This is a genomic window from Ensifer adhaerens (genome assembly GCF_001270265.1).
Lineage (GTDB): Bacteria > Pseudomonadota > Alphaproteobacteria > Rhizobiales > Rhizobiaceae > Ensifer > Ensifer adhaerens_B.
Window position 1 is genome coordinate 1 of sequence record NZ_LGAP01000025.1, and the last position, 104,056, is coordinate 104,056.

The following is a 104,056-nucleotide window of genomic DNA, read 5'->3' on the forward strand; positions in this document are numbered from 1 at the left end:
CCGCCGCAAGAGCTTCGCCTGATCCGCATCCGCTGAAACAGCTCGTGCCGCCACCTGCGGGCAGTGTGCGGTCGCGACCTCCATCGGCGCCGCCAGCCTCCCTACTGCATGTTTCCTTAAATCGTATCCGATTTAAGGACAAAAACATGCAGCGATTCAAGGTGCTACAGCGGCCTTCGCGCGTCTGATAAGACGCGCGGCGCTGTAAGCGCCATCGCAATGTAACACCTTAATTCCGGAGCGAATTAAGGATAAGATTGCACGATAAATGTCGGATACCGCCACGCTTGCATTGCAACCGCGATAGCCGAAGGTCGGACATCCCTTCTGACCCTCCGCCAGGGGCATGTCGCTCGACCGCGTGGCGCGACGGAAGGAGCGCTGTGGCATGAACATATTCACTGAAGAAAGGGAACCGACGAGGCGTGAATTCCTCTATCTTTCGACCGGCATTGCGGGCGCAGTTGGACTGGCTGGTGCTTCGTGGCCGTTCTTAAACCAGATGAATCCTGACGCCTCGACGCTGGCGATGGCCTCGATCGAGGTCGACGTAGCCTCGCTTGAGGAGGGGGCGTCGATGACGCTCAGGTGGCGCAACCGCCCGGTCTTCATCCGCCACAGGACGCCCAAGGAGATCGAGGCGGCGAAAGCGGTCGCGATCGACGAACTCAAGGACCCAGTGGCGCGTAACGCCAATCTTCCCAGGGACCAGCCGGCCACCGATCTTGCGCGCTCGGCCGGAGAAGGACGAGAGAACTGGCTCGTGATGGTCGGCGTCTGCACCCACCTCGGCTGTATCCCGCTCGGCCAGGCCGGAGAATACGGCGGCTGGTTCTGCCCTTGCCACGGCTCGCACTACGACACGGCCGGCCGCGTCCGTAAGGGTCCTGCCTCGGAGAACCTGGCGATACCGCCGATGGAGTTTATCTCCGATACCGTCATCAAGATCGGTTAGCGCACGTCGTGCGCCCGTTTCGCCCCGAGATGTGTCGTCTCAGTCGATGAGAGCCGAGACAAAAATGACGTAGCCGGCATAGACCACATTCGCGACGATCAGGCACATGCAAGCGAAGGAGCCGAGGTCCTTGGCGTTCTTGCCCATCTCCGAGATCTCCGGCGACACGCGGTCGACGATCTCTTCGATCGCCGTGTTGATCGCCTCAAAGGCCATCATCAGCAGGAACAGGATCGCCATGGCGACGTACTGGAAGAAGGTGGCGCCGGCAATGACGAACGCGACCATGGCCATCGCAAAGGCGATCAGCTCGTGCCGGAACGCAGCCTCGCCGATCAGCCGCTTGGCGCCGCCCAGCGAATAGCTGGCGGCAGCGAACAGATGACGGATTCCGGTCTGCTTTTCGACCGGTCCGGTCTGGCCGCGGCGGGGCGTGGTATTGTTGGCGTCCATTTCATCTCGACTGTCTATAAAACTGCGCTGCTTCGACATCGTTATTGAGGCGAATGCAAGGCGGTCCCGGTTGCAGAGGGAGCCGACGGGTGGCTGCGGCGTGCATATGCGCCTCTGGATAGGCGAGAAGAATGCGACCATCAAGCCCGCCGCAGACAAGTGTGGTGCCTGCGACAGGCAATCGACAGCAAACGATGGGCCTTTGCGCGAAAGCCCGCCGTTTCTTCGTCAGTTCTTGTTGCTGACGCCAGCCTGCGCAAACGTCGCCATGCCGCCGTGGCAGGCGGCGGCAGCCTTGACGATGCCGGCGGCAAGTGCTGCGCCCGTGCCTTCGCCAAGGCGCATGCCGAGCGCGAGCAGCGGCGTCTTGCCGAGCTTCTCGATCGCCCGCATATGGCCGGGCTCGCCGGAGACGTGGCCGATCAGGCAATGATCGAGCGCCGACGGATTGGCGGCCTTGAGGATCGCGCCTGCAGCGGTTGCCACATAACCGTCGATGATCACGGGGACCTGCTGCATGCGGGCGGCCAGGATGGCGCCGGCCATGGCGGCGATCTCGCGACCGCCGAGACGCCGCATCAATTCGAGCGGGTCGGACAAATGATTGCGATGCAGCGCGACCGCCTTTTCGACCGCAGCGATCTTGCGCTTCAGGACCTCGCCTTCCGAGCCTGTGCCCGGCCCGACCCAGTCTTCCGCGGAGCCGCCGTAAAGGCCGAGATTGATCGCAGCAGCGATCGTGGTGTTGCCGATGCCCATCTCGCCGATGCACAAGAGATCGGTACCGCCGGCGACAGCCTCCATGCCGAAGGCCATGGTGGCCGCACAGTCGCGCTCGGAAAGGGCAGCCTCCTCGGTGATATCGCCGGTGGGATAATCGAGCGCGAGGTCGAAGACCTTCAGGCCGAGATCGTGGCTGACGCAGATCTGGTTGATTGCGGCGCCGCCGGCGGCAAAGTTCTCGACCATCTGTGCCGTGACCGACGACGGAAATGGCGTAACGCCCTGACGGGTGACGCCGTGATTGCCGGCGAAGATCGCGACAAGCGGCCGATTGACCGCCGGCGGCTTGCCCGTCCAGGCGGCGAGCCAGAAGGCGATCTCCTCGAGGCGCCCAAGCGCGCCCGGCGGCTTCGTCAGCTGCGCATCGCGATCGCGCGCGGCAGCCAGCGCGGCCGAATTCGGGCCCGGCAGGTTGCGCAACAATTCGCGGAAATCATCAAACGGCAGGCCGCTGGCACTCATGGGGAGGAATCCTTGCATATCGTGAAGCTCAATCCACGCTCCTCATAGAGGGCGCGGAAATTTCGGGCAACGACATTTGCGCCAATCCGTGTCGCCGGAGCATGATCCGGCGAACGGGCGTCGATTCGGCGCACCCGGGGTTGGAGGGGCCATGACCTATCTTCGCGACTTTTGTGACGATCTGGCGCGCTCGGTCGCCTTCCTCAGCCGCATCCATATGCCGCAACGCCATTTCGTCGATTATGACGGCCGGCTGAACCGTGCCGTTCGCGCCTTTCCGTTGGCGGGGCTGCTGATCGCCCTGCCCGCAGCCGCCATCGCCTCCTTGCTGATGGCGTTCCAGGTCAGCTCCCTGTTTACGGCCTTCCTGGTCGTCGCCGTGCAAGCGCTGGTGACAGGCTGTCTGCACGAGGATGGGCTCGGCGATATGGCCGACGGCTTCGGCGGCGGGCGCGACCGGGAAGCGGCGCTGGTGATCATGAAGGACAGCCGCATCGGCTCCTATGGCGCCGTTGCGCTGATCCTCTCCTTCGGCCTTCGCGTATCGGCGCTGGCGTCCTTCCTGCCGCTGTTCACGCCGACCGGCGCCGGGCTGATGATCCTGGGCACTGCCGCCCTCAGCCGTGCGGCCATGGTCTGGCACTGGTCGCGCCTGCCGCCGGCTCGCCGCGACGGCATTGCAGCCTCGGCCGGCGAACCCGACCCGGCAGCCGCGTCGTTTGCGCTTGGCTCAGGCGTCCTTGCCGCGATGCTGCTCTTCTATTTCGCCAAGGCTCCGGCAATCGCCCTCATTCTCACACTTGTCGCCTTCGTCGCAACCGTTGCCGCCTTTGGCCGTCTCGCCAACCGCAAGATCGGTGGCCACACCGGCGACACCATCGGCGCGACACAGCAACTGACGGAAATCGCCATCCTCGGCGCCCTTGCACTGACAGTTTGAAAAGCCGATATAATCAGTCGAAACAACGGCCAGCGCCGCAACTCAGGACCTTCAGCTCAGGACCATGGAATCTCCCTGCATTCTCGTCTGTTCGATCGACGACAGGACCGGCTACTGTTTCGGCTGCGGCCGGACGCGCGACGAGATCGGCGCCTGGACGCTCTACACCGACGCCGACCGACACACGATCATGTTGGCCCTGCCGGCAAGGCTTGAAACGATGGAGCGAAAGCCCCGGCGCGAGACGCGCCGCACCCGCATGGCAAGGGAACGCGGAGACGCATGACACGCCTTTTGATTCTGCTCTCGATCCTTGCGATCGGCCTCCTGTTGCTGATCGTCAACCACGACGCCGGCCGCACCTTCGGACTGGCGAATGACGATTTCGGCCAGCTCGTGTCGCTCGGCGCAATTGCCACACTCTTGAGCGCCGGTATCTGGCAAAGCCGTCGCCGCTTTGGCGCAGGCGCCCGGCAGGCGGCGATCTGGCTGCTTATCGTGCTGGCCCTTGTTTCAGCCTATGTCTACCGATTCGAGATTCAGGGCTTCGGCAACCGGGTGCTTTCCGGCCTCATACCCGGCCGCGCGACGGTCATCATCGACAGCCAGGGCCGCCAGGAGGTGGTGCTGCAGAAGATGATCAACGGCCACTTCGAGACCAATGCAACGGTCAACGGCAAGGACATCAACATGCTGGTCGATACCGGTGCCAGCAGCATTGCGCTGACCTACGAAGATGCCGAGCGCATCGGGCTTGATCCGGCGAACCTGAGCTACACGATGACGGTCATGACCGCCAATGGTCAGGCGATGGCAGCACCCGTTCTGCTTTCCGAGATCGCCATCGGGCCGATCGTGCGCAACGATATCCGCGCAACGGTCGCGGCCGAAGGCAAGCTCGACCAGAGCCTGCTCGGCATGAGTTTCCTGTCGACGCTCGACTTCCTGCAGATGCGCACAGACGAGCTCCGGCTGCGCGACTGATCGGCGGTTGCGATAAACGATTCTTGGCGTCTGTTGATGATGCCAGGCGACCCCCATATCCACGGGTCATTCGCTCTGACACTAAAACCCACCGGACGATTTGTGCGCGCCGCAAACCAAGGTCGTACGGAGTGGGTGCGGGCGTTAGAGCGTTTCCGCCTTAGGCGGAGCCGCGGAAACACTCTATCTCTTTGTTTTTTCGCATTTCCTGACGGAAAACCGCTTCGCACTTTTCCTGGAAATGCTTGTCCAACGAACCGACCCGCCTCACCATCATCAGTTCCGCAGCCGGTAGCCGGTGCGGAAGATCCAGGCGAGCACCGACAGACAGACCGCCAGGAACACCAGGATGATCGCCGCGCTGAAGACCGGATTGACGTCGGACACTTCAAAGAAGCTCCAGCGAAAGCCGCTGATGAGATAGAGCACCGGGTTGAAGTGGCTGACCGCCTGCCAGAATGGCGGCAACATGTCGATCGAGTAGAAGCTGCCACCAAGGAACACGAGCGGCGGGATGACCAGCATCGGGATCAGGTTCAACTGTTCGAAGTCCTTGGCCCAGATGCCGATGATGAAGCCGAACAGGCTGAACGAAACGGCCGTCAGCACGAAGAAGAACACCATGGCAAGGGGATGGGCGATCGAAAGATCGACGAACAGCGAAGCGGTCAAGAGGATGATCGTGCCGATCATCACCCCCTTGGTCGCCGCCGCCCCGACATAGCCGAGCACGATCTCGATCATCGACACCGGCGAGGACAGCACCTCGTAGATCGTGCCGGTGAACTTCGGGAAATAGATGCCGAAGGAGCCGTTGCCGATGCACTGGGTCAACAGGGTCAGCATGATCAGACCCGGCGTGATGAAGGCGCCATAGGAAACGCCGTCGATCTCCTGGATGCGCGCGCCGATCGCCGCGCCGAAGACGATGAAATAGAGCGAGGTGGAAATGACCGGCGACACCACGCTCTGCAGCAGGGTGCGCCGCGTGCGCGCCATCTCGAAGAAGTAGATCGACTTGATCGCTTCGATGTTCATCGTCCTGCTCCCACGATCTCGACGAAAATATCCTCCAGCGAGCTCTGCCGCGTGGAGATGTCCTTGAGGCGTACGCCGGCTTCGGCGAGCGCCGCCAGCAGCGAGGTTATGCCCGTGCGCTCGGCGCTGGTGTCATAGTCGTAGATCAGACAATGACCATCGCCCTCGAGCGTCAGGTTGTAGGTCGAGAGCGTTTCGGGCACGGCTTCCAACGGATGCGACAGGTCGACACGCAGTTGCTTGCGCCCGAGCTTTGACATCAGAGCGGTCTTGTCCTCCACCAGCAGGATCTCGCCGCCATTGATGACGCCGATGCGGTCGGCGATCTCTTCCGCCTCTTCGATGTAGTGGGTCGTCAGGATGATCGTCACACCAGAGGCGCGCAGCCGTTCCACGACCTCCCACATGCTCTTGCGCAGGCTGACGTCGACACCGGCGGTCGGCTCGTCGAGGAAGAGCACGCGCGGTTCGTGCGACAGCGCCTTGGCGATCAGCACACGCCGCTTCATGCCGCCCGAAAGCTCGCGCAGCATGTTGTCCTTCTTGTCCCAGAGGGACAGATCCTTCAGCACCTTTTCGATATGCGCCGGATTCGGCTTCTTGCCGTGCAGGCCGCGCGAAAAGGTGACGGTGTTCCAGACCGTCTCGAAGGCATCCGTCGTCAGTTCCTGCGGCACCAGGCCGATCATCGACCGCGTCTCGCGAAAATCGCGCACGACGTCATGACCGCCGACCTTAACGGTACCACCACTCGGATTGACGATGCCGCAGATAATCGAGATCAGCGTGGTCTTACCTGCCCCGTTCGGACCAAGCAGCGCCAGGATCTCGCCCTGCTCGATATCGAGGCTGACGCCTTTCAGCGCCTTGAAGCCCGAGGCATAGGTTTTCGAAAGATTGGAAACGGAAACGATTGGCGCCATGAAGCTGATCCGGATGCGGGGAGCGAAGTCGGCAGGTCTCGCCTATATGGGCCGATTCATCGCGATTTGCAGCCCGCGCCCCGCAAAAAACAAGTTGACGGAGCGTCAACATCAGGGCAATCGGCCGCTTTCCAATCCGATCCGGTCATTTCCCTGTCCTTGCAGACGAGGCCCCACGCGCTGCAATCGGTCGTGCAGCACCATGCCGGCAAGCATGGCGACCACGAAAAGCGCCGTCGCCGGCAGGCCGAGTGAAAGGGATGCGAGCGCCGGCCCGGGGCAAAGGCCGACGAGACCCCAGCCAACGCCGAAGATCGCCGAGCCGATGATGAGCCGGCGGTCGATCACGCGGTTCGCGGGCAAATGAAAGGCGTCGTCGAGCAGCGGCCGCTGCATGCGCCGGGTCATGAGGACGCCGAGTGCTGAGACGGCAACCGCGCCGCCGAGTACGAAGGCAAGCGACGGATTCCAGTCGCGCGTGATGTCGAGGAAAGCGCGAACGCGGGCCGGATCCAGCATGCCGGAGAGCGACAGGCCGATTCCGAAGATGACCCCGGAGGCAAGCGTTGCCAACAGGCGCGAGAATACGCTGCCGCTCATTGGAAATAACCTTGGAGATAGACGGTGACGACGGCCGCGATCATGAAGGTGACAACCGCTGCGATCGACCGGCGAGAAAGCCGGGCGAGACCGACGACGCCGTGACCGCTGGTGCAGCCCGAGCCCATGCGCGAACCAAAACCGACAAGCAACCCGCCGACCACGAGCAATGGCCAGGAGGACGTGACGGTAACGGTCGGCCAGGTGCCAGCGAAAAGACGGTAGACCACGGGCCCCGCTATCAGGCCAAGAACAAAGACGATCCCGGTGGTGGCCTGGACACCCTGCAACAGCCTTCCGGCAATTCCGCTGATACCGGCCACACGACCATTGGCCACCATTAGGATCGCCGCCGAAAGCCCGATCAGAAGTCCTCCGGCAAGCGCATTCCAGTACTCATTCATGTTTTCTTGCCTTCGCGACAGAAGATTTGACAAAGCGCGCCCACGAGTCGGGCGACCTTATCATGGGTCAGGCGGTAGAAAACCTGCTTGGCCTGGCGCCGCGTCGAAACGACGCCCGCATCGCGCAGTACGGTCAGTTGCTGCGACAGCGTCGGCTGACGGATACCGAGCAATTCCTCCAATGCCGCCACCGAATGTTCCCCTTCGAGAAGCGTGGTGACGATCAGCAGTCGGTTGCGGTTGGCAAGCGTGCGCAGGATCTGCGAAACTTCTGTGGCATGCGCAGTCATATCGGCGCGCACCCCTGGAAATCGCATTACAGTTCCCATGCCTTCCTCCTGTCGTGCCAAGGAGTGAGTGGAGCCCCGAAAATGACGCGTCCGGGACAAGCCCGGATTCTATCCATGATTGTTATATGAAGTAATATATTATGGTATTACTTATCGACACGATAGACGACACACAAACACGTTACCACCTACCGTCGGCCCGCACCGACGAGGACGATGAAAATCATATAGCAAAGTCAGATTGTTACAATTGGGAGCAACCGGAAAGCAGCGCGCCAAAGTTGGGTCTATTTTCGGAATCAACCATGAGGGAGCGCTAAAACCTACGGTATAAAAACGACTTATCCGTAAAGGCTGTAGAAAAAGCGCATTGCAACCAGGATTATGAAAATGCGGAATCCGCCTCAAGCTGGCGCCGGTTCATGGCATGGGCCGCCGCCACGCCGAGCGGTGCAACCAGCAATGTGATTGGAGTGATCCGGCCAACGGCGATCGAGTTGATGAAACCGGTTGAAAGCGGCGGCAGGCTGGCGCGGCCCAAACAGACCGGGGATCGGGATCAACACGCCACTCCAATCGGGACGGTGAGAATCCGGCGAAGAATTGCCGCCGACGTGGCAGTTCTGTCACGAAACGGTGATGCTTCTCAATCAGTTTGGCACGGCACGCGGCCTGCCCGCCACGTGATTTGCACGCATCGCTTCAGTTCCGGAGACCCCTTATCCGGACGTCGGCCGGCTCCCCCGCCGGCCATTTTTTTGCCTGCATGCAAGACGGGTCAGCCATCGCCATCAATCACAGTGGCGGTAACCGGTCTTGCGTGTCCTCAGGTCGAAGTGAAAATGATCCTTGTGAAAGGGATCGCTGCCCGGGCCGAGAACCGTATTGAAGTACTTGCAGCTGTCGGTGCGAACGGCCTTCAAAAGCCCCTTCTCGCGGAAGGCGAAGAAGCCTTTCTTGCGCACGTCGATTTCCTTGCCGTTCTTCAACACGAACTTGCCGACATCGATGGCGTTGCCATGCGCATGCTCGGACATCGGGTTGCCCCGGCGCGAGTTCATGGTGCGGCAGGAATAGCCGCCGAGCGGCTTGATCGTCTTGACGCCGGACCAGTAGCGATAGCGCGACGATGGCGCCAGTTCGTATTTCACCCATTTCGCAAAGGCTTCGGTCACTTCGCAGTTGAGCTTGACTGCGGGCTTGACGTCGATGCCCCCGGACAGGCCGCTGAGCTCGATCGGATAGTCGATGCCGCAGGAAGGGCCGTTGCTGATGCGCGGGATATCGCGAAACTCGACGCCGAGCTTGCGCAGGCGCTTCCGGCAGGCGATCTCCGAGCCCGGCATCTCGCCGGTATATTGCCTCTCCGGCGTCGATAGCGGATTGCGCATGCGCGGCAGCATCGCCACCTGCTGCGGTTCCTGGGCTCTCTGCATGGCCTTCTGCCGCTCGAAGGCACGGGCGCGCTGCGCCTCTTCGGCTGAAATCTGTTCGGCAGTCAAAGGCGGCAGATCCGGGTCGCCGCCAAGGCTCGCCTGGGCCTCGTTCAAGGTCTGCGGCGGGCTACCGAGCTGGCGGACATTCTCCTCGCCGATGCCGCCGACGACGGGCTGGCTGGCATTGCCCTCGGCAATCTCGCTGCTCTGCTCCTCCGCCAGCCCGACCACCGGCTGCACGCCGAGCATGGCGTCCATATTGACGCCTTCGGCAGGAATGGCGGTGGAGCCGGTGTTGACCTGCTGGGCGCCGGAAAGTGCCGCCTCTTCGCTGTCGATCATCGGCAGGGGGCGGCGTGTTTGCTGGCGCGGCTCAACGGGCATTTCATTGCCGCCGCCATTCCTGAAAGTCGAAACCGGCTCTCCGGAGGGATAGGCCGCGACCTCCTGCTCCGGCACGGCATCGACCGGAACGGACCTGATCGCACCAACCCGTTCACCGCTGTCTATGCGCGCCGAGGGCGTCAACACATCGGTGGTGCAGGCAACAAGCGAGATCGACAGCACGAATGCCGTCAACGGACGATGGAGAGAGGGAACATACGCCATACCGATTTGCCGCCTTCATCCAGGGCGATATTTAAGACATCGCCGCGCCGCACTCACCCCGACATCAAAACGGTGCAGGCCGCCTGTGTCGCAAGCCGGGCACGCCGCCGAAAAAGCCCGATTTGAGGCGTATTTTATGCAAACACGGTAAATGAAGCCTTGCGAGCGGCACCCAACATCCGGCAGGTGCGCGGCTTAGCAATGCGCAGACGGCGCGCAGCGAAAGGCCCGCGAAGATCGCTCTGCGCGGGCCTGTTTCACTTTTCTTGCATAACTGTGCTTAGCGGCATTCACCGGGGTGAACGACCCGGAAGCCGGCGCCACCCGCCTCGCAGGAGTTCGGGAAGGTCTGGATCCGGTTGCCGCGTTGGCCGCAGACCGGCGCGTATTCGCGTGTGCAGAACTGGCCCTGCGGCGGACGGTCGTCGTCACGGCGGCATTCGCCGGGCGCAACCACCCGGAAGCCATCGGCGCGCGCCATGCAGGCATTCGAGAATGTCTGCTGCTGGCGGCCACGTTGGCCGCACACCGGAGCGTATTCGCGCGTGCAGGCCTGCGGCTCGCGTTCCGGCGGGCGGTAATCCGGCCGGCACTCGCCACGGTGGATCACGTTGAAGCCATCGGCTCGCGCCTGGCACGAATTCGAGAAGGTCCGCGTGCGGTTGCCCCGCGCGCCGCAGACCGGCGCATATTCCATCGTGCACATCTGCGGACGGGTCGGCCGCGGACCGGGTCTCGGTTCGTCAACGACGACGGTACAGGCGGAGAGAAAGCCGAGCGCCAGCAGAATAGCCGCCCCCGGCCGCGTAAGAAGAAGTCTGAGAAGCGCCATGAATATCCCCTCTAGCACCGGCAGACGGGCGACCCGGCGCCATGCCGCATCATTCCACCTCCCGTTCAGCCGTATCTATCTCCGTACACGGATTGGTCAAGCCCGCCCCACGCCGGACTGACCAGCGGTTGAACGGAACCCCAAATCGTCAACGACAGTGAAGGCCGAACCGCCCCCATCGCACATCCGCGCTTCCGATCGATTCGCTCGCGTCGTCTAGGGGCCGAAATGCCAAAAGGCCTGCGTGCTTCCGCACGCAGGCCTTCATTGATCGCTATGGGCGTCGTGCTCAGGCAGCTCGGCCGTAGGCGGTTTGCCGGGCAGTTTCCTGCAGTCGGAACTTGGTCAGCAGCATCTTCAGTTCGCGGCTCTCGGCAGCGAGCGTCTGGCTTGCCGCGGTCGTTTCCTCCACCATCGCGGCGTTCTGTTGGGTCATCTGGTCCATGCTGTTGACGGCGGTATTGACCTCCGCCAGACCGGTCGCCTGTTCGCGGGCCGCCGTTGCAATCGAGGCAACCTGTTCGTTGACACGGTTGACCAGGGCTTCGATCTCCGTCAGCGCATCGCCGGTCGAGCGGACAAGCTCGACGCCGGCGCCGACTTCGCGCACCGATGTTCCAATCAGTTCCTTGATCTCCTTGGCGGCGCCGGCCGAGCGCTGCGCCAACTCGCGCACTTCCTGTGCGACAACGGCAAAACCACGACCGGCTTCGCCTGCCCGCGCGGCTTCGACGCCGGCATTCAGCGCCAGAAGATTGGTCTGGAAGGCGATTTCGTCGATCACGCCGATGATCTGGCTGATCCGGCTCGACGACGTCTCGATCCGCCCCATGGCGTCGATGGCGTTGCGCACGATGCCGCCGGATTTTGCCGCGCTCGCCTTGGTCTCGCTGACCATGCCGCGCGCTTCGTTGGCCCGGTCGGACGAATGGCGCACCGTCGAGGTGATCTCGTCAAGCGCCGCTGCCGTCTCTTCCAGCGCTGCCGCCTGCTGTTCAGTGCGGCGCGACAGATTGTTGGCCGCTTCCGAAATGTCGCCGGCGCTGGCAGTGACGATCTCGGTCGAATGTGAGATTGAACCGATCACGTCGCGAAGCGCTGCAACCGCCGTGTTGAAGTCCTGCCTCAGCTTGCCGTATTCCGGGGCGATATGGCCGATTTCGGCCGTCAGGTCACCGCTTGCGAGCAGCTCGAGCGCCGCGCCCACGGTTTCCATCGCATCAGCCTGCGCATCGGCGGTTGCCCGCTGGCGCTGTTCGTTACCGCGCCGCTCGGACTCCAGCCTGTCCTGCTGCTCGGCTTCACGGGAGCGCAGCTCCAGCCGCTCGCACACCGAGTCGCGCAGGACGACGAGGACCTTGGCCATCTGGCCGATCTCGTCACCCCGGTCGGTTTCCGGCACGTCGGATGACAGGTCCTCATCGGCAATCGAGCGCATCGAGGCCTTCAGCTTCTCGACCGGCTTGACCACGCTGCGCACGATCGCCAGCGCCGCCATCACGATCGCCAGTGCTGCGGCGAAAAGAATACCCGCCACCTGCCAGGCGCGCTCGCGGAACATGGCCGCGAGATCGTCGGAGTAGACGCCGGTGCCGACCACCCAGCCCCAGGGCTTGAAGCCGGCGACATGGGAGTATTTCAGCACCGGCTCGTCGGCGTCCGGCTTCGGCCAATAGTAATCGACGAAGCCCTGCCCGCTCTTTTCGACCGTCTTGACGAATTCGACGAAGAGGTGCTTGCCATTCGGATCCTTGTTGGCGGAAAGATCGCGGCCATCCATTTCCGGCTTGATCGGATGCATGATCATCGTCGGATGCATGTCATTGATCCAGAAGTAACCACTGCCCTGGTAGCGCATCGCCTTGATCGCTTCGAGCGCCCGCTTCTGCGCATCCTCGCGCGACAGCGTGCCGGCAACCTCCTGTTTGTGGTACGCGTCGAACACCGCAATGGCGTTCTCGTTCATCGCCGACAGCATCGCCTTGCGCTCGCCGACGAGCTTGTCCTGCGCCTGAAACAGACCGAAGGTCAGCGCCGCCGCCATCGTCAAAAGTGCGAACGCGACGAGCGCGTACAGTCGCACCGAAATCCTGAATCTCTTCATCCCCAGTCCCCTGCCTCCAGTAGAAGCGTGCAGGATAGGGATGGCCTTTTGCAAAGCCCCTAACAAACGATCCCTAATTTTGACGGTTCTCATTTAATACCTTCGAAAGGAATGGAATTCGACATCATCGACCCGGCGCGATTTGTCGCCCGGCGCTCTTCCCTGACGAAGCAACGATGCGCTACATCTTTTGCGAAACAGGGAGACAGGCCGCATGACCGCAGACAACAAGCCGACCGGCGAACTGACCTTGCGCACGCTCGCGATGCCCGCCGACGCCAATGCTGCCGGCGACATCTTCGGCGGCTGGGTGATGGCGCAGATGGACCTTTCCTGCGGCATCCGCGCCGCCGAGCGGGCCCGCGGCCGCGTGGTGACGGCGGCGGTGAAGGAAATGGCCTTCGCGCTGCCGGTCAAGATCGGCGATACGCTCTGCATCTACACCGATGTCGTCAAGGTCGGACGCACATCGATGACGCTCAAGGTCGAGGCCTGGGCGCAGCGCTATCTCTCGCATCTGATGGAAAAGGTGACCGACGCGATCTTCGTCATGGTCGCGCTCGACGAGAACGGCAAGCCGAAGGCGGTACCGGACGAATAGGAGCAGCGTTCATGGACCCGACCCAGCCTGATCCGGCGATCTTCTCGCATATTCGCGTCGTCATGGGCATGGTGGTCAGTCTCAGTCTCGCGAGACTGCTGAGCGGGCTTGCGCTGTTCGTGCAGCATCCGGGAAAGACCAGGGTCTACTGGATCCACCTCGGTTGGGTCCTGTTCATGTTCGTCTTCCTCGTGCATTTCTGGTGGTGGGAGTTCCATCTCCATGCCCTGCCCGTGCTCGACGTGACCGTCTACCTCTTCGTCATCCTCTATTGCTGCGTCTTCTTCTTTCTTTGCGTGCTGCTGTTTCCAACGACGCTCGAGGATTACAGCGACTACGAGCATTACTTCATGTCGCGGCGAAGCTGGTTCTTCGCGTTTCTGGCGCTCGCCTTTGCCGTCGACCTCGTCGACACCGCGCTCAAGGGAAAGGCCTATTTCGCGTCCTATGGGCTGGAATATCCGGTCCGCAACGTGACCTATATCGTCCTGTGCGTGATCGCCGCCTGGACACCGAACCGGCGCTTTCACGCCGCGTTCCTCATCGGCGCGGTTACCTATCAATTGGTGTGGATGTACCGCGCCTTCGACCTTTTGGACTGAGGACGCCCTATCGTTTGGGGGTCACGGACGCCGGTCGCCATTCCGGCGCTCGTCTGGACCTGCACGGTTTCAGGGCTCTGTGGCTCGGTTATCGAACTGATCCACTGACCAGCCTGAGGCGCTGACGCTCTCATAGCCGAGCTCATGGGCGACGTTCTGCAACGACAATCCGTGGCCGAGCAGCTGCACTCCGGTGACAACATGCATCCCGGCCAGAAAAATGCGAGAACCGGCCAGAAAACCTGAGGCCCGATGCGGTGTCAGCGCCCGCGAGCCGCCGCCCCGCGAATGGCGACCCGGACCTGCGAGATGACGATTATTCCCGCGCTGCCTGTCCTGCCGCAAAAGCGTTCCGCAAAGCGCGCCGACAACAAAACAAACAAACTCCATAAATTTTATATTCTTCTTTTACACTGATCCCAGTTCACCGGACGGCGCCCTTGGCCCTCCAGCAAACAGGAGCGGGACAGATGTTCAAACTGACCAGACGGCTTTTCGGCACCGGCCTCTTCACCGCCGCAGTGCTCGCCTCCTTCGGCGTCATGGCCGAGGATCTCAAGGAATTCCGCATCGGCTTCCAGAAGACCGGCCTGCCGGTCGTCGCCCAGCAGCAGAAAGTGATCGAGAAGGCGCTGGAACCAAAAGGCATCGCCGTTTCCTGGGTCGAGTTCACCGCCGGGCCGCCGCTGGTCGAGGCATTGAACGTCGGCTCCATCGACGCCGGCTGGACCGGCGACGCGCCGCCGATCTTCGGCCAGGCCGCCGGCTCGGCGATCGTCTATGCCGCAGCGCTTCCGTCGAACGGCAAGGGCGAGGCGATCTTCGTCAAGCCGGACTCGCCGATCCAGTCGCTCGCGGACCTCAAAGGCAAGAAGATCGGCGTCGGCAAGGGCACCAGTGCCCACAATCTCGTGGTCGCGGCACTGGAAAAAGTCGGCATCGGCTTTGGCGACGTCCCCCCTGTTTATCTGAGCCCCGCCGATGCGGCCGCCGCCTTCGCCAGCGACAAGATCGATGCCTGGGCCGTCTGGGATCCGTTCTTCGCCATCGCCGAAACGCGCTACAAGCCACGCATTCTGACGACCTCGGCCGAGACCTTGAAGGTCAACACCTACTTCCTCGCCAGCCGCGACTTCGCAGCCAAACATGCCGAGACCATCACCACGACGATTGCAGCCCTGAAGGAGGCCTCCGTCTGGGCTGACGCCAACCGCGACAAGGTGGCGACCGCGCTGCACGAGGTGACCGGCGTGCCGCTCGAAGCCCAGACGATCGCGGCCAACCGCAGCGTCTTTTCGATCGGGCCGATCACCGACGATATCGTCGCCGGCCAACAGCAGACCGCCGATCGCTTCTTCAAGCTCGGGCTGATCCCCAAGCAGATCACCATTTCCGATGCGATCTGGACCGCGCCGGGCAACTGATCCCTCTCCCTCCCAAGGTGAGAACCGGCCGGCGTCGAGACGGAAGATTCGACGCCGGCGCCGCGAAGACAGCAGGCTCTGGGCAAACACGGACCAAGTCATGGCCAAGACCGCAACGAACACCATCGCGCGAAACCTCGCGGGTTGGCTTCTGCCCGCCGCTTTGATCCTCGCCTGGGAAACGGCTTCCCGCGCCGGCCTGATATCGGAAAGCGTGATGGCGCCGCCCTCTGCCGTGCTTGCGGCCTTCGTCCGCTTGCTCGCCTCCGGAGAACTTGTCGAAAACATCGGCATCAGCACGTTGCGGGCGCTTTCAGGCTTTGCCATCGGCGGCTCGATCGGTTTTGCCTTCGGGCTTGCCAACGGCCTGTCGCGCTTGAGCCGGGACCTGACCGACACGACGCTGCAGATGGTGCGCAACATTCCGCATCTGGCGCTGATCCCGCTCGTCATCCTCTGGTTCGGCATCGACGAAGGAGCCAAGCTCTTCCTCGTCGCGCTCGGCGTCTTCTTCCCGATCTACGTCAACACGTTGCTCGGCATCCAGGGCGTCGATCCGCAGCTCGTCGAGATGGGCCGGATCTACGGCATGTCGAGGCGTGAGCTCTTCTTCCGCGTCATCCTGCCCGGCGCCCTGCCCGCCATCTTCGTCGGCCTTCGTTATGCGCTCGGCATCATGTGGCTGACGCTGATCGTTGCAGAAACGATCGCTGCCTCCTCGGGCCTCGGCTACATGGCGATGCAGGCGCGGGAGTTCCTGCTGATCGACGTCGTCATCCTGTCCATCCTGATCTACGCGCTGCTGGGCAAACTCGCCGACAGCTTCGCGCGGCTGCTCGAGCGCCTGACGCTGCAATGGCACCCGGCGTTTCAGCCGGCCTGACCGAGCCCGATCTCGACGAAAAGGAATAATCCGATGTCCGTCATCGCCCTTCATCCGAAACAGCAACAGGAGGCGGACGGCGCGCCTGCGACGATCCGGGCGCCTTCACCGGCCCCGCCAACCGCTCCGCTCGCCTTCTCCCTGCGGGGTATCACCAAGCGTTTCGGCGACAAGACCGTGCTCGACGGCATCGATCTCGACGTGCCCCAGGGTCAGTTCGTCGCCGTCATCGGCAAGAGCGGCTGCGGCAAGAGCACTTTGCTGCGCATCCTCGCCGGGCTGGACAGTCCGACCAGTGGCAGCCTGACAGTTGCCGGCGGCAGCGCGGCGGAGCGACGCAGCCGCATCATGTTTCAGGAGCCGCGGCTTCTGCCCTGGGCAAGGATCAGCCGCAATGTCGAGATCGGCCTGACCGGCATCGCCAGGGGCGACGTCGCCCGCGACCTATCGCTGCAGATCCTGCAGGAGGTTGGCCTTGCCGACAGCACTGAGGAATGGCCGTCGGTGCTTTCAGGCGGACAGAAGCAGCGCGTGGCGCTTGCCCGTGCCTTGGTCGCTCACCCCTTCATCCTGGCACTCGACGAGCCGCTCGGCGCGCTTGACGCCCTGACGCGCATCGAGATGCAGCAGCTGCTGGAGCGCATCTGGCAGCAGCAGAAGTTTACCGCCGTGCTCGTCACCCACGACGTCGCCGAAGCCGTGGCGCTTGCCGACCGTGTCGTGGTTATCGACGAAGGCCGCATCGCACTCGACCTGCCGATCCCGCTTGCCCGCCCCCGCCATCACGGCAGCCCCGAAACCGCCCGGCTTGAAGGGCAGATCCTGGATCGATTGTTCGGGCGGGGATAACATGCCGCTTTCGATCGCAGTTTGGCGCGCTGTACATTGACGAACACAACCCTCCATGAAAGCAATGCAATCATTGCCTGCATCGAAGGTTGAAGCATGAACACGACGGCCGCCAATACCAATCTTCCGCGTTTCTTATGGCGGCGGCTGGCAGCCTTCGTCATCGATTCCCTCCTGTTTTACGTCGTCGCAGTCGCTGTTGCGCTCAGCCTCGCCTTCGTTCTCCCCTGGGCGCCACGCTTCTTCGTTTCGGCAACAACCCAATGCGAACCCGCTGGGCCTAGCGCGTTTGCAGAAAGAATCGACCGCGAATGGTCGCTCGCACCGGGACAGTCCCGTGAAAACCAGATCTGCGTGACGTCCATCTGGGGGGTGCCCGAAGGCAGGGTGTTCGTTTCAACATTGATTGATGCTGGTGATAAGCCGGCACAACGCTCGATCAGTCTCGAGATCGACGAGGCCGGCAATCCGCTTGAGCTTGAATCCATTCAGTTCGGACGCGGCGTTCTGGACCAACTCGTGCCATTGCTTTTCTTCTGCTTGTGCAGTGCCGCCCTGATTGCGCGCTTTGGCACCACGCCTGGCAAACGGCTGTTCACCTTGCGCGTGGTTCAGGACAATGGCGAACCGCTGCCGTTTGCCTCGGCCGCCAAACGCGAGACGTTGCGGATGCTGCCGTCGATACTGCTGACAGCATTGGGTGCGCCGCTGATGCTGCTGTCGATGACGATCTTTGGCACCGGCGACGTTCTGGGGGATGCAATCGAAGCCGTGACTGTTTTCGGCGCGCCCGTCCAGGTCATCTTGTTCGCCGACTTCCTGATCTTCACGCTCTTCGCAATAATCTGGTGGCTCTTTCCCTTCATGCGCTGGCGCGGCCAGACAATCTACGATCGTCTGGCAGGATGCCGCGTCGTTCTGCGCACCGTCGTCCGAACGACAGGTTCGCCCGCGGGCTTGGTCCCTTGAACAACGGATGACGCCACCGGGCGGTCTTCGCAGGTAGCTCGACTGTGATCGCATGGTCACTTCGGCCAACTCAGATGGCTCTCGCCGGCCATCCGCTCAGCCCTTGAAGATGAACGAGGCGCCGATCGCGATCAGGGAGAAGCCGACGAGGTGGTTCCAGCCGATCGATTCCTTCAACCAGAACACCGAGAACGCGGCGAATACCAGCAGCGTGATCACCTCCTGCATCGTCTTTAGCTGCGCCGCCGTATAGACCTCTTGGCCGATGCGGTTTGCCGGCACGGCCAGGCAATACTCGAAGAACGCGATGCCCCAGCTCGCGACGATCGCCATGTAAAGCGGCGACGACGTGTATTTCAGGTGCCCATACCAGGCAAACGTCATGAAGACGTTGGAGATCAGGAGCATCAGGATCGGCCAGAGATAGGCCGGGTTGACGGTAAACGACATGAGTATCCTCGAAGGCGCGAATCGCTCCGGCAGGATGATCTTGCCGCACGCGCTCTGACAAGCGTGAACGTCAGTCGCGGAGCGCAATCGGCCGCGTGTGAAACCTGAAGGACTCTCTCAAGGAGCTTCGATAAACTCTTTTAAAGACTTTATTTTGCGTCGACACGCGACGTATTGGCGATCATTGCCCGATCCCAAGCAGTCTGAAATAGAACCGTGCCAGCGCCTCGATCAGTGCAACGCGATCCCTGCCGCCGGATGCGATCATGTGGCCGACGACGCCATGCTCGCCATAAAAGAGGAAGGTCGCCAGCATCTGCGGATCATCGACCGACCATGCGTCTGTCCTTACGCCCGCGGCAATCAGGGCCGCCAGCCGGTCGATCACGGCCAATTCCTCCTGACTGGCGCGTTCGCGGCTGCGGGAAAAGTCGGCGAAGACCAGCTCGTGCATGGCGAGATTGTCGAGATAGGCAGCGACTGCCCGTTCGATCCTGGCACCCGCCAGCCGCGGCCACCCTCGGCGCGCGCCGGCGATGCCTCCACAAGATCGAGGTAGAGCGCGACGAACGCCTCGCGCAGCGCCGCAAGCAATCCCTCTATCGAAGAGAAGTGCAGATGGAAGGTTCCCTTGGCGATACCGGCTGCCGTCGCAATGCCATCGATCGTCGTCGCGTGAAAGCCGCGCTCGAGAAAGAGGGCCGCGCCGGCCTCCATCAACTCCTCCCGCCGGATCTTCGGCGCTTTGGTGCGCGGTCACCCGGCCTTCGCGGCTGCCTGCGTCAAATCCTGTTCCTTTCCATGGCTTTGCCAGTTCTACCGCATTCGGCCACAGTTGAAAATTGCTGCCTTAATTAAGGCTCGAACATGCGATCAATGGATCGCCGCACCGATGCCAGCAGCTAGGCGAAACACAAAAATAGTGCGCCTAGACGCCGAAATTCAGCGATATCTAACCCAAATGGATTAGAAAGCGCACGAAAATTCGCCCTTTGCGCGCTTTGCCACAATTTTGCTCCAGCGCATGGGCAAAGTCCGCGCACTGTCCGACGGGACAGGCAGGGGAATACCACACTCCGACGGCGATCGCCGTGAAGTTGGCACCGCGTTTCATCGCGGTTCGCCGGCGCGCTGATGCTGCGTTCAAGGTGCAACGCGCAGGCGCGAACCGCCGATATTCCCGAACACAATGACCGATGCAGATGAAAACCGGGGGCAGTGCCGGCATTAGCCAGGCTCATCCGGGATGCACGCACCAAACAACTTGGCAAGGAGACCTGACCATGAAGGTCCTGGCGTTTCTCGCGGCTGCCTATGTCGCGCTTTTGACACCGGATGTGGCCACGGCGGGCATGTTGGCCCAGGCCCAACAATACAACGGCCTGCACGAGGTCAAGAACAACAGGCGGCTGCGCGCCGCACTCGGCATCAATCCGGCCCGCACCCCCTGGTGCGGCCACTTCATGGGCCTCATTGCCCGCAAGACCGGCCGAACGCCACCACAGAGTTTCGGCATCGCCCGCTCCTGGCTGCGCTTCGGTGCGCCGGTCAAGCTGACTTACGCCCGGCCAGGCGATATCATCGTCGTGCGCACCGGCCGCAGCTATCACGTCGGCATCCTCTCCGCCCTGTCGAAATCGACCGCCAGGGTGATTGGCGGCAACCAATCGGGTCGCGTCACGGTTTCGCAGTTCAACCGCGGTCAGGTCGTTGCTGTCAGACGTTAGCCGACGAAGGAAACTTGTTTGCTGTCAGCGACCCAGGGGATCGTTGCCGGCGTCTGGCTGCCTATCGTCGAGCAACAGGCGCATCGCGCAACGTCGATCGGTCGGCAGGTCGTAGGTCGCCTCCTTCGCCAGGATCTGCGTCAGCCGTGCGTCGAGCCCTTCTTCGTCGAGCGTCAGGAACCCGAGTTTGCGATAGAAGCGCTCGTTCCACGCGAGTTCGCGGAACGTGGTCAGCGTCACCTCTGCGAGCGAGCGGTCGAACGCATGGGCGATAGCGGCCGCAATCAACGCACGCCCGAGCCCGCGTCCCTGATGCTCGTGCCGCACCGCCAGTTGCCAGATGTGCAGCGCGCCATCGCTGATCTCTGCACAGAGAAATCCGAGCGGACGGTCAAGATCATCGACCGCCACCCAGGAGAGCCCTGCGCGGACAAACCCCAGATGCGCGTCGACCGATTGCACGTCGTCGTCGGCGCAAGGTCGGCAACGCTGCGAAAAGCCTCTCCCGATGATCTCTCGATATCGGGCAGCACTGGTGCGTCGTCTTCAAAGGTCAATCGAATCAAGGCGTTCATGGCAGAATCCTACCGACGGCTTTCGTTCAATCGATACCGTCTTTCGACAAGGCTACCGGGTAAGGGATCAAGAAGTGCGTTCCTAGAGCTTTGGCAATGAAGACAATCGCTTATCCCCGTCTCTTCGCCATCCACATGCGGTCCTCACCCGACGGACGGTCTGCGCCCGGAACAATCTCCGTTCGTGGACGTCGATCCGCATCGCCCCCTCCTGAGCAAGATGCCTTGCACCGCTAAGCCAGCGGCCGGCCATCAGCATCTCATCGAAATATTGGCCATCGACACGAAGGGCGCGCTTCTCGAGTCCATAGCCGACGAAGCCGAGTTTGGAATAAAGCTGGATCGCCGCGGCATTGGACGACACCACCGTCAGCTGCAATTGCTCGACCTTGCCCCTGGCCTCGTCGATCACCGCCTCGACGCGACAGGCCGGTTCCACGCGCCTCCTCAAGCACATACATGCCCCAGAGGATGCCCTTGTGTCTCGGCTTGAGGGCGTTTTGGATCGTCAGGCCGACAACGCCCATGAGGCCGCCGCCAGCATCGAAGCCGCCAATCACCGCGGCCGCGATGCCAGCAACCGGATTCCGAAATTTAGACTTTCCTCCTAAATACCTGAATCGGCTATCAAACGCTCCACTCACCGCGCAACCGGCGAGGCTGCCTGGGCGATCCGTTCCAGTGCGGCACTCAACCCCGCCGTCGGGCTCGTCAATGGGCGTGGTCCTCGACGCACGAGATCCGCCGCACCGGCCATGGAGGCTTGAGCAAGGGCAACGATTGCCGCGCCATCGCCATAGGCGGCGTCGGCAGCACCGGCGATTGCTGCGAGATAGCCATCGCAGTCACCCGCTCTAAACAAGGCCCAGGCGCCGGCGACGAGGCGCACCTCAAGCGCAACACCCCTTCGCTGCGCGGCCTCGGCAAAAAGCGCGGTGGTCGGCGCCACGGTCGTTTCGACGGCGCAAAGCGCCACCACCTTGCCGCCGACTGCCGCTGCCTTTTCGGCAAGCGCCGCATCGGTCCGCAACACCGGCACCGGCGCTTCACGAACATTCGCCGTGCTCGGCCCAAGCGTCGAACAGGTGAGGAGCACGGCATCGGCCCGAGCTGCCAGTGCCGTCAGCGCTGCGGCCGTCTCGCGGGCTATAGCGTCCGTGAGCCCGCCTGCCCGTTCCGCAGCCTCGAGAAGATCCGGCCGCACCGTGTGACGGAGCACGTCCGTTGCAAGGCCGAGTTCGCACGCGGCAGATTCGAAAACGGCGACGTTGCTATCGGCCGTATGCAGGCAGGCGATGATCAAGATGTTTTTCCTCACGCTGGTTTCGGGCTTCGCGACCAGTGTCAGTCACCCGCCGTCGACATACCTTGCACGTTAGGCGGCCGGTGAAAACGGCGTTTGAAGAACCCACAACGCAGACTCTTCGTCGTCTCAAGCGCGCAATCCACGGACGAAAGGGCGCCTATACCAACCTGCGCTGATATTGACCTGTTGCGCCGGAGCGATTTTGGTTTCCGGCAAGGAGAAAACCGGAAGCGGACCCAAGCGGTCCGGTGAGGATTATCGACGCCGTCTGTCGGCCACCGGCAGCGTCGCAATCCTCGACCGATGCTACGGCATAATTCCTTAAATCGGATCCGATTTAAGGATAAAATTATGCAGCAAGTTTAAAGCGTTACAGCGTCCTTTGCGCGTCAGATTTGACGCGCGGCGCTGTAAGGCATCGCTCTGCGGTATGCTCCTTGCCGGATGACCGCAGACGGTCCCACGCAAGAGGTCAATATCAGCGCAGGTTGGTATGAGCCCGCAAATGCTCTCAAAATCGGCGCAGCAATCGATGCCGACACATGATCGCCGCGCTTTTCACACTTCTAGATATTGCTAAATTACGTTACCCTTAATTTCCTCTAGCTGAACGCCGCAGGAGGGGCCCGCCCCCTTGGAACGGAAGCTCGCAGTCATCCTCGCTGCCGATGTCGCTGGCTATAGTCGCCTCGTCGCGACCGACGAGGAAGGTACGCTCGTAACGCTCGGCACCTATTGTGCCACGATCGGCGACCTCGTCGCCGAGCATGGCGGCCGCATTTTCAGCACTGCCGGCGACAGCGTCGTCGCCGAGTTCCACAGCGCCGTCCAAGGGGTTCGCGCCGCCGTTGCCATCCAGCGCGCTCTGCAACGTCGCAATGCCGATCTGGCGCCGGAGAAACGTATGGAGTTCCGCATCGGCATCAATCTCGGTGACGTCGTGGTCGAGGGCACGAACCTGCTGGGCGACGGCGTCAACGTCGCGGCACGGCTGCAGCAGGTGGCACGACCGGCCGGCGTCTGCATTTCCGGAACCCTGCATGACCAGATCGAAGGCAAGCTCGACTTCCCCATGGTCAAGCTCGGCGAGCAGACGCTCAAAAACATGCCGCGGCCGGTGCTGGTGCACAGCGTCGACTGGCGCGAAGATCCGACGGTGCCCGATCTGCCCGGCATGCCGCTCCGCCTGCCGAACAAGCCATCGATCGCCGTGCTCCCCTTCGTCAACATGTCGGACGATCCCGGCCAGGACTACTTTGCCGACGGGCTGACCGAGGACATCATCACCGGGCTCTCGCTCTGTCGCTGGTTCTTCGTCATCGCCCGCAACTCTTCCTTCGCCTATAAGGGACACGCAGTGGACGTGAAGCAGATCGGCCGTGAGCTCGGCGTGCGCTATATCGTCGAGGGCAGCGTGCGCCGGTCGGGAAGCCGCGTGCGTGTCACCGGCCAGCTAATCGAGGCTGAGACCGGCGTGCATCTCTGGGCGCAGCGCTTCGATCGCGAGGTGGCTGACATCTTCGCCATCCAGGACGAACTCACCCAGCACGTCGTCGCCGCCATCGAACCGGAAATCCTCATCGGTGAAAACCGCCGCGCGCTGCTGCGCGGCACCGAGAATCTCGACGCCTACGAATGCCATATGCGCGGCACGCTGTTGCACAATGCCCAGGACACGGCCGCGCATTTTTCCGAGGCGATCGACTGGCATCGCCGCGCCATCGCGCTCGATCCGGACTTCGGCCGCGCCCACATGATGCTCGCGCGTTCGCTGTACGCCCGATGTTTCTTCGGTTTCAGCGACGATATCGACCGCGACAAGGTCGAACTGCTCGCCGCAGCCGAGCGCGCCATCGCACTCGAAGACCGGGATCCCTATTCGCACTATGTCATGTGCCTTGCCAGTTTTGCAGCCCACCGCCCGCATGCAGCCGTCGCCGAAGCGCAGCAGGCCATCGATCTCAACCCCAATCTCGCACTGGCCTATATGGCGCTCGGCTGGGCCCGCATTTTCATCGGCCGCTTCGCCGAGGCGCTTGATCCGCTGCACAAGGCCCTGCGGCTGAGCCCGCACGATCCGGTGACCCATCTCTTCCTCAACCGGCTCGCGCTTGCCCACTATCATCTCGGCAATTACGAGGAAGCGCAGCACCACGCCGAGCGCGGTCTGTTGTTGCGGCGAACCTATTGCAATCTGGTCGTGCTGCTTACCTGTCTCGGTCAACTCGGGCGCGCGGCGGATGCCTGCAAGCTCATCGATGAAGCCGTCGCCAATGCACCGTTCGATCTTCCGCGCTACTGGCAAATCTTTACCTGTTATGTCGACCCCGCCGATTACGCGCATTTCACCGACGGTCTGCGCAAGGCAGGCCTGCCTGCCGTTCCGTGAGGCGCCATGACACGTGCGCAACAGCTTGGCGTCGTGATCGGTCTGGCTGTCGTTGCCATCCTGACGTTCCTGCGCGCCAACGACCCGCAGCTTCTGAAACAGGCGCGCGACGTCACCTTCGATGAATATCAACGGCTGTCGCCACGCGCCTACGAGGCGATGCCGGTCAAGGTTGTCGATATCGACGAAGCCTCGCTGCGTGCCTTCGGACAATGGCCCTGGCCGCGAGACCGGCTGGCGAAACTGACGGACAGGCTAGCGGAGATGGGGGCGTCGGCGATCGCCTTCGACATTCTGTTTGCCGAACCGGACCGGCTGTCGCCGCGCAGCGTATTGCGCGACGTCCCCGAAATCGATCCGTCACTGCTTGAGCGTCTGCCCGACAATGACGAGGTCTTTGCCAAGTCGATCATGGAAAAGCCCGTCGTCCTCGGCTTTGGGCTGACCAACGAAGGAAGCTACCTGCCACCGGTCAAGGCCGGATTCGCGTTCACCGGCGAAAGCCCGATCGGTGCGCCGCCGCGCATCCGGGCGGCCACCCCGCTGCGGCCGCAACTGGAGAGCAATGCCGCCGGCCTCGGCCATATCAGTCTCAACCCCGGCGATTCCTCGGCAGTCGTACGCGCGGCGCCCCTGTTCCTGAGCGACGGTCAGCAACTCTACCCCAGCCTCGCCATGGAGGCACTGCGCGTGGCGCAAGGCGCCTCGACCTATGTCCTTGCCGGTGCGCCCGATCTGCAGGATACACTGACAGCCGCCAAGATCGGCGATTTCGTCGTGCCGCTGACCGCCTCCGGCGAACTCTGGCTCTATGTCAGTCCTGATACAACCGAGCGCTATGTCTCCGCCCGGCGCATTCTCGAAGACGATGACATATCCCCCGACGTCAGTGCGGCGATCGAGGGCAGCATCGTGTTCATCGGCACCTCCGCCGCCGGCCTGCAGGACGTGCGCACGACGGCGCTTGGCCAGAACGTGCCCGGCGTCTCGCTGCACGCCCAGATCGTCGAGCAGATCCTCTCCGGCCGCTACCTCTCGCGCCCGGACTGGGCCAATGGCCTGGAAATCCTGTCGATCGCGATTGCCGGCTGCCTGCTCGTGCTGCTGACGACCTTCGTCAGTCCGGTCATGGCGCTCGCCTGCGGTCTGGCGATCACCGCGCTGGCGCTGGTCACCTCCTGGGTCGCGTTCTCCTATGCGGGCCTGCTCTTCGACCCGCTGGCGCCGATCCTTGCGGCGTCGATCACCCACTTCTCCGCCACTGCCTTCCGCTTCCTGGTCACCGACCGCGAGCGCCGCGAGGTCCGCCAGGCCTTCGGCCGCTACCTCTCGCCTTCTCTGCTCTACCGCATCGAGCACAACCGCAACGCCCTGCGGCTCGGCGGTGACGATCGCGAGCTCACCGTCATGTTCGTCGACGTGCGCAACTTCACCGAGATCAGCGAGCGCATGGCGCCGACCGATGTCGTTGCCTTTCTCAACACGCTGCTCGACGCACTCAGCCGGCACGTCATTGCCAACGAGGGCACGCTCGACAAATTCATCGGCGATTCGATCATGGCCTTCTGGAACGCGCCGGTCGACGTCGCCAACCATCCGCGAAAGGCGCTGCGGGCAGCGCTCGGCATGCGTGAGACCCTGGCGCGGCTCAATGCCGACGACGCCTTCGGATTCGGTGCGGCGCAGGGGGTCGGCATCGGCATCGGCATTCATACGGGGATCGCTTGCGTCGGCAATATGGGCGCCGAGACGCGCTTCAACTATTCGGCTGTCGGCGATACCGTGAACATCGCCGCCCGCATTGAGGCGGCTTGCAAAGAAGTGAGCTTCGACATTCTCGTGTCGGAGGCGACGGCGCAGGCCCTGCCCGATTGCGCGCTGCTGGAAGCAGGCGCCCTGGGGCTGAAAGGAAAGACGACGCGAACCCGGCTCTTTGCCGTCGCCGGCGACGAAGGCGTCGCCTCCTCGCTCGACTTCCGCGAACTGCAGCGGCTGCATTCGAGACTGGTCGAAAACCTGCGTGCACGCGCCTCGACCAGCCGCAGTCTTGCCAACGCGGCAAAGCTCAAGGCGGCGGCGATCACGCCCGGCCTGGTGCCCTTCTACAGCAGGATCACCCGCCGCTCCGACCATTTCATCGATATTCCCGCCGATCAGGCCAGCCGCATCGCCGAATAGCGATCAATCGTCGTCATTGTCGCGATCGCTTCGATCGCGGTCACGTCCATCATGGCGATCATTGTTTCCATTGCCATGATCGCGATCGGACCGGTCTCCGCCGTCGCCATTGTCGCCATCGTGCCCGTTGTCGCCGCCGGAAGCGTCGTGATCATCGTCGTGGTCGTCATGGTCCCTGTCGTGATGCCCATGTCCCTTGTCGCGATCCGGCTTATCGCGGTCGGGTTTGTCATGGTGGGGTTTTTCATGATGCGGCTTTTCCGGTCGCGGTTTTTCCGGCTTAGGCTCCTCGCGCACGATCGGCGCCTGCTCCGGCACGATCTGCGCCGGCGGACGCTCGACATCCTCGCGTACCGCGGCCTGCAGCCCGCAACCAGCACCGACCGCGCCTATCGTGCCGGAAAGCCTCTGACCGCCGGAAAGGAAAGGCAGGGCCTGGGCATTGCCAAGGCTGCGCAACGTGCGCTGGCTGACGCGCGCGGCCTGGCTGACCCCGCCGCCGGGTGTGGCAACGACACAATCGCAGCGCCGCGTCAGCTGCCGGCACCCGCCGGCACCGCAAAAGCTCGCCGCGCCGTTGAGCAGCACGACCGCAGTCGTGCCGTCGCGGCCGACATAGAAATCGAAGGCCGTACCGCGCACACCGATCGTGCCGGCGGGCGTGACGATTTCATAGGCGGAATGTTTCGATTTGCCGCTGACCCAGCGAAAAGTGCCCTTGGCGGCCATGATCGTCAGCTTCTTCACCGACTTGCTGCCGTCGTAGACGAATTGATCGATGACCACCGACGAGCCCCAACCGACGGCGAGCTTGGTGCCATCCTGAAAGACGAACTGGCCAAGGCCGGACTTTGACGTCCGGATTCGCTCGTCCCGGTAGACCGGGTCCCTGACCGCCAGCGGACCGCGCGCGCCCGCCACCTCGGTCCTGATCGAGACTGCCTGGCCGACAGGTTCGGCCGCAAAGCTCGAGGCAGGGCAAAGCAGCATGGCACGAAAAGCGATAAGGGCAGCACCACGCAAACGCGACATGGTCCCTCCAAGCCGTTAGTTTTATCACGCGGCACGGATCGGTGTCTGCTCGCCCATTCGGGTAACGGCCAGCAATTAAAACCTGTATGAGCTAACTCACGCCACCACTAGGTGCGACCACGACATCGCGGCCGTCGGGTCGCACTTCGGCCGCCAGGATCATGTTCGCCCATGGCCGGCGATGCGGTGCGAGGGAGCGGCCATGCGGGTTCAGCTAAAGCATCGGACCCCTCGCTCCGGAGGCAGCAGAGTTGGGCGCGGAATTGACCGAACCTTCGACAGCCGAACGAAGGCGGTCGCCCCGGGGCGATGCCGCACATTGCGCAACCAGAATGCGACAAGCCGGCCATCGCCGCCGGGAAAATTCCGGGCAGTTCGTTTCCCTTTTGTACTCATTCCCCCTTTATTTTCGCAATGACTCTGTCCATATTCCCGCCATGGCCCAGGATCGGAAAAAGTCTGCAAAAAATCCCCCCAAAAAAACGACAGTGCCCGGCGGCTTCGAGGAAGCCCCGCAGGCGCCGCTGTCGGGAACGCCGCTGTCCGGCAATGTCTCCGATTGGGTAAAACAACTCGAGGCGGATGCCGAGGCCTCTGCCTTCGAGAGCCAGCGCGAGGTCGCCTCCAAGGCCGGCAAGCACCGCAAGAAGGTGGAGATCGCGGCGTCCAAATCCGCTCGGGGTACATCTATGGGCGGGACGACCGACCCGAAGACGCGGGCCGCGGCGGGCCTCAACCCGGTCGCCGGCCTCGACGTCTCGCTGGAGGATGCCGACAAGCTGTCCACCTCGGGCGTCACCGCCACGGTGGAAGCGCTGTCGGCGCTGATCGAGAGCGGCAATCCGCTGTTCAAGGACGGCAAGCTCTGGACGCCGCACCGCCCCGCCCGACCGCCGAAATCCGAAGGCGGCATCGAAATCCGCATGGTCTCCGACTATGAGCCCGCCGGCGACCAGCCGACGGCGATTGCCGATCTCGTCGAGGGCCTGTCCTCCGGCGAGCGCAGCCAGGTGCTGCTCGGCGTCACCGGCTCCGGCAAGACCTTCACCATGGCCAAGGTGATCGAGGCGACGCAGCGCCCCGCCGTTATCCTGGCGCCCAACAAGACTTTGGCCGCCCAGCTCTATTCCGAGTTCAAGAACTTCTTCCCCGACAACGCGGTCGAGTATTTCGTCTCCTACTACGACTATTACCAGCCGGAAGCCTATGTGCCGCGCTCGGATACCTTCATCGAGAAGGAATCCTCGATCAACGAGCAGATCGACCGCATGCGCCACTCGGCCACCCGCTCGCTGCTCGAGCGCGACGACTGCATCATCGTCGCCTCGGTCTCCTGCATCTACGGTATCGGCTCGGTCGAGACCTATACCGCCATGACCTTCCAGATGAGCGTCGGCGACCGGCTCGACCAGCGCCAGCTTCTGGCCGACCTGGTGGCGCAGCAATACAAGCGCCGCGACATGGATTTCCAGCGCGGTTCGTTCCGCGTGCGCGGCGATACCATCGAGATCTTCCCGGCCCACTTGGAGGATGCCGCCTGGCGCATTTCCATGTTCGGCGACGAGATCGACGCCATCACCGAGTTCGATCCGCTGACCGGCCAGAAGACCGGCGACCTGAAATCGGTCAAGATCTACGCCAACTCGCACTATGTCACGCCGCGCCCGACGCTGAACGGCGCCATCAAGGCGATCAAGGAGGAGCTGAAGCACCGGCTGGCCGAGCTGGAAAAGGGCGGTCGCCTGCTCGAAGCCCAGCGGCTGGAGCAGCGCACCCGCTACGACATCGAGATGCTGGAGGCCACCGGCTCCTGCGCCGGCATCGAAAATTATTCGCGCTACCTCACCGGCCGCAATCCCGGCGAGCCGCCGCCGACGCTGTTCGAATATATCCCTGACAACGCGCTGCTGTTCATCGACGAGAGCCACGTCTCCGTCAGCCAGATCGGCGGCATGTATCGCGGCGACTTCCGCCGTAAGGCGACGCTGGCCGAATACGGCTTCCGCCTGCCCTCGTGCATGGACAACCGTCCGCTGCGCTTCGAGGAATGGGACGCCATGCGCCCCGACACGATCGCCGTTTCGGCCACCCCCGGTGGTTGGGAACTGGAGCAATCCGGCGGCGTCTTTGCCGAACAGGTCATCCGCCCGACCGGCCTGATCGACCCGCCGGTGGAAGTGCGCTCGGCAAAGACCCAGGTCGACGACGTCTTGGGCGAAATCCGCGAGACGGCCGCTGCCGGCTACCGCACGCTGGTGACGGTGCTGACCAAGCGCATGGCCGAGGATTTGACCGAATACCTGCACGAACAGGGCATTCGCGTGCGCTACATGCACTCCGACATCGACACGCTCGAGCGCATCGAGATCATCCGCGACCTGCGCCTCGGCGCGTTCGACGTGCTCGTCGGCATCAACCTTTTGCGCGAAGGCCTCGACATCCCCGAATGCGGCTTCGTCGCCATCCTCGACGCCGACAAGGAAGGCTTTTTGCGTTCGGAAACCTCGCTGGTGCAGACCATCGGCCGCGCCGCCCGCAACGTCGACGGCAAGGTCATCCTCTACGCCGACCAGATCACCGGCTCGATGCAACGCGCCATGGACGAGACCAGCCGCCGCCGCGAAAAGCAGATGGCCTTTAACGAGGCCAACGGCATCACGCCGGAATCGGTGAAGGCCAAGATCTCCGACATCCTCGACTCGGTCTACGAGAAGGACCACGTGCGCGCCGACATATCAGGCGTCGCCGGCAAGGGCTTTGCCGACGGCGGCCACCTCGTCGGCAACAACCTGCAGGCGCATCTCAACGCGCTGGAAAAGCAGATGCGCGACGCCGCCGCCGACCTCGACTTCGAAAAGGCGGCCCGCCTGCGCGACGAGATCAAGCGCCTCAAAGCCGCCGAACTCGCCGCCATGGACGACCCGATGGCGCGCGAAGAGGCAAAGGCGATCGAGGGTGGATCGGGACGGAGGAAAGGCCAAGCAACAGCGCCGGACAGCGGCAAGGGTTCCTCCTCGCCGTCCTCCACCTCGTCGTCATCCTCGGCCTTGAGCCGAGGATCCACCGCCGACGACAACTCTTTGTTCCGCAAGCCCGACCTCGACGAAATGGGCCGCGACGTCGCGACGCCGGCCGGACGCAAAGACGCCGAGGGCCAATCGCTCTTCCGCAAGAACACCCTCGACGAAATGACCGTCGGCCGCACCGAAAAGCCCGTCGTCGGCAAGGTGCCGGACAAGCCCCTCATCCGCGCCAAACCGGGCGTCGGATCCTACGAGGACCCGGTCGACGAGAAGCGGCAGAAGGGACGGACGAAAGGCAAGACGGGGCGGCCGGGGCGGTGATAGTTTCACGCGAACAGAGTTCGCGAATGCCTTTAAGACTAAGACAATACCTGATAGGTGACACTTTGTTCCGACATCGCTGATATTGCGTCAAGCGCCTCATCAATTAGCGCAAGTAGCGAAGGTGGTTCGAGAACTTCAATCGTCATGAGTTTCCCGTTCTCGTCAACGTAAAGCCGCTGAGCGCAGGACGCGCCGACCTGCCTCTGTTCCTTCGCGCGGCTCAGTTCAAACTTGGCCGCGACGTAGTCGCCAGTGAGAGCGTAAAGAACGCCACTGTTGTACAAATAGAGCTGCTGCTCGTTCTCTTCCGCATATTGAATTGCTGCCTGTAGCCAGAGGCGCGCCTCATCAAAATCTCGGTGATCCATGTACAAGTAGCCAACGTTGTTTGCGCTCGGATGAAGGCGACTTTGCTGCAATCTGAACGCCGCCTTTGCAACCTCCATAGCGCGCATCTTGTCCCGTTGACGTACATAGAAGAACTGGACCATGTCCATCAGTTCGTTTGCCACCCTCGTCGCCAAATGTTCGTCGCCCAGTGCCTGTACCGTGTTGGAAACTTCCAACGGTGAAGGGACGCGGAGGTCCCAGGACAGAATCTCTATTTCCGTTTGAACCTTCGTGCCGTTCTTACGAATCTCGTCGAATCTTTTCCTCAGTTTCTTGAGGCCCGCGACATGCTCAGGGTCTTGCCAAATGAACCATGCCTGGCCGGAGCCGATATCTCCCTTAAAGCGGAGCTCAAACAACCGAACGCTTGAACCGACATCTTGGTACATTACACCCAAAAGGATGCCTTCGAACAACGGTGTAAGATCGCAATCTGTGGGCAATTGTGCCCCTCCTATGCAATCAATAATCGGTGTGATATCTTGTGGGCCGCCATCAGATCGAGCTCCTGCGATAGGGCGTAACCCCTCAAGCTCTTCAGCAACTCGACCGAAAGATGCGAATATAAAATCGTCTGCCGAAAGACCGGCGAGACTTAGGCGCGCGGCTTTGCTTCTTGCGAGATACTTCAGATAGATGCGATCGAACTGATCTCCACAGAAGCTTACGGCACCTGGCTCAACTCTAATGAAACCCAGGGCCTCTAGCTCGGAGCAGTTCTTAAAATATTGCTCCTCATTCCAGCGACTTTCGCCATTGAGCAGATATTCGACACGCCAAGTGTCAGCAATATCCAGTTGCTCGGTCCCACCACATGCCGCATCAAGCACCTGAAACAGGCTGCTTCTCATCTTTCGTGCTGTCTTGAGCAGCGGGCGATCGTTGATGTTTTGCCCACGAGCAAGGACTTCTTGAATGCTTTCTAACGTATTTAGATTAAGGCTAAATCTTTTCGACTTACCTTCTTGGCAACGCTTGAACAACTCGTGGCAAATAAGCTGAATCTCATACGGCTTTCTGCCGGATAATGCCTCAACTTCACTGATGAATGGACTCGGAGCAAGATTTCGCACATCGCGCTCGCTCAGCAGTAGCCTTTCCAAAGGCCCCCTGATGCACTGCTTAACGTCATCCTCTCCTTTGAACGGCCCGATATCAATGCGCTTAAATTGCCTCATGATGGGCGAAAACACCTCGTCCATCACCGGAAAGAAGTCATCAGTAGCAGCAAACATCAACATGAAACCAGTCATGTTCATGAAAATATTTCTTAGTTTTTCAAGTATTATCCTGTTTTCCCGAAGAACATTGCATTCATCAACCAAAATCAATATAGGCTTTTTAAGTTCACTCCTTATATTTATCAAATCTTCCTGAAGCATATCATCAGGAACATTAAGATTTATATTTCCACTTTTGACGGCTGAGGCAATAATTATCGCACAAATCAACGGCATCTGCTCCAGATCGGAGAGGGTTCCGCTAGCATTCAATTCTAAATAACTGAAGAATGTCGGGCTTTTCCTTCCACCATAAGCGCCAGAACCAAACGCCGCCATCAGAACCGAATGGAAAAGCTTTCTAAAAAAATCTAAATCCGTCCGAACGTCACCTTCGTTTAGGTTTATTCTGACACAGCAGAAGTCTCGCCTCTTGGCCTCCAACTCAGCCATATTTAAGAAACTTGTCTTTCCAGAGGCTCTTGCGCCAACTAGGGCCAAATGTATTGGCTTCTGCGTACTCCTAGCATGGTTGAGATAGTATATAACGTCAGCCGTTTCCGAGCTCCGACCGTAGAATGATCGCTCATCCGACACGGGATTTGCAAAATCAAATGGGTTTGATAACTCCCGCAACTTCTCAAGCATTATACACTTCCAGTTTAGACAATAATTCTTTTAGAATTCCAACAGATCTCTGGCCAATAGATACAGCATCCTTTGATATAACCCAGTTCCTTCGCACTACAGCCTGACCAATGCCTCTTGGTATATCAATATACTCAAGACACAACCCTGAGAAACGTTCGCAATCATCGATTGAAACACCTAGATAGTCGCTATCGAACCACCATTCGCTAATGCAATTAAGTAAAGAGGCGTCTGAAGATTCAAACGCAGCACCTAATTGCATCGTCTTGGTAATTTCCCCAAAAAGAAGAGACAAATCGGTTACATGCCGCACCACAGGTATATGCAACCCCGCACTCTCTTTGCATTGTTCGAGTTCGGCCTCGGGTATGCTAGATATTATTTTTGTGTGCGCAGCATTCAGGATAGACAACTCGGCGTCAGATAAATAGCGAACATGGGCGATATTGTTACGAATAACTTCCAAGTCTGCCAATGGAACCGTCGTGCCAGATTTGCTATCAAATATGCCTGAGAACATCGGCCAATTCTGAGTCATTTCTATTAATTTTCGGAGGTGAGGAAAATCAGAATAGTATAACGGAGTATGCGCAACTCTTCGATCCCAACCAATTCCACGCTCATAGATAAGACCTTCCGTTACTCTTTTTCTAACATCTTCAGGTAAGCCTTGCTTCTGCCATTTATGGCCAAATTTTTCTTTTAACTTCGCTGTAATAAGCTCTCTAAGAATAATTTCAATCTCAAAGAATAATCTGTAAGCGTCTACGTTTCTTTGCATAAACTCGCGATATTCAGTCGACATTTAGTCGTCCTTATAGCTGACGTCATGACAGCTAGCCTGACGAACCGTCCGCTGACAAATACAATCCTCAGTAGTTCACGCCTTTTTTCTACCCAACCGATGTTAGGGCGGACCAAGCCCCGCCACCGCCCTCCCGACTACACCTTCATCTCCGCCAGCGCCCGATGCAGCGGCGCGTCGGAAATCTGGATCGCGCCGCTGAACGGAATGTCCATGTCGAGCACGACATAAACAGAGGCGGCGATGAACATCGCCGAAACGACGAACATGGCGATGACGACGGCATTTTGCGGCGCGCGGTAGCCGAAGCTGGCGAAGATCAGCGTCATCCAGGCAATCATCATGCCGATAACGGGCATGGGGATCGCGCCCTCCGACTGCTCGACGATCATCCAGCGCTGTTCGACGATGCGGCTATACAGCTGTCGCGCGTCCACCAGCAGGGATTCATGCAGGCGGTCGGCAGGTTGGATGGCCGCCAGGCTGTTGCCAACAGTGTCCAGCCGCTGCTGGCCGGCATTGCGCGCCTCGTGCAGCGCATCGTTCACGCGCTCGGGATTGGCGATCGCCCCTTCGACATAGGCGATCAGATATTGCCGCGCATCGTTGCCGGCGAGGCCGTAGGTCCTGAGCGTTCGGTCGAGCAGGATCAGATTGGTCGCGAAGGAATGCACATTGTCGTCGATGCCCTCGAATGTGTTCTTGGCCGAATTGATCATCAGCCCGAAAACCAGCGACGCCATGACCACGAAGATATTGGCGACGAGCCGCACGACGGTATTGGTATCGTCGTCGCGATGGCGCGCCGGCAGCTTGGGGTAGACATGCATCATGCCGAGCGCCGCAACGGTCAGACAGAGGAATGCGGCAACGGCAATCAAGATCGCGCTCATTCCAGCCTTCGCCCCCCGTCATGCCGCCGCCCTCTAGATCATTTCATTGTTTCATCGAAACAGTGAAATGATCTAACTCGTTGAAGTAACGCAATTCCGGACGGAAAACCGTTTCACACTTTTCCTGGAATTGCTCTAGCCGGGGCATCTCACCGGCGCCTACTGCATGCTTCCTTAAATCCTGTCCGATTTATGGACAAAACATGCAGCAATTCAAAGCGCTACAGCGACCTTTGCGCGTCTGATAAGACGCGCGGCACTGTAGGATAGGAACTTTGTCGAGGCGCGCAACGCCCTCGAGCACGCAGAGTTTTTGCCCACGCGCTCGATTCCGCGACAAGCCGATAGTCGGGACACGACGTTGCCGCCAGGTTGGTCATCGCCTGGCGATCGCGGGCCACACCTTAGCCGCCACCGCCGACCGTCACCGGCCCCAGCACCCCAACCAGCGCCTTGCCATCGGTAAAATAGGGATCACCGCCGCCGTTGCGGCCGGTCTTGGTGGCGCCGATACCGGGGACTTCGTAGGTCGATGAGACCTGCCCGGCCTTTTGCAGGTCTGACATCACCAGGTTGCGCTCGGCGTCCAGATCCGGGCCGATATGGTGGGTGATCTGGCCGGTGTCGTGGCTGAAGCCGACGCCGCGGTCGAAGCTGGCCGAACCGAGCCAGAGCGGATTGCCATCCGCCCCGGTCTGTTTGCTCTGCCAGAAGCGCACATGGTTGCGCTCGTCGGCGCTGTTGCCGACCGGCTTCTCGAAGGCCAGATCCTGTTTCCGGCCCTCGAAGAACAAGGGGCTGACGGGCGCATCGAGGTCGGGCCGATCGAGCACCACGCTCAATCCGATATCGACTGAAGAACGCAGGGTGATCTTGTCGGCCGGATCCCAGCCGGCCGCCGCGAAGGCGCGGATCACCTGCTCCCTGGAGCCGACGAGGCCGACATTGATCGGGTCGCCGGGGATATCCTGCTCCGTGGTGCTGACCATGGAGCTGAAACCGTCAACCCGGCTCCGGTCGCGAAAAATCCAAAACTCCGGCAGCAGGAAGTAGCTGACCAGCAGATAGGCAATGAGCCCGGCCGCCAGGACGCTCAGCGATGCACGAATTTTCCTGCGACGGGTCATCTGCGTTCATCCCAATCCTACTGCATGTTTCCTTAAATCGTAGCCGATTTAAGGATAAAAACATGCAGCAATTCAGAGCGCTACAGCGAGCTTTGCGCGTCTGATAAGACGCGCGGCGCTGTAGTGCGGCGATATCAGCTAAACCTGATACGGCTTGGAAAGCAACGCGTGGCGACAATCGTGCCGATCCTGACCCGCGCCCGCCTCTACTCCGCCGCGTGCGCCTTCACCTCCAGCGCCTCCAGCTCGTAGGAATAGCCTTCCAGCATTTCATAGGCCTGTTCGATCGTCTTGATCTGCTCTTCGGTAGTCTTGATCGCCTCGGCGATCGAGCGTGAGCGGGCGCGCAGCATCGAGCCGAGCACGTCGGTCTCCGGCCGGCGGCCGAGGCGGTCGAGGTGTTTGCGCACGCGGGCGCGGTGGCGCTCCAGCTCGAGGATATGGAAGCGGCTCTTGACGATATCGTCGGAGAGCTTGCGACGCATGGCGGCGACGGGGTCGAAGCTGCCGGGTTCGCGCTCGTCGAGGATGAAGTCGTTGACCAGCGTCTCCAGCATCATCAGGCCCTTGAGGTCGCGCGGCTCGGCGAGCTGCGGGTCGTAGCCGGTGTCGTCATAGACCTTCCGGCGCACCGGATCCTTCAGGAGATCATAGACCGCCTGCAGCCGGGCAAACTGCTCGGCATCGCCGCCCGAGTCGGGATGAGCCGCCTTGGCTGCCTTGCGATAGGCCGTGCGGATGGCCTGGTCATTCGCATCGCGGTCCACGCCAAGTGTCTCGTAGGGATCGATCACGCTGCCCCCTGTTCGTCTCGCATTCCGATTTCTCCGCCTGACCTAACGCACGCATCCGAAGACCGGAACCAATCACCGGTAAAGCCTGCGCGTTATCCCAAACTTGTTCAAGTGCTGATGCGATGTGATGGGGATCAGCACCGCACCCTGCCGGCGCCTTCATCGGGCCAACTCACGCCCGAGGCGGTCGCCCGTCCGACGCGGCGGCGCGCACGTTCGTCCGCGGTCGGGACGAAATTGTGGTCAGAAACAGGCCGTCCCCGATTTTTGCGCGCCATGCGCCGGCGGTAGCATGAGCCGACTGGGCGAGCGGCGGCGTTCGCAAGAGCAGCAATCGGTGGCGGCCACCCGGATGGCAAGCCAGGGCCCTTAAGTCACTTTCGGCATCTCCTGTCGATATCCCCCAGACCTTGGGCCATGTTGCCGGCCATCGAGGAGAAAGGATATTACGTGACGGACGCCGCAGTTGGTCGCGCCTGCACGGGCCGGTGCTCGCGCGGCGTGTCGGCCCCAGGCCCAAAACCCCTGAAAATGCCGTGGTTGGCGGGCTCTTTTCCCGAAATAAGCCGCGCGAATGGCTCTTGCGTTTTTTTGCAAATACTGTCACTGCTGCTACCGTTCGGGCGTTTTCAATCCCGGAGACTGGACTTTCTCTTTTGTGCCCGGCTTGCCGGGCCGGCCGGAAGCGGCAAATGGACGTTCTTTCCCCGTTATCGTGACTACTCGACGCCTATCCGCTTGTATGCGGAAGACGACACACCCACATCCCCCCGGGGGCGCGGGTATAGCTTTAAGACTGAAGGAAAAGGACTTCTTCCATGGCCACTAAGGGCACCGTAAAATTCTTCAACCAGGACAAGGGTTTTGGTTTCATCACGCCGGACGGCGGCGCTAAGGACGTTTTCGTCCACATCTCCGCTGTACAGGCCGCTGGCCTTGCTACGCTGAAGGACGGCCAGGTTGTCACGTTCGACACCGAAGCTGACCGCATGGGCAAGGGCCCGAAGGCCGTCAACATCCAGGCTTCGTAAGCCGGATCGTCCGACTGGACTTTTTGGAAGCGGCGCTCCCCAGGGGGCGCCGTTTTCGTTTGGGCTATTGGTTTGCGTCGGAAGTGCTCCAGCACGCTGGCCAGCCACAGGTCACGTGAACAGCGCCGACGAGACCCTCTGGCCTGCACCGGATCTGCCGAGCGGGCATGGATCCTCGGCTCAAGGCCGAGGATGACGGCGACTATGGGACCGTCGGAGTTCCCGTCCTTCGCACGCACCGCCGCTGCCCCCTACGACAGGCACCGGCTGGTGAAGGAACAGCGACCGTTTCCGAGACGAACTCGGACCTATTCCGCCGCCTGCTTGGCAGCGGCCGCCTCGAACACGGCGTCGAAGGCCGCGTGGATGACTTCCGGCCCTGCACCTGGCCGAGTGGCGTCGGATGAGAGGATCTGGCGATAGCGCCGCGCACCCGGCCAGCCCTGGAACAGCCCGACCAAATGGCGCGTGACATGGGCCAGCCGCCCGCCGGCGGCAATATGGCCGGCGGCATAATCGGCCATCGCGTCGCGCAGCTCCGCCCAGAAGACGAGGTCGAGCCGGTGGCCGCGCTCTGAAAAATCGGCACCGTCGCGATCAAGCGCCGGCGCACCGGTCAGCGGATGGGCGAAGAAGCCATCGACCGCCGACAGCATGGCGCTGTCGTGGTAGGCGGCGCGGCCGAGCATCACGCCGTCGAGGTGTTTCAACTCCGCAAGAGACTGACTCAAAGTCTGAAGTCCACCGTTGAGGCCGATGAAAAGATCGGGGTTTTCCACCTTCAAACGATGCACGAGGTCGTAGTCGAGCGGCGGGATGTCGCGGTTTTCCCTGGGCGAGAGCCCCTGCAGCCAGGCCTTGCGGGCATGCACCCAGACGGCGTCCGTGCCGGCGTCGGTCACGCGCGACACCAGATCGCGCAGCGCCAGTTCCGGATCCTGCTCGTCGACGCCGATGCGGCATTTGACCGTCACCGGAATCCGGACCGCTGCCTTCATCGCCGCCACGCATTCCGCCACCACGCCGGGCTCCTGCATCAGGCAGGCGCCGAACGTGCCGGATTGCACCCGGTCCGACGGGCAGCCGACATTCATATTGATCTCGTCATAGCCGCACTCTTCGGCAATGCGCGCCGCTTCCGCCATCTTGCGCGGATCGTTGCCACCAAGCTGCAGCGCCACCGGATGCTCCGAGGCGTCATGGCCAAGCAGCTTGCCACGATCACCGCGCAGGATCGCATCGGCAACGATCATCTCGGTATAGAGCAGCGCATGCCGCGAAAGCCGGCGCGCGAAAAAGCGGTAGTGCCGATCGGTCCAGTCGATCATAGGGGCCACGGCGAAGACCGGGCTTTTGAAATAGCGGCTGTTGCGCAAAATTTCGGCCATATCAGGCAAGTCTCTCATAAACGATCGGTGCGCGGCGAGCGCGCGAATTCGACCTTCGTGCGGCCGTCCCTGTCAGATAGGTGCAGAGCGGCCGGTTTTGTAGCAATCCAGGAGGACGGCATTGAAACGAACGCACCAAGTTGGTGTCGGGCCCAAATTGGTGTCGGCTAGGGCGCCGCCCGCAGCCCCATAGCACGAGAGGGCCGCACTGGCCACCCGGCGCTGCATCCATCCGTTGCTGCCCCGGCCAGTCCTGCGACGGGAACGGCACCAAAATTGGCGCGATGGCCGAGCGCGCTTCCTTGATAAGAACGGCGCTGGGATTCGATGAGGGACTTTTCCATGCGAAAATTCACACGCGTTGCTACGCTCAGCCTTGCGGTCGCAAGTGCGTCAACCGCCTTCGCCCAGCCGTTCAAAACGCCGGCAACGTTGATCGAAGCGCTCTATGCGCCCTATCTGAGCAATGGCGACACCTCGGAGCGCGATGCGTTTTTCTCCAACGGCCTCACCAAGCTCTATGAAGCCGACGCAAAGAAGAGCCAGGGCGAGGTCGGCGCCATCGACTTCGATCCCGTCATCAACGGTCAGGATTGGGACATCGCCGACCTACGTGTGGGCAAGGCGGAAATCAGCGCGCAGTCGGCGGTTATCACTGTACGCTTCGAGAATTTTTCGGTGCCGGTCGCCCTACGGTACAGCCTGGTGAACGAAGCCGGCAACTGGCAGGTTGACGACATCGAAAGCACCGAGGGCGAAACCCGGTGGACGTTGAGCGAGATCTTCGCCAACGCGCACTATTGAAGCGACGCCGCAAGGCAGCTGACACCGCTCGATGTGCGGCACAGAGACGAATTCACGCGTGGCCGGGCGGCGCAAACCGACCGATGCAACTATCACCGGGTTGACAGGCAGCATCACAGGCGATTAGGGCAGCGTCCCTGTATCGATACAGAAGGCAGGAACAAGGGAAGACGGCATGAAACGTGCGATCGTGGCACTCCTCACTCTCCAGCTCGCGGGTTGCCAGTCGATGGCGCTCGAGGACCAGGAGGTCGCAAGGCCGAAGCCCCCCTCCGTGCCGACGCTCTCCGGAGCCGATCTTCAGGCCCTCATCGTCGGCAAGTCGCTGCGCTACACGATCAATGGCGTCGTCTCCTCCTACTTTGCCGATGGCCGCTATGGCTATCGCGATTACGAAGTGCGCGACGGCGGAACCTACACGATCGCAGGCGACGAGGTCTGCATCACATTCGAGGATGGCGGCAGGCGCTGCGACCAGTTCGCCCGGATCGGGCCCGACTATGTCAGGATCGAGGAAGGCGGACGCCAGACCAAGGTGGCAGGCGTCGGACCGGTCTGAGACACCAACGAGGTCGCGGTGCCGGGTGACCCTGCAATGATAAAGAGAGGCGGCCATGCCCGAGGTCGAAATCCGTCCCGCCCGGCCAGATGAGCGCCTAGGGCCAGGACCTATTAAATTCATCCATTCTGTTCAGGTCCATGGGATTGGATGGAAGGAAACAAGCGCAAGGCAAGACCCGAAGGTCTTGTCGAGCATTGTTTGCGATCAGACGGCCCGGGCGCCGAACCGCTGGCCATAGCCGCCATCTGCCGTCCAGCAGTTGCCCGGTTGGCCAACGCCGGCGCTTTCCGCTGCCGATCTGCTACCGGAACCCCTCATTCCCCAGGGGTTCAATTATAGGGCGTTGTGGCATAGTTCGCCGGGCACCGGGGCTTAGGTGCCGGGGGAGACAGGCGTGAATCCTTTGCGCTCGACACAATGCATTGCGCTGTCGCAGCCGGACATCGACACGCTGCAGCGCGTCTTCGACAATATCTGCGCCGAACATCACTGGCCGCGCGACAGCGAGCACGCCCGCCGGCACGCGCGCATGCTGATCGACGAATATCTGGCAGGCACGACAAACGAGCAGTTGCTGCTCGTCGTCGGCCGCTGGTTTGCCTCACGCCTGCCGGCGGAGACATCGACCTCGGATTAGAGGTTGCACCGCAGCAAAACACACCCTCAAAAGCTGCTTACAAAAGCGTTATCCTGCGCTACATTAGCACAACAGACCGTTTGCCGCGTGGGAGGAGCCCTGTCGCAAGCGGTCGCAATGCCGACATTCATTGAGATGATCTCGAGGAGGAGACGCATGCATCAAATCATCTGGAACCAGCCGATCGAACTCGATCTCGTGACCGGAGACGTTCGCACCGTCAAAGGCCCTTCAGACGCGCTCGCCTGCCTTGCCGACCAGTGGCCGCGCCGCGGACCGAGTTATGTCGCCGCCCGCAGCGCCTGCCGCGCTGCGATCGACGGTCGCCGCACGGTCGAAGAAGCGCGATCGCTGTTTATCTCAGCCGCACGCGAAGCCGAACTGAAAGCCCACTAAGAGGGTTTGCCGCCCAGGCTGGTGCCTCTGCACTCGCCTCGTGCCGCCAGCATGCGAAGAGCACGCTGGATGTTGTTTTGATTGATGTCTGGCGCCTTTTGAGAGAAATGACTTGTGGCGGCGCGACCGCACGCCCGGACAGAGCCTGCACATGGGATTCGGTGATTGAGGTAGCGTGCCATTTCGGCGCACCATCTTCAAATCGCTCGCAAATTTCCCGGAAATGGCCCGATTTCTGTCGTGAAGCGTTCATTTCTCTCCGCTATATTATGAGGTGCCTCATAAAAACCAATTTCGAAGCGCCTCAATCCCATTAAGGGAAAAGCATAATGTCCCAGATAAGGGACAACGAAAACGGGAGAGATATCATGAGCGAGCAGAATCTCTATCGCATCGTTGAAGTCAGTGTGAAGCGCGACGGCGACCGTCGCGATGTCGGCATCATGACCGTGCGCCAAGCCCTGGAACTTCAAGTACCAAGCCTAGAATACAGCCATCCGGAACTGAACTCTCGGTCCGACGGCCGGTTTCTCACGCGCGACCAGTTGCAGGCCTACGCCTGCTGCGCCTGAGATAAACCCTTGCAGCACCCGAACAGGGTGTTAACGTCCGGCTGGGATTCGAAACAGCCGGACAGCCATGCAAACAGTCATTCCACTTTCGCCACCCGTCCTGTTGCCGATCGCCGGCAGCCTCGTGGGTTTTCCCGTGCGCCGGGTCTATTGCGTGGGCCGCAACTATGCGGCCCACGCCATCGAGATGGGTCACGACCCGGACCGCGAACCGCCGTTTTTCTTCCAGAAGAACCCGGACAATCTGCTGGTGGCCGACAAGGCCTTCCCCTACCCGCCGCGCACGACGGACGTGCATCATGAGGTCGAGCTGGTTGTCGCCTTGAAGAGCGGCGGCGCCGATATCCCGGTCGAACAGGCGCTCGATTGCGTCTACGGCTATGCCGTCGGCATCGATTTTACCCGCCGCGACCTGCAGGCCGAAGCCAAGAAGGCCGGCAAGCCGTGGGCTGCCGCCAAGGCCTTCGAACATTCGGCCCCCGTTTCCGAGATCGTGCCGGTTGAGGCGATCGGCCACCCCGCCAACGGCAATATCTGGCTGAAGGTCAATGGCGAACTGCGCCAGCACGGCGATCTCGACCAGATGATCTGGAAGATACCCGAAGTCATCTCGGAGCTTTCGCGGCTGTTTACCCTCGCCCCCGGCGACGTCATCATGACCGGGACCCCTTCGGGCGTCGGTCCGGTCGTTCGCGGCGACACGGTGACCTGCGGCGTCGATGGCGTGGCGGCCCTTGCTGTCACCGTTCTCTAAAATCGGAGCGCTTCCACTTTCGTTTTAGACGGAGTCACGGAAGCGCCCTTTCGTTTGTTTTGACGCATTTCCTCACGGAAAACCGCTACGCACTTTTCCTGGAAATGCTCTAACCACCTTTGACGCATTTCCTTACGGAAAACCGCTACGCACTTTTCCTGGAAATGCTTGAGCCACAAGGATCGCCCGATGCCGCTCTATGCCCTTGGACCGCTGCGCCCACAAACCCCGCCCGAGGGCAGCTACTGGGTGGCGCCTGACGCCAACGTCATCGGCCAGGTCGAGATCGGCGAGGATGTCGGTATCTGGTTTGGCGCGACGCTACGCGGCGACAACGAGCCGATCCGGCTCGGCGCCCGCACCAACATTCAGGAAAACACCGTCATCCATGTCGATCCCGGCTTTCCCGTCACCATCGGCGAAGACTGCACCATCGGCCATGGTGCCATCATCCATGGCTGTACCATCGGCGACAACTCGCTGATCGGCATGGGCGCAACGGTACTGAACGGCGCGAAGATCGGCCGCAACTGCCTGGTCGGTGCCAATGCGCTGGTGACCGAGGGCAAGGAATTCCCCGATAATTCGCTGATCGTCGGTGCGCCCGCCAAGGCGATCCGTCTGCTGGACGATGCCGCAGTCGAAGGGTTGAAGCGCTCGGCCAGCCATTACGTCAAGAACTGGCAGCGCTACGCGACGCAGTTGACAAAACTCGGCTGAATTGGGCGACAGCACTCCACGTCAGATGTGACGCCGTTTAAGGGAATACGCAAAGCCGGCCTGCGCACATGCTCTCGTGCACGCCAAGCCCGGCTGCTCCGTAGCAGCGTCCTGTCAGGCGCAGCTCTGGCAATGGCCGCGGATCTCGATGGTGGTCTTTTCCGTCTTGAAGTTCTGGGCGCGCGTCAGCGCCGACAACCGCTGCTCGATCGCCATGTCGTGGAACTCGGTCACCTGCCCGCAACCTTCGCAGATCGTGAAGGCCGTTACCCCGTGGTCATGCTCATGCTCGTGCGGGCATGTGCAGGCGACAAAGGCGTTGAGGCTTTCGAGCCGATGCACGAGGCCATATTCGAGCAGCTTGTCGAGCGCGCGATAGACCTGCAGCGGCGCGCGAAAACCCTGATCGCGCAGCTTGTCGAGAATGGTGTAGGCGCTCAAGGGGCCTTCGGAATGGCTGAGCGCATCCATCACCATCGTCTGGTTCTTGGTCAGTTGCGGGGTCGCCATCAGTGATGCCCTCCAGGCGTGGGATGAGACGCTGTCTCCAACCGCCGCCGACCGATCGGCAGCAGACTCAGGACGAAAAGCGCAAGTGCTGCAACGACGATAGACGGTCCCGACGGCGTATCCCAGTGCAGCGAACCGAAAAGTCCACCGGTCACGGCAAGCGCGCCGATCACCGAGGCCAGAACCGCCATGATTTCGGGCGACGTCGCAAAGCGCCGGGCCGTGGCCGCCGGGATGATCAACAGCGAGGTGATCAGCAGGATGCCGACGATCTTCATGGCGATGGCGATCACCAGCGCCATCAACAGCATGAAGAACAGCCGCGCCCGTTCCGGCCTCATGCCCTCGGCCTCGGCGAGCTCCGGATTGACCGTAGACGCCAGCAGCGGCCGCCAGAGATAGACGATGGCGAAGATCACCAGGATGCCGCCACCCCAGATGATGTCGATGTCGGATTCCGACACCGCCAGAATGTCGCCGAAGAGAAAACCGACGAGATCGATACGCACCCAGGTCATGAAAGCGACGATGACGAGGCCGATCGACAGCGCCGAATGCGACAGGATGCCGAGCAGCGCATCGGTCGACAGCGCCCCGCGCCGCTGCAGGAAGAGCAGCAGCACCGACACGGCAGCCGCAACGATGAACACCGCCACCATCAGGTTGAGGTCGAGAAGCAAGGACAGGGCGACGCCGAGCAGCGCCGAATGCGCCATGGTATCGCCGAAATAGGCCATGCGCCGCCAGATGACGAAGCAGCCGAGCGGCCCGGCCATGACGGCGATGCCGATGCCGGCGATCAGCGCCCGGACGAAGAAATCGTCAAGCATCGCGCTTCTCCTTCACCTCGAAGCCATGCAGGCGGGTATGGGGGCCGCAGCCGCAATCCTCGCCATGGTCGTGCACGTTGCCGTCCTCGTCGTGGTGGTGGCCGTCGCCGGGGTAGCAATGCTCGGTGATCGAGCCGTCCGCATGCAGCACACGACCGTCAGGCAGGTGGGTGTGGTCGTGATTGTGGCTGTAGACCGCAAGCGCGCCGGCGGCGCGGCGGCCGAAAAGCTTCTGGTATTCCGGGCTCTGGCTGACCGCCTGCGGCGTGCCGCGGCAGCAGACATGGCCATTGAGGCAGACGACCGTGTCGGTCTCGGCCATGACGATATGCAGATCGTGCGAGATCAGCAGAATGCCGCAGCCGGTGCGGTTGCGGATCTGCTTGATCAGTTCGTAGAGCGCGATCTCACCGCTGAAGTCGACGCCCTGCACCGGCTCGTCGAGCACCAGCAGGTCCGGCTTGCGGGCGATCGCCCGCGCGAGCAGCGCGCGCTGGAACTCCCCACCCGACAGATGCTGCACTTCGGATCTCGCCAGATGCAAAACCCCGGTCGCCGACAGCGCCTCCTCGATTTCGCGCCCTTTCAGCGGGCCGGTCAGCGTCATCAGCCGCTCGACCGTCAAGGGCAGCGTCCAGTCGACCGCCAGCTTCTGCGGGACGTAGCCGACCTTCAGGCCCGGTTTGCGCTCGACATAGCCCTCATCGGCCTTCAGAACGCCGATCGCAGTCTTTGCCGTCGTCGATTTGCCCGAGCCGTTGGGGCCGATCAGGGTGACGATCTCGCCGGGACTGATCGAAAACTCGACGCCGCGCACCAGCCAGCGGCCGTTGCGGCTGACGCCGGCATTGTTCAGCCGGACCAGCGGCGTCGTTTCTGGGGATCGGAAATTCAGCATCAAAAAATTCCGGATTGGCGGTTGCCACTGGCTATCGCACACGTTATAGCATAACGCAATTGATGTAATAACATTACATTAAAGCGTCCACACGTTCAACCGGACGTGCGCTCGGCGTTTTAGATGTCCGAACTGCGCCTGTCCCTGGCCGAAAACCACATTTGGTTCAGGGACTTGCGTGACATTCAAGCCCGGAGAAACCGATGAAATCGACTTCCGCCCTGCTCTTTGCCTCCACCATCCTGCTCTCGTCGCCCGTTGCGGCTGCTGGCCCCAATGTGGTGGCTTCGATCAAGCCTGTCCACTCGCTCGTCGCTTCGATCATGCAGGGCGTCGGCGAGCCGTCGCTGATCGTCGAGGGTGCCGCCTCTCCGCATACCTACAACATGAAACCGTCGAATGCCGCAGCACTTCAGGCGGCCAAGGTGGTCTTCTGGGTCGGCCCCGGGCTCGAAGCCTTTCTGGACAAGCCGCTCGATGCGCTCAGCGGCGCCGCCAAGGTGGTGGAGCTCAGCGAGGTGCCTGGACTTGAGAAGCTGAAATTCCGCGAAGGCGGCGCCTTCGAGGCGCATGATCATGGTGATGAAGGCCATGAAGGCGAAGCCCATACCGACGCTGGTCACGGGGAAGAAGGGCACAAGCACACGGAGGGCGAGGCAGAACACGACCATGCCGCAGCACCCGAAGCCGCTGCCGCCGATGATCACGCGCACGAGGGGCACGATCACGATCACGACGGTTTCGACATGCACATGTGGCTCGACCCGCAAAATGCCAAGGCGATGGCAGCCGAGATTGAAAAGACGCTCGTGGAAGCCGACCCGGACAATGCCGCCGCCTACAGGGCCAATCTCGATAAGCTCAACCAGCGCCTCGCCGAACTCGACAAGAGCCTGACGGCTACCGTCGCCCCGGTGAAGGACAAGCCTTTCGTCGTCTTCCACGATGCCTACCAGTATTTCGAGCATCGCTACCAGGTGCGGGTAGCCGGCTCCATCACCGTCAGCCCGGAGGTTCTGCCGGGCGCCGAGCGGCTCTCGCAGATCCACGCCAAGATCAAGGAATTGGGCGCGACCTGCGTCTTTGCCGAACCGCAGTTCGAGCCGAAGCTGATCAATGTGGTGATCGAAGGCACGCCGGCGAAATCCGGCACGCTCGACCCTGAAGCGGCCACGCTCGATGCCGGGCCGGACCTCTACTTCCAACTGATGGAAAATATCGGCACATCGCTCAAGACCTGCCTCGCCTCGGCAAGCTGATCCGTCCTCCCGAGGCGGTGAAGTCCGTCCTCCCGAGGCGGCAAGGTGGGCGCTCGCGCCCGTCCGTCTCTCGGTCATGCTCGGGCTTGACCCGAGCATCCAGCGTGCCTCTTCCGTGCGGCGTCTCACCGCTGGATCCTCGGGTCAAGCCCGAGGATGACGGGAGGAGAGGTCAAGCATAACGAGAGGACCGGTCAGACGAGAGGATGACGAAACGGGAGACAGAACCCTACTACGCCTCGGCAAGCAGATCCGTCCTGGCAAGACGGCAAAGTCCGTCCTCCCAAGGCGGCAAATGTGGGCGGCCGCGCTCCCCCCTCGCTCGGTCATGCTCGGGCTTGACCCGAGCATCCAGCATGCCTCCTCGTGCGGCGTCTCACCGTTGGATCCTCGGGTCAAGCCCGAGGATGACGGGAGGAGAGGTCAAGTCCGAGGATGACGGGAGGAGAGGTCAAGCCCGAGGACGACGGGAGGAGAGGTCAAGCCCGAGGATGACGGGAGGAGAGGTCAAGCCAGAGGATGACAAAACTGAAGACCTGGTCCGGGAGCGACCGGAGGAGAAGTCAAACCGAAGACTGAGACCGGTCGAGGCGGGCACGGCGTACAAAGCCGGAGCCTTTAAACCGGTGGAAATGCCGGCACTCCCAGCTACGGGATTGCTCAGGCGGGCGTCAGCGCCCGCCTTTTATATCCACCATAAACGTAATGGTATAACATACAGGAAACAACAATGGAAAAGCTTCCCGTTACCGTGTTGTCCGGCTTCCTCGGCGCCGGCAAGACGACGCTGCTCAACCATGTGCTGACCAACCGCGACGGCCTGCGCGTCGCCGTCATCGTCAACGACATGAGCGAGATCAATATCGATGCCGCGCTGATCCGCGACGGCAGCGCCAACCTGTCGCGCACCGAGGAGCAGCTCGTTGAAATGACCAATGGCTGCATCTGTTGCACGCTGCGCGACGACCTGCTGCGCGAAGTCCGCAATCTCGCCGAACAGAACCGGTTCGACTACCTCCTGATCGAATCGAGCGGCATTTCCGAGCCCCTGCCCGTTGCCACTACCTTCGATTTTCGCGATGAGAATGGCGAGAGCCTTGCCGATGTCGCCCGGCTCGACACTATGGTGACCGTTGTCGATGCCGCCAATCTGCTGGCAGACTATTCCTCGCTCGATTTCCTCGCCGATCGCGGCGAGACGGCTGGCGAAGACGATACCCGCACATTGGTCGACCTGCTGGTTGAACAGATCGAGTTCGCCGATGTCGTTGTGCTTAACAAGATCGGTACGGCCACGCCCGAGCAGCGCGATGCGGCGCTGAAGATCATCGTCGGGCTGAACCCGGATGCGCGGCTGATCGAGGCGGATTTCGGCAAGGTCGAGCTGCGCGAGGTGCTCGGCACCGGCCGTTTCGACCTTGCCAAGGCCGAGCAGCACACGCTCTGGTACAAGGAGCTGCACGGCTTCAAGGACCACATTCCGGAAACCGAGGAATACGGCATCCGCTCCTTCGTCTACAGGGCCCGCCGCCCGTTCGATCCCACCCGGTTCCAGGCGCTTCTCAATCGCTCCTGGCAAGGCGTGGTGCGCGCCAAGGGCTTCTTCTGGCTGGCAACGCGACCCTATCATGTCGGCGAGTTGAGCCAGGCCGGACCGCTGGTCAGAACCTCGAAGATGGGCCTGTGGTGGGCGGCCGTGCCTAGGGAACAATGGCCGCGCGATCCCGGCTTCCTGAAGGCCGTCGGTCCATACATCGATCCCGTCTGGGGTGATCGCCGCCAGGAGATCGTCTTCATCGGCGCCGACCCCATGGATCAAGCCCTGATGACGGCCGACCTCGACGCGTGCCTGATCGATGACACGAGCTTCCGGCCGGACCGCTGGCGGGACCTGCCGGATCCCTTCGCGAGTTGGTCGCAGCGGGCGGCCTGATGGCGGCGGCAGGGCAAAGGCCGCGTCGGCCGCGTTTCACCTGCATGGGCCTTAACGCGGCCGGCAGGCCGGTGCCGATGTTCGATCCGTTTCTTGGCGACATGCATGGGGATGAAGAAGCGTTGGAGCCACTGGGCGAGATCGAGCAACTGCTTTTCGGAGAGCGGGATCGGACCGGGGTCGCGGACATCCCGCCGATGTGCCGGACGACGGCATAGAGAAGGTCGAACGGGCGGCCCGAAAGTCTGCCCCACGGGTTGCTGGCGAAGTTAGCCCTTGCCATCTGCCGATGGCTACGGAGAGGCCCAGCGATCGCCAGGACCTCCCTCATTCCTGTGCCTGTCACAGCAATCCAGTCAGCCCAAGTCCTTGGGTTGAAATGTCTTTTGACCCGACCGACGTCCGGTCACTGTATCCCCGCCACAAGGGCGAGGATGAGGAGAACGGGGTTTGCGCTTCGTCAAACAGGCATTTCGGGATTTGCCAACGGTCCGGGGCAGCCCGAGAAGCTGCCCCAATCATTTTTTAGTGGGCGGACGCCAGGCCGACGATGACGCCGGTTGCAAGGCTGATCAGCAGGAAGTCGTTGTCGACGCGCACCCACTGCTGGCCGCGCGGCGGCTGGCGCAGCTTGTAGCGGCGATAATCGCGCACCTGCGCCATGTGGCGACGCTCGGCCGGGCTGAGACGATGGCCACGCGCCCAACGTTCCTTCTTCTTGACGACGACGCGCTTTTCGATGGTCACGTGCTTGTTGCCATGCCGATCCACGTTCCGGTCCATGTGACGATCGACCGGCCGGCGCTGATCGCGGTCGTAGTTCTGCGCTACCTCGAAGGAACCCGCCGGCTGGGCAAAGGCCGCTACCGGCGTGATCAGGAAGGAGCTGGCGACCAGGGCGGTCAGGAGACGTTTCATCGGGGTATCCTTTCGTTATTTGCACCCCGAAAATAAGTCCGGCTTCCTGAACCGAATATGAAACGCTGCATTACAAATGCGTAATGATATTGAGGACTTATAAGCGTTTCCTTACAAAAAGGCATCCTTATTCCGAAAGGCTTACGTAACGGAACAGATCGAAATCCGCCGGAAGTGCCGCGCCTGATGTGTCGAAGGCGAACATGCCGGCGAAGGCACCGGTGAAGGATCCGTGTTCGCCGCGACCGCCCTCGTCCGACACCACGCCGGCGTCGAGAACCGGGCCGATCGCCTGCCAATCCACCGCCCCCTCCGCGCGCCAGAAGAACTGCAGGTCATTGTCGCGGATCTCCATGGCAAGCCCGATCGGCCCGTCCGGCGCGGTGACACCGCTTCCAATCGGAAACTGCAGCCGGCCATGCGGGAAGTCGCCCGGGCAGGACAGGATCGTCAGCGCCCGCCCAAGCGTCTCGTGCCAGGTCACGCCCAGCGCATGGAACTTGTGGCGGTTGTAATAGTGCGTCAGCCCGGCCACCTGCTGATAGGTCTCAGGCGCGAATTCGACGGTGGTTTCAGCACGGAAAGAATGATGCTCCTGCCGGCGGGCAACGAGCGCCTGCTCGAACCAGCTGCCGATGCTTTCGCGGCCAAAGAGCCTCAGATGCCCTGCCCGCCTTTCCAGCGAAAAGATCCGCTCCGGCAGCGGCGTGCGCAGCCACTGGAATTCGCCGGGCAGCGCGCTTTCATCGAAGTCGGTCTCGACCACCCGCCGCACCGCCACGGCCTCGACCGGGCCTGGGGCTGCAACCGTGATCGCAGGAACCGGCCCGCCGTTTTCGAGATAGAGCCAGCCGTCGTCGCGCCAGACGCATTTCTGCAGAGCCGCCTCGCGGCCAAGCGTGCAGCGACGCTGAGGTCGCAGCGGCCGGCCGCAGAGATGCGTGTGATAGGCCTGACCATCAGGTGTTTCGACATATTGCCCGTGTCCCGCGCGCTGCAACCGCGCATCCGGTTGATCCTTTGATGTGATCAGGTAGGTATCCGGATGCATCTCGTAGGGGCCGTCGATCGTGCGCGACCGTGCCATGGTCACGGCATGATCGTATCCGGTGCCGCCTTCCGCCGTCGTCAGATAGTACCAGCCATTGCGCTTGAAGAGATGCGGCCCTTCGACCAGGCCGAGCGGCGAGCCGGCAAAGATGTTCTTCACCGGTCCGGTGAGTTTGCGCGTGCGCTCATCCCATTGCTGCAGAAGGATGCCATCAAAGGCCGGGTGCTTTGGCGAGCCGCCAAAACTCTCGCTGCGATGGTTCCACTGCATGTTGAGGAACCACTTGCGACCGTCGTCGTCGTGAAACAGCGACGGGTCGAAGCCGGAGGAATTGACATAGACCGGATCGGACCAGACCGCCTCGACCGCCTCTGCCGTGACGATGTAGTTATGCGCGTCCTTGAAGTTGCCGTCGAAGCGCTTGACGTCGGTATAGACCAGAAAGAACAGGCCGTCGTCATAGGACAGGCACGGCGCCCAGACGCCGCAGCTATCGGGGTTGCCGCGCATGTCGAGCTGGCTTGCCCGCTCCAGCGGCCGGCGCACCAGCCGCCAGTTCACCAGGTCGCGCGAATGATGGATCTGCACGCCCGGGTACCACTCGAAGGTTGACGTGGCGATGTAATAGTCGTCACCGACCCGGCAGATGGACGGGTCGGGGTTGAATCCGGGTAGGATCGGGTTGCGGATCATCGCGGTCATGGATTTTGGCGTCCTCCGTTTATGGCGGCATCCGACCTCAAAAATCATACAAATTCAAGACTGCAACGTTGCAGTTCCCCATAACTCTGCTCCCTCAAGAGCAAAATGCGCAGGAAAGACCGCGCGCATCAAGCCTCGGTGGCTTGGCCGTAGCGGGCGCATCTGCGCTCGCATCGCCGGTCATCGGGCAGGCAAACCCTAAGATCAACTGGCGCCACGCCTCGTCGTCCCCGAAGTCGCTCAACACGATCTATAGCGGCAGCAAAGTGCTGGCATGATGATCCAGCAGCGCGACGGCAAGATCTAAGCCTGCGCCTGTTCCTGATGGCAAAGAGCCGCGCGCAACGTCGGTTGCAGACGGTTTGTCGTTTGAGTGTCGGCCAGCGCGGGACCCCCGGCGTTTGCAAAGATTTCATGGTAGGGTTGCTGCCTCAACGGACAAGGAGAAGGAGCCATGCCAAGCGAAAGCCAATCGATCGTGCTCGGCCCCGATGGCGGCCGGCGGTACGACATGGGCGCCATCCAGGCCGTCTTCAAAGCCGATGGCCCGGAAACCGGGGGCCGCTTCTCGATCTCCGAATGGTGGCTCGAAGCCAGGCATGAAGGGCCCGGTGCACACAAGCACGATGACAATGACGAGATCTTTTACGTGATCGAGGGAACCGCGAGCATTCTGGTCGGCGACACCTGGCACCCAATGCCGAAGGGCTCGCTTTGCGTCATTCCACGCGGAACGATGCACGATTTTCGCAACGAGAGCATATCCCGCATGGGCCTGCTCAATGTGTTCGTGGGCGGTCCCTTCGAGGAGATGATGCCAATGATCGTCGACTGGTACCGCGAAAACCCGGCGAAGCGGCTCGACTGAAAAAGCCCGCCAGTCGAAGAAATGCAATCGCCGGAAAGAAGAAGGCGGCCCTGTGTCGGGCCGCCCTCTGTTTTCGTTCCGGTCCAACTCCACGATGGTAGCTGGCTAAGATCGTTCGACGGAGCCGTCGCGGGCCGGGTGCCCGACTTTGGTGCCGCCGAAATCAGAACTTCGGCGGCGAATCGAGGCCGAAGGAAGGCGGCGATTCCAGACCGTTCTGCCCGCCACCACCATCGGCACCCGGCACCAGGCTCTTGATGGTGTCGAGATCCTGAACGACCTCCTTGTCGAGGAAGAAGGTGACCATTTCCGGGAAGGCGATCAGCAGGCCGACGAGAATGAGCTGCAGGCAAAGCCAGGGGATCGCACCGAGATAGATGTCGCGGGTACGGATCGTCCTCGGCGCGATGCCGCGCAGATAGAAGAGCGCGAACCCGAAGGGCGGATGCATGAAGCTCGTCTGCATGTTGGCGCAGATCATCACCCCGAACCAGATCAGGTCGATGCCGAGCGCCGTTGCGGCCGGCGCCAAGAGCGGAATGATGATGAAGGCGATCTCGAAGAAATCGAGGAAGAACGCCATGATGAAGATGAAGATGTTGACGAAGATCAGGAAGCCGACGACGCCGCCCGGAAGCGATGTCAGCATGCTTTCGATCCAGTGGCCGCCGCCCACACCTTGGAACACCAAGCTGAAGACGCGTGCCCCGAGGAGGATGAAGACGACCATGGCGGTGAGCCGCATGGTGATATCCATGCCCTGATAGACGAGCTTCCAGGTGAGACGGCGGTTCATCCAGGCGAGTATGAAGGCGCCGACGACACCCATGGCGCCGGCTTCGGTCGGTGTCGCGAGTCCCATGAAGATCGTGCCGAGCACCACGAAGATCAGCGCCAGCGACGGAACCATGCCGCGGATGCACTTCCTGTACAGCGGCCAGCCGCGGAGCGTGCGTGCTTCCGGCGGCAAGGCCGGAACGTAATGCGGGCGGAAGATGCTGAGAATGAACACCCAGCCCATGAACAAGAGCACCTGGACGATGCTGGCGCCGGTGGCACCGATATACATGTCGCCGGGCGACTTCTGCAGCTGGTCGGCAAGAACGATCAGAACCAGCGACGGCGGAATGAGCTGGGTAATCGTGCCCGATGCCGCGATCACCCCCGTCGCGTGGCGGATGTTGTAGCCGTATTTCGTCATGATCGGCAGCGAGATCAGGCCCATGGCAATGACCGAGGCTGCGACCGTGCCGGTGATCGCGCCGAGAATGGCGCCGACCAGGATGACCGCATAGGACAGACCGCCGCGCACGCCGCCGAAGAGCTGGCCGAAGCCTTCAAGCAAATCCTCTGCCAGCCCGCATCGCTCGAGGATCACCCCCATGAAGGTGAAGAACGGGATCGCCAACAGCAGTTCGTTCGAGACCACCGAAAAGAGCTGGTAGGTCAGGTTGCCGAGGAAATCGGGAGCGATCAGTCCTAGTTCGATCGCTATGAAGCCAAAAAACAGGCCGACGGCCGCCAGCGAAAAGGCCGCGGGATAGCCGATGACCATGAAGAAGATCAGCCCCACGAACATCAGGGGCGCGATATTATGAATGAACCAGTCCATCATTGCAGTGGCTTCTCGTAGGCGAATTCACGCACATAGGTCGTCGTCAGTGCGAGAACGCACTTGAGGATCTCGGCGATGCCCTGCAACGCCACGAGGCCGAAGCCGACCGGGATCAACAGTTTCACCGGCCAGCGCGGCAGGCCGCCGGCATTGAGCGAACCCTCGTTCGTGACCCAGGACTGCATGAACCACGGCCAGGTGAAGTAAATCATCAGGAGGCATATCGGCAGCAGGAAGAAGATGCCACCGAGCAGATCGATCCAGGTGCGTGTGCGCTCGCTGACCCAGCCGTAGAAGAGGTCGACCCGGACATGCTCGTTCATTTTCAGCGCCCAAGGGCCACCGAGAAGGACCATGCCCGCAAACATGTACCACTGCATTTCCGACAGGGTGTTGGAGTTGTTGCGGTAAAGATCGAGCATGCCGCCGAAGATCGACGCGCCGCCATAGTTGCGCTGCAGCCAGAGCAACGAGTCCGTACTGTAGCGAAAGATCGCATTGAATGCGGAGATCAACGAACAGAAGAGCACGAGGTAGATGGCAATGATGCCGATACGCCTGCTCAGGCCGTCGATCACCGCGATGATCCGCAGTGCGAGTTGCAATATATTCCCCCTCCGTCCTTCGAACGGTTTGTACAACCGGCTCTTGTTCCTGTGTGGCCGGCTAGGTCATGGCGTTCGGCTTGATTCATCAAGAACGTAACGCAATCGGTAAAGCGTCGCCGGGACCTGGGAGGAAGCCCAGGTCCACGCTGATCGCAAGCTCCCGGCCGATGGCCGGGAGCCTTCGATCTCGTCATCAGCCGAGCTTGCCGCTCCGCTGGAGCTGCATCATGAAGGTGTCGTTGGTGTACTCCGCCACCTGCAGCCAGAGGAAGTGGTCCTTGCGGAACGCCTTGATCGAACTCCAGATCTTTCTGAAGTTCTCATTCTTGTCTTCCATCTCGGAATAGGTGGCTTCGGCAGCGTCGAAGCAGGCAGCCAGGATTTCAGGGCTATAGGGCCGCAGCTGCGCACCGTTGGCGACGAGCTTCTTGATCGCGGTCGGGTTGAGGAAGTCGTACTTCTGCAGCATGTTGGCGTCGGTCGCCTGGGCGGCCGTGCGCACCAGCGACTGATAGTTCTTCGGCAGTTCGTCGAACTTTGCCTTGTTGAACATCAGATGCACCGTCGGGCCGCCTTCCCAGAAGCCGGGATAGTAGTAATAGGGCGCGACCTTCTGGAAGCCGAGCTTCTCGTCGTCATAGGGGCCGACCCATTCGGCGGCGTCGATCGTGCCCTTTTCCAGCGCCTGGTAGATTTCGCCGCCGGCGATCTGCTGCGGGATGACGCCGAGCTTGGCCATGATGGCACCGGCAAAGCCCCCGATGCGGAACTTGAGGCCCTGCAGGTCGGCGACGGTCTTGATTTCCTTGCGGAACCAGCCACCCATCTGCACGCCGGTGTTGCCACCGGGGTAGACGACAAGGTTCTGCGGCGCAAAGAACTCGTTGATGAGGTCGATGCCGCCACCGTGATAGTGCCAGGCGTTCATGCCGCGCGCGTTGAGCGCAAAGGGAACGGCAGCCGCCAGCGCCCAGGTCGGGTCCTTGCCCCAGTAATAGTAGGCGACGGTGTGGCAAGCCTCGACGGTGCCGGCCGAAACGGCGTCGGCGGCCTGCAGGCCCGGGACGATCTCGTTGGCCGCAAAGACCTGGACTTCGAAATTGCCGTCGGTCGCTTCCGAAACGTGCTTGGCGAAGACCTCGGCGCCGCCATAGATCGTATCAAGTCCCTTGGGGAACGACGACGTCAGGCGCCAGGTAACTTTCGGATTGCTTTGCGCGATGGCCGGCGATGCAAGCGCAGTCGTCGCTGCTGCACCCAGGCCACCGAGACCTGCATGTTTGATGAATGAACGGCGATCCATAGTTCCTCCCTTTTCCCGCCACTGCGGTTTGCGCGACCCTGGTCCGGGCCGCGACTTCCGAGCCTTTTCGCCGACCCTCCTACGGCCTTCGAAAACGCTCGCTCCTCCTCCTTCGGCCACCCACGCAAAAACGGCACGGCGCTTCGCGAACCGGCGGCACGCGAGCACCTTACACACTCGCTAATACATGTCCAGCGGCGGCAATCCGGCGCATATTCGACTTTTGTCTAATACGCCGGAGAGCGAGTTTCACTGCCTAAAATCAAGGCAAATCAAGGCATTCGACCGGGTTACAGCTCGGCAGAAGAGGCCCAGAGATTGACGTCGGCTTCGCGAGCGTAGAGGTCGATCTCGGCCAATTCCTCGGCCGTAAACGTGTCGTTTTCAAGCGCCTTGACGCAATCGACGATCTGCTCGGAACGGCTGGCGCCGATCAGCGCCGAGGTGATGCGACCGCCGCGCAGCACCCAGGCGAGCGCCATCTGCGCCAGCGTCTGGCCGCGCTTTTCGGCAATGGCGTTCAGCTTGCGGATATTGTCGATGATCGCAGGACGGATGAAGTCCTTCTTGAGGAAGTGGTTCTGTGCGGCACGGCTGTCCTGCGGAATACCGCCGAGATACTTCGTCGTCAGCATGCCCTGGGCGAGCGGCGAGAAGACGATGGAGCCGATGCCGAGATCTTCAAGCGTGTGAACGAGGCCGTCGTCCTCGATCCAGCGGTTGAGCATGGAATAGCTCGGCTGATGGATCAGGCAGGGTGTACCAAGCTCCTTCAGGATCGCGGCCGCCTCGCGGGTGCGCTGCGAGTTGTAGGAGGAGATGCCGACATAGAGCGCCCGGCCGGACCGCACGATATGGTCGAGCGCGCCGCAGGTTTCCTCCAGCGGCGTATCCGGATCGAAGCGGTGCGAATAGAAGATATCGACATAGTCGAGGCCCATGCGCTTCAGGCTCTGGTCGCAGGACGCGATCAGATACTTGCGGCTGCCCCATTCGCCGTAAGGACCGGCCCACATGTCGTAGCCTGCCTTGGACGAGATGATCAGCTCGTCACGAAGCCCGGCAAAGTCCGTGCGCATGATCTCGCCGAAGGCGGTCTCGGCCGAGCCCGGAGGCGGGCCGTAATTGTTGGCAAGATCGAAATGGGTAATGCCGAGGTCAAACGCCGTGCGGCACATGTCGACCTTGCGGTCGTGCGGCGTGTCGCCGCCGAAATTGTGCCAGAGCCCGAGCGAGATCGCCGGCAGCTTCAGGCCGGACCGTCCGACGCGGTTGTACTTCATGGTGTCGTAGCGGTTTTCCGCCGGTAGCCAGGCCATCGCAATTCCTCCGCGATCGGGTGCGAATGGCGTTCAGCCGCCATCCAAAATACTTAAATGTTTCCGCAGCGTGCCTCGGAAACTCTACAGGGCAAGCTCTATCGCATCTGCAGAAGACCCGGAATCCTTATTCGAAGCGTTGCGCACAGTTTCTAGGTTCAAGGAAGAGACTTCGGCAGGAGGACGCAGTCATCGTGAACATCATAATCGGTCTTTGGCTTGCGCCCCGCCAGGCGAACCGGCCTTGACAGGAGCTTCACAGGCAACGGGAACGGTAAGGTGCGCCCTTCACCTTCTATCCGCTGCTTTTCATCAAGCATCATGTCCATCAGCGACGCGTTGCCTTCCTCCGTACACAGCCGATCCGGCAACAGTTCGTGGCGGACAAAGCTCTCTTCTTCCGACCGTTTGCCGATCATGGCAAGCAGCCTGACTTCGCTCGAGTCTGCCGGGTCGACAATCCCCGAAGCACCAAGCCACCTCTGCCCGCCCGAGGCCATGTCCATCGCGACGTCCGGCTGCATGAGGTGAAGGACAAGGTGGGCAGTGGATGCATCACATTCTGGCTGGCTCACGACCCAGAGCAGGATGTCGTAGATCTCCGGATAGTCCCAGTTCAGACCGACCAGTTTATGCCACATGTCGGGATCACGCGGCGCTTCGGTCTCGAGCCATTCGAGAACATGGGAGATCTGCAATTTATCGAACCTGGACCAGTATTCATCTTCTACGCGCCGGTGCTCGGCTGCCAGCTTGGCTTCGCGCCTCGACCGCCGGTAGGCGGCTACACGATCGATCAGCGCTCGAGCGTATGATTTGCGTGGTGCCGGCCCGCCGTAAATGTCGCGCAATTGTTGGAACGTCTTCTGCTCTTGCTTCGAAAGCCGGGCAAGCGTGCGCTTAAATTCCCGATCGTTCATGCTCGTTGTGGCGTGCAACAGTTCGACAAAGCGCATCTCGCGTTTGGTGAGGTCGGTAAATGCCGGCGGAGGCCCGCCGCCCCTTGCCTCGGAGAACGCTTCCAGCGCGCCAAGCATGGCGTCCTGCGGCAGAATGCCGTAGGCCCGTGCGCGCGAACCGGATAGAAAGCCCGCGCGAGCCTCGTCATAGATTTTGTGCAATTTGCCGAGTGCCCTGTTCAGCCTTCGCCGGTTTACATGCCGATAGAGAAGAAACAGGCAACTCAGGACGACAACGACGATCCAAAACAGTGTCTCGACACGCATACTAACACCCCAGATTGCGATCTGCGTGTATAAGTACTCTGCGTTGCCGAGAAGTTAAGTGGTATCGGAAATGTGTCGTCACGGTCTATCTCACTGGGGCGCTTCACCCTTGGAAACGCCCCAGTGCGAGTTCGTAGGACTACGAGGCGACGGCGCTTCGCTCGACCGACACCTGTTCTTCCACCTCGCGCAGCAGCGCCCTCGCCTCCTCGATGCCGAGGGCGGCTGGCTGGGTGCAGGTGGTCGTGAGCTCGATGAACCGCCCTTCCTCGCCCGACTTCAGGATCGACACCATCACGTCGACGCCGTGCAGTGCGCGGTCGAGCGAGCAGCGGGCATCGCGGCCTTCGAGAATGGCGATCGCCATGTCGGCAAGACCGGCCGTGCGGTAGTTCGCCATCGGGCCTTGCGGGTGCTCCTGGTTTTCGACCGCAAAGGGATGATCCCACATTTCGAGCGGCTGGATATCCTTGTCGCGGCCGCTTGCTTCCACCTTGCCGCCGAAGAAGTTGGGATCGGGCACGAAGATCGAGCCTTCGGTGCCGTAGAGCTCCATATTGGCGTGGCGATGCGACCAGACATCCCAGCTCGCCGACAGCGTGATCGTCGCGCCGTTGTGGAACTCCAGCAGCGCATGGATGTTGGTCGGCGTCTTCACCGGAATGACTTCGCCGTTGCGCGGCTCGCTGGTGATGGTGCGCGTCGGGTTGGCCATCGACGACAGCGCCGCCACGCGCTTCACCGGGCCGATGAGGTTGATCAGGTTGGCAATGTAGTAAGGCCCGAGGTCGAGGATCGGACCGCCACCCGGCAGGAAGAAGAAGTCCGGGTTCGGATGCCACATCTCCATGCCCGGGCTGAGCACATGGCAGGTGCCCGACGTGACGCGGCCGATCTTGCCGGCGTCGATAGTGCTGCGGGCAAGCTGGTGGGCGCCGCCAAGGAAAGTATCGGGCGCGCAACCGACCGTCAGGCCCTTGGCCTTGGCGAGGGCGCGAAGCTCCTCGCCCTGCTCCAGAGACAGCACCAGCGGCTTTTCCGAGTAGACGTGCTTGCCGGCCTCGAGAATGCTTCTGGAAACCGGGAAATGCGCATCAGGGATCGTCAGGTTGACGACGATATCGACATCCGGATTGGTGAGAAGCGCCTCGATGCTCTGCGCTTTAACGCCATATTCCGCTGCGCGCGCTTCCGCCGCCGCCGGATTGATATCCGCGCAGGCGATGACTTTGATGCCCCTGAAGAGCGGAGCAAGCTTGAAATAGGTGGTGGAGATGTTGCCGCATCCGATGATGCCGACGCCAAGTTCCTTGGTCATGGATGAACCTGTTTCTCAATAGGATTGGATGGAGGCGAGCGAGCGCTTGGCAAAACGCTGGAAGTCGCTCGGGTTGTCGTGTTCGGCGATGAAGTAACGCGCCTTGGTGCCCGAGAGCGCCTGGAACAGGCCCTTCCAGTTGACCGTGCCTTCGCCGACATCGGCCCAGCCGTCCTCGTCCTTTTTCTCGCCCGTCGGCGCGATATCCTTCACATGCACGGCGGTGATCCGGTCGGCATATTTTTTGATCCAGGCGATCGGATCGGCGCCACCGCGGATGATCCAGGCGATGTCGGCTTCCCAGGACAGATCCGGTCCGCCCTCGAAAATCAGGTCCTGCGGAATGCTGCCATCCGACAGGGCCAGGAATTCGAAGTCGTGGTTGTGCCAGCCGAAGATCAGGCCGGCATCCCGGTAGGGCTTGCCGGCCGCCTGCAGCCGCTCGCCGAAGGCGCGCCAGCCGGCAGCGTCCGTCGGGCGATGTTCCGGCAGCAGGTAGGGGCAATAGATCGCCCGGATGCCGAGCGCCTTGGCGATTTCCAGCACTCGCGCCGGATCGCTCTCGAGCATATCCAGGCCGAAATGCGCTGTCGGCATGGCCAGGCCATTCTCGTCGAGGCCGTTTTTGAAGCTGGCGATCTCCGCATCGCTGAGCGCCGCATAGAGCGCGCCATAGCCTTCGACCTGGCTATAACCGGCCTCGCCGAGCGCCTTCAACACATCGGCGAAGGGCGGAAAATTGCGGGCGCTATAGAGCTGGAAACTGACGTCTTTCATCGAAAATCCTCCTTGGGAAATCATCGTGATCGGTCTGATCTGTAAGAGCGGGACAGGACCCGCGCAGGCTTGTCGTCATCCGGCCCTGAGCCAGGCGTCGTAGTCCGACACCAGCAGATGGACGGGTGGAGCGTCTTCCTCGATCGCCGAGAAGCGACCGACGGGTTCGCGGAAATAATTGTCGGTGAGGTCGTCGTTGACGGTCGAAACCTCGCCCATCAACACGTCGCCGTCTTCCGCCCAGAAGGCGTGCCAGTTGCCGGGCAGCAAAGTTACGCTTTCGCCGGGCAAGAGTTTTAGGAGATCGCCGGCCTTCAGCCTTCTCAGCCGCGCATCAGTTGCCACCTCGACGTCGCTCTCCTCGTCGACGGTGCCGTCGGAGCGCGAATTGTACATCTGCAGCACCAGCGTTCCGCCGCCGCGGTTGATGATGTCCTCGGTCTTGATGGCATGGCGATGCAGCGGATTGACCTGGCCGCTGCGGGTGATCATCAGCTTCTCGGCATAGACCATGCCTTGGCCCGTCTTCAGATTGGAAGCATCGCCGTTGCGCAGCGTGAAGAGCACGAGGCCGAATTCGTCGAAGCGGCCCTTGCCGTAATCGGTGATGTCCCAGCCGAGACGGGCACCGAAGATCGTCGGGCAATCCGAAGCGACGCGCGCTTTCATTTCCTCAGGCGACCAATAGGCAAAGGGCGGAAGCACGAAGCCGAAGCTGCGCATGAAGGCATCGCTGCGGGCGATGATGTCGTTGACGTGGCTGCGTTTCATGACGGGTCACCCCTTTCCCTGGCAGGATTCGAGATCGAAGGCGGCAAAGCGCGGCAGCGTGCCTTCAGCAAGCGGTGTCTTCGGTGTGAAACGGACGACCTTCGTTTCTCCGGCGGTGAGATCGAAGGCATTGTCGGAGTGACGCCCGGGGACATCGGCCTCGATCATCACGTGCAAAGCAAGGCCGCTCGCCGTCACCGAAACGTCAAAGGCGCCCTCGTCCGCCGGTGCGACAGTGAGCGAAAGCCCCGAGGGCTGAAGGTCGAGCGCCTTGTAGGTGCCCGGCACATGATGGCCCTCACCGCGCATGCCGTTCGACGCGTCGAAGGACCAGAACAACAGCGCATTGTCGGGAATGTCGCGCGCCGCGATGCTCACCAGGGTTGCCGCCCGGTCCGGCGAGCAGGTGCCGGCTGCGGCCATCAGCGGCGTGCGTGTGCCGTCGAGCGTAACGACGAAGGCCTGCAGTTCCACCGTCACCGGCCCGGCCGTGTCGTTGACCATCGAAAAGGTGATTTCCTTGCCGTCAGTGGACGGGATGGCGGCAACACAGACGGGCTGGAAGAAGCGCCGCACCATGTAATGCATCGCCTTCCAGCTGCCGCCGTAATCGAGACTCGACCAGGAGGCGACCGGCCAGGTGTCGTTGAGCTGCCAGTAGAGCGTGCCCATGCAATGGGGTTTGAGCGAGCGCCAGTAATCGACAGCGGTGCGGATGGCTAGGCCCTGCTGGATCTGGCTGAGATAGACGAAACCAGGGAAATCCTTGGGAAAGCGGAAATAGCGGAACATCGTGCCAGCGATGCGCTCGTTGCCGCCAACATTCTTCTGGTGGCTCTCGATGACGGGTGCGGCAATATTCAGGTCTTTTTCCGCCGCGAACTGGCGAATGACAGGCATCGAGGTGTAGGACTGGAACCCGAACTCCGAGCAGAAGCGTGGGCGCACGGAGCGGTAATTGTCGAAGGATTTGTTCTCGTGCCACACCGACCAGTAGTGCATGTCGCCGGAACCGTCCGAATGCCAGGCATCGCCGAAATCGAGATAGCCGGATGCCGGACTCGACGGCCACCACAGCGCCTCCGGCAGCGCCCCCTTCAGCGCCACTTCCACCGTGCGGTTCAGCCGGTCATAGGAGACGAGATAACGGTCGCGGTCCTTGCGCGGTTCGTCGAACCAGGTGAGCGCGCCGACCAGTTCGTTGTCGCCGCACCAGAGAGCGATCGACGGGTGGGAGGACAGGCGCTTGACCTGATAGTCGACCTCGGCGGCGACATTGTCGAGGAAATCGGGCGTCGAGGGATAGAGGTTGCAGGCGAACATGAAGTCCTGCCAGACCATCAGGCCCAGCCGGTCGCAGAGGTCGTAGAACCAGTCCGGCTCGTAGAAACCACCGCCCCAGACGCGGATCATGTTCATGTTGGCATCGACCGCCGAGGTGAGCAGGTCCTCGACGCCCTCTTGCGTCACGCGCGACATCAGCGCATCGGCCGGGATCAAGTTGGCGCCCCGGCAAAAGATCTCGCGGCCGTTGACGCGGAAGGCAAAGCGGCTGCCCGCCTCGTCCTTGTCGGTCAGAAGCTCAATCGTGCGGAAACCGATCTGGCGCGTCACCTGCTCCTGCGGCACTTCGACCGTTAGCACCGAAAGGTTCTGCTCGCCGCTGCCGGCCGGCCACCAGCGCTTCGGCTCGCTGACGGTAAAGACGTGGGTGACGCGGGTCTCACCGGCACCGACGGCGCAATCGAGCCGCTCCCTCTGGCCGTCGAGCGAGAAATGAACCGGCACGATGCCTGGACCATCGGCAAACAGCGTCACGGTCACCTGCAGGTCGACCGAACCATCGTCGAGCCAGACCTGCCGCGTCGTCACATGCTCGATGCGGGCGATCTCCAGCCGGCGGAGCGCCAGCGTGCCGTAGACGCCGAGCGGCGCAATCGCGATGTTCCAGTCCCAGCCGAAATGGCATTGCGGCTTGCGCAGCATGTTGCCGTTGGCGATCGGCGAATTGCCGGGATGGTAGGGCACGTAGAACGGTTGCGCCGCCTGCCGGCGCGCACCCTCTGATATCGAGGACGGCAGCACCATGCGGATGCGGTTTTCACCGGCGACAAGCGCGCGCGAAACATCGGGGCGGTGGCGGCGGAAGCAATTGTCGGCCTCGAGCACGAGGCGGTCGTTGACGAAGACCGAGGCGACAGTGTCGATGCAATCAAGGTCGAGATACCAATAGCCGCCGAGATCGCCGGCATCGATCGAAACCGTGCGCTCGATCACCCAATCCTTGTGCGCCACCCACTGCACGTCGTCCTCGTTGCGGCCGACATAGGGGTCTTCGATGACGCCGGCCTTCTGCAGCGCCGTGTGCACGTCGCCCGGCAAGGCCATGGTGGTCGCATGGCTTTGATCGCCGGAGGCGAGCTGCCATTCGCCCGAAAGATCGAGATGGACGGCGGTTCGGTTCAGATCCTCTAAGAGCATTTCCATATTCCGTTGATCGCCGGCGACAGTGCCGGCATGCCAGTGTGTCGAAACGCGCCGGATGATGGAAGCCGGCGCGTTTCCTCGTTGCTCACAAACGGTTTTCGCTGACCGCGTCGAAGATCGAGGCGGCCGCCATGTCGAAGGAAAGCGTGACCTCCGTGCCCGGCTTGTAGCGGCGCTGGCCGGCGATGCGCACCGACATCGACTGGCCGGCAAGCTTCAGCCAAAGCAGGTTGTCGGCGCCCATCGGCTCCTCGATATCGACAACAGCCTGATGCGACGCCTGGCCGCTCAGCGCCTCGTCGACGCGCACATGCTCGGGCCTGACGCCCAGAACGACCTTCTGCCCTGATTTGAACGGCCCACGCGATGGATAGGCCGATACGTCGAAATCGACGCCATTGGCATGGACGAAGGCGCGCCCATCCTTCAATTGCAGCTCGCCGCGGAAGAAGTTCATCGACGGCGAGCCGATGAAGCCGGCGACGAACAGGTTTTCCGGCGCGTTGTAGATCGTCATCGGATCGGCAAGCTGCTGGATGACGCCGCTCTTCATGACCGCGATGCGATCGGCGAGCGTCAGCGCCTCGATCTGGTCGTGGGTCACATAGATCATCGTGTTCTTCAGCGATTGGTGCAGCCGCTTGATCTCGACGCGCAGTTCCGAGCGCAGCTTGGCATCGAGGTTGGAAAGCGGCTCGTCGAACAGGAATACGTCGACATCGCGCACCAGCGCCCGGCCGATCGCCACGCGCTGGCGCTGGCCGCCGGAAAGTTCGGCGGGCTTGCGCTTCAACAGCGGTTGGATCTGCAGGATCTCGGCAGCACGGCTGACGCGCTTGTCGATCTCGGCCTTCTCCACCTTGGCGACCTTGAGACCGAAGGACAGGTTCTTCTCCACCGACATCTGCGGATAGAGCGCGTAGGACTGGAACACCATGCCGATGCCGCGATCCTTCGGCTCCTCCCAGGTGACGTTCTTGTTCTTGATGAAGATCTGGCCGTCGCTGACATCCAAGAGGCCGGCGATGCAGTTGAGCAAGGTCGACTTGCCGCAGCCCGACGAGCCGAGCAGAACCAGGAATTCGCCGTCCTTGATGTCGAGGTTGAGCGTGTCGAGCACAGTGACGGCACCGAAGCTCAACGACAGATCCTTGACCGATACGCTGACGTTTTCCATGCCCTTATCCTTTCACTGCGCCGGCGGCGATGCCGCGGACAAAAAGCCGCCCGGAGACGAAGTAGACGATGAGCGGAACGGCGCCCGTGAGGATGGTCGCCGCCATGTTGACGTTGTATTCCTTCACGCCCTGCACCGAATTGACGATGTTGTTGAGCTGGACGGTCATCGGGTAATATTCCGGCCGGGTGAACACCACGCCGAACAGGAAGTCGTTCCAGATGCCGGTGACCTGCAGGATCATGGCCACGACGAAGATCGGCATCGACATCGGCAGCATGATGCGGAAATAGATCGTCCAGAAGCCCGCGCCGTCGACGCGCGCCGCCTTGAACAATTCCTCCGGCAGCCCCGCAAAATAGTTGCGGAACAGAAGCGTCAGGATCGGCATCCCGAAGATGGTGTGCACGATGATCAGGCCGGTCAGCGAGCCATAGACGCCAAGCTCGCGCAGCACGATGACGATCGGATAGATCATCACCTGATAGGGGATGAAGGCACCGACGATCAGGATGGTGAAGAACAGGTCAGCGCCCTTGAAGCGCCAGTTCGCCAGTGCATAGCCGTTCACCGACGCAATCGCGATCGACACGATCGTCGAGGGAACGGTGATGCGCACCGAGTTCCAGAAGCCGCGCGAAAGTCCGTCGCAGTTCAGGCCGGTGCAGGCGCTCGACCACGCCTTGACCCAGGGCTCGAAGGTGATTTCGAGTGGCGGTGCAAAGATGTTGCCGAGCCGGATTTCCGGCATGCCCTTCAGCGACGTCATGACCATGACGTAGAGCGGCAGCAGATAGTAGAGCGCCACGACGATCAGTGTGCCGTAGATCATGATGTTGCGGCCCGAAAGCGCCCGGCGCGGCTTGCGGCCCCGAGGCCCCACCTGGGTCGCCCGCGCCTGGACTTTTTCCACTTCGGGCTCGATGCCCGCGGCGATGGTGTTGAAAGCGACGATCTCAGGCACGCTTGCGCCCTCCCCCAAATTCGAGATAGGCCCAAGGCACGATGATGATTGCGACGGTCACGAGCATCATGGTCGAGGCGGCAAATCCCTGGCCGAGATTCTGCGCCTGGAACATGTAGTCGTAGACGTATTTGGCCGGCACTTCCGAGGCGATTCCCGGGCCGCCGCTCGTCTGCGCCACCACGAGATCGTAGACCTTGACGATGCCGCTGGCGATGATGACCAGCGTCGTGATGAAGACGCCGCGCATCATGGGGATGATCACCAGCAGATAGGTCTTCCACATCGGGATGCCGTCGACGCGGGTCGCCTTCCATATGTCCTCGTCAATGCCGCGCAGCCCGGCGAGCATCAGGCACATGACGAGCCCGGTTCCCTGCCAGAGTGCGGCAATCAGGATGCCGTAGATGACGATGTTGGAGTTGTAGAGCGGGTCGAAGGCAAAGCTCGTCCAGCCGAGCGAGCGCACCACCGACTGGATGCCGTATTCCGGATTGAGCAGCCATTGCCACACGAGACCCGTCACGATGAAGGACAACGCGAAGGGATAGAGCATGATGGTGCGGAAAGTGTTTTCGAAGCGGATCTTCTGGTCCATCAGCGCGGCCAGGAGAAAGCCGATCGCCAGACTGAAGATCAGCGAAAAGAAGCCGTAAATCACCAGGTTCTGGACCGAGATCAGCCAGCGCGGCGCCGCCCACAACCGCTCGTATTGATCGAGCCCGACGAAGGAAAGCCGCGGCAGCAGCCTGGAATTGGTGAAGGAATAGACCACGGTCCAGACCGTTCCGCCGAGGAAAATGACCACGGCCGTCAGGATCATCGGGATAGAGGCAAGCTTCGCATTCAGGTTCCGTAGCCACTGGTTCGGTCGACCCGATCCGCGTGTGTGACCCGCCATATTTCGTTCCTCCGGAACTGCAATGGTTTTCCAATGATGGGTAGCATCGGTTGCAGCGAACAGACCGCCGGATGCCGCGCCCATCACGTTGACAGCCACTCCCCATTCATGCCGCGCCGGGACGGACACTGGCCTGCGGCACGAATGCCCAGCATAGGGAGGCCTTGGCCGATCCCGCCCGAAGGCGGGACCGACGGATCAAGGATGGCTCACTCAGTCCGCCGAAGCGATGATGTCGGCAAAGCGCTTCTGCGCATCTTCCGGCGTCATGGAGGGGTTCGCGAAGAACTCGGAGAAGAGGTCTTCCTTCTGTTTCTGGCTGTCGGCAGACAGAAGTTGGTCGGTGCCCTGGATCACGTTGCCCTTGGCGAGAATGTCCAGACCCTTCTTCATGCAGTCGTTGGCGGCGGCCAGGTCGACGTCACCACGCACCGGCAGCGAACCCTTCTTCAGGTTGAACGCGACCTGCGTCGCCGGGTTCAGCAGCGTCGATGCCAGCGCTTCCTGCGCCTTGGACTTTTCCTCGTCCTTCAATAGCGGGAAGTAGAAGGCATCGCCCCCGGTCGAGATCACCTCGTTGACACCGAGACCCGGAAGGCAGGTGTAGTCGGTTCCGGCCTTTTGGCCAGCAAGCTGGAATTCGCCCTGTGCCCAGTCGCCCATGATCTGGCCGCCGGCCTTGCCGGTGATGACCATGTTCGTCGCCTGGTTCCAATCCTGGACGTTGGTGCCCTTGGACATGCGGCGCGCATCGTCGGCAGCCTTGAAGACCTTGGCGATCTCCGGTCCGGCTGCGGCTTCCTCGTCCTTGTCGCCAAAGACCTTCTGGAACGTGTCCTTGCCGGCAATCGCCACCATCAGCACGTCAAAGGCGCCGGCCGCCTGCCACGGCTGGCCGCCGACGGCGAGCGGCACGATGCCGGCCTTCTCGAGCGCTGGGGCGGCTGCGACGAACTCGTCCCAGTTCTTCGGCACGTCGACGCCCGCCTGCTTGAAGGCGGCGTTCGACAGCCAGAGCCACTGCCAGGAGTGGATGTTGACCGGTGCGCAATAGATCTTGCCGTCGATGGTGCAGGAATCGAGCAGGCTCGCCGGCTTGATGATCTCCTTCCACTTCTCCTTGGTGGCGACGTCAGTCAGGTCGCGCATCAACCCGGCCTCGACAAGCTCCTCGGCTTGGCGACCATGGTTGAATTGCGTGGCTGCCATGGGGTCACCACCGGTGATGCGGCTGACCATGATGGGGCGCGCCGTGCTGCCGGAACCGGCGATCGCACCGTCAACCCAATGATTGCCGGTCGCATCGAATGCCTTGGCCAGTTCGGCAACCGCTGCCGCCTCACCGCCTGACGTCCACCAATGGGTTACCTCAAGATCGGCAGCGCTTGCTGCACCGAGCGGCAGCACCACCGTCACCGCCAAAGCGGCCGCGAAAGAACGTAAATTCATGAGTCTCCTCCCTCACTGTAACGTTACCGTAAAAAACTTAGAGGAAACGATCCCGGTCCGCAACACCCACCCCAATGAATTTAAACAGAAACGTTATTTACAACTCATAGGCGCACTAGAGCGCAGCGACGAGACGTGAGATCACCGCGGGGAAATCAAAGGCAAAGAGGCAAAAGTTGCCACTATCCCGCTGTTTTTGATGAATATTGCCAAAGATCGCGGCCGTCTTGCTGCATATGCTCTCTCGCAAATGCACAACGCCCGATGCCACGGGCCTCACTCAACCAGAGTGTTTCATCTTTCGCAGCGCAGCAACAAAAATGCTCGACAGGACTACTGTATCGTTACAGATTTATCGGAACGGCGCCTTCCCAAAGCAGGATAGCTCCCCGTCACATTTCGTATATAAGGCGATGAAGTGACGCGAAACGGGACGGCGGGGCAAACTGGCCGATCGGACTTCGCACCGGCTGAGTGAAGGCTGGCGACAATGGCAAGGGCGGGCGGGTAAGGCGATGGACGGCAAGACGAAAAACAGACCGCTGACGCCGCCGCCGGATGGCGGCAGGCCAACGCTGAAGACAATCGCTTTCATGACCGGGCTCGGCATTACCACCGTTTCCCGTGCCTTGAAGGATGCGCCCGACATCGGCGCCGAAACTAAGGAGCGCGTTCGCCTCGTCGCCAAGCAGATCGGCTACCAGCCCAACCGCGCCGGCGTACGCCTCAGAACCGGCAAGACCAACGTCATCAGCCTGGTGCTGACGCTCGAGGAAGAGATCATGGGCATTACCAGCCCCATGGTCGTCGGCATCACCGAGGTTCTCGCCGGCACGCCCTACCACCTGGTCGTCACCCCCTACAGCGCCACCAAGGATGCCCTGGCGCCGATCCGCTACATCCTCGACACCGGCGCTGCTGATGGCGTGATCATCTCGCGCACGGAACCGCACGACCCGCGCGTGGCGCTTCTGACGGAGCGCGGCCTGCCCTTCGTCACCCATGGCCGCACCGAAATGGGCGTCGTCCACCCCTATCATGACTTCGACAACGAGCGTTTTGCCTATGAGGCGGTGCGCGAGCTGGTGGAGCGCGGCCGCAAACGCCTGGTGCTGCTGGAGCCGCCGCCGCACCTGACATTTTATTCCCATATGCGTGCCGGCTTCGAGCGCGGGCTTCGCGACTTCCAGGCGGATGCGGTCAGCTTCCATCATATCAACATCGACCACACGCTGGTCGAGATCCGCGACGCCTTCGAGACGCTGATGCGCTCCGACGACGCTCCGGATGGCATCGTCTCGGGCAGCGGCTCGGGCGCGATCGCGCTGATTGCCGGGCTCGAAGCCGCCAAGAAGACACTCGGCAAGGATGCCGACATGGTCTCCAAGGTGCCGAGCGATTTCCTGCGCTGGCTTCGCCCCGAGGTGGTGACCATGTACGAGGACATCCGGGTTGCCGGGCGCGAACTCGCCAAGGCGGTGATCGGCCATATCGACGGCCAGCCATCCGAGACGCTGCAGAGCCTCAGCCAGCCTGAGTTTCAGTCCGCCGTGCAGGTGTCGATCAAGCGATAACGGGTCGCGCGATTCCGCACCATCACCAATCGGCTTACCGTGCCCGGAAGCAACCTGTGGACGCACCGATTCCGAAGCGCTAAACGGCACCCGTGCAAGAGCAGAGGGTCGGTGATGAACATCGTCGTGAGAAAAGCCAGAGCTGAAGACGTCGAGGCGATCTTCGACATCCGCACCAGTGTCGTTCAAAACCACCTCTCGCGCGAACAACTGTCGGAGATGGGCATCACGCCGGCAACACTGATCGAGATACTGGCGGCCGACGCCGGGGTCTGGATCGCCGAGGTCGACGGCAGCCCCGCCGCATTCTCGTCGATCGACGACGAAGACGGCTCCGTCTTCGCCCTCTTCGTCAACCCTGATTTCGAAGGGCTCGGCCTTGGAAGGCTGCTACTGAAGGAGGCGGAAACCGCCCTCTTCCGCAATCACGAGACGATCTGGCTCGAAACCGACGGACGTGAAGGCATCCGCGCCAACGGCTTCTATCGCAAGCACGGCTGGATCCACGTCGACACGATGGCAAACGGCGACGTCCGATACGAGAAAAGTCGCCCCAAGTAGAGACCGCCCACCGGCCGTTCGCCTTCGTCGGCGGCATCGCTTTGGGTTCGCAGAAGGGCGCTTCCCCGCGCTCCAGCGAGCGACGAAGTTGCGCCTAAAGGCCCCCGAGAAACCGTTCGACACGGCCCCACGTGAGGCTTGCCGCCTCGTCGTCGTAATCCGGCAGCGAAGCGTCCGCATAGAGGTGGCCGACGCCGGGATAGGTGAAGGCTTCAAGCGCAATCGGCGACCGGTCCGCAACCGCGCGCCATGCCGCGACATCCTCCGCCGGCTCGTAAATGTCCGGATCGGCTAGATGCAACTGCACCGGAACGCCGTCGCGGGCATTGTCGGGGATTTCGACGATGCTGTGCAGCAGCAGAACGCCCGATGTTTTCGGCCGCTTCGCCCAGAGGTGTGAGGCGATGGCAGCGCCAAAGGAAAATCCGCCGAGCACTGCCGATGCCGGCTGGCTGGCTACCGCCACTTCCGCGCGTTCGCAGAGTATCCGCCAGCCGATTTCGTCCTTGAGCGCAAAGCCGTCGTCCATCGAACCCGCAACCTGACCTTCATAGAGATCGGGCGTGATCACATCGTGCCCAAGCGCCCGCAAGCGCGCCGCGGCGTCGCGCTCGAGCGCGCGCAGCCCGCAAATGGAATGAAACAGGATAACCGTCGCCATCGATATGCTCCTCGTGCCGGTTGCCGTCGCCGGACCTGAAATACTATGGCGTGCAATTCAAGACAATGCCGGCCGAGTACTAATGGCCCTGCGCGCACCTCCGGAGCCGAAGCGACGGCCCCAAACGAAAAGGGGCGGCCAGAGCCGCCCCGTTCCAATTTCCGATCTTCGCCCGCTCAGGCGTTGAGGCCGCTGCCCCACGGGCCGTGATGGCTGTCGGCACCATCGACGCGGTCGAAGCCATGGGCGCCGAAGAAGTCGCGCTGGGCCTGGATCACGTTGGCGGTGCCGCGGCCGCGGCGGTAGCTGTCGAAGTAGCCGAGGGCCGAGGCCAGTGCCGGCGCCGGCAGGCCGCCAAGGGCGGCCGCCGAAACGACGCGGCGCAGCGCTGCGTCGGTTTCCTTGACCATGGCGGCAAAGGCCGGCGTGACGATCAGGTTGGCGGCATCGGGCGCCTTGGTGAAGGCGGTGGTGATTTCATCCAAGAACTGCGAGCGGATGATGCAGCCGGCGCGCCAGATCTTGGCAATCGTCGGCATCGGCAGCGACCAGTCGAATTCCTTCGACGCGGCGGACATGACGGCAAAGCCTTGCGCATAGGCGCCGATCTTGGCGGCCAGCAGCGCGTTTTCCAGGTCCTTGATGAAGGCAGCCTTGTCGGTGACCTCGAACGCGCCGACATCCGGCAGGCCAAGGATCGTCTCGGCGGCTTCGCGCTCTGCCTTCGCCGACGAGATGCTGCGGGCGGCCACGGCCGCTTCGATTGCGGTTGCCGGCACGCCCATGGTCTGCGCTTCGATCACCGACCACTTGCCGGTGCCCTTCTGGCCGGCCTTGTCGAGGATCAGGTCGACGATCGGCTTGCCGGTCAGCGGGTCTGCCGCCTTCAGCACCTTCTCGGTGATCTCGATCAGATAGGAGTTGAGGCGGCCCTTGTTCCAGGCGCCAAACACCTCGCCGATCTCGCCCGCCGTCATCTTCAGGCCGTCGCGCAGGATGCCGTAGATTTCGGCGATCATCTGCATGTCGGCATATTCGATGCCGTTGTGGATCGTCTTGACGAAGTGACCGGCGCCGTTTTCGCCGAGCCAGGCGACGCACGGGTCGTTGTCGTACTTGGCGGCGATCGAGCTCAGCACCGTCTCGACGCGCTTCCAGGAGTCTTCCGTGCCGCCGACCATGATCGACGGGCCGTGGCGCGCGCCCTCTTCACCGCCGGAAACGCCCATGCCGATGAAGGTCAGGCCCGAATCCTGCAGCGCCTCGAAGCGGCGCATCGTGTCGCGGAAGTTGGCGTTGCCGGCATCGATCATGATGTCGCCCTTGGCGAGGTAGGGCTTGAGGATTTCCATCTGCTGATCGACCGGCTCGCCGGCCTTGATCATGATGATGATCGGCCGCGGCGGGCGGATGGCGGCGACGAACGCTTCGATGGTGTCACAGGGCACGATCTGGCCCTGAAGCTCGCCGGCTTCCGCGTAGAATTTGTGCGTCGCCTCGACGGTGCGGTTGAACACCGCGATCTTGTTGCCTTTTTCAGCGATGTTGAGCGCCAGGTTCGAGCCCATGACACCGAGACCGATAAGGCCGATTTCCGCCTGTGACACGTGATTGCCTCCATTGGACAGGAGAGCCGGACGCGATCGGGATAAACGCGTGGGAGCCGGCCCCTCGAATTGAACTTCGCGCGCTCGCATTGCCCCTCGGGAAAGGGGCGGACGCAAGATGCGACGGCGGAGGCTGTTTTGGCATTCAAATCGATTAACGACAAGCCATTCCTGAGAAAATCACTCCTTTTCGGGCTTACCGTCGCCATCGTCGAGCACGCGCCACGAGGCGCCGTCGAGGTCTTCGTACTGGCCGCTCTTCAGCGCCCAGAGGAAGGCGACAAGACCAAGTCCGCCTAAGAACAATGCAATCGGAATGAGATAGATCAGCGTGTTCATGAGGCACTTCCAATGGCGTCCAGCGCTGTCGGCGCCTGCCGTTCGGCCATTGCCGTGGCGGCCTTGCGGTTGCCGGCACGCAGGCGCAAGGCATTGGCGACGACGATCACCGACGATGTCGACATGGCGACGGCTGCAATCAGCGGCGTCGCGTAGCCCATGATGGCGATCGGAACGGCGATGACGTTGTAGCCAATCGCCAGCGCGAAGTTCTGGCGGATCAGCCGGCCGGCGCGGCGCGAGGTGTCGATCGCCATCGGCACGGCAGAAAGCCCCTGGTGCAGGAAGACGAAGTCGGCGGCCTGCCGGCCGACATCGGCCGCGGTGGCCGGCGCCATCGACACATGGGCGGCACGGAGCGCCGGCGCGTCGTTGATGCCGTCGCCGACCATCAGCACGCGGTGGCCGCCTTCGGCCGCAGCCGCGCATTCGTCAACCTTGCCGCGCGGCGACAGCTCGGAACGCCAGCGGGTAATGCCGAGCCTGCCGGCAAGCGCTGCCACCACCGGCTCGCGGTCGCCTGAGAGAATGCCGGTCGCAAACCCCATGCGGGTCAGGCTCTCGACGCTTTCGTGCGCTAACGGCCGCAGCCGGTCTTCAAAGCGGAAGCAGGCAAGCTCGCGTCCGTCGAGAGACAGGATCGCCTCCGACTGGCCGCTCGCCTCACCGGCATCGCCGCAGGCGAAGGCGCGGCTACCGAGGCGGTAGACGCCGTCTGCCGTCACCGCCTCAATGCCGGCCCCTGGGATTTCGCGGATATCACCGGCGAGCACCGACGCGATCGCAGCCGCATCGTGGATTGCGATCGCCAGCGGGTGGCGTGAATGCACGGCAAGGCCAGCCGCCTTTGCCAGCACATTCGGCTTGATCTCTGCCCCATTGACGAGACGCGGCTCGCCTGATGTCAGCGTGCCCGTCTTGTCGAACAGCACCGTGTCGATCTCGGCCAACCGCTCCATCGCCGAGCCGTCCTTGACCATGACGCCATTCTGGAAGAGCCGTCCGGCAGCAATGACCTGCACGACCGGCACCGCCAGCCCGAGCGCGCAGGGGCAGGTAATGATCAGCACCGCGACGGCCACCAGCATGGCGTGGTGGAAATCGCCATCGACGAACATCCAGCCGACGAAACTGAGGAACGCCAGCAGATGAACCGCAGGCGAATAATACTGCGCCGCGCGATCGGCGATGCGGCGATAGCGCGCCCTGCCCCCTTCGGCGGCCTCCATCAGGCCCATGATTGCGGCCGGCAGCGAGTCACGGGCAGGGGCCGTCGCCTCGATCGTCAGAGGCCCGGTGAGATTGGGCGGGCCCGCCTCGACCGTGTCGCCGACATGCACCGGCGACGGCGCGCTTTCGCCGTTGACGATCGACCGGTCGAGGTCGCTGGAGCCGACAAGAATCCGCCCGTCGACGGAAATGCGTTCGCCGGCCGCGATCGCCAGACGTTCGCCCGGCTTGATCTCGTCGACCGGCCGGTATTCGCGGCTGCCATCCGTATCGACCACCATCGCTCCGCGCGGCGACAGGCGCGCCAGGCTGCTGATCGCCGAACGGGCTCGGCCGCGCATCATGTGGTCGAGCGTGCGGCCGATAAGCAGGAAGAACAGCAGCATTACCGTGCCGTCGAACCAGGCATGGGTGCCGTGAGTGATCGTCTCATAGAGCGAGATGCCATAGGACAGCGTGATCGCCAGCGCGATCGGCACATCCATATTGGTGCGGCCATGCTTCAGCGCATTCCAGGCGGACGCGTAGAAGAACCGGCCGGCATAGATCAGCGTCGGCGCGGCGATCAGCGCCGAAATCCAATGGAAGAGATCGCGTGTCGCCGCGTCGGCACCGGACCAGACCGAGACCGAGAGCAGCATGATGTTGGTCGAGGCAAAACCGGCGACGGCAACGGCGCGCACCAGCTGCTTCAGCAGCGTGTCGCCTTCCTCCTCGCCGGGGGCAAACAGATGCGTCTCGTAGCCGCGCTCGCGGATGGCGCGCGCCAGTTCGCGTGGATCGGTGCGCTGCCCCGCGACGTCTTCCTTCCAGACGATCGACACCCGGCGCGAGGAAAGGTTGATGCGGGCACGCTCCACCTCAGGTCGGGTCTTCAGCGCGGCCTCGATCGTGGTGATGCAGGCGCCGCAATGGATGCCGGGCACGCTGAGGTCGGTCTGGCGAAGGCCGCCGTCGAGCGCGCGGCTGGTCAACCACAGCTCTTCCGAGCTCGGCAGGCCCTGGGCACTTCTCTCGATCTCCAGCACGGTTTCGGCGCCGGCAGCGCAGCAGCTCATGGACGCTCTCCCGGCGCGATGAAGCGGATGGCTTGGCGATAGACGACCTTGTCGCCCGACGTCGCGGTGATGTCGGCGATCCATTGGCCGCGCTTGAGGTCGGTCGCGGCGACGAAGACGCCCTCGCCCTGATGGGCCATCTCGACCCGCACGTCCTCATGCTCCTCGACCGGCCGCTTGAACACGGCAACGACCTTGTCGGCCGAGGTTTCGGCCTTGCCCTGCCGTGTCAGGGTGTAGCGCACCGCGCCTTGCTCCAGGCTCAGCTTGCCGTCGAGACCGCTTGCCGTAAAGGCGCGCGCCTCCTTCACCTTGCCGTTGAACTGCTGACTGGCGACATAGGTGTTCTGAACGACGAGCCCACTCCAGCTGTGGCTGGCGTTCCAGGCCATGATCAGGTTGACGGTGATGATGGTGCCGAAGAACAGCACCATCACGCCGAGCATGTGCCATCCGGTGAAGACGCGTGGTTGCCTGCCCTGGTCAGCGGTCATTTCGCAGCTCCCGGTCCGTTGAAGTTGGCCTTGTAGACGTCGCGCTCATGGCTCGACGGGTCCTCCGCAATCAGGCTGAAGCCGTCTTCCGCCTCGCCGAGTTTCTCCTTCGGCAGCGTCACGAACACCTTCAGCGCCGTCACCTTGTCCGGATCGACGCCGACGGCGAAGCTGCGGCCGTCGCCCGCTGCCTGACCGGCGATGCGCATCATCGCCGACGGCATGCCGTCGATGGTCAGCATGACCGTGCGTTGTTCGGGGATCATGTTCAGGAGCTTGACCATGTAGCCGTTGCGCACCGATCCATCAGATTCGAGTACGAATTGCGGGTTGCGGTCATGCAGCACGTTGAGCTCCAGCCGGTCGCGCGCCAGAAGCGCATAGAGCAGACCGATGCCGACCAGGGTCCAGACGCCGAGATAGACAAGCACGCGCGGGCGGAAGACGATCTTCCAGTTGAAATGCCTGACCTTGTCGACGAACGTGCCGTCGGCATCGCGCACCCGGCCCGGGTCGATCGCCTTCGTGCCGCCATCGGTGGCAAGCGCCATGTTGGAGGCATAGTCGCTGAGTGTCGCATAGGCGATCAGTCCGCGCTCGCGCCCGAGCTTGTCCATGACGTTGTCGCAGGCATCGATGCAGAGCGCGCAGGTAATGCATTCGAGCTGCTGACCGTCACGGATGTCGATGCCCATCGGACAGACGACGACGCAGGCATTGCAATCGACGCAATCGCCAACGGTCTCCCCGGCCGCTGCGGCCTTCTTCTGGTGGCGCGAACGCGGCTCGCCGCGCCAGTCGTTATAGGTGACGACGAGCGAATTCTCGTCGAGCATCGCCGCCTGGATGCGCGGCCACGGGCACATATAGGTGCAGACCTGCTCGCGCATCAGCCCGCCGAAGACATAGGTCGTGGCTGTCAGGATCGCGACGGTCATATAGGCGATCGTCGGAGCCTCGAGCGAAATGAAGGTCTTCAGCAATGCCGGCGCGTCGGCAAAATAGAAGATCCAGGCGCCGCCGGTGGCGATGCCGATCAGGATCCAGATCGAGTGTTTGACGACCCTCTTGCCCACCTTGTTCAGTGTCCACGGCCCGGCATCGAGCTTCATGCGCGCGTTGCGGTCGCCTTCGATGAAGCGTTCGACGACGAGGAAGAGATCGACCCAGACCGTCTGCGGACAGGTATAGCCGCCCCAGGCGCGCCCAACCGCCGATGTCACCAGGAAGAGGCCGAAGCCCGCCATGACCAGAAGCCCGGCCACGAAGAAGAACTCCTGCGGCCAGATCTCGATGAAGAAGAAATAGAACCGGCGGGCGGCGATATCGACGAGCACCGCCTGGTCGGGCGCATGCTCGCCGCGGTCCCAGCGGATCCACGGGGTGAGATAGTAGATGCCGAGCGTCACCAGCATCACCAGCCATTTGAACTGGCGGAAACGCCCCTCGGCGCGCTTCGGGAAGATCTTCTTGCGCTTTTCGTAAAGCGGCTTGCGCACATGCGCCGCGTTGACCGCCTCGGCCTCGTGGCGTTCGACGATGGGGGCGTTTGTGGCGGATTGAGGCTGCATGTGTGGGAAATCCCCGAATGTATCGCGTAGTAGCCGATGTCTTGCCCGATTTGGCCGCGGGAAACGTTGATCTGTGTCAAGTTTTCGCGCTCATGCCGCCGCATGCGTCGAAACGCCCGGGCCTCGTGCCGCGCGAACTGATGGCAATCGCAGTTTCCGGGAATCCAGGGCCCTGCGGAGATACCGCCGCCCCCGTCGCGGCGCCTTCGAGGAACCGTGACAGCGACCAGCCCCTTTGCCATCCTCCTCCGGCCCAGTACCATGAGCAAACTGGCGAACGGCAGTTTTGCCATGGCAGACCGGCCGTCCAGGCGACGAAGGAAAAAACATGCACGGCTCGCTTGAACCTCTGACGCTTGCCAAGCGGCGCGGCATCTATCGTGAGCGGCCGGCTCCTGCGTCGCTTGCGGCCCATGTGGAGTGCCTTTGGAGCCATGTCATGCCCGAAGGGCAAGCATCGCGCATGGCCGTGGTCCCCGATGGCTGCGTCGACATCATCTGGTCGCACAGTGGACTTGCAGTTGCCGGGCCGGACCGAGTGGCCGCCTTCCCCGTGATCGGCTCCGGCGAAACCCTGATAGGGCTGAGATTTCGACCCGGCATCGCCGCCTGCTGGCTACGCACGCCGCTTTCACAAATAACCGGCACGATCGTCCCTCTCGACGACCTATGGGGGCGAGACGCTCGAGACCTCGACGCAAGGATGACCGAGGCTGCGGACGCACAAGCACGCAGTGCCATCCTCGCCGAAGCGGTGAAACGCCGGATCCCGATGGTAGCAGCCCCGCCCTGCGAGGTCTCCGCGTGCCTCGATCTGCTCCGACACGGCCGCTCAGCGTCGGACAGCCCAATCCGCTCGCTCGCTCAGACCACCGGCACAAGCGAGCGAACGCTTCGCCGCCGTTGCCACGAGCACTTCGGCTATGGCGCCAAGACGCTGGATCGCGTCCTTCGCCTGCAGCGTTTCCTCGCGGCCTGCCATGCGCAGGCCGGGGCAAGCCTGACGGCGCTGGCGCTCGAGTGCGGATACGCAGATCAGGCGCATCTCACGCGTGAGACGAAGGAGCTGACGTCGCTCTCGCCGCAGGACATAAGGCTGCAACTCGCCGGTTACTGCATAGCTCCTTAAATCGGCGTCGATTTATGGACAACACAGAATGCTTCAGCAGCGCTTAGCGGCCGCGACCTAGCCTCCTCCGGTGACCTCGCCTTTGTGGGCGGCGAAGGCCGCCAGGACTTCGGCCTTCTCCGGTTCGGGGATCTTGAAGAAGTCCAGAGTCCGTCCGAGTTCCGCTGCGACCTCATCAAATTCGGCGGGGGAGATGCGCAGGCCCCGGTGGGCCTCCTCAAGGCCGAGCAGAGTCGCGCCGGGCTTGGTGGCCGTGTACTGGAAGGGCCCACCCGAAACGTTGCAGACCCACAGCGTTCGCATGAACTTGAGGCCGGGCAGCCTTCCCAGGTCTTTGGTATGCCATTCCCGCAACTGCGGGTTCTCGGACTTCTGGCCGACGATAGGGTTCTCCACGACGGCGTCGCTGAAGTGATCCACCACCGCCGCGATGGCGAAGACACCGCCCAGCCGCTCGTACAGGCTTTTCTCAGGGTTGGTTTGGTTGGCCTGCGCGCCAGCCGCCCTCGCCAATACAGCCACCGACGCGGCGGTCAGCGTCAGCCCTGCAACCACACTTCGTCTTGTAATAGAACGCGAAACAGCCTGTGCCATGGTCGCCTCCTTGGTGGTGGGTGTGGCCCAGGTGGCCACCTCTCCAGCGATGGAGTAGCGTAGGTCCGCTTGGAGCATACCGTCAAATCAAGATTGCCTGTTTTGTTGGCCGTTTCGTTCAAGACGCTACCCGCCTTTCGGTGCTATTTTTTTGATCGCATCGGCAAACACGCACGGCGAAACGCATGGCGGCACTGGCAGCGAAAATCATCCACATCTCAATCGAGCGCGACTGGAACGACGTCTATGCCTTCATGGCCAAGCCGGAAAACATGCCGCTCTGGGCATCCGGCCTGTCGTCCGGCCTGACACAGGATGGCGACGAATGGGTCGCCCCCGGTCCCCTCGGTAATGCTCGTGTGCGCTTCGCCCCTCCAAACGCCTTCGGCGTCGTCGACCATCTGGTGACGCTGGAAAACGGCGTGAAGGTGCACAACGCCTTGCGTGTCGTGCCGAACGGCAATGGCGCCGAGGTGATGTTCACCCTCCTGCGGCAACCCGATATGAGCGACGAGCAATTCGCCGGCGATGCCGAATGGGTGGCAAAGGATCTCGCCGGGCTGAAATCAATCTTGGAATCTGAAAGCGACTGGACACATCATGGGTAACAAGGGCAACGATCGCCGCATCGACTATGTCGAGTTCAACGTCTCCGACATCGCCGCCAGCAAGGCGTTCTACGGCGGTGCCTTCGGCTGGACCTTCACGGATTACGGTCCGGAATATTGTGAGTTCCAGGACGGCAGATTGACCGGCGGCTTCACCACGACCGGCCCGGTCAGAGCCGGAGGGCCGTTGATCATCATCTATGCCGACAATCTGGAAGAGGCCGTGACGAAGGTCGAGGCCGCCGGCGGCAGGATCCTGCAACCGATCTTCACCTTCCCCGGCGGCCGGCGCTTTCACTTCGCCGACCCCGATGGTTACGAGCTGGCTGTCTGGTCGGCGCAATAGCCATCCGCGCGCCGGCTCCCGCCACCTGTGGACAGCCGGCGCCTGCGCCCGCAGATTTTACGCCGGTTTAATCTTTGCAGCCCAAGATTGCGCGCGAACTGAGATCGCGGCAACGGGCGCTTGGCAATGCTGGACGAACACGAGCTTCCGCGCAATTCCGTCATCATCGGCGCCCACCCCGACGACGAACTGCTGTGGTTCACCTCGATCCTGAAAAAGGTCGATGAGGTCATCATCCTCTATCGCGACATCTGGTCGGAGCCGCAGATGGGCGACGCACGCGTTGCCGCGATCAAGGCCTATCCGCGCGGCAATGTGCGCTTTCTCGAAATGGAAGAGACCGGCTCCTTCGACTGCGCCGACTGGACAAGCCCGAAGCCGGGCCCCTACGGCATGGAATTCGGAACCGAGGGGACGCGCCGCGAGCCAAGCGTGTCGTCAAGAAATCGCTGTCGCAGCTGATGCCCGGCAGCTTCCGCCACTCCACGCGGCCGATCGCCCAGGCCTATCGCGAAAACTACGAAACGCTCTACCGCAGACTGCAGCCGCTACTGAAGCCCGACATGAATGTCTTCACCCACAATCCGTGGGGCGAGTATGGCCACGAGGACCATGTGCAGGTGTTTCGCGTGCTCGACCGGCTTCGCGACGAAATCGGTTTTAAGCTCTGGATGTCGAACTATTGCACCGAACGCTCGATGCCGCTGGCGATGCAGTATTTCAACCGCAAACCGATCGACTACATCCGCCTACCGGCCGACAAGGCCTTTGCCGAGGAGGTCGCGGCCGTCTATCGCGACAAGGGCTGCTGGACCTGGCGCGACGACTGGATCTGGTTCGACGACGAATGCTTCATGGAAGCGCCGCGCAGCAAGCCCGAAGGCGGCGGCTTTCACCTTTTGCCGATGAACCTGTTCAATTTCGGTAGCGTCGTGCGCCGGCCGGTCAACGCGCCGCTGCTGCTCGGTGCGGCACTTTCGAGCGTCATGGTCGGCGCCACCATCGCCGCGGCGCTGGAATGACAAAGGCCGCGTCTTCTCAGATTGACGGCCTGCGCCATCGCGCTTGACGATTTGCCCCCTCACTGTCCTGCCGGACATCTCTCCCCGCAGGCGGGGAGAGAGACGCTGGGCGCAACATCATCGTCACACATCAACGCTTATGGTTGGCGCGGCCGCCGGAGCTTGCGGCCTTCTCCCCGCATGCGGGGAGAAGGTGCCGGCAGGCGGATGAGGGGCAGCCCTCCGCGGACCGCCACTCTTAAGCGTTACTCGCCACCACCCAGCGAATGCACGAACACGGCCAGCTGCTTGACGGTGGTGTCGCCGAGGCGCGGCAGCCAGGCCGGCATGACGCCGTGCTTGGGGGCCTTCATTTGCGCGACGATTGCCTGCTCGCTGTCGCCGTTGAGCCAGAGTGCGTCTGCCAGATCAGGCGCACCGAACTCGCGGTTGCCCTTGGCATCGGCTCCGTGGCACGAGGCGCAATTGGCTTCGAACAACGCCTTGCCCGGTTCGACCAGAGCCGCATCCGAAGGCGTGCCGGTCAGGCTGACGACGTAAGCCGCCGTCTGCTTGATCTCTTCCGGCTGCAGGATCTCGGCAAAGGACGGCATTTCGGAGACGCGCGTGTCATCGTCGCCGGTGTAACGGATGCCGTGGGCCACCGTCTGATAGATCTCCTCGGGCTTGCCGCCCCAGAGCCGGTCGTCGTCGTTGAGGTGGGGGAAGCCGGCCGACCCGGCGGCCCCCGAGCCGGGGCCCGGGGCGCAGTTGCCCTTGAAGGCCGAGGCGCCCGCCGCGACCGCGAACTGATGCAGCTGCGGATCGGCGATGATCTGGTCGAGCGAGCTCGCGGCGATCTTTTCCAGATTGCCGGCCTGTGCCGTCTTGGCATCGGCAAGCTCTGCGCTCAGTTCCGCACGGCTGGAGTAGCCGATCACGCCTTTGGTCGCATCCGTCAACAGCGGCACGGCGGGATAGACGACCATGTAGCCGATCGACCAGATGATGGTGGCGTAGAAGGTATAGACCCACCAGCGCGGCATCGGGTTGTTAAGCTCGCGGATCCCGTCCCATTCGTGACCGGTGGTTTCGACGCCGCTGATCTCGTCGACGTGTTTGTCCGCCATTATTAGTCCTCCTTCAGGGGGATGGCTGCGGCCCGATCGGCGGCCTTCTTGGCGCCGGGCCGGAAGATGAAGGCGACGACGCCCAGGAAGAAAATCACCATGCCGAGCAGCGCCCAGCTGTCGGCGAACTGGCGCATGGCCGTGTAGGTTTCCATGTCCGTGCCCTCCCTTAGCGATAGCCTGTGGTGTCATCATAGGTGGAGAAGTCGACCAGCGTGCCGAGCATCTGGAGATAGGCGACGAGCGCATCCATCTCCGTCAGCTTCTGCGGATCGCCGTCGAAATCGCCGAGCTTGGCCTTCGGGTAGCGCGCCTCGACGCCGGACGTATCCGCATTCGGATCGGCCTGCGCCTTGATGTCGGCGGCGGCGTTCTCGATCATCTCGTCGGTATAGGGCACACCGACCGCGCTGTTGGCCTTCAGTGCCGCGGCGACGTTTCTGACGTCGAGCGGGGTATCCTTGAGGAAGCCGTAGCTCGGCATCACCGATTCCGGCACCACCGAGCGCGGCTCGATCATGTGCTGCACGTGCCACTCGTTGGAGTAGCGGTCGCCGACGCGGGCGAGATCCGGCCCGGTGCGCTTCGAGCCCCACTGGAACGGATGGTCGTACATGGATTCCGCCGCCAGCGAATAGTGACCGTAGCGCTCCACCTCGTCGCGGAACGGCCGGATCATCTGGCTGTGACAGACGTAGCAGCCTTCCCGCACGTAGATGTCGCGGCCGGCCAGTTCCAGCGGCGAATAGGGCCGCATGCCTTCGACCTTCTCGATGGTGTTTTCGAGATAGAACAGCGGCGCGATTTCAACGATGCCGCCGATCGAGACGACGAGAAGCGAGCCGACGAGCAGCAGCGTTGCGTTGCGTTCCAGGGTGGCGTGTTTGTCGAGAATGGACATGGTCTATGCCCTCCTATTCCGCAGCCTTGAGCGCGGGCGTCGCACCGAAGATCGGAGCTTCGTCACGCACGCGGCCGAGGATGGTCATTGTTACGTTGAAGGCCATGAGCAGAGCGCCAGCGAGGAACAGGGCACCGCCCAGCGCACGCAGCACGTAGTAGGGCAGCATGGCCGCGACCGATTCCGCGAAGGAATAGACGAGGAAACCCTGGTCGTCGTATTCGCGCCACATCAGGCCCTGCTGGATACCGGCCACCCACATGACGGCGGCGTAGACGACGATGCCGAGCGTGGCGAGCCAGAAGTGCCAGTTGACCATGCGCACGCTATAGAGCCGCTCGCGGTTCCACAGTTTCGGCGTGAGATAGTAGATGGCGCCGAAGGTGATCAGGCCGTTCCAGCCGAGCGCGCCCGAATGCACATGGCCGATGGTCCAGTCGGTATAGTGGCTGAGCGAGTTGACCGTCTTGATCGACATCATCGGACCTTCGAAGGTCGCCATGCCGTAGAAGGCAACGGCCATGACCATCATGCGGATGATCGGGTCGGTGCGGATCTTGTCCCAGGCGCCCGAAAGCGTCATCAGGCCGTTGATCATGCCGCCCCAGGACGGCATCCACAGCATGATGGAGAAGACCATGCCGAGCGTCTGCGCCCAGTCCGGCAGCGCCGTATAGTGCAGATGGTGCGGACCGGCCCAGATATACATGAAGATCAACGACCAGAAGTGGATGATCGACAGGCGGTAGGAATAGACCGGGCGGTTGGCCTGCTTCGGGATGAAATAATACATCATCCCGAGGAAGCCGGCCGTCAGGAAAAATCCGACGGCGTTATGGCCGTACCACCATTGCGTCAGCGCGTCCTGCACGCCGGCGAAGGCCGAGTAGCTCTTGGAACCCAGGAACGACACCGGGACCGCCAGGTTGTTGACGATGTGCAGCATCGCGATGGTGACGATGAAGGCCAGATAGAACCAGTTCGCCACGTAGATATGCGGTTCCTTGCGCACCAGCAGCGTGCCGAGGAACACCGCGAGATAGGCGACCCAGACGATCGTCAACCACAGATCGACATACCATTCCGGCTCCGCATATTCCTTCGACTGGGTAATGCCGAGAAGGTAGCCGGTGGCGGCCATGACGATGAAGAACTGGTAGCCCCAGAACACGAACCAGGCAAGATTGCCGCCGAACAGGCGGGCACGGCTGGTGCGCTGGACGATGTAGAACGAGGTCGCGATCAGCGCGTTGCCACCGAAGGCGAAGATCACCGCCGAGGTGTGCAGCGGCCGCATGCGGCCGAAGTTGAACCACGGCTCGATGTTGAGGTCCGGAAAGGCCAGTTGGAGCGCAACCACGACGCCCACGAGGAAGCCGACAACGCCCCAGAAGACCGTGGCGATGACGCCATACTTCACCACGTCGTCGGAATATTCCGACTGCGGTGCGGCCGTCCTGCCTGATGATGCGGGGCTGAAATCGAGGCGCCGCATCAAAACGACGGTGCCGCCGAGCAGCACGAAGAACAGCACCCACATATGGGCTTCGAACTGCCGGTCCTGTGCAAATCCGGCGCCAAGAAGCGCGAGAAATGCACCGACCCCGAGCAGGATCGTCTCGAAAGTGTATTTCATGGTTGGGTCCCCAACTTTGTCCTGATGCAGACGAATGCACGCACCTAAAGGCGGCATGCCACCGCAGCTTTGCCGTAAGTGTCAGAATCGGGAGGGCTGCACCTTGATTCAGATCAAGGCAGACCGTGCTCATTTGCTTCACTCTCAGGAAACAATGAGGGAGCGCCATAGGAGCTGGCGTGAGAACAACATGAAGAGAACAAATGACGAAGGAAGGATCAGGGCCTGGACAGGCTTGCCGCCGCGCCCTGCCCCGATCAGCGAGCCGCGGGCCTGGCTGGCGCGCGCGCATCAGGAACAGCTCGCCCTCTGCAGCATCCTCGAAGAAATCGCAGACAGCCTGCCGGTCGAAATCGACCGGCAGAAATGCGCCTATGCCGCCAAGATGCTGGAGCCGCTGATACGGGAACTGCATTCGGGCGAAGAAAGCGCGGTGTTCCGCTGGGTCGAACAACACTTCGGCGACAACCCGTCGATCGAAGCCACGCTCGCGCGCCTCAAATACGAGCATTGCGAGGACGAGTGCTTCGCCGAGGAGCTGACGGAAATGCTGGTGAAGCTCGGCGCCGCCGACGAGAGCGTCAATGCGGAGACCGCCGGCTACATGCTGCGCGGCTTCTTCACCAATCTGCGAAGGCATATCGGCTTCGAGCAGGAATGTCTTCGGACCCTGCTTCCGGACGACGCAGACATCAATTGAACGAACGGCGGCTCGACTGCATAATTCCTTAAATCGGATCCGATGTAAGGATAAAATTATGCAGCAAGTTTAAAGCGTTACAGCGCCCTTTGCGCGTCATATTTGACGCGCGGCGCTGTAAACGGCCGCCGTTTCGGTATTGCGATACAACCGACAGGGCTTCAGGCGGCGATGGCCCGGCGCCTGTCCGCATGCTCCTGGATCACCAGGATCGCGCCGATGAGCTTGCCACTGCTCGACATGCAGGGCGTCAGCCGACAGCGCACCACGACGGTTCGTCCGTCAACGGTCTTGGCGAAGGTATAGTCGACCACCTCGCCGGCAAAACAGCGGTCGAGATAGCTCTTCACGCGCAGTTCGAAGCGCTGGATGCCGATGAACTCGACGATATGCCGGCCGATGAGGTCCATCGGGCGGCTTTCGAGATGGTTGGCGTTGAGCGGATTGGTATAGAGATACCGATAGTCCGGCGTGATCACGGCGATGCGATCCGGGAAACTGTCGAGGATCGCCTCGTTGAGCAAGCCCTCATCCGCTCGCCCCTTATGCGGCAATACAGGCGTGCGCTCCAATCGCAACTCGGCGGCGTTGACCGCGCCCGTGGCTGCGAAATAGCGATTGATCAGCGACTGCAAAAGCTGCGAATGGCGCAGCACGCAGGAAATGTCGTCGGCCTCGACGCGCAGAATATCGATCAGAAACTGGAACTGAAGGCGGGCATCTTCGACGCTGACGGCCTTCTCATCATAGACCGACTTCAGAATAGGATCGAGTTCACGATCCAGAAGCCCGATCAGATGCTCGTCCGCTGTACGTACAGCATACTGCAATTGTGAATACTTGAACCAGAACAGCTCAATCAGTGCGTTCAATTCGAAACCCCAATTCCCCCACGGCCGAGGCCGCGCCGATGCACTTAAATGACAGGCTTTGATGGTGTAGACGCTGATCTAGGTTTTGACGGCTCCCCCACATCTCTAGCGAAAACCACGAGACTTTGGCCACCCAAAGCGCTTGCGGTCTGTTCCCCCGCGATACAACGGTGAGTTTACACTCATTGCCGCCCCGTTCAACATCAGAAAGGGAAGCTTGCGGTTTCGAAGCGCTTTCAGCCGCGCAAAGACGCCGATTTTCTCCAGCAAATGCAAAAGGAAAGCGCAAAAAAGGCGCTGCGCCCTGTGGCGGCAACGCCTTTTGCGGTTCGAGGAGAATCAGTCTTTCAGGTAGCGCTTGATGTGCCAGCGGTCGTGATACCACAACCATTGCCCGGGATATTCCCTGACCCAGTACTCGACCTTGTCGTTGAGAACCTGGGCCGTGGCGTTGACGTCGACGGCGCCATCGGGCCTGCGCGGGATGTCGATCGCCGGCTCCAGCTCCAGCCGGAAACGATTGCCGGGCAACCGGATGCAACGGGCGGGATAGACCTCGCAATTGAACTGGCGCACGAGCTTGGCCAGCAGCGGATTGGTCTGCACGTCCTGCCCGAAGAACTTGGTCTTCAGGCCCTTGCGGAACTTCTGGTCGACGAGCACGCCAACACCGTTGCCGCGCTCGAGCTGGCGCGCCAGTGCAAAGGACGAACCCGCATGCGACGGCACGAGGTTGCCCATGCGCTCCTTGCGGAACTCGAAGACCTTCTCGGCGACGTAAGGGTTGTTCGGTGGGCGGAAGAGCACCGTCACCTCCAGCCCGAAGGCGGAGCCTGCAACCGGGAGCATCTCGAAATTGCCGCTGTGGGCGGTAAAGACGATGAAGGGTCGCGGATTGTCGCGCAGCTCGAGAAAGAGCGGAACGCCCGAGACTTCGACGCGGCCGGGCGTGGTCGCCTCGGGATCGAAATCGAACAGCCGGTCGAGGAAGACATATTCGGCCGCCATGCGACCCATATTGCCCCAGCTCTCCATGGCAATCGCTTCAATCTCGGCCTCGCTCTTTTCGGGAAAGGCGTTGCGCAGATTGGTCAGCGTCAGTCGGTGCCGGCTGGTCTTCGGGCCGATGAAGCGGGCGGCCCGATCCATGAAGCGGATGGCGCCATCGGCAGGAAACAGCTTCAGGATCGTCAGAAGCAGGAAGACGAGTTGCGCAATCAGCCACTGCCGGAAATGATCCGCCGCCAGAACCAGCCGTGTGATCAGCATGCGCACGTGGATCAATCCATCTTCAGGATGATCTTGCCGAAGATCTGGCGCGATTCCATCCGCTCCAGCGCCCGGTCGATCTCGTCGAAGCCGACTTCAGTGTCGATCACCGGATGCACCAGACCGCGCGCCATCTTCTGCATGGCGTTGGCCATGTTCTCCATGCGGCAGCCGAAGGAGCCGAGCAGCTTCAGCTGCTGCTGGAAGAGCATCATCAGGTTCATGTCGGTCGACACACCGGAGGTCGAGCCGCAGGTGACCAGACGGCCTCCCCGCTTCATGCAGAGCATGGAGCCGGCCCAGGTGTCCTTGCCGACGTGTTCGAACACGACGTCGACGCCCTTCTTCTTGGTCAGCTTGCGCACGACGCCTTCAAAGCGGTCGGTGCGGTAATTGATGACGTGGTCGGCGCCAAGCGCCTTGGCCTTCTCGATCTTGTCGTCGGAGCCGACGGTGGTGATGACGGTGCAGCCGATCTTCTTGGCAAGCTGGATAGCCGCCGAGCCGATGCCGGAACCGCCGGCATGGACGAGAATGGTTTCGCCGGGCTCGAGCTTGGCGTTGTCGAACAGCATGTGCTCGACGGTACCGAAGGTGACCGGCGCAAGCGCTGCGGCAACGGCATCGATACCGGGAGGTGCCGGCACCAGCAGGCGGGCGGGAAGATTGATCTTTTCCTGCGCAAAACCGTCGAGATGGAAACCGTGCACGCCGCCCACATGTTCGCAGAGATTGTCGCGACCCTCGCGGCACGGACGGCAGAGGCCGCAGGTGCGCGCGCCGTAGATCGAAACGAGCTGGCCCGGCAGCACGCTCGCGACACCAGGACCGATGGCGTCGACGACGCCGGCCGCCTCGGCGCCGATGACGAGCGGCATCTTGCGCTTGGCAAAGGCCATGCCGCGCCAGCCCCACACATCGATATGGTTGAGGGCGACCGCCTTGACCCGGAGCGTCACTTCGCCCGGGCCTGGCGCTTCCGGCTCGGGAACGTCGGTGATTTCGAGCTTGCGGTCATCGAGCAGTTGCAGGGCGCGCATGATCTTTCCTCTGCCTTGAGCGGCATCATTTCGTCTGGATGTTCTGCTGCATGATTCCTTAAATCGGATCCGATTTAAGGGAATACTATTGCAGCAGGTCTAATGCGTTACAGCGTCCTTTGCGCGCCATACCTGACGCGCGGCGCTGTAGTCGCCGGCTTAGGCCGGCTCGGCGGTCATGACAAGGCTGGCGTTCTGTCCGCCGAAACCGAAGGAGTTCGACAGCACGGCAGAGACCTGCTGGCTGCGCTTCACGTTCGGCACGACGTCGAGCACGATGGCCGGGTCGGGATTTTGATAATTGATCGTCGGCGGCAAGGTGCCGGTCAGCATCGTCTGGATCGAGAACACCGCCTCGACTGCACCGGCAGCCGTCAGCGTGTGGCCGATCATCGACTTGTTCGACGAGACCGGGATCGACGGCAGGTGCTCGCCGAAGACGGCCGACATCGACAGATATTCCATCTTGTCGTTTTCCGGCGTCGAGGTGCCGTGGGCGTTGATGTAGCCGATGCCGCCTTCGTCGATGCCGGCGTCGGCAAGTGCTGCGCGGATCGTCGCGATCGCCGGGCCGCCATCAGGCGAGGAGCGCGTGCGGTGGAAAAGGTCGGCCTTCTCGCCGCAGCCCTTCAGGATGCCGTAGACGCGGGCGCCGCGGGCAACAGCAGCTTCGAGCGATTCCAGCACCAGGGTCGCTGCACCTTCGGCGATGACGAAGCCGTCACGGTCCTTGGTGAAGGGCTTGGAAGCCTTTTCCGGCGGGTCGTTCTGGGTCGACAGTGCCGACAGCAACGCAAAGCGGATCAGCGCCTCGGCGCTGACCGAACCGTCGGTCGCGACCGTCAGCGCACGATCGGTGCGCCCCTGGCGAATGGCTTCGACGCCGAGCTGGATTGCGGTTGCGCCCGAGGCGCAGGCCGTCGACAGCGTCACCGGCAGGCCGCGCGTGCCGAAGCGATCGGCCAGACGCTCAGAGATAGCGCCGAACAGCACGGCCTCGTGGAACACCGGATCGGCCTTCTCGCGCATCGCGGCAAGGAAACGATTATAGGCGTCGCCCGGCTGTGTCGACGGCGGCGACCGATCGGCCAGTTCGAAGCGCGCACTCCATTCCGGCTCGATCGGCGGGGCTGCAAGAAACAGCGGGCCATTGAAATCTCCGGAAAGGCCAGCCTGCGCCAGCGCCTCGAGCGTCGTCTCGCGCGCCATGGCATAGGAGCGCTCGACTGAGTTGGCCGCCGGAACCTCGATGAAATCGACCATGCCGGATATGCGCGTATTCAGGCCTTCAGTCGGGAAGCGGGTGATCTTGTGGATGCCGGAGACGCCACCGGTCAGCGCTGTCCAGTTGTCTTCGAGACCCTGGCCGAGCGAGGTGATGACGCCCATGCCGGTGACGGCGACGATCGGACGGCCGAGATGATCCTTGTAAGCGTTGCTCATCAATCGTTCCTCTTATTCGGCCGAAAGGACCGCGACGCCTTCGCCGCGTGAATGACCGATGGTCGTCACGACCGCCGTCCTGGCGCCCGCCGTCATCGGCTTTTCGAAGCTTGCATCAAAGGCGGGAACCTTGGCGCCATGGCCGAGCGCGAGTGCGGCAAGCGCGAGGCCCGCAGGAAACTGCGCTTCGATGCTGTGGCCGACGAGGCCGCCATAGGCGCGCACCGGCGCTTCGCCAAGCTTGGTTTGCAGAAACGCCTTTTCGCTGGCGACGAGATCATGGAAACCTGACGTGCCGGAGAACACCACCGTCTGTGCGGGATCGAGCTTTTCGGCCGGCTTTGCCAGGTCCGCAAGGCGGGCTTCCAGCTTGCCGTCCGTACGGCTGCCGCGGTCGCTGCCGATCGCGTCGATCGTGGCATAGATGCGGGCGCCGCGGGCTTCTGCATAATCACGCGATTCCAGCACCAGGAAGGCACCGACCGAGCCGAGGATCATGCCGCCGCCGTCTTCACGCTTGCGCGACCAGATCGGATGCCAGTCGCCAGTGGCCTGCCCCTGGATCGCCTCGATCATCAGCATGATGTCGAGACGCTCGGCGGAAAACGCACCGCCGACCAGTGTGTGCGTCGACTGTCCGGCCTTGATGCGGAAGAAGGCCGTTTCGATCGCCGAAATGCCGGCCGCCTCTTCGCCCATGAAGGTGCGCGAAGATCCCGTCACCTTGTGCACGATCGAGATATTGCCGGCGAGAAGGTTGGAAAGCTGGGCCAGGAACAGCGTCGGACGCAGTTCGGTGGTCAGCTTCTCGTTCAGCACCTGTTCGCGGTCGTTGCGCTTCAGCGCCTCGTCGACGATCAGCGAATCGACATTGATGTCGCGCTCGCCGCCGCCGGCCGCCACGATCATGTCCATGCTGCCGCAGGCGTCGAGATTGTCCTTGAGGCCGGCATCATCAAGCGCCAGGCCGGCTGCAAACACGCCGAGGCGCTGCCAGTTTTCCATCTGGCGCTGGTCGCCACGCTTGGCGATCTGCTGCGACCAGTCGATCTCCGGCAGCGGATGCACCGGATAGGGCTTGAACTTTTCGGTCTCGACACGCGTCACCGGCGGCTCGGCCGCGCTCAAAAGCACGACATGCGGCTCGACGCCGACACCCTGGCTCGTGACGATACCGACGCCGGTGATGACCACGTCGTTTGCGGATTTGCTCATCTTCACTTCTCCGAAGCGGCGTCTGCCGCAAGTGCCGCCATCAGGCCCACCTCGACGGCGCGCTTGCGCACGATATCGCCGAGCGGCACCTGATCGAACGGCATCGTTCTGAGTTTCAACTGTGCGTCACAGACCTTCTTGCCCGCAGACGTGATCTTCGCCTTGGTGACGGCGAAACCGGAACCGTCGTGCTCGAGAAAGGCTTCGATATCGAGTTCCGCCGACGGCTCGACGAAGGTCCGCATCTTGGCGCCATCGACCGACATCAGAAACGGCATTGCCGCAAAATTGGTCGCGGCCAGCACGAGAAAACCCGAAGCCTGTGCCATCGTCTCGATCAGAAGCACACCCGGCACCAGCGGATAGCCTGGGAAGTGGCCCTCGAATACCGGGCTCTTTTCGGGAACGACGGATCGCGCCGTCAGCCGGCCAGCCGAAAGATCGACCGTTTCGACACGATCGATCATCTGGAAGTATTCAAGGAGCATGGAGGCTCACCCCGTTTGGTTTCGGGCTCAAGTAAAAACGCCAATGCCGCCTGTCAAGCGCGGGGCGCGACCGGCGGCATTGGAAATCGAGTGAAAAGGCTTAAACCTTGGCCTCAGTCAGGCCTTGGCAGCCCGCAGCTCGTCGATCTTGGAGCAGAGGTTCTTGAGCACGAAGTATTCTTCGGTCGAAACCTTGCCTTCGTTGACTTCCTGCGTCCACTGTTCCAGCGGAATCTTGATGCCGAATTCCTTGTCGATCGCAAAGACGATGTCCAGGAAGTCCAGGCTGTCGATGCCGAGATCGTCGATCGTGTGGCTTTCCGCCGTAATCGTCTCGCGATCGATCTCGCTCGTTTCCGCGATGATGTCGGCAACCTTGTCGAATGTAGCTGTCACGCACATACCTCTTTACTATTTTATTCCGAGTCTCGGCGATCCTATAGGTAAATGCGCCGCAAAAGCCAATGGCCTTGATAGCAACGTCTGCGATTTGAAAAGCGGTGTTGCTAAACGGCGACCGAATGGCGTCCGCGCCCGGTTTGAAGATGGGCGTCGAAAACGGCCGCCACGGAACGTGCAAATGGCCGGCCGCGTTCGGTCAGCGTGAAGGTACCGTCCTCGATCGTCGTCAGCCCGTCCACATCCCGTGCGCGAAAGAGCTTTGCCTCCTCGACAACCGCCCCGGCGAGATCCGGAAACTCCGCCTTGATTCGTGAGAAGGAGAAAGCGAAGTCGCACATGATCGACGCGATCACTCGCGCCCGCAGACGGTCGTCAGGTGTCAGCCTATAGCCGCGCACCGCTGCCAGACCCGCGCTCTCCACCTGGCGCAGATATTCGCCGGTTGCCGGCATGTTCTGGACGTAGCCTTGACGGAACTGGCCGATCGCCGAGGCGCCGAGGCCGATCAGGGTTTCGGCGCCATCGCTGGTATAGCCCTGGAAATTCCGGCGCAGGCGCCCTTCCCGGCTGGCAATGGCCAGACTGTCGTCGGGCTTGGCGAAATGGTCGATGCCGATCGCCTCGTATCCGGCGGCAACAAGCATTTCAGCCGCCCGGCTCATCTGGGCAAAGCGCTCGACGATGCCGGGCAGGCTTTCGTCTGATATCATCGACTGGTGTTTCTTCATCCACGGCACATGAGCATAGCCGAAGAGCGCGATACGATCGGGCGCCAGCGACAGCACGGCGTCGATCGTGGCCTCCAGCGATGACAGGCTCTGATAGGGCAAGCCGTAGAGCACGTCGCAATTGACCGAACGCACGCCGCGCGCCCGCGAAGCCTCGATCGCGTCGCGCGTCTGCTCATAGGTCTGGATGCGGTTGATCGCCTTCTGCACGACGGGGTCAAAATCCTGGACGCCGAAGCTCGCCCGCGTCATGCCGATCGCTGCCAGCGCATCATGGCGCGCCTCGTCGAGGTCGTTCGGGTCCATCTCGACGCTGATTTCGCAGTCGCCGGAAAACTCGAAGTGACTGCCGAAGGCCTGCTTGAGCGCAATCAGGTCGTCCGGCCGCAGCAAGGTCGGTGATCCCCCACCCAGATGCAGCGCCGTGACCTTCGCCTGCCGGTCCCCCCGCCCGCCGATCGACGCGATCTCGCGATGCAGCCCGTTCAGGTAGCTCGCCACCGGCTCGTAGCGCAGCGTCTGCTTGGTGTGACAGGCACAGAACCAGCACAGCCGGTCGCAATAGGGCACATGGGCGTAAAGCGACAGCGCCTCACCCGGTCCGATGGCCTCAAGCCAGGACTCGTATTCGGCGCGGCCGACCGCCTCAGAGAAGTGCGGCGCGGTGGGGTAGCTGGTATAGCGCGGCACGGGGCTCGCATATTTCAGGATCAGCGCGTCGTCCATCGGTCTCTCCGTCAAGATGGCCAAGGCATAGGACGGATGGCAAAGCACGCCTTTGATTTTGATCAAGTTGCCGAATTAACACGTTAAAATTGACAATGCTCAATTCAGCATGAGACATTGTTTCGCGCTTCCGGAATTAGCACCTGTCAACTCTTGATTTAGCCGCCCTCATCCTCTTTGGTCTTTACGACAAACCCGGTGCAGGGAAGAAAGAATTGCAGATCGTGACCGAACAACGCCGCAAAGATATCCACAATTCGGACGTTCCAGCCGTCTGTGCCGCCTGCGAAGCGCGCCATGGCGGCGTTTGCGGCACGCTGAGCCCCAACCAGCTTCTCGACCTCAGCCGGCATTCGACCCGCCGCCGCGTCGAACCCGGCCGCGAGGTCGTCGGACAGGGCGAAATTTCGGACAGCTACGCCAACATCATCAGCGGCGTCGTCAAGCTCAGCAAGGTTCTTGCCGACGGGCGCCAGCAGATCGTCGGCCTGCAGTTCGCGCCCGATTTCATGGGGCGGCCCTTCACGCGCGAAAGCGCACTGACCGCGGAAGCGGCGATCGATACCGACATCTGTTCGTTCCCGCGCAATGTCATCGAGCGGCTCGTCGCCGAGGCGCCGGGGCTTGAACACCGCCTGCACGAACAGGCGCTGAAGGAACTGGACGAAGCGCGCGACTGGATGCTGACGCTCGGCCGCAAGACCGCGCAAGAAAAGGTGGCGAGTTTTCTCTATATCATCGCCACCCACATCGATCCGGAAAACGGTACGGCGACGGAGTTCGACCTGCCGCTGTCGCGCGCCGACATCGCCGATTATCTTGGCCTGACGATCGAGACCGTCAGCCGGCAGATCACCAAGCTGCGCAAGGACAATGTCATCCGCATCGAAAGCAGCCGCCGCGTCACCGTGCCCAGCATGGACCGGCTGCTGCACGTCGCCGGCATCGATTGAGCCCTACAGCGCCGCGCGTCTTATCAGACGCGCAAAGATCGCTGCAGCGCTTTGAATTGCTGCATGTTTTTGTCCTTAATCGGCTAAGATTTAAGGAAACATGCAGTAGCGTTCGGGGCCTCAGCGCGTGATGACGATCCGCGTGTTGCTCAACCCGTACTCGCGAGCAAGCGCGAAGAATTCCGCCGCATTGTTGGGATGCAGCCGCACACAGCCGTGCGAGGCCGGCCGGCCCAACCGCTTCACGTCATAGGTCGCGTGAACGGCATAGCCGCCGTTGAAGAATACCGCGTAAGGCATTGGCGCATCATCATATTTTCGCGAACGATGATTTCGCGAGAGCCACTTCGCCTTCCAACTTCCCTTTGGCGTGACATAGCCCTTGCGCGCCGTGGAAACCTTCCAGCGATACATCACCACGCCGTCCTGCTTCACGACCATCGTCTGGGAGGATAGGCTGATTTTGGCAACGAGGTTGGCGGCGCTCACAGGCTGAACGGGAAACTGCATCAGAGCGGCAATCAGCACAGTCAGGAATGCATGTCGCATGCTTCACTCCCCGCGTGCGAAACCTCGACTGCATGTCTCCGAGCTACCGAGAAGATCGTGCAGCAGGTTTCTGGCCTCGCCGCGCTGCTTGTGCGTCATGCCTAAGCAGCGCTGCGTCAGGTGGAACCAAACGCCCGCAGAGAATAACTGGTCCACAATGATATTAGTTTAATACACATGGAACGCAAAGTCTTAACGCCAAGATCAACTTGCCGTGGATACCCGGTAGCGGCCAATCAAATCATGGCGATCAGAAGAACAACCAGAGTCATCGCCGAACAGGCGCCATAGAATACAGCGATGCCGGCATCGATGTCTTCGCTCTCGGCAACCGAACGACCGGGAGCATTGATCATCGGTTCACTGACTTTAACGCCGCCATAGACCCGGGGGCCTGCAAGCTGCAGGTCCAACGCACCGGCCATCGCCGCTTCCGGCCAGCCGGAATTGGGAGAGCGGTGCAGGCCGTGGTCGCGCAGCGCCACCCCGATCGCCTCGGCAGCGGCACGGCGGCCACGGTGCAGCAAGGCGCCGGCGGCGATGAGGAGAATGGATAGCCTTGCCGCCGGCAGGTTGGCGACGTCGTCGAGCCGGGCCGAGGCCCAGCCGAAATTGAGGTATTCCGGTGATTTGTGGCCGATCATCGAATCGGCGGTGTTCAGCATCTTGTAGGCGAGCAGGCCCGGAAGACCGGCAACCGCATACCAGAAGGCGGGGGCCACCACCCCGTCGGAAAAGTTCTCGGAAAGGCTCTCGATCGCGGCGCGGCAGACACCAGGCGCATCGAGCGTGTTCGGATCGCGCCCGACGATCATCGACACTGCAGTGCGCCCACCTTCCAGCCCATCCCGCTGCAAGCCTTCGGCAACACGCCGGACGTGATCGCCAAGGCTCTTTTGTGCGAGGAACACCGCCACGACCGCAGCCTCGAGCAGATAGCCGAGCAGCCCCATCACGCCGAACAATCGATGCAGGACGAACCCGACGACGACGCTTAGCAGCAGCAGCAGGCCGATCATCACCACACCACGAAGCTTCAATGCCTTTGCATCGAGGGTGCCATGCTTGTTGAGCGCCCCATCCAAGAACGCAATCGCCTTGCCGAAGAACACCACGGGATGCGGCAGCCGCGACCAGAGCCAGTCCGGATCGCCGACGACGCGATCAATCAACAGGGCGGCCACAAGAATGAGAAGGATCTCGCTTGACACTCAGCACTCCCCGGGGCGTAACACGTCCCCGCGGCGGAACACGTCCCCGCGGCGCAGGGCGCCCGCCTGGCGCAGTGCGTCAGCCAACCGTTTGTCAGCTTCTGCGTCGGGCGCAAGCCCGATCCTCAGCCAGCGGGGGTCGTAGTCGAATTTGCGCGTCAGGATCCGTGCCTCGCAGAGATGACGGTGCAAGGCGCCGGCATCGGGATGTTCCACCAGCACGAACAGGCCGGTTCCACCGATGCGTTTGAGACCGGCATGGTCAAGGACCGCATCGAGGCCGGCGCGGCGCTCGAGAATGCTCGCGGCAATGGCCCCTGTATCAGCGGACATCAACGCCGTGGAAATCACCAGTGCCGGCCCGGACACTGCCCAGGGGCCGAGCCATTCGCGAAATGCATCGAGCACGGCGTTGCTTGCCACGACGAAGCCGAGGCGCAGGCCGGCCAGACCGAAGAATTTCCCGAAGGAGCGGAAAACGATGAGACTGTCGTCGGCACCCACATGGCCGGCGACGCTGAAGTCCGGCTCCAGATCGCCGAAGGCCTCGTCGACGACAAGCACACCGCCATTCGCCTTCATCGTCGCGGCCATCGCCAGGATTTCTGCTGGCTGGAAGGCGCGGCCGGTCGGGTTGTTCGGATTGACCACCACAGCAAGGCCGTGATCGGGCCCAAGGTCCGCGGCCCGCTCCACCCGATCGACGGCGAAACCGGCCGCCGTCAGCACCCGGGCATATTCGCCATAGGTCGGACCGAAGACGGCGACGCGGCGACCAGTCGGAACAAGGCGCGGCAACAGCTGGATCACCGACTGGGTGCCCGGGACAGGCAAGGGCTGGATGCCGTTGGTCCTGTAGTAGCTGGCGGCAGCCGCACGCGCACTATCGATCGTCAGCTTGTCGGGCAACCTGTGCCAGGCCCGTTGCGGCACCGGCGGCAGTTCGACGGGGCGCGGATTGATGCCGGTCGACAGGTCGAGCCAGTCCTCGAAACGGCCGCCGAAGCGGGCGGCGGCCTCGGTGATCCCGCCGCCATGCACGATCGGCGCGCTCATGGCCGACCCGCAATGTCGATGAGATGCATGAAGGAGCCGGCGACATGGCCACGTCTCAACCCCGCCTGCCCCAGATCGACGCCGGCGGCATCGCTGACGGAAAACAGCCGGTCGGCAGCCCCTTCAGAGACGATGGTCGCGTAGTGGAATTCGTGCGCCGTCATGGGTCCATCGAAGAACGTGTTGTCGAGAGGCACGACACGGCGATAGCCGAGGTGCCGCCTGCGCTCGGCAAAACTGGTGGTGAGCGGCAGCAGGCCGAGCATTTCGTAGCGCGCACCATCGGCCGCGACAAGCCCCTCGCCCAGCACCATATAGCCGCCGCACTCGCCAAAAATCCGCGCGCCGCGCTTCGCCGCCGCAGCCATGCCCGATCGGAAGCCTGCTGCCGCCTGCATGCGCCCGGCATGAAGTTCGGGATAGCCTCCCGGCAGATAGACCGCATCGGCCGCCGCGTCGGGGCCTTCATCGGTTAGGGGCGAAAAGAAGGAGATTTCCGCCCCGGCTCTACGCCAGCCGAACAGCAGGTGTTCGTAGCAGAAGGCAAAGGCCACATCGCGCGCCACGGCGATATGCTGGCCGAGCGGCTTGAACCTGATGACCTCGGCCATCGCCCGCTCCCCCCTCGAAAGCGCGGAGGCAGCGCGGATCGCGTCGAGATCGCAGGTTGCCTCGACACGATCCGCCGCATAGTCGATGAAGGTCTCGAGCGTGCCATGTTCGCCGGCCTGCACCAGGCCGAGGTGCCGCTCGGGCAGCTTCAGGGCACTATCCTGCCGCAACACGCCGAAGACAGGCATGCCGACACGCGTCAGCGCATCGCGCAGCATCATCTCGTGGCGGTCGCTTCCGACCTTGTTGAGAACGACGCCGGCAACCCGGATATCGCCCCTGTGATCGGCGTAGCCGCGCACGAGTGCCGCCACCGAATGGGACATGCGGGCGCAGTCGACCACCAGGATGACGGCAAGATCGAGGGCCGCGGCGAGATCGGCCGGCGTGCCGCTGCCATCGGCAGCACCATCATGCAGGCCCATCATCGCCTCGACGACGAGCGTGCGCCGATCGCCGGCGTGCGCTGCGTTTGCCGCCAGAAGCGCGGGGCGCATGGCCCACGGGTCATAGTTGAGGCAAGGTTCGCCGCTTGCGGCGGTGTGAAAAGCCGGATCGATATAGTCCGGGCCCGCCTTGCCCGGCGCGATCGCCATGCCGCGCCGCCGCATGGCGCGCATCAGGCCGAGCGTCACCGTGGTCTTGCCGGAGCCCGAACAGGGCGCGGCGATCAGCAATCCGCTCATGCAGGATCCCTGAGCTCGCGGCTTGCGAAGGGATCGGCCACAAGCTGCCGCCCGCCGAGCGCCCCGATCCAGTCGAGCGATGCCCGCAGCCGCACGACCTCACCGACGACGACGATCGCCGGTGGCTGCAGGCCGGAAGCGATCACGTCGGCTTCGGCGCGCGCCAGCGTCGTTTCGAGCACTGTCTGCTCCGCCGTCGCCGCGTTGCAGACAAAGGCGACCGGCTCCTCCGGCGAACGTCCGCCGGCAATGAGATTGGCGGCGATGACGCCGATATGCTTCATTGCCATGTACATGACGATCACGGACGAGCCCGAGGCAATGCCCTGCCAGTTGATCCGGTCCGGCACCAGGCCGGAAGAATCGTGCCCGGGGAGGAACGTGACGGCGTGGTTGCCCTCGCGGTGGGTGCCCGGAAGGCCGGCATAGGCAGGCCCGCCGATCCCCGCGGTAATGCCCGGCACGATGCGGAACGGGATGCGGTTTTCGACCAGCGTCAGCGCCTCCCCGCCGCCGCGCCCGAAGACGAAGGGATCGCCGCCCTTCAGACGCAGGACGCGCTGGCCGGCGCGCGCCAGCTCCTCGAGCCGCAGCGAAATATCGCGTTGCTTCGGCGATGGCTTGCCGCCGCGCTTTCCTGCAAATTCCAGCGCAGCACCGGGCCGGGCGAGCTTCAGGCAATCCTCGTTGACCAGCGCGTCGTGCACGATGACATCGGCCTGCCGCAGCGCATTGGCAGCATGCAGCGTCAAAAGGCCAGGGTCGCCGGGACCCGCGCCGACAAGCCAGACGGTGCCGGGTTCAAGCTCGGGCAGGCCGGAAAAGATCGTGTCGCTCATGCCGTGTCTCCCGCCATTCGCATAAGGGCCGCCGCGGAACTGCGTTGGCAACAAGCGGATTCAGATTCGCAGCAATTCCGCATAGACATTTGAAATAGTTGGCACATTTTTGCCATATGATGATCCGGTGGATGGCTCATGGCGCAGCCGTCGCCAAAGTTGCCGGCTTGCTTGCCGGGCGGTGTTCGGCCGGTCCGGCAATTGCCACTGTTGCATGCGACGAGGTGATCTTGGCAACGAGCAGCACGCTTGCCGAGCCCGCGCCGACGAGAGCGGCGCCCTCGGCAACGCCGTGGCAACCGGTATGGGCAAAGACGATCGCCGACGGGTTCTGCAGCCGGGGCGCCGCGGCCTCAAGCGTCGCCGCATCGAAGAACCGCGCCTCGACGGAAAAATGCTCGGCGGCGGCATGGATCGCCGGCTCGCCGCGCCTTGCATCGAGCGAGGCGACGAAGCCGATATCGGCTTTGTCAGCGCCCGCCTGCACCAACGCCGTCTCGGCAAGGGTGATCACCTCTTCGGCCGGCGTGCCGCGCTCGCAGCCAAGACCGAGGACAAGTGGCCCCGGCGGTCGCTCCGCTATGCTGGATGATATCATGGTCGACCTCGGCCCCCTCGCGGCAATCCACACGAAGCGCCGCCCTGGCTCGAATATCCCGGGTCGGTCTGGACAGCACCGGCTGAAGGCCCCCTGAATGGGTCGGCCGCACCGGACGCTCTTTCAGTCCGCCTGAAGCGGACGCCGTCGCACATCTGTCATTTTTACCGGAGGCAACTGCAAGGGTCAAACCGGATTGCGGCATCGCCGTGTCGCTATTCACGAAATCATCCGGATCGACCGGCCGGACGACCGATGCGCCTGGAAACGCCGCGACACCCCGAAAACAAGGGCTTTGCATTTCCTCTTGCGCTCTGACACAAGGCGTTGACGCTCTCCTGCAATCGTTTCCCCCAGAGTCCTCCCGTGCCAGATCTCGCCCTTCACCTGCTCGTCTTCCTGTTCTTTGCTGCCTTCCTTGCCGGCTTCATTGATTCGATCGCCGGCGGCGGCGGTATGGTGACCATTCCGGCGATGCTGTTGGCCGGCATTCCGCCGCTGCAAACGCTCGGCACGAACAAGCTGCAGTCGCTGTTCGGCTCGGCTTCCGCGAGCCTCACCTATGCCCGCCACGGGCATGTGAACCTGAAGGCGCAGCTGCCGATGGCGCTGATGTCGGCGCTCGGCTCCGTCTTCGGAGCGCTGCTGGCGACCGTCGTGCCTGGTGACGTGCTGAAGGCTGTCCTGCCCTTTCTGCTGATCGCCATCGCGCTCTACTTCGCGCTGAAGCCGAATATCGGCGACATCGACCTGCATCGCCGGATCACGCCTTTCATGTTCGGCCTGACCTTCGTCCCGGTCATCGGCTTTTACGACGGTGTCTTCGGTCCGGGCACCGGTTCGTTCTTCATGCTCGGCTTCGTCACGCTTGCCGGCTTCGGCATCCTCAAGGCGACGGCGCACACCAAGTTCCTGAACTTCGGCTCGAATGTCGGCGCCTTCGCCGTCTTCCTGTTCTTCGGCGCCGTTCTGTGGAAAATCGGCCTGATGATGGGCGTCGGCCAGTTCCTCGGCGCCCAGGTCGGCTCGCGCTACGCGATGGCGAAAGGCGCCAAGATCATCAAGCCGCTGCTGGTCATCGTCTCGATCGCGCTTGCCCTGCGCTTGCTGGCCGACCCGACGCATCCGCTCAGAGTCTGGCTGGGGCTCTGAGGCCAAGCGCAGCTTCGCGCTGTCTGTCTTTGCTGCAGAGCGCGGAGACGATCGGCGCGATGGCTGATCGCGATCGAACAACGCACCCGCAATGGAGCGGCCGGCTAGCTTCAGCATCCCTTGCGTTTAGTTGTTTCGTAAGCGAATGTTTGCTGACTTAAAGTTGAGGAACCTCGATGGCAGACACAATGAACGGATGGGGTTTTTGGGCGGTCGTTGTGCAATCTGTATCCTCGTTGGCATGGCCTGGCGCTGTAGTAGGATGCATATGGATACTGCGCGATGATATCCGGAAACTGCTGCCGGCGATGTATCTCAAGCACGGCGAAACCGAGATAGGTGTCCGACAGATTGTAGATCAGGTTCAAGTGCACGAAGCGCAAAAGGTTAGCGAACTCACGCCGAGTCGACCTCCATCAACATCAACAGAGGACCTTTCGCTCCTATCGGATAATCAACTGCGTATTAGAGTTGAAGATTGCGCATTGCAAATGCGTGAACTCGAGCAAAAGTTTCGGGCCAACAGGTCGCACAGAAATATTGGCTCCAGAAGCTGGGAGGAAGAGACCCAGAAACTATTAGAAGAGTCGGACCGACAGCGGCACGAGTGGCAAACAACCTTACAACCCGTTGCCATAGCCCTCAGAGATGAGCTTCTGAGGCGCACATCCAGGAATGGGGATACTTCCTCCAGTTACGACAAAATGACCACTGCCGCCACGTTTGAGCACGGCATGCTGGCAGGCGTCTCACCACTTGGCGAGGCAGCCCTTTATCTGGAGAAATTAGCAAGAGATCTTGGGCGTCAGGATAGCTGAACCTCCGCCACTGGCATGAAAGCGACCACCCTACCGCATAGACGGCGGTCATTGGGTGGTCGCGGACCTTGAAGTGCTCTCATAGTCGAAACCCCTGGAGCCGCCACACAGTGCGCAAGACAGCTCTTACAGTCGTATCAACCTTGGTCGTGGCCTTGGGCGCACCTCAGGCCCATGCCATCGACGGGAAGGTGTTGTGGGACTGGTGTCGTAGGGGAGACACGGAGATGCTCACCTATGTCTCGGGTGTGGTCGATACGCTGCTGGAGGTCCGCGGCGGCGAGGTTGACAACCGTGCCTGTGTGACAGGGGGTACTCCCCGGAGGGACGTCGAAATCCTCACCTGCGCCTATCTGGAGAACAACCCAGAAGCTCGGCAATATCGTGGGGCCATGGCGGTCATCGGTGCACGGCAGCAGAGCTACTGCCCTGAGTGAGTGGCTACAGCTGATGAGGCTGGCGATCTCTACGCCGACTTGAAGAGTGCAGGATTAACTATTTGCGCACGTATACGTTGCTCTAATTGCCTTGATCGGTAAAACCCAGACGGGCAATGATTTGGGGCAATCATGATTACTTTGGCGCGCTGGGCCACGCTGTTGATCCTTCTTGCCGCCCCGCTACTGTGGTGGGCAAAGCCGGGGATTGGGGACAGACAAGAACGGCTCAACCGCAATCCTAATTCGCGGATCTGATAGCGGGGTACTTCTGCTCGACAGCCCGAAGGCTTATTGCGAGAGGTTCGGAACTCCCGGCTACTATTGCGAATGTGTTGTCGCCGATCGTATGGCCGGGGCGACAGTTATAGGCTTTCCTTTCAGCCAGTCTCTGCATGACGTGACACTGACTAAGCGCTACCAGAACTAGACGTGATCACGACCACCCTACCGCATAGACAGCGGCCATTGAGTGGTTGCCCCCACTTCCAAGCTACATCTAAAACGCGAGAACGAGCAGCGAACATCCACAGGACATACCGCGCATTTCTACTCCGGATTAGCTCGTGGGAAGCAGGAACAAATTGAGATGAATCCCCATGAAAAAAGGCCGGGGCGAAACCGCACCGACCTTCCTCATCATCGCTTACCAAACCAGTGCCAGTACATCCGTGGTCAAAAGTCTAAAGCGATGAGGCATTTGCGAGCGGCGAAACTTTCAGCGCTCATAGCAATGCCGATGAGGGGTATATAGTGGCCCAATGTGTTCGAAACAAGTACTGGTCACACCTTAAAGCTCTCCGTAACCATTCCGAGTGTTTGCACGCGGTCGCGCTGTCGAACTACGACACCTGCCGTATGTCGTTGGCTCGATGCTCGTTCTAGGCCAAGTCTCCCGCACTCTGGCGGGAGGTTCGAACCTAGCATTACAGTTGCATTCTAGTTTTGAGATGAGCTCGTCGAGCGGCCGCCTGATGGGCGCGTCTCCAGCATGACCATGCGATGACGTAAGCGGGGCTTATGCGACGCTGAGCAAGCCTGATGGCGAT

At 62.0% G+C, this 104,056-nt stretch carries 104 protein-coding genes; 37 read left to right on the forward strand and 67 right to left on the reverse strand.

Going from position 1 to position 104,056, the window contains the following annotated elements:
- Nucleotides 1–388: 388 nt before the first annotated feature.
- Complete coding sequence (gene petA / locus AC244_RS25990; protein ID WP_053251723.1) at nt 389–955, forward strand: ubiquinol-cytochrome c reductase iron-sulfur subunit; 567 nt, start codon at nt 389–391, stop codon at nt 953–955.
- Between the two features lie 39 nt (nt 956–994).
- On the opposite strand, the gene AC244_RS25995 is transcribed toward petA, so the two are convergent.
- Both AC244_RS25995 and cobT read right to left on the reverse strand, forming a co-directional pair.
- Nucleotides 995–1,408, reverse strand: a complete 414-nt coding sequence (locus AC244_RS25995) for a diacylglycerol kinase (RefSeq protein ID WP_053251724.1) — start codon at nt 1,406–1,408, stop codon at nt 995–997.
- A 228-nt stretch (nt 1,409–1,636) separates the two neighbouring features.
- Nucleotides 1,637–2,653, reverse strand: coding sequence for a nicotinate-nucleotide--dimethylbenzimidazole phosphoribosyltransferase (cobT, locus tag AC244_RS26000; RefSeq protein ID WP_053251725.1), 1,017 nt, complete (start codon nt 2,651–2,653; stop codon nt 1,637–1,639).
- Between the two features lie 151 nt (nt 2,654–2,804).
- On the opposite strand from cobT, the gene AC244_RS26005 reads away from it, so the two are divergent.
- The 3 genes from AC244_RS26005 to AC244_RS26015 all read left to right on the forward strand — a co-directional run bounded on the left by AC244_RS26005 (nt 2,805) and on the right by AC244_RS26015 (nt 4,577).
- Nucleotides 2,805–3,593: an adenosylcobinamide-GDP ribazoletransferase gene (locus tag AC244_RS26005; protein ID WP_053251726.1), complete on the forward strand. Its 789-nt coding sequence runs from the start codon at nt 2,805–2,807 to the stop codon at nt 3,591–3,593.
- 64 nt (nt 3,594–3,657) lie between these two features.
- Nucleotides 3,658–3,879, forward strand: coding sequence for a DUF1289 domain-containing protein (locus AC244_RS26010; protein ID WP_053251727.1), 222 nt, complete (start codon nt 3,658–3,660; stop codon nt 3,877–3,879).
- Nucleotides 3,876–4,577: a TIGR02281 family clan AA aspartic protease gene (locus tag AC244_RS26015; protein ID WP_053251728.1), complete on the forward strand. Its 702-nt coding sequence runs from the start codon at nt 3,876–3,878 to the stop codon at nt 4,575–4,577. Before AC244_RS26010 ends, AC244_RS26015 begins: the two co-directional genes overlap by 4 nt.
- Before the next feature lie 276 nt (nt 4,578–4,853).
- On the opposite strand, the gene AC244_RS26020 is transcribed toward AC244_RS26015, so the two are convergent.
- The 8 genes from AC244_RS26020 to AC244_RS26055 all read right to left on the reverse strand — a co-directional run bounded on the left by AC244_RS26020 (nt 4,854) and on the right by AC244_RS26055 (nt 12,813).
- A complete protein-coding gene (locus AC244_RS26020; protein ID WP_053251729.1) occupies nt 4,854–5,615 on the reverse strand; it encodes an ABC transporter permease in 762 nt (253 codons plus the stop codon).
- Complete coding sequence (locus AC244_RS26025) at nt 5,612–6,538, reverse strand: ABC transporter ATP-binding protein (RefSeq protein ID WP_053251730.1); 927 nt, start codon at nt 6,536–6,538, stop codon at nt 5,612–5,614. Before AC244_RS26025 ends, AC244_RS26020 begins: the two co-directional genes overlap by 4 nt.
- Nucleotides 6,539–6,649: 111 nt before the next feature.
- The gene (locus tag AC244_RS26030; RefSeq protein ID WP_053251731.1) at nt 6,650–7,138 is read right to left on the reverse strand and encodes a YeeE/YedE family protein; all 489 of its coding nucleotides are present in this window, start codon (nt 7,136–7,138) and stop codon (nt 6,650–6,652) included.
- Nucleotides 7,135–7,542: a YeeE/YedE family protein gene (locus AC244_RS26035; RefSeq protein WP_053251732.1), complete on the reverse strand. Its 408-nt coding sequence runs from the start codon at nt 7,540–7,542 to the stop codon at nt 7,135–7,137. Before AC244_RS26035 ends, AC244_RS26030 begins: the two co-directional genes overlap by 4 nt.
- Nucleotides 7,539–7,871 (reverse strand): ArsR/SmtB family transcription factor, encoded by a 333-nt coding sequence (locus AC244_RS26040; protein WP_053251733.1) that lies wholly within the window; start codon nt 7,869–7,871, stop codon nt 7,539–7,541. The genes AC244_RS26035 and AC244_RS26040 overlap by 4 nt, the downstream gene beginning before the upstream one ends.
- Nucleotides 7,872–8,623: 752 nt before the next feature.
- Nucleotides 8,624–9,877 carry an extensin family protein gene (locus AC244_RS26045; protein WP_053251734.1) on the reverse strand — a complete coding sequence of 418 codons (1,254 nt, stop codon included), beginning with the start codon at nt 9,875–9,877 and terminating at the stop codon, nt 8,624–8,626.
- 280 nt (nt 9,878–10,157) lie between these two features.
- Nucleotides 10,158–10,709, reverse strand: coding sequence for a Kazal-type serine protease inhibitor family protein (locus AC244_RS26050; protein ID WP_053251735.1), 552 nt, complete (start codon nt 10,707–10,709; stop codon nt 10,158–10,160).
- A 289-nt stretch (nt 10,710–10,998) separates the two neighbouring features.
- Nucleotides 10,999–12,813 (reverse strand): methyl-accepting chemotaxis protein, encoded by a 1,815-nt coding sequence (locus tag AC244_RS26055; RefSeq protein ID WP_053251736.1) that lies wholly within the window; start codon nt 12,811–12,813, stop codon nt 10,999–11,001.
- 214 nt (nt 12,814–13,027) lie between these two features.
- Here AC244_RS26055 and AC244_RS26060 point away from each other — a divergent pair, with 214 nt between their 5' ends.
- Together AC244_RS26060 and AC244_RS26065 are read left to right on the forward strand one after the other, a co-directional pair.
- Nucleotides 13,028–13,414 carry an acyl-CoA thioesterase gene (locus tag AC244_RS26060; protein WP_053251737.1) on the forward strand — a complete coding sequence of 129 codons (387 nt, stop codon included), beginning with the start codon at nt 13,028–13,030 and terminating at the stop codon, nt 13,412–13,414.
- Between the two features lie 11 nt (nt 13,415–13,425).
- Nucleotides 13,426–14,016, forward strand: a complete 591-nt coding sequence (locus AC244_RS26065; RefSeq protein ID WP_053251738.1) for a hypothetical protein — start codon at nt 13,426–13,428, stop codon at nt 14,014–14,016.
- Between the two features lie 69 nt (nt 14,017–14,085).
- Here AC244_RS26065 and AC244_RS36740 read toward each other — a convergent pair whose 3' ends face one another.
- Entirely contained in the window at nt 14,086–14,406 is a 321-nt protein-coding gene (locus AC244_RS36740; protein ID WP_152976106.1) for a hypothetical protein, read from the reverse strand.
- A gap of 80 nt (nt 14,407–14,486) precedes the next feature.
- Between AC244_RS36740 and AC244_RS26070 the strand changes: the two genes are divergently transcribed.
- The 4 genes from AC244_RS26070 to AC244_RS26085 all read left to right on the forward strand — a co-directional run bounded on the left by AC244_RS26070 (nt 14,487) and on the right by AC244_RS26085 (nt 18,141).
- The gene (locus AC244_RS26070) at nt 14,487–15,440 is read left to right on the forward strand and encodes an aliphatic sulfonate ABC transporter substrate-binding protein (protein WP_053251739.1); all 954 of its coding nucleotides are present in this window, start codon (nt 14,487–14,489) and stop codon (nt 15,438–15,440) included.
- Between the two features lie 100 nt (nt 15,441–15,540).
- Nucleotides 15,541–16,323: an ABC transporter permease subunit gene (locus tag AC244_RS26075; protein WP_053251740.1), complete on the forward strand. Its 783-nt coding sequence runs from the start codon at nt 15,541–15,543 to the stop codon at nt 16,321–16,323.
- A gap of 33 nt (nt 16,324–16,356) precedes the next feature.
- Nucleotides 16,357–17,172 carry an ATP-binding cassette domain-containing protein gene (locus AC244_RS26080; protein WP_082367139.1) on the forward strand — a complete coding sequence of 272 codons (816 nt, stop codon included), beginning with the start codon at nt 16,357–16,359 and terminating at the stop codon, nt 17,170–17,172.
- A 96-nt stretch (nt 17,173–17,268) separates the two neighbouring features.
- A complete protein-coding gene (locus AC244_RS26085; protein ID WP_053251741.1) occupies nt 17,269–18,141 on the forward strand; it encodes an RDD family protein in 873 nt (290 codons plus the stop codon).
- A 96-nt stretch (nt 18,142–18,237) separates the two neighbouring features.
- Here the strand turns inward: AC244_RS26085 and AC244_RS26090 are convergent, their stop codons facing one another.
- The 3 genes from AC244_RS26090 to AC244_RS26100 all read right to left on the reverse strand — a co-directional run bounded on the left by AC244_RS26090 (nt 18,238) and on the right by AC244_RS26100 (nt 19,308).
- On the reverse strand, nt 18,238–18,591 hold the full coding sequence (locus tag AC244_RS26090) for a DMT family protein (RefSeq protein ID WP_053251742.1): 354 nt from the start codon (nt 18,589–18,591) through the stop codon (nt 18,238–18,240).
- A 181-nt stretch (nt 18,592–18,772) separates the two neighbouring features.
- Nucleotides 18,773–18,979 carry a hypothetical protein gene (locus AC244_RS26095; RefSeq protein ID WP_152976107.1) on the reverse strand — a complete coding sequence of 69 codons (207 nt, stop codon included), beginning with the start codon at nt 18,977–18,979 and terminating at the stop codon, nt 18,773–18,775.
- A complete protein-coding gene (locus AC244_RS26100) occupies nt 18,976–19,308 on the reverse strand; it encodes a TetR/AcrR family transcriptional regulator (RefSeq protein ID WP_053251744.1) in 333 nt (110 codons plus the stop codon). Before AC244_RS26100 ends, AC244_RS26095 begins: the two co-directional genes overlap by 4 nt.
- A 566-nt stretch (nt 19,309–19,874) precedes the next feature.
- On the opposite strand from AC244_RS26100, the gene AC244_RS26105 reads away from it, so the two are divergent.
- A complete protein-coding gene (locus tag AC244_RS26105; RefSeq protein ID WP_053251745.1) occupies nt 19,875–20,318 on the forward strand; it encodes a TIGR02594 family protein in 444 nt (147 codons plus the stop codon).
- 24 nt (nt 20,319–20,342) lie between these two features.
- Here the strand turns inward: AC244_RS26105 and AC244_RS26110 are convergent, their stop codons facing one another.
- From AC244_RS26110 to AC244_RS26120, 3 genes are all read right to left on the reverse strand, one after another.
- A complete protein-coding gene (locus AC244_RS26110) occupies nt 20,343–20,780 on the reverse strand; it encodes a GNAT family N-acetyltransferase (RefSeq protein ID WP_202596122.1) in 438 nt (145 codons plus the stop codon).
- Between the two features lie 195 nt (nt 20,781–20,975).
- The gene (locus tag AC244_RS26115; protein ID WP_053251746.1) at nt 20,976–21,332 is read right to left on the reverse strand and encodes a GNAT family N-acetyltransferase; all 357 of its coding nucleotides are present in this window, start codon (nt 21,330–21,332) and stop codon (nt 20,976–20,978) included.
- A gap of 201 nt (nt 21,333–21,533) precedes the next feature.
- Nucleotides 21,534–22,196 carry an Asp/Glu racemase gene (locus tag AC244_RS26120; RefSeq protein WP_053251747.1) on the reverse strand — a complete coding sequence of 221 codons (663 nt, stop codon included), beginning with the start codon at nt 22,194–22,196 and terminating at the stop codon, nt 21,534–21,536.
- Between the two features lie 637 nt (nt 22,197–22,833).
- On the opposite strand from AC244_RS26120, the gene AC244_RS26125 reads away from it, so the two are divergent.
- Together AC244_RS26125 and AC244_RS26130 are read left to right on the forward strand one after the other, a co-directional pair.
- Nucleotides 22,834–24,588 (forward strand): adenylate/guanylate cyclase domain-containing protein, encoded by a 1,755-nt coding sequence (locus AC244_RS26125; RefSeq protein ID WP_053251748.1) that lies wholly within the window; start codon nt 22,834–22,836, stop codon nt 24,586–24,588.
- Nucleotides 24,589–24,594: 6 nt separating this feature from the next.
- On the forward strand, nt 24,595–26,766 hold the full coding sequence (locus AC244_RS26130; protein ID WP_053251749.1) for a CHASE2 domain-containing protein: 2,172 nt from the start codon (nt 24,595–24,597) through the stop codon (nt 26,764–26,766).
- A gap of 3 nt (nt 26,767–26,769) precedes the next feature.
- Here the strand turns inward: AC244_RS26130 and AC244_RS26135 are convergent, their stop codons facing one another.
- A complete protein-coding gene (locus AC244_RS26135) occupies nt 26,770–27,798 on the reverse strand; it encodes a FecR domain-containing protein (protein WP_082367141.1) in 1,029 nt (342 codons plus the stop codon).
- A 437-nt stretch (nt 27,799–28,235) separates the two neighbouring features.
- Between AC244_RS26135 and uvrB the strand changes: the two genes are divergently transcribed.
- Nucleotides 28,236–31,142 (forward strand): excinuclease ABC subunit UvrB, encoded by a 2,907-nt coding sequence (gene uvrB / locus AC244_RS26140; protein WP_053251750.1) that lies wholly within the window; start codon nt 28,236–28,238, stop codon nt 31,140–31,142.
- Between the two features lie 38 nt (nt 31,143–31,180).
- On the opposite strand, the gene AC244_RS26145 is transcribed toward uvrB, so the two are convergent.
- From AC244_RS26145 to AC244_RS26160, 5 genes are all read right to left on the reverse strand, one after another.
- The gene (locus tag AC244_RS26145; protein ID WP_152976108.1) at nt 31,181–33,403 is read right to left on the reverse strand and encodes a hypothetical protein; all 2,223 of its coding nucleotides are present in this window, start codon (nt 33,401–33,403) and stop codon (nt 31,181–31,183) included.
- Nucleotides 33,396–34,211 (reverse strand): hypothetical protein, encoded by an 816-nt coding sequence (locus AC244_RS36745; protein WP_152976109.1) that lies wholly within the window; start codon nt 34,209–34,211, stop codon nt 33,396–33,398. The genes AC244_RS26145 and AC244_RS36745 overlap by 8 nt, the downstream gene beginning before the upstream one ends.
- A gap of 137 nt (nt 34,212–34,348) precedes the next feature.
- Nucleotides 34,349–35,104, reverse strand: coding sequence for a DUF4239 domain-containing protein (locus tag AC244_RS26150; RefSeq protein WP_053251752.1), 756 nt, complete (start codon nt 35,102–35,104; stop codon nt 34,349–34,351).
- Between the two features lie 404 nt (nt 35,105–35,508).
- Nucleotides 35,509–36,231: an LssY C-terminal domain-containing protein gene (locus AC244_RS26155; RefSeq protein ID WP_053251753.1), complete on the reverse strand. Its 723-nt coding sequence runs from the start codon at nt 36,229–36,231 to the stop codon at nt 35,509–35,511.
- 206 nt (nt 36,232–36,437) lie between these two features.
- The gene (locus AC244_RS26160; RefSeq protein ID WP_053251754.1) at nt 36,438–37,025 is read right to left on the reverse strand and encodes a J domain-containing protein; all 588 of its coding nucleotides are present in this window, start codon (nt 37,023–37,025) and stop codon (nt 36,438–36,440) included.
- An 818-nt stretch (nt 37,026–37,843) separates the two neighbouring features.
- Between AC244_RS26160 and AC244_RS26165 the strand changes: the two genes are divergently transcribed.
- A complete protein-coding gene (locus AC244_RS26165) occupies nt 37,844–38,056 on the forward strand; it encodes a cold-shock protein (protein WP_025427309.1) in 213 nt (70 codons plus the stop codon).
- Between the two features lie 308 nt (nt 38,057–38,364).
- Here the strand turns inward: AC244_RS26165 and dusA are convergent, their stop codons facing one another.
- Nucleotides 38,365–39,462: a tRNA dihydrouridine(20/20a) synthase DusA gene (gene dusA / locus AC244_RS26170; protein WP_152976110.1), complete on the reverse strand. Its 1,098-nt coding sequence runs from the start codon at nt 39,460–39,462 to the stop codon at nt 38,365–38,367.
- 324 nt (nt 39,463–39,786) lie between these two features.
- Here dusA and AC244_RS26175 point away from each other — a divergent pair, with 324 nt between their 5' ends.
- The 7 genes from AC244_RS26175 (at nt 39,787) to AC244_RS26205 (ending at nt 43,889) form a co-directional block, all read left to right on the forward strand.
- The gene (locus tag AC244_RS26175; RefSeq protein WP_053251756.1) at nt 39,787–40,248 is read left to right on the forward strand and encodes a DUF3828 domain-containing protein; all 462 of its coding nucleotides are present in this window, start codon (nt 39,787–39,789) and stop codon (nt 40,246–40,248) included.
- Nucleotides 40,249–40,423: 175 nt separating this feature from the next.
- Nucleotides 40,424–40,807, forward strand: a complete 384-nt coding sequence (locus AC244_RS26180) for a hypothetical protein (RefSeq protein WP_053251757.1) — start codon at nt 40,424–40,426, stop codon at nt 40,805–40,807.
- 397 nt (nt 40,808–41,204) lie between these two features.
- Nucleotides 41,205–41,447 (forward strand): hypothetical protein, encoded by a 243-nt coding sequence (locus tag AC244_RS26185; RefSeq protein WP_202596123.1) that lies wholly within the window; start codon nt 41,205–41,207, stop codon nt 41,445–41,447.
- 156 nt (nt 41,448–41,603) lie between these two features.
- A complete protein-coding gene (locus AC244_RS26190) occupies nt 41,604–41,843 on the forward strand; it encodes a DUF982 domain-containing protein (RefSeq protein ID WP_053251758.1) in 240 nt (79 codons plus the stop codon).
- Nucleotides 41,844–42,211: 368 nt separating this feature from the next.
- Nucleotides 42,212–42,415, forward strand: coding sequence for a hypothetical protein (locus AC244_RS26195; RefSeq protein WP_063934152.1), 204 nt, complete (start codon nt 42,212–42,214; stop codon nt 42,413–42,415).
- 67 nt (nt 42,416–42,482) lie between these two features.
- Nucleotides 42,483–43,169 (forward strand): fumarylacetoacetate hydrolase family protein, encoded by a 687-nt coding sequence (locus AC244_RS26200; protein WP_053251759.1) that lies wholly within the window; start codon nt 42,483–42,485, stop codon nt 43,167–43,169.
- A gap of 189 nt (nt 43,170–43,358) precedes the next feature.
- Complete coding sequence (locus tag AC244_RS26205) at nt 43,359–43,889, forward strand: gamma carbonic anhydrase family protein (protein WP_053251815.1); 531 nt, start codon at nt 43,359–43,361, stop codon at nt 43,887–43,889.
- Between the two features lie 114 nt (nt 43,890–44,003).
- Here the strand turns inward: AC244_RS26205 and AC244_RS26210 are convergent, their stop codons facing one another.
- From AC244_RS26210 to AC244_RS26220, 3 genes are read right to left on the reverse strand one after another with little or no spacing between them, the layout of a single operon-like run.
- Nucleotides 44,004–44,399, reverse strand: a complete 396-nt coding sequence (locus tag AC244_RS26210; protein WP_053251760.1) for a Fur family transcriptional regulator — start codon at nt 44,397–44,399, stop codon at nt 44,004–44,006.
- Nucleotides 44,399–45,229 carry a zinc ABC transporter permease subunit ZnuB gene (gene znuB / locus AC244_RS26215; RefSeq protein ID WP_053251761.1) on the reverse strand — a complete coding sequence of 277 codons (831 nt, stop codon included), beginning with the start codon at nt 45,227–45,229 and terminating at the stop codon, nt 44,399–44,401. The genes AC244_RS26210 and znuB overlap by 1 nt, the downstream gene beginning before the upstream one ends.
- Nucleotides 45,222–46,127 carry a zinc ABC transporter ATP-binding protein ZnuC gene (locus tag AC244_RS26220; protein WP_053251762.1) on the reverse strand — a complete coding sequence of 302 codons (906 nt, stop codon included), beginning with the start codon at nt 46,125–46,127 and terminating at the stop codon, nt 45,222–45,224. The genes znuB and AC244_RS26220 overlap by 8 nt, the downstream gene beginning before the upstream one ends.
- Nucleotides 46,128–46,330: 203 nt before the next feature.
- On the opposite strand from AC244_RS26220, the gene znuA reads away from it, so the two are divergent.
- Both znuA and AC244_RS26230 read left to right on the forward strand, forming a co-directional pair.
- On the forward strand, nt 46,331–47,386 hold the full coding sequence (znuA, locus tag AC244_RS26225; protein WP_053251763.1) for a zinc ABC transporter substrate-binding protein ZnuA: 1,056 nt from the start codon (nt 46,331–46,333) through the stop codon (nt 47,384–47,386).
- Between the two features lie 730 nt (nt 47,387–48,116).
- Entirely contained in the window at nt 48,117–49,319 is a 1,203-nt protein-coding gene (locus tag AC244_RS26230; protein ID WP_053251764.1) for a GTP-binding protein, read from the forward strand.
- A 525-nt stretch (nt 49,320–49,844) separates the two neighbouring features.
- Here the strand turns inward: AC244_RS26230 and AC244_RS26235 are convergent.
- Both AC244_RS26235 and AC244_RS26240 read right to left on the reverse strand, forming a co-directional pair.
- Nucleotides 49,845–50,237: an RcnB family protein gene (locus AC244_RS26235; protein ID WP_053251765.1), complete on the reverse strand. Its 393-nt coding sequence runs from the start codon at nt 50,235–50,237 to the stop codon at nt 49,845–49,847.
- Nucleotides 50,238–50,364: 127 nt separating this feature from the next.
- A complete protein-coding gene (locus AC244_RS26240; RefSeq protein WP_053251766.1) occupies nt 50,365–51,990 on the reverse strand; it encodes a glycoside hydrolase family 43 protein in 1,626 nt (541 codons plus the stop codon).
- 454 nt (nt 51,991–52,444) lie between these two features.
- Here AC244_RS26240 and AC244_RS26245 point away from each other — a divergent pair, with 454 nt between their 5' ends.
- Entirely contained in the window at nt 52,445–52,858 is a 414-nt protein-coding gene (locus tag AC244_RS26245) for a cupin domain-containing protein (protein ID WP_053251767.1), read from the forward strand.
- A gap of 163 nt (nt 52,859–53,021) precedes the next feature.
- Here the strand turns inward: AC244_RS26245 and AC244_RS26250 are convergent, their stop codons facing one another.
- The 13 genes from AC244_RS26250 to AC244_RS26310 all read right to left on the reverse strand — a co-directional run bounded on the left by AC244_RS26250 (nt 53,022) and on the right by AC244_RS26310 (nt 68,773).
- Complete coding sequence (locus AC244_RS26250) at nt 53,022–54,473, reverse strand: TRAP transporter large permease (RefSeq protein ID WP_053251768.1); 1,452 nt, start codon at nt 54,471–54,473, stop codon at nt 53,022–53,024.
- The gene (locus AC244_RS26255; protein ID WP_053251769.1) at nt 54,470–55,078 is read right to left on the reverse strand and encodes a TRAP transporter small permease subunit; all 609 of its coding nucleotides are present in this window, start codon (nt 55,076–55,078) and stop codon (nt 54,470–54,472) included. Before AC244_RS26255 ends, AC244_RS26250 begins: the two co-directional genes overlap by 4 nt.
- A 196-nt stretch (nt 55,079–55,274) precedes the next feature.
- Nucleotides 55,275–56,384: a TRAP transporter substrate-binding protein gene (locus AC244_RS26260; RefSeq protein WP_053251770.1), complete on the reverse strand. Its 1,110-nt coding sequence runs from the start codon at nt 56,382–56,384 to the stop codon at nt 55,275–55,277.
- A 290-nt stretch (nt 56,385–56,674) separates the two neighbouring features.
- Entirely contained in the window at nt 56,675–57,703 is a 1,029-nt protein-coding gene (gene mgrA, locus AC244_RS26265) for an L-glyceraldehyde 3-phosphate reductase (protein ID WP_053251771.1), read from the reverse strand.
- A 158-nt stretch (nt 57,704–57,861) separates the two neighbouring features.
- Complete coding sequence (locus tag AC244_RS26270; RefSeq protein ID WP_053251772.1) at nt 57,862–58,929, reverse strand: hypothetical protein; 1,068 nt, start codon at nt 58,927–58,929, stop codon at nt 57,862–57,864.
- A 139-nt stretch (nt 58,930–59,068) separates the two neighbouring features.
- Nucleotides 59,069–60,247: a Gfo/Idh/MocA family protein gene (locus AC244_RS26275; protein ID WP_053251773.1), complete on the reverse strand. Its 1,179-nt coding sequence runs from the start codon at nt 60,245–60,247 to the stop codon at nt 59,069–59,071.
- Between the two features lie 15 nt (nt 60,248–60,262).
- Entirely contained in the window at nt 60,263–61,024 is a 762-nt protein-coding gene (locus AC244_RS26280) for a sugar phosphate isomerase/epimerase family protein (RefSeq protein ID WP_053251774.1), read from the reverse strand.
- A 75-nt stretch (nt 61,025–61,099) separates the two neighbouring features.
- Nucleotides 61,100–61,795 (reverse strand): D-lyxose/D-mannose family sugar isomerase, encoded by a 696-nt coding sequence (locus tag AC244_RS26285; protein ID WP_053251775.1) that lies wholly within the window; start codon nt 61,793–61,795, stop codon nt 61,100–61,102.
- Between the two features lie 6 nt (nt 61,796–61,801).
- Entirely contained in the window at nt 61,802–64,282 is a 2,481-nt protein-coding gene (locus AC244_RS26290) for a beta-mannosidase (RefSeq protein WP_152976111.1), read from the reverse strand.
- A gap of 85 nt (nt 64,283–64,367) precedes the next feature.
- Nucleotides 64,368–65,459 (reverse strand): ABC transporter ATP-binding protein, encoded by a 1,092-nt coding sequence (locus AC244_RS26295; protein WP_053251777.1) that lies wholly within the window; start codon nt 65,457–65,459, stop codon nt 64,368–64,370.
- A 4-nt stretch (nt 65,460–65,463) separates the two neighbouring features.
- Nucleotides 65,464–66,291: a carbohydrate ABC transporter permease gene (locus AC244_RS26300; RefSeq protein WP_234717036.1), complete on the reverse strand. Its 828-nt coding sequence runs from the start codon at nt 66,289–66,291 to the stop codon at nt 65,464–65,466.
- Nucleotides 66,292–66,415: 124 nt separating this feature from the next.
- Nucleotides 66,416–67,324, reverse strand: coding sequence for a carbohydrate ABC transporter permease (locus AC244_RS26305; protein WP_053251778.1), 909 nt, complete (start codon nt 67,322–67,324; stop codon nt 66,416–66,418).
- 213 nt (nt 67,325–67,537) lie between these two features.
- Nucleotides 67,538–68,773 (reverse strand): ABC transporter substrate-binding protein, encoded by a 1,236-nt coding sequence (locus AC244_RS26310; RefSeq protein WP_053251779.1) that lies wholly within the window; start codon nt 68,771–68,773, stop codon nt 67,538–67,540.
- A 515-nt stretch (nt 68,774–69,288) separates the two neighbouring features.
- Between AC244_RS26310 and AC244_RS26315 the strand changes: the two genes are divergently transcribed.
- Together AC244_RS26315 and AC244_RS26320 are read left to right on the forward strand one after the other, a co-directional pair.
- Nucleotides 69,289–70,347, forward strand: coding sequence for a LacI family transcriptional regulator (locus tag AC244_RS26315; RefSeq protein ID WP_053251780.1), 1,059 nt, complete (start codon nt 69,289–69,291; stop codon nt 70,345–70,347).
- A 114-nt stretch (nt 70,348–70,461) separates the two neighbouring features.
- On the forward strand, nt 70,462–70,908 hold the full coding sequence (locus AC244_RS26320; protein ID WP_053251781.1) for a GNAT family N-acetyltransferase: 447 nt from the start codon (nt 70,462–70,464) through the stop codon (nt 70,906–70,908).
- A gap of 94 nt (nt 70,909–71,002) precedes the next feature.
- Here the strand turns inward: AC244_RS26320 and AC244_RS26325 are convergent, their stop codons facing one another.
- From AC244_RS26325 to ccoG, 6 genes are all read right to left on the reverse strand, one after another.
- Nucleotides 71,003–71,569 carry a dienelactone hydrolase family protein gene (locus tag AC244_RS26325; RefSeq protein ID WP_053251782.1) on the reverse strand — a complete coding sequence of 189 codons (567 nt, stop codon included), beginning with the start codon at nt 71,567–71,569 and terminating at the stop codon, nt 71,003–71,005.
- A 176-nt stretch (nt 71,570–71,745) separates the two neighbouring features.
- Nucleotides 71,746–73,176 (reverse strand): NADP-dependent phosphogluconate dehydrogenase, encoded by a 1,431-nt coding sequence (gene gndA, locus AC244_RS26330; protein WP_053251783.1) that lies wholly within the window; start codon nt 73,174–73,176, stop codon nt 71,746–71,748.
- A 180-nt stretch (nt 73,177–73,356) separates the two neighbouring features.
- On the reverse strand, nt 73,357–73,515 hold the full coding sequence (gene ccoS, locus AC244_RS26335; RefSeq protein WP_025427340.1) for a cbb3-type cytochrome oxidase assembly protein CcoS: 159 nt from the start codon (nt 73,513–73,515) through the stop codon (nt 73,357–73,359).
- A complete protein-coding gene (locus tag AC244_RS26340; RefSeq protein ID WP_053251784.1) occupies nt 73,512–75,803 on the reverse strand; it encodes a cation-translocating P-type ATPase in 2,292 nt (763 codons plus the stop codon). Before AC244_RS26340 ends, ccoS begins: the two co-directional genes overlap by 4 nt.
- Nucleotides 75,800–76,297 (reverse strand): FixH family protein, encoded by a 498-nt coding sequence (locus AC244_RS26345; protein ID WP_053251785.1) that lies wholly within the window; start codon nt 76,295–76,297, stop codon nt 75,800–75,802. Before AC244_RS26345 ends, AC244_RS26340 begins: the two co-directional genes overlap by 4 nt.
- Complete coding sequence (gene ccoG / locus AC244_RS26350; RefSeq protein ID WP_053251786.1) at nt 76,294–77,868, reverse strand: cytochrome c oxidase accessory protein CcoG; 1,575 nt, start codon at nt 77,866–77,868, stop codon at nt 76,294–76,296. The genes AC244_RS26345 and ccoG overlap by 4 nt, the downstream gene beginning before the upstream one ends.
- Before the next feature lie 328 nt (nt 77,869–78,196).
- Between ccoG and AC244_RS26355 the strand changes: the two genes are divergently transcribed.
- On the forward strand, nt 78,197–78,997 hold the full coding sequence (locus AC244_RS26355; protein WP_063934151.1) for a helix-turn-helix domain-containing protein: 801 nt from the start codon (nt 78,197–78,199) through the stop codon (nt 78,995–78,997).
- 57 nt (nt 78,998–79,054) lie between these two features.
- Here AC244_RS26355 and AC244_RS26360 read toward each other — a convergent pair whose 3' ends face one another.
- A complete protein-coding gene (locus AC244_RS26360) occupies nt 79,055–79,591 on the reverse strand; it encodes a group I truncated hemoglobin (RefSeq protein ID WP_053251817.1) in 537 nt (178 codons plus the stop codon).
- 185 nt (nt 79,592–79,776) lie between these two features.
- On the opposite strand from AC244_RS26360, the gene AC244_RS26365 reads away from it, so the two are divergent.
- The 4 genes from AC244_RS26365 (at nt 79,777) to AC244_RS26380 (ending at nt 81,567) form a co-directional block, all read left to right on the forward strand.
- On the forward strand, nt 79,777–80,199 hold the full coding sequence (locus tag AC244_RS26365) for a polyketide cyclase (RefSeq protein ID WP_053251787.1): 423 nt from the start codon (nt 79,777–79,779) through the stop codon (nt 80,197–80,199).
- Nucleotides 80,192–80,545 (forward strand): VOC family protein, encoded by a 354-nt coding sequence (locus AC244_RS26370; protein ID WP_053251788.1) that lies wholly within the window; start codon nt 80,192–80,194, stop codon nt 80,543–80,545. Before AC244_RS26365 ends, AC244_RS26370 begins: the two co-directional genes overlap by 8 nt.
- Before the next feature lie 126 nt (nt 80,546–80,671).
- Nucleotides 80,672–81,007 carry a hypothetical protein gene (locus AC244_RS26375; protein WP_053251789.1) on the forward strand — a complete coding sequence of 112 codons (336 nt, stop codon included), beginning with the start codon at nt 80,672–80,674 and terminating at the stop codon, nt 81,005–81,007.
- The gene (locus AC244_RS26380; RefSeq protein WP_053251790.1) at nt 81,007–81,567 is read left to right on the forward strand and encodes a hypothetical protein; all 561 of its coding nucleotides are present in this window, start codon (nt 81,007–81,009) and stop codon (nt 81,565–81,567) included. Before AC244_RS26375 ends, AC244_RS26380 begins: the two co-directional genes overlap by 1 nt.
- A gap of 245 nt (nt 81,568–81,812) precedes the next feature.
- On the opposite strand, the gene ccoP is transcribed toward AC244_RS26380, so the two are convergent.
- Genes ccoP through ccoN form a run of 4 tightly spaced genes read right to left on the reverse strand, consistent with a single transcriptional unit; the run spans nt 81,813 to nt 85,213 of the window.
- Nucleotides 81,813–82,676 (reverse strand): cytochrome-c oxidase, cbb3-type subunit III, encoded by an 864-nt coding sequence (gene ccoP, locus AC244_RS26385; RefSeq protein ID WP_053251791.1) that lies wholly within the window; start codon nt 82,674–82,676, stop codon nt 81,813–81,815.
- 2 nt (nt 82,677–82,678) lie between these two features.
- Nucleotides 82,679–82,831: a CcoQ/FixQ family Cbb3-type cytochrome c oxidase assembly chaperone gene (locus tag AC244_RS26390; RefSeq protein WP_053251792.1), complete on the reverse strand. Its 153-nt coding sequence runs from the start codon at nt 82,829–82,831 to the stop codon at nt 82,679–82,681.
- Between the two features lie 14 nt (nt 82,832–82,845).
- Complete coding sequence (gene ccoO, locus AC244_RS26395; protein WP_053251793.1) at nt 82,846–83,577, reverse strand: cytochrome-c oxidase, cbb3-type subunit II; 732 nt, start codon at nt 83,575–83,577, stop codon at nt 82,846–82,848.
- Between the two features lie 13 nt (nt 83,578–83,590).
- Nucleotides 83,591–85,213, reverse strand: coding sequence for a cytochrome-c oxidase, cbb3-type subunit I (gene ccoN, locus AC244_RS26400; RefSeq protein ID WP_053251794.1), 1,623 nt, complete (start codon nt 85,211–85,213; stop codon nt 83,591–83,593).
- Between the two features lie 190 nt (nt 85,214–85,403).
- Between ccoN and AC244_RS26405 the strand changes: the two genes are divergently transcribed.
- Complete coding sequence (locus AC244_RS26405; RefSeq protein ID WP_053251795.1) at nt 85,404–85,913, forward strand: hemerythrin domain-containing protein; 510 nt, start codon at nt 85,404–85,406, stop codon at nt 85,911–85,913.
- Nucleotides 85,914–86,074: 161 nt separating this feature from the next.
- Here the strand turns inward: AC244_RS26405 and AC244_RS26410 are convergent, their stop codons facing one another.
- The 8 genes from AC244_RS26410 to hemN all read right to left on the reverse strand — a co-directional run bounded on the left by AC244_RS26410 (nt 86,075) and on the right by hemN (nt 94,096).
- On the reverse strand, nt 86,075–86,785 hold the full coding sequence (locus AC244_RS26410) for a PAS domain-containing protein (protein ID WP_053251796.1): 711 nt from the start codon (nt 86,783–86,785) through the stop codon (nt 86,075–86,077).
- Nucleotides 86,786–87,124: 339 nt separating this feature from the next.
- Complete coding sequence (locus AC244_RS26415; RefSeq protein WP_053251818.1) at nt 87,125–88,054, reverse strand: lipid A biosynthesis lauroyl acyltransferase; 930 nt, start codon at nt 88,052–88,054, stop codon at nt 87,125–87,127.
- Between the two features lie 11 nt (nt 88,055–88,065).
- On the reverse strand, nt 88,066–89,094 hold the full coding sequence (locus tag AC244_RS26420) for a zinc-binding dehydrogenase (RefSeq protein WP_053251797.1): 1,029 nt from the start codon (nt 89,092–89,094) through the stop codon (nt 88,066–88,068).
- 159 nt (nt 89,095–89,253) lie between these two features.
- Nucleotides 89,254–90,537, reverse strand: coding sequence for a beta-ketoacyl-ACP synthase (locus AC244_RS26425; protein WP_053251798.1), 1,284 nt, complete (start codon nt 90,535–90,537; stop codon nt 89,254–89,256).
- A 12-nt stretch (nt 90,538–90,549) separates the two neighbouring features.
- A complete protein-coding gene (locus AC244_RS26430; RefSeq protein ID WP_053251799.1) occupies nt 90,550–91,752 on the reverse strand; it encodes a beta-ketoacyl-ACP synthase in 1,203 nt (400 codons plus the stop codon).
- Nucleotides 91,753–91,754: 2 nt separating this feature from the next.
- Nucleotides 91,755–92,240, reverse strand: a complete 486-nt coding sequence (locus tag AC244_RS26435; RefSeq protein ID WP_053251800.1) for a 3-hydroxyacyl-ACP dehydratase FabZ family protein — start codon at nt 92,238–92,240, stop codon at nt 91,755–91,757.
- Between the two features lie 117 nt (nt 92,241–92,357).
- Nucleotides 92,358–92,642: an acyl carrier protein gene (locus tag AC244_RS26440; protein ID WP_152976112.1), complete on the reverse strand. Its 285-nt coding sequence runs from the start codon at nt 92,640–92,642 to the stop codon at nt 92,358–92,360.
- A gap of 104 nt (nt 92,643–92,746) precedes the next feature.
- Nucleotides 92,747–94,096, reverse strand: a complete 1,350-nt coding sequence (hemN, locus tag AC244_RS26445) for an oxygen-independent coproporphyrinogen III oxidase (protein ID WP_053251820.1) — start codon at nt 94,094–94,096, stop codon at nt 92,747–92,749.
- 215 nt (nt 94,097–94,311) lie between these two features.
- On the opposite strand from hemN, the gene AC244_RS26450 reads away from it, so the two are divergent.
- The gene (locus AC244_RS26450) at nt 94,312–95,049 is read left to right on the forward strand and encodes a Crp/Fnr family transcriptional regulator (protein ID WP_053251801.1); all 738 of its coding nucleotides are present in this window, start codon (nt 94,312–94,314) and stop codon (nt 95,047–95,049) included.
- 120 nt (nt 95,050–95,169) lie between these two features.
- Here AC244_RS26450 and AC244_RS26455 read toward each other — a convergent pair whose 3' ends face one another.
- The 6 genes from AC244_RS26455 to AC244_RS26480 form a co-directional block, all read right to left on the reverse strand.
- The gene (locus AC244_RS26455; protein ID WP_234717037.1) at nt 95,170–95,559 is read right to left on the reverse strand and encodes a L,D-transpeptidase; all 390 of its coding nucleotides are present in this window, start codon (nt 95,557–95,559) and stop codon (nt 95,170–95,172) included.
- Nucleotides 95,560–95,834: 275 nt separating this feature from the next.
- Nucleotides 95,835–96,809: an adenosylcobinamide-phosphate synthase CbiB gene (gene cbiB, locus AC244_RS26460; RefSeq protein WP_053251803.1), complete on the reverse strand. Its 975-nt coding sequence runs from the start codon at nt 96,807–96,809 to the stop codon at nt 95,835–95,837.
- Nucleotides 96,810–97,865 (reverse strand): threonine-phosphate decarboxylase CobD, encoded by a 1,056-nt coding sequence (cobD, locus tag AC244_RS26465; RefSeq protein WP_053251804.1) that lies wholly within the window; start codon nt 97,863–97,865, stop codon nt 96,810–96,812.
- Nucleotides 97,862–99,163: a cobyrinate a,c-diamide synthase gene (locus tag AC244_RS26470; RefSeq protein WP_053251805.1), complete on the reverse strand. Its 1,302-nt coding sequence runs from the start codon at nt 99,161–99,163 to the stop codon at nt 97,862–97,864. The genes cobD and AC244_RS26470 overlap by 4 nt, the downstream gene beginning before the upstream one ends.
- On the reverse strand, nt 99,160–100,002 hold the full coding sequence (cobA, locus tag AC244_RS26475) for a uroporphyrinogen-III C-methyltransferase (protein ID WP_053251806.1): 843 nt from the start codon (nt 100,000–100,002) through the stop codon (nt 99,160–99,162). The genes AC244_RS26470 and cobA overlap by 4 nt, the downstream gene beginning before the upstream one ends.
- Before the next feature lie 136 nt (nt 100,003–100,138).
- Nucleotides 100,139–100,600, reverse strand: a complete 462-nt coding sequence (locus tag AC244_RS26480; protein ID WP_053251807.1) for a cobalamin biosynthesis protein — start codon at nt 100,598–100,600, stop codon at nt 100,139–100,141.
- A gap of 366 nt (nt 100,601–100,966) precedes the next feature.
- Between AC244_RS26480 and AC244_RS26485 the strand changes: the two genes are divergently transcribed.
- The 3 genes from AC244_RS26485 (at nt 100,967) to AC244_RS26495 (ending at nt 103,007) form a co-directional block, all read left to right on the forward strand.
- Entirely contained in the window at nt 100,967–101,752 is a 786-nt protein-coding gene (locus AC244_RS26485) for a TSUP family transporter (RefSeq protein ID WP_053251808.1), read from the forward strand.
- Between the two features lie 176 nt (nt 101,753–101,928).
- Nucleotides 101,929–102,570, forward strand: a complete 642-nt coding sequence (locus tag AC244_RS26490; protein WP_152976114.1) for a hypothetical protein — start codon at nt 101,929–101,931, stop codon at nt 102,568–102,570.
- 191 nt (nt 102,571–102,761) lie between these two features.
- Entirely contained in the window at nt 102,762–103,007 is a 246-nt protein-coding gene (locus AC244_RS26495) for a Rap1a/Tai family immunity protein (protein WP_321166233.1), read from the forward strand.
- Nucleotides 103,008–104,056 lie beyond the last annotated feature (1,049 nt).

What these genes read in the sequence shown, in the direction of transcription:
- AC244_RS26180 (WP_053251757.1), top strand. Translation starts at nt 40,424, where the DNA reads ATGAAACGTGCGATCGTGGCACTCCTCACTCTCCAGCTCGCGGGTTGC.
- AC244_RS26490 (WP_152976114.1), top strand. Translation starts at nt 101,929, where the DNA reads ATGGCAGACACAATGAACGGATGGGGTTTTTGGGCGGTCGTTGTGCAA.
- AC244_RS26045 (WP_053251734.1), bottom strand. Translation starts at nt 9,877, where the DNA reads ATGGCGTATGTTCCCTCTCTCCATCGTCCGTTGACGGCATTCGTGCTG.
- cobD (WP_053251804.1), bottom strand. Translation starts at nt 97,865, where the DNA reads ATGAGCGCGCCGATCGTGCATGGCGGCGGGATCACCGAGGCCGCCGCC.
- AC244_RS26035 (WP_053251732.1), bottom strand. Translation starts at nt 7,542, where the DNA reads ATGAATGAGTACTGGAATGCGCTTGCCGGAGGACTTCTGATCGGGCTT.
- ccoS (WP_025427340.1), bottom strand. Translation starts at nt 73,515, where the DNA reads ATGAACACGCTGATCTATCTCATTCCGATTGCATTGTTCTTAGGCGGA.
- AC244_RS26375 (WP_053251789.1), top strand. Translation starts at nt 80,672, where the DNA reads ATGCTGGACGAACACGAGCTTCCGCGCAATTCCGTCATCATCGGCGCC.
- AC244_RS26195 (WP_063934152.1), top strand. Translation starts at nt 42,212, where the DNA reads ATGAGCGAGCAGAATCTCTATCGCATCGTTGAAGTCAGTGTGAAGCGC.
- mgrA (WP_053251771.1), bottom strand. Translation starts at nt 57,703, where the DNA reads ATGGCCTGGCTACCGGCGGAAAACCGCTACGACACCATGAAGTACAAC.
- AC244_RS26435 (WP_053251800.1), bottom strand. Translation starts at nt 92,240, where the DNA reads ATGCTCCTTGAATACTTCCAGATGATCGATCGTGTCGAAACGGTCGAT.
- AC244_RS26355 (WP_063934151.1), top strand. Translation starts at nt 78,197, where the DNA reads ATGCACGGCTCGCTTGAACCTCTGACGCTTGCCAAGCGGCGCGGCATC.
- AC244_RS26220 (WP_053251762.1), bottom strand. Translation starts at nt 46,127, where the DNA reads ATGCTGAATTTCCGATCCCCAGAAACGACGCCGCTGGTCCGGCTGAAC.
- AC244_RS26165 (WP_025427309.1), top strand. Translation starts at nt 37,844, where the DNA reads ATGGCCACTAAGGGCACCGTAAAATTCTTCAACCAGGACAAGGGTTTT.
- AC244_RS26235 (WP_053251765.1), bottom strand. Translation starts at nt 50,237, where the DNA reads ATGAAACGTCTCCTGACCGCCCTGGTCGCCAGCTCCTTCCTGATCACG.
- AC244_RS26190 (WP_053251758.1), top strand. Translation starts at nt 41,604, where the DNA reads ATGCATCAAATCATCTGGAACCAGCCGATCGAACTCGATCTCGTGACC.
- petA (WP_053251723.1), top strand. Translation starts at nt 389, where the DNA reads ATGAACATATTCACTGAAGAAAGGGAACCGACGAGGCGTGAATTCCTC.
- AC244_RS26470 (WP_053251805.1), bottom strand. Translation starts at nt 99,163, where the DNA reads ATGAGCGGATTGCTGATCGCCGCGCCCTGTTCGGGCTCCGGCAAGACC.
- AC244_RS26275 (WP_053251773.1), bottom strand. Translation starts at nt 60,247, where the DNA reads ATGACCAAGGAACTTGGCGTCGGCATCATCGGATGCGGCAACATCTCC.
- AC244_RS36740 (WP_152976106.1), bottom strand. Translation starts at nt 14,406, where the DNA reads ATGGAGTTTGTTTGTTTTGTTGTCGGCGCGCTTTGCGGAACGCTTTTG.
- AC244_RS26155 (WP_053251753.1), bottom strand. Translation starts at nt 36,231, where the DNA reads ATGACCCGTCGCAGGAAAATTCGTGCATCGCTGAGCGTCCTGGCGGCC.
- AC244_RS26030 (WP_053251731.1), bottom strand. Translation starts at nt 7,138, where the DNA reads ATGAGCGGCAGCGTATTCTCGCGCCTGTTGGCAACGCTTGCCTCCGGG.
- AC244_RS26240 (WP_053251766.1), bottom strand. Translation starts at nt 51,990, where the DNA reads ATGACCGCGATGATCCGCAACCCGATCCTACCCGGATTCAACCCCGAC.
- ccoG (WP_053251786.1), bottom strand. Translation starts at nt 77,868, where the DNA reads ATGCAGCCTCAATCCGCCACAAACGCCCCCATCGTCGAACGCCACGAG.
- AC244_RS26285 (WP_053251775.1), bottom strand. Translation starts at nt 61,795, where the DNA reads ATGAAACGCAGCCACGTCAACGACATCATCGCCCGCAGCGATGCCTTC.
- AC244_RS26280 (WP_053251774.1), bottom strand. Translation starts at nt 61,024, where the DNA reads ATGAAAGACGTCAGTTTCCAGCTCTATAGCGCCCGCAATTTTCCGCCC.
- AC244_RS26340 (WP_053251784.1), bottom strand. Translation starts at nt 75,803, where the DNA reads ATGAGCTGCTGCGCTGCCGGCGCCGAAACCGTGCTGGAGATCGAGAGA.
- AC244_RS26075 (WP_053251740.1), top strand. Translation starts at nt 15,541, where the DNA reads ATGGCCAAGACCGCAACGAACACCATCGCGCGAAACCTCGCGGGTTGG.
- AC244_RS26425 (WP_053251798.1), bottom strand. Translation starts at nt 90,537, where the DNA reads ATGAGCAACGCTTACAAGGATCATCTCGGCCGTCCGATCGTCGCCGTC.
- AC244_RS26345 (WP_053251785.1), bottom strand. Translation starts at nt 76,297, where the DNA reads ATGACCGCTGACCAGGGCAGGCAACCACGCGTCTTCACCGGATGGCAC.
- AC244_RS26420 (WP_053251797.1), bottom strand. Translation starts at nt 89,094, where the DNA reads ATGCGCGCCCTGCAACTGCTCGATGACCGCAAGCTCGAAATCACCGAC.
- AC244_RS26250 (WP_053251768.1), bottom strand. Translation starts at nt 54,473, where the DNA reads ATGATGGACTGGTTCATTCATAATATCGCGCCCCTGATGTTCGTGGGG.
- AC244_RS26415 (WP_053251818.1), bottom strand. Translation starts at nt 88,054, where the DNA reads ATGCTGATCACACGGCTGGTTCTGGCGGCGGATCATTTCCGGCAGTGG.
- AC244_RS26430 (WP_053251799.1), bottom strand. Translation starts at nt 91,752, where the DNA reads ATGAGCAAATCCGCAAACGACGTGGTCATCACCGGCGTCGGTATCGTC.
- AC244_RS26135 (WP_082367141.1), bottom strand. Translation starts at nt 27,798, where the DNA reads ATGTCGCGTTTGCGTGGTGCTGCCCTTATCGCTTTTCGTGCCATGCTG.
- AC244_RS26145 (WP_152976108.1), bottom strand. Translation starts at nt 33,403, where the DNA reads ATGCTTGAGAAGTTGCGGGAGTTATCAAACCCATTTGATTTTGCAAAT.
- znuB (WP_053251761.1), bottom strand. Translation starts at nt 45,229, where the DNA reads ATGCTTGACGATTTCTTCGTCCGGGCGCTGATCGCCGGCATCGGCATC.
- AC244_RS26365 (WP_053251787.1), top strand. Translation starts at nt 79,777, where the DNA reads ATGGCGGCACTGGCAGCGAAAATCATCCACATCTCAATCGAGCGCGAC.
- AC244_RS26360 (WP_053251817.1), bottom strand. Translation starts at nt 79,591, where the DNA reads ATGGCACAGGCTGTTTCGCGTTCTATTACAAGACGAAGTGTGGTTGCA.
- AC244_RS26015 (WP_053251728.1), top strand. Translation starts at nt 3,876, where the DNA reads ATGACACGCCTTTTGATTCTGCTCTCGATCCTTGCGATCGGCCTCCTG.
- AC244_RS26260 (WP_053251770.1), bottom strand. Translation starts at nt 56,384, where the DNA reads ATGGATCGCCGTTCATTCATCAAACATGCAGGTCTCGGTGGCCTGGGT.
- cobT (WP_053251725.1), bottom strand. Translation starts at nt 2,653, where the DNA reads ATGAGTGCCAGCGGCCTGCCGTTTGATGATTTCCGCGAATTGTTGCGC.
- AC244_RS26325 (WP_053251782.1), bottom strand. Translation starts at nt 71,569, where the DNA reads ATGGCGACGGTTATCCTGTTTCATTCCATTTGCGGGCTGCGCGCGCTC.
- AC244_RS26060 (WP_053251737.1), top strand. Translation starts at nt 13,028, where the DNA reads ATGACCGCAGACAACAAGCCGACCGGCGAACTGACCTTGCGCACGCTC.
- ccoP (WP_053251791.1), bottom strand. Translation starts at nt 82,676, where the DNA reads ATGGCGGACAAACACGTCGACGAGATCAGCGGCGTCGAAACCACCGGT.
- AC244_RS26130 (WP_053251749.1), top strand. Translation starts at nt 24,595, where the DNA reads ATGACACGTGCGCAACAGCTTGGCGTCGTGATCGGTCTGGCTGTCGTT.
- AC244_RS26455 (WP_234717037.1), bottom strand. Translation starts at nt 95,559, where the DNA reads ATGCAGTTTCCCGTTCAGCCTGTGAGCGCCGCCAACCTCGTTGCCAAA.
- AC244_RS26080 (WP_082367139.1), top strand. Translation starts at nt 16,357, where the DNA reads ATGTCCGTCATCGCCCTTCATCCGAAACAGCAACAGGAGGCGGACGGC.
- ccoO (WP_053251793.1), bottom strand. Translation starts at nt 83,577, where the DNA reads ATGTCCATTCTCGACAAACACGCCACCCTGGAACGCAACGCAACGCTG.
- AC244_RS26310 (WP_053251779.1), bottom strand. Translation starts at nt 68,773, where the DNA reads ATGAATTTACGTTCTTTCGCGGCCGCTTTGGCGGTGACGGTGGTGCTG.
- AC244_RS26390 (WP_053251792.1), bottom strand. Translation starts at nt 82,831, where the DNA reads ATGGAAACCTACACGGCCATGCGCCAGTTCGCCGACAGCTGGGCGCTG.
- AC244_RS26090 (WP_053251742.1), bottom strand. Translation starts at nt 18,591, where the DNA reads ATGTCGTTTACCGTCAACCCGGCCTATCTCTGGCCGATCCTGATGCTC.
- AC244_RS26480 (WP_053251807.1), bottom strand. Translation starts at nt 100,600, where the DNA reads ATGATATCATCCAGCATAGCGGAGCGACCGCCGGGGCCACTTGTCCTC.
- AC244_RS36745 (WP_152976109.1), bottom strand. Translation starts at nt 34,211, where the DNA reads ATGTCGACTGAATATCGCGAGTTTATGCAAAGAAACGTAGACGCTTAC.
- AC244_RS26070 (WP_053251739.1), top strand. Translation starts at nt 14,487, where the DNA reads ATGTTCAAACTGACCAGACGGCTTTTCGGCACCGGCCTCTTCACCGCC.
- AC244_RS26320 (WP_053251781.1), top strand. Translation starts at nt 70,462, where the DNA reads ATGAACATCGTCGTGAGAAAAGCCAGAGCTGAAGACGTCGAGGCGATC.
- AC244_RS26205 (WP_053251815.1), top strand. Translation starts at nt 43,359, where the DNA reads ATGCCGCTCTATGCCCTTGGACCGCTGCGCCCACAAACCCCGCCCGAG.
- AC244_RS26050 (WP_053251735.1), bottom strand. Translation starts at nt 10,709, where the DNA reads ATGGCGCTTCTCAGACTTCTTCTTACGCGGCCGGGGGCGGCTATTCTG.
- AC244_RS26305 (WP_053251778.1), bottom strand. Translation starts at nt 67,324, where the DNA reads ATGGCGGGTCACACACGCGGATCGGGTCGACCGAACCAGTGGCTACGG.
- AC244_RS26440 (WP_152976112.1), bottom strand. Translation starts at nt 92,642, where the DNA reads ATGTGCGTGACAGCTACATTCGACAAGGTTGCCGACATCATCGCGGAA.
- AC244_RS26295 (WP_053251777.1), bottom strand. Translation starts at nt 65,459, where the DNA reads ATGGAAAACGTCAGCGTATCGGTCAAGGATCTGTCGTTGAGCTTCGGT.
- AC244_RS26025 (WP_053251730.1), bottom strand. Translation starts at nt 6,538, where the DNA reads ATGGCGCCAATCGTTTCCGTTTCCAATCTTTCGAAAACCTATGCCTCG.
- AC244_RS26065 (WP_053251738.1), top strand. Translation starts at nt 13,426, where the DNA reads ATGGACCCGACCCAGCCTGATCCGGCGATCTTCTCGCATATTCGCGTC.
- AC244_RS26200 (WP_053251759.1), top strand. Translation starts at nt 42,483, where the DNA reads ATGCAAACAGTCATTCCACTTTCGCCACCCGTCCTGTTGCCGATCGCC.
- AC244_RS26230 (WP_053251764.1), top strand. Translation starts at nt 48,117, where the DNA reads ATGGAAAAGCTTCCCGTTACCGTGTTGTCCGGCTTCCTCGGCGCCGGC.
- AC244_RS26005 (WP_053251726.1), top strand. Translation starts at nt 2,805, where the DNA reads ATGACCTATCTTCGCGACTTTTGTGACGATCTGGCGCGCTCGGTCGCC.
- AC244_RS26175 (WP_053251756.1), top strand. Translation starts at nt 39,787, where the DNA reads ATGCGAAAATTCACACGCGTTGCTACGCTCAGCCTTGCGGTCGCAAGT.
- AC244_RS26020 (WP_053251729.1), bottom strand. Translation starts at nt 5,615, where the DNA reads ATGAACATCGAAGCGATCAAGTCGATCTACTTCTTCGAGATGGCGCGC.
- AC244_RS26405 (WP_053251795.1), top strand. Translation starts at nt 85,404, where the DNA reads ATGAAGAGAACAAATGACGAAGGAAGGATCAGGGCCTGGACAGGCTTG.
- znuA (WP_053251763.1), top strand. Translation starts at nt 46,331, where the DNA reads ATGAAATCGACTTCCGCCCTGCTCTTTGCCTCCACCATCCTGCTCTCG.
- AC244_RS26150 (WP_053251752.1), bottom strand. Translation starts at nt 35,104, where the DNA reads ATGAGCGCGATCTTGATTGCCGTTGCCGCATTCCTCTGTCTGACCGTT.
- AC244_RS26085 (WP_053251741.1), top strand. Translation starts at nt 17,269, where the DNA reads ATGAACACGACGGCCGCCAATACCAATCTTCCGCGTTTCTTATGGCGG.
- AC244_RS26300 (WP_234717036.1), bottom strand. Translation starts at nt 66,291, where the DNA reads ATGATCTACGGCACACTGATCGTCGTGGCGCTCTACTATCTGCTGCCG.
- AC244_RS26055 (WP_053251736.1), bottom strand. Translation starts at nt 12,813, where the DNA reads ATGAAGAGATTCAGGATTTCGGTGCGACTGTACGCGCTCGTCGCGTTC.
- AC244_RS26040 (WP_053251733.1), bottom strand. Translation starts at nt 7,871, where the DNA reads ATGGGAACTGTAATGCGATTTCCAGGGGTGCGCGCCGATATGACTGCG.
- AC244_RS26245 (WP_053251767.1), top strand. Translation starts at nt 52,445, where the DNA reads ATGCCAAGCGAAAGCCAATCGATCGTGCTCGGCCCCGATGGCGGCCGG.
- AC244_RS26270 (WP_053251772.1), bottom strand. Translation starts at nt 58,929, where the DNA reads ATGCGTGTCGAGACACTGTTTTGGATCGTCGTTGTCGTCCTGAGTTGC.
- AC244_RS26290 (WP_152976111.1), bottom strand. Translation starts at nt 64,282, where the DNA reads ATGGAAATGCTCTTAGAGGATCTGAACCGAACCGCCGTCCATCTCGAT.
- AC244_RS26380 (WP_053251790.1), top strand. Translation starts at nt 81,007, where the DNA reads ATGCCCGGCAGCTTCCGCCACTCCACGCGGCCGATCGCCCAGGCCTAT.
- AC244_RS26010 (WP_053251727.1), top strand. Translation starts at nt 3,658, where the DNA reads ATGGAATCTCCCTGCATTCTCGTCTGTTCGATCGACGACAGGACCGGC.
- ccoN (WP_053251794.1), bottom strand. Translation starts at nt 85,213, where the DNA reads ATGAAATACACTTTCGAGACGATCCTGCTCGGGGTCGGTGCATTTCTC.
- AC244_RS26370 (WP_053251788.1), top strand. Translation starts at nt 80,192, where the DNA reads ATGGGTAACAAGGGCAACGATCGCCGCATCGACTATGTCGAGTTCAAC.
- AC244_RS26100 (WP_053251744.1), bottom strand. Translation starts at nt 19,308, where the DNA reads ATGGAGGCCGGCGCGGCCCTCTTTCTCGAGCGCGGCTTTCACGCGACG.
- AC244_RS26105 (WP_053251745.1), top strand. Translation starts at nt 19,875, where the DNA reads ATGAAGGTCCTGGCGTTTCTCGCGGCTGCCTATGTCGCGCTTTTGACA.
- dusA (WP_152976110.1), bottom strand. Translation starts at nt 39,462, where the DNA reads ATGAGAGACTTGCCTGATATGGCCGAAATTTTGCGCAACAGCCGCTAT.
- uvrB (WP_053251750.1), top strand. Translation starts at nt 28,236, where the DNA reads ATGGCCCAGGATCGGAAAAAGTCTGCAAAAAATCCCCCCAAAAAAACG.
- hemN (WP_053251820.1), bottom strand. Translation starts at nt 94,096, where the DNA reads ATGGACGACGCGCTGATCCTGAAATATGCGAGCCCCGTGCCGCGCTAT.
- AC244_RS25995 (WP_053251724.1), bottom strand. Translation starts at nt 1,408, where the DNA reads ATGGACGCCAACAATACCACGCCCCGCCGCGGCCAGACCGGACCGGTC.
- cobA (WP_053251806.1), bottom strand. Translation starts at nt 100,002, where the DNA reads ATGAGCGACACGATCTTTTCCGGCCTGCCCGAGCTTGAACCCGGCACC.
- AC244_RS26315 (WP_053251780.1), top strand. Translation starts at nt 69,289, where the DNA reads ATGGACGGCAAGACGAAAAACAGACCGCTGACGCCGCCGCCGGATGGC.
- AC244_RS26210 (WP_053251760.1), bottom strand. Translation starts at nt 44,399, where the DNA reads ATGGCGACCCCGCAACTGACCAAGAACCAGACGATGGTGATGGATGCG.